This window comes from Actinoplanes sp. TBRC 11911 (assembly GCF_012933445.1).
GTDB lineage: Bacteria > Actinomycetota > Actinomycetes > Mycobacteriales > Micromonosporaceae > Actinoplanes.
The window spans coordinates 56,262-143,722 of sequence record NZ_JABBNC010000026.1 but is presented as its reverse complement, the minus strand read 5'-3'; the positions used below and the strand labels follow the sequence as shown (position 1 = coordinate 143,722).

The window sequence follows — 87,461 nt, the reverse complement described above, 5'->3', positions numbered from 1 at the left end:
GCCGTGCCGTGCCGTGCCGTGCCGTGCCGTGCCGTGCCGTGCCGTGCCGTGCCGTGCCGTGCCGTGCCACGCGGCGTGGCGTGGCGTGTTGTGCCGGTGGCATTCGGCGTGGCGTGCGGTGCCGGTGGCATGCGGCATAGCGTGCCCTGTCTTGGCGGCGGCGCGCCTTGCTGTTTGATAGCGAGCGCCAAGTAGGCCGGCGTCATCGTGCAAGCGCGCACGACCGGGTTGTCGGGGCTCGACTCGAGCGGCATCGAGATCGGCCGCGACCCGGCGCGAAACGGCCACGGCGCGGGATCCGGACCCGGCGCCGGGACGTCTCTACTTCCGGCGCGGGTGATGGTGTGCGTGGCCAGGCCGGGAGTGGCGGTGCGCGTGCCCGTCGTGCCCCTGCGGGCCGCCGGCGTCCAGCGTCCGGCCGAGTGCCCGCCACGCCATGATCGAGCCGATCGACGCGGCGGACATGATCGAGCCCACGGACAGGAACGAGCCGATGGAGCCGATCGAGCCGAAGGACCCGATCGAGCCGATCGACAGGATTGAACCCTTGGACCACATGCTCAGGATCGAGCCCTCGGACTTGTACGACAGGATGGAGGGACGCTTCGTCGTCATGGCCCGATCATCGCGCGGCGGTCAAGCCGGCACGCGAAATCCCAGGGACACACCCTGGCCTGCTGGTACACCCGTGACTTCGGGTGGCACGGGGGTCCAACGGGTTCGAAGGACGTCACTCAACCGCTTAGGTGGAGACAAGCGGAAGGGGACGACCGATGGATCTGCTGACGATGGCGATCGACGAGCACGGGGGCATGCGGCGCTGGGAGGAGATCTCCCGGTTCCGGGCGGCCGCGTCGATCACCGGCGATGTCTGGAAGCATTACGGCCTCGACGGCATGCTCGACGACGTCGTGGTCGAGGGCGAGGCCCGCGACCAGCGGCTGACCATCACCCCGTTTCCGGTGCCGGGCCGGTACGCCACGTGGGAACCACACCGTCAGATGATCAAGACGGGCGACGGCGTACCGGTGGAAATGTCGGGAAAAATGGAGAAGTGGAACCCGTTGCGGGTCGTCCACCTCGCCGCGCAGGCGGTCTGGAACCAGCTCACCGCGCCGTTCCTGCTGGCCCGCGCCGACTTCGTGACCCGCGAGATCGGGCCGTGGCGCGAGGACGGCCAGGAATGGCGCCGGCTCGCGGTCACCTATCCGCGCAGCATCTCGGTGCACACCCGGCGGCAGACGTGGTATTTCGACAATTCCGGCTTTCTCTGCCGCATAGACCACCGTATCGACCTTCTCGGCGGCGCGCCCCTGGTGCAGTACCCGCTCGACTACTGCGAATTCGACCGCATCCTGGTGCCGATGCGCCACCGCGTGTACGCCCGGACGACCCAGGAATCCGCCGACCTGAGCACGACAATGCTGGCGCTCGACTTCACCGACGTCATCTTCAGCTGACGGACGTCCGCTACCGCACATTGACTATGGATGCGGTGGCGCACGAATCGAGTTTCATCTCGCTGGACGCGACCCGGACCCGCCATGTGGGCACCGATCCGTCGGCCGATCGGTAAGACCCCGAACCACCGCGCAAAACGCCGAGGTGCACGTGCTCGACGGCGGCCATCTCTTGCCGGATACGCGAGCGGACGAGGCGGCGCCGCTGATTCGCACGCTCCGGTCCGCCGGGAAGCGGCCGGTGACCGGACAAGCGCCGGTGGTGTTCGCCCGGCATTCGGCCGCAGTTCGCCCGGGAGTAAGGACACCGGCGAACGTCCTGTGAGTACGACCCCAAAAAAGGTGGTCGGCCGCGCTTCGCTGCTACGTTTTTCGCATGGCAGCGGAAGAGTCTGAGAACCTTTTTCGGGAACAGCCTGGAAGGTATGACGATTGGAGCGAGTCCCAGGATTTCCCGGCGGCGAAGAAACGCAAACTTCGATTGCAGTCGGAATTCTATGAGGCGCATACCGAGCATCTGCTCCGCATGGCGGGCCTCGAGCCGGGGATGCGAGTGCTGGACGTCGGGTGCGGCGCCGGGGACGTTTCTCTGATCGCCGCGCGTGTGGTCGGCCCGGCCGGTTCCGTGCTCGGTGTCGATTCGGATGAGCGCATCATCGACGTGGCCCGGCAGCGAATAGCGCCGGACGGGGCCGCCGATGTCGAGTTCCGCACCGGCCGGATCTCCGACCTGGAACTCGGCCGGACCGTGGACGCGCTGGTCGGCCGGCTGGTCCTGATGCATCTGGGCGATCCCGTCGCGGCACTGCGGGCGATGACACGTTTCGTCGCTCCGGGCGGGGTCATCACGTTCCAGGATTTCGTCGGCAATTTCCGTGCGGTGCCGGCGGTGCCGTTGGTCGAGCAGAGCAACGATTGGGTCACCCGAAGTGTGGCCGCCCGCGGCGGGCATCCCGCCATCGGCGAACAATTGCCGGCGATTTTCCGGAGTGCTCAGCTGCCGGTGAGCGGGGTCGCGTCGGCAGCACCCGCGTCGACCGATCCGGATGCGGCCGCCGCGTACATTTCCTCAAGCGTGCGCAACGTCGTGCCGTTCGCCGTGAAATACGGGATCGCCACCGCCGGCGAAATCGACATCGACACCCTGGAACAGCGTATGAGCAGCGAGATCGCGGCCGCCGGAGCGGCCGTTTTCCTGTCCCCGCTGGTGGGCGTCTGGGCGCGGCGCCGCCACTGACATCCTCAGCGGCGCTTCTTCGCCGGCCGGAAGCCCTGCAGGAAGGCCGCGCCCTGCCGCAGGACGTTGGACACCCGGTTGGGGCCGCGCCGGGCCTCGACGACGTCACCGAGTTTGCGTGCTCCGGCGATGGCGAGCGGCACCGCGACCGCCACGACGACGAACCGTCGGATCAGGGCGACGAACATGCTCGGACTCCTTTCATCCTTCGATTTCGATGAAGAAGTACCCAGCGATGGCGCGGCTGACGCATCGCATCACCCGCGGCGGCTACCTTGAGGGCATGGCGGAGGTCCTGACCCTGACCCTGACGTTGGAGCCGCGCGGGCCCGCCGGGGCGTTCGTGCTCACCGACGACCAGGCCGCGGCGGTGGGCGGCGGACGCCGGGCCTTCCCGGTGCGGGTCACCGTGAACGACGTGACGCTGCCGCTGCGACTGGCCCGCATGGGCGGCGAGAACATGATCGGGCTGGCCCGTGCCGCACGCGAGCAGGCGGGTGTGGAGCTCGGTGCGTCGTACCAGGTCAGCATCGCCGCCGACGACCAGCAACGCACCGTCGAGGTGCCCGGCGACCTGGCCGACGCGCTGGCCGCCGATCCCGAAGCGGGGGCCGCGTTCGGGGCACTGGCGTACTCGCATCGCAAGGAATTCGTCCGCTGGATCACCGACGCCAAACGCGAGGCGACCCGCGGCCAGCGCGTGTCGAAGACGGTCGAGATGCTCCGCGCCGGCGAACACCGTTAGCGTCCCTGCCGCCTCTCAGGCGCGGTGCCGGCGGTAGTGGCGGGCGGCCCGCACCCGGTTGCCGCAGGCGGGGGAGCACCACTCGCGGCGCGGGTGGTTCTTCACGAAGTACAGGCCGCAGTCCGGGCCGTCGCACACCCGCAGCCGGCTTGATTCGCCGGTGCCGAACAACGCGACCGCGTCCTCGGCGAAGTGCGACACCACGGCGGCGGCAGGGTCGCTCGGGGCGCGCAGGTGCTCGGTGACGGGATGGTCGGCGGCCCACGCCAGCTGGGGTGCCCGGGGGATGACGGCCGCGTTGACCTCGTCGACGGCCCGCCGCACGGACGACGCGTCCGGCGTGACCCACCGCGTGTCGTCGGTGGCCTTGGCCGCGAGCTGCAGCAGCGCGTCGCGCAGCGGCAGCAGTCGCCGGCGCAGGTCGTCCAGGTCCTCCGGGGCCAGCTCGGGCAGGCGCGAGCCGATGGCCTCGAGCCACTCGGCGGTGCCGGACGGCGTGCTCAGCGCGTCGTGCGGGCCGGCGCGGTCGGCCCAGATCGTGTTCATCAACTCGACCGGTAGCGGTTCGCCCAGCAGCGGAGCACTCGTTGTCACCCCTCCAGGTTAACGCGGTTCTAACGGTTACCCAGGTCACCAAGCGTTGACGATCGTCCGGGCGCCGTGCGAGGTTTTCTAACGGAAGCAAACGTTAGAAGCCATCTCCGGGGGCGGCTCCCCGTGGCGCGCGATCCGGGCCACGGGGGAACCGGGGTGCGACCGGGGTTTCTGCGGATACGAACGACGGGCCGCCACGGGATAGTTCGAGATCGAATTAGCGACGACAAAGGGGAGCGGAAAACGTGGAGACGAGTGAGTACGACGTGGTGGTGCTCGGTGCCGGGCCGGTCGGGCAGGTGGCGGCGGATCGATGCCGCGCCGCGGGACTGAGCGTGGCCGTCGTGGAGCGCGAACTGGTCGGCGGCGAATGCTCCTACTGGGGCTGTGTGCCGAGCAAGGCGATGCTGCGTCCGGTGCTCGCCCTCAACGACGCGCGGCGCGTCGACGGCGCGCGCTCGGCCGTGACCGGCCGGGTGGAGGCCGAAGGCGTGTTCCGCCGGCGCGACAAATACACCACCAACTGGGACGACAGCGGTCAGGCGGCCTGGGTGGGCAGCATCGGCGCCGACCTCGTACGCGGTCAGGGACGGCTGGACGGACCGCGCCGGGTGTCGGTGGAGACCCCGGACGACCGCGTCGTCGTGCTCACCGCCCGCCAGGCCGTGATCATGGCGCCGGGCAGCCGGGCAGCGCTGCCGGACATCCCGGGCATCGCCGAGGCACGGCCGTGGACGAACCGGCGCGCCACCGACGAGCACATGATCCCGGGCCGCCTGGTCGTCGTCGGCGGCGGCCCGGTCGGGGTCGAGATGGCGACCGCCTGGCAGGCGCTGGGCTCGCAGGTCACGCTGGTCAGCCAGACGTCGCTGCTGCCGCGGATGGAACCGTTCGCCGGGCAGATGGTCGAGCGCGGCCTCAAGGAGGCGGGCACCGAGGTGCGCACCGGGGTCGCGGTGACCGAGCTGCGCCGCCCCGACCCGGACGGCCCGGTGACGGTCAGCCTCGAGGACGGCGTCGAGCTGGTCGCCGACGAGGTGCTGATGGCGATCGGCCGGGTCCCGCTGACCGGCGACCTGGGCCTGCAGACCGTGGGGCTCACCCCCGGGACGTGGGTGGACGTCGACGACACCTGCACGGTGCGCGGCGTGGACGGTGACTGGCTCTACGCGATCGGCGACGTCAACCACCGGGCGCTGCTCACCCACGAGGGCAAATACCAGTCGCGCATCGTGGGCAACGTGATCGCCGCGCGGGCCACCGGCACCGCCGTCGACACCGCCGCCTGGAGCCCGTACGTGGCCTCCGCCGACCGGCACGCAGTCCCGCAGGTGATCTTCTCGGATCCGGAGGCGGGCATGGCCGGCCTCACCGCGTCCGAGGCCGAGCGCGCCGGGCACCGCGTCGCCGTGGTCGACGTCGACATGGTCAAGGCGGTCGGCACGCTGCTGTGGGCCGACGACTACAGCGGCCACGCCCGGATGGTGGTGGACCTGGACAGCGAGACGCTGCTCGGCGTCACGTTCGTCGGCCCCGGCGTGGCCGACCTGCTGCACTCGGCGACGGTGGCGATCGCCGGTCAGGTACCGATCGACCGGTTGTGGCACGCGGTGCCGGTGTTCCCGACGATCAGCGAGGTGTGGCTGCGGCTGCTGGAGGCGTACCGCGACCGCTGACGCGCGCGAGTGGCCGTTCCCCGCCCTCCGGGGAGCGGCCACACCGGACGTGACGGCAACACGATAGAGTCACGTTTCCGCTTGTCGGCGCCGCGCCACGGCTCAGCCTGAGGGCATGGGCCGCAATCCGGAAACGCGCGCGAGCCGCACCACCGAGCTGGTGGCGACCACGGCGGTGGTCACCCTGGTCGTGGCCGCGATCATCCTCTATCACGTACGCCACCTCGAGCCCGTCGACCGCTGGATGATCCGCGCCGAACCCGCCACGGCACCGCCGGTGGGCGTACGGGTGGCGCACGGAATTTTCCTCGCCTGTGTGATCGCCGCGCTGATGATCGGCGCCTGGCTGGGCCGTCGCGTGTTCATCTCGGACAAGGGCCGCGGCCTGGCCACCTTCGGCATGGTCGTGACCGGCTACCTGGTGGCCGGCGTCGTCGCCGTGTCCGTGCTGCTCACGGCCGGCCCGCACGTCTCCTGGGCGCGCGGCGTCGCGTTCACGGTGCTGGTCCTGGGCGTACCGGCCGTCGCTATCGCCGCCTTCTCCGTGCTGATCACCGTGGTCCGGCTCAGCGTCCGTCGGCGGCAGGCAGACCTGCGGCCCGGCGAGACCGTCCTCTGTGACCAGACCGGCGACCACGAGGACCCCGCGCATCCGTCCTGGGAGGCCAACTGGCAGCTGCCCGGCACCCGGGAACGCGGCGGCTTCGGCGTCTGCGTCTCCGGCGGCGGCATCCGCTCGGCCACCTTCTCGCTGGGCGCCCTCGAATCGCTGCGCACCCCGGACGTGCTGCAGAAGGCCCGCTACCTGGTCTCGGTCTCCGGCGGCGGGTACGCCTCCGGCGCGTTACGCCTCGCGCTGCAACCACCGCGCGGCGGCGCCGGCCCGGACACCGTCTTCGACACCGGGACCCCCGAGCTCGACTACCTGCGCCGGCACGGCAAGTACCTCGCCGACGGCACCGCCCAGTGGATCCGCGCCCTGGTCGTCGTGCTGCGCGGACTGGTCGCCGCCCAGCTCGCCATCCTCCTGGCGGTGGTGCTCGCCGGCCGCGCGATCGGCGGCCTCTACCGGCTGATGCCCGGCGGCACCCTCACCGACGTGCCCGCGCCCTACCGCTGGGCGGTCGCCGCGCCGCTGCTCGCCGCGCTCCTGCTCTGGATGCTGGCCGTCGTCACGGAGAGCGGCGACGTCACCGACCGCTACGGGAGCGTGCTGCGCGTCGGCGTGCGGTTCCTCGCGTTCGCCGCCGCGTTCCTCTTCGTCGCCGGCTGCGTCGTGCCGCTGCTGGTCGCCGCCAGCGACCGCCTCCCGAGCCTGGTCAGCGGCACCCGCGCGCAGGAGGCCGGCGCCGGCGTCGCCGCGGTGCTGACCACCGGTTACGTCGCCACCCTGGCCGGGATCTTCCTGACCGTGCGCCGCATCGCGGGCTCGGCGCTGAGCTGGGTGAAGGAGAACCGGGCCGCGGTCGCCCGGATCCCGGCGGCGCTGCTGCAACGGCTTCTGGTCACCCTCGGCGTCCTGATCATGACGGCCGCGCACCTGTACGTCTTCGCCCGCGTCGTCGACCGCACGGCGACCGGCGGCACGATGTGGCCGGGCACGATCCGGTTCCTGGTGCTGGTCGTCATCTTCGGGGCGCTCGCGCTGCTCGTCGACCAGACCCGGTGGAGCCTGCACCCGTTCTACAAGCGCCGGCTGGCCACCGCGTTCGCCGTCCGCCGCACCGGGAACACCGCCGAGGCGTACGGCTGGAACGAGGAGACCACGCTGCACGAGTATGCGAAAAAACCGGACCACTGGCCGCAGGTGATCTTCATGGCGTCGGCGAACGTGTCCGGTCAGGACGTCACCGCGCCGGGCCGCCGCGTCCTGCCGTACTCGATGTCGGCCGACTGGCTGGGCAGCCCGCGTCTGGGCTGGGTCCGCGCCGACACCCTGGCGCACAACGTGAAGCGCCCGCTGCGGCTCGACCTGACCGTGCAGGCCGCGATGGCCGTCTCCGGTGCCGCGTTCGCCTCCGCGATGGGGGCCAGCGCCACCCCGTACTCGCTGCTGTTCGCCCTGACCAACGCCCGGCTCGGCACCTGGCTGCCGAATCCGTACCACCTCTACCACCACCCGCGCGGCACGGACTGGCGTAACCCGCCGCTGCCCCGGCTGCGCCGCCTGCACTACCTGATCCGGGAGATCTTCGGGATCTACCCGTGGAACGGGCAGCTGCTGCTGGTCACCGACGGCGGGCACTACGACAACCTGGGCCTGGTCGAGCTGCTGCGGCACGGGCCGGAGGTGGCGATCTGCCTGGACGCGAGCGGCGGGTCGACGCTGCCGGCCGGCGCGCTGGGCCCGGCCCTCACGCTCGCCCAGCAGGAACTGGGCATCAGCATCGAGATCGACCAGCCGGGGCCGTCGGCGCTGGACCCGGGCGGCGACCGGCTGGCCCGCTCGGACGTGCTCACCGCGACCATCCACTACCCGGAGCAGCGCCCCGAGGGCGTCCCGGAGACCGGCCGGCTCTACATCGGGCGGGCCGGTCTGACGCCGCACACCCCGTGGCCGGTGCTGGCCTACGCGAAGCGCAACGCGTCCTTCCCGAACGACAGCACCGGCGACCAGTGGTTCACCGACGAGCAGTTCGACGCCTACCACGCGCTCGGCCGGCACGTCGGCGACTGCGTGGTGGCCGCCGTGCGCTCCGACCCCCACCTGCTCACAACAGCAGATCGGCTCGTACGCCCAGCAGCCGTACCGGGCGGGTGATCTCGAACTTGTCCAGCACCGTCAGCGCCGCCGCCGCGATCACGCCGGGATCGGTGGTCGGGCCGTCCCGCAGCTTCGCCTCCCGGGTCCGGGTGTAGAACGACGACGAACGCACCTTGACACCGACCCGGATCACCTGCCGGCCGTCCGCGACCACCTCCTCCCCGAGAGCGCGGGCCAGCGCCTCGACCTGGGCGGCGATCTCGGCCCGGTCGGTCAGATCGGCCGGGAAGGTGATCTCCTTGCTGCGCGAGCGGGCCACCCACGGCTCGGTCACGATCTCGGTGTCGCCGCCGCCACGCGCGATCACGACGAGCCAGCCGGCGGCGCGCGGCGGGAACCGGGGCAGCAACGCCGCGGGGTCGGCGGCGGCCAGGGCGGCGACCGTCGTCAGGCCCAGCTCGTCGAGCTTCTTGACCGTCTTCGGGCCGACGCCCCACAGGTCGCCGACCGGGTGGGGGCCCATCACCGGCAGCCACGTCTCGTCGGTCAGGGTGGCGATGCCGGACGGGTCGTTCTTCGCGAAACGGGCCGCGATCTTCGCCTGGTTCTTGTTGCGGCCGATACCGATCGCGCAGGTCAGGCCCGCCCGCTCGAGGACCGCGGCACGTAACGAGACGGCCAGCGCGTGCGGGTCGTGCAGCTCGCCGCCGAGGAACGCCTCGTCGAGACCGAACACCTCCAGGCGTACCGGGAAGGACCGTAAGATGTCCATGACCTCGGCCGACTTGCGCTGGTAGGCGGGCATGTCGGTGGGCAGGAACACGGCGCCGGGGCATTTGCGCGCGGCCAGCCGCATCGGCATCCCCGAGTGCACGCCGTGCGCGCGGGCCTCGCGGGAGGCGGTCGCCACCACCGTGCGGGCCCGCTCCGGATCACCCGAACCACCCACGATGACGGGGCGTCCGCGCAGCTCAGGGCGGCGGAGCACCTCGACCGACGCGAAGAACTGGTCGAGGTCGACGTGCAGCACCCAGACGCCGTCCACCCACCCAGTAAACCGGGCGGGCGCGCTTGGCACGCATTTTCGATGGCGCGGGCCACCGGCGCCGGACGATTTGGGTCGTGCGGACGTACTTTTGGCGTCGCGACGGCCGTGGGGGGCGCTGGGTGCTGCAAGAATTCGACATCACCATCCCGTACGCCGGTGCGGGACGTGCCCCGCGGCTGGACGGCGAGTGGGGGGCGACGCCGGTCCCGGCGCTGACCCTGCCCCGCCGCGCGCACGGCTCGTTGCGGCTGCGCATGCGGACGAACCCGCTCGACGACCTGGTCCTGCAGGACATGCGCAGCGACGAGGTCGCCGGGCATTGCGACTGGAACGACCGGGTGATCGTCGCGTTCCAGGAGCGCGGCCGGTCGCGGATGTCGGCGGGCCGGCAGGTCGTCGACGTGCCGGCCGGGCAGGTCCGGGCGATGCGCGGCGTGTCGTCGTCGTGGGACTGGGCGACCGCCGACGGCACGGCGGTGACCATCCTGTCGCTGCCGGCCGCCGGCGTGCGGTTCCGGGGCCGGCAACGGCCGGTCGCCGCCGCCGGCGGCGGCCCGGCCGCCCGGATGCTGCTCGCCCACCTGCGTACCTGGGCGGAGGTGACCGACCGGCTCAGCCCGGCCGCGTCCCGGGCGGCCCGCGACGTCGCCCTGGAGCTGTTCCAGGCGCTGCTCGACGATCACGTGGCCGACGACCTCCCGGCGCCGCTGGTCCGGGCCGCGATGGACTGGATCGACGGCCGGCTGCTGGACCGGGACCTGAATCCGCGGGCCGTCGCCGACTCGCTGTTCGTCTCCGCGCGCAGCCTGCATCGCGCGTTCGCGAGCGAGGACGCTTCGGTCATGGGATATGTGCGCGGCAAACGACTCGACCGCGCCCGCGCGGATCTGACCGCCACCTCCCTGACGGTTTCCGAGATCGCCGCCCGCTGGCATTTCGCCGACGGCGGCCACTTCATCAAGGCGTACCGGAAAAGGTTCGGCGAACGGCCGGGCAGCACGCGCCGGCGGGGTTGAGAAATGACTTACGACTACATCGTCGTCGGGTCCGGCAGCGCGGGCAGTGTGGTGGCCGCGCGGCTTTCCGAGGATCCGGACGTCACGGTTCTGCTGCTGGAGGCCGGGCCCGCGACCCGCCCGATCGAGAGCCAGGTGCCGCCGCGTTTCGTCGAACTGCTCGGGGGAGAGTTCGACTGGCGCTACACCACGGTGCCGCAGCCCGGAACCGGCGGGCGGGTGCATTTCTGGCCGCGCGGGAAACTGCTCGGCGGGACCGGAGCCATCAACGGGATGTCGTTCATCCGCGGCGATCGTGCGGTGTTCGACGATTGGGGCGAGGGATGGGCGTACGCGGATCTGCTGCCCTTCTTCAAACGCAGCGAGCACACCACCGGCCGTGATCCCTACTATCGCGGCACCGAAGGCCCGCTGCGGGTCGCGCCCCTTCCCGTACGCCATCCCGTCTCGCAGGCATTCTTCGACGCGGTCGTGGAAAGCGGCTTTCCGAGCACCGGCGATTTCAACGGCGCCGATCCGTACGGGGTCGGCTGGTACGACATGAACATCGTGGACGGAGCCCGGCAGAGCACCGCCGACGCGTACCTTCGCCCGGTCTTGAATCGCCCGAATCTCACCGTCATCCCGGAAGCCCTGGTGACCCGGCTGGTCATCGAGAACGGCCGGTGCGCAGGCGTCACCTACGACGAGGAATTCGTGCTCGCGGACCGGGAAGTCGTGCTCTGCGCCGGCACGGTCGGCTCCGCCCAGCTCCTGCTGCTGTCCGGGGTCGGCCCGGCCGCTGATCTGCGGGCCCTCGGCATTCCGGTGCACGCCGACCTGAGCGGAGTGGGCGCGCATCTGCACGACCACGTCATCACCAGCGTGGTGTACGCGGTCGACGAACCCGTTCCGGCCGGAGTGGGCAACCACAGCGAACTGGCCGCCCTGTTGCACGACGTCGTGCTCTATCCGACGCACGTGCCGCGCTCACCGGCCCTGGCCGAACCGCCCGCGCACGGCTTCAGCATCAACGTGTCCCTCGCCGTGCCGCACAGCCGGGGCACGCTGACCCTGGCCGGCCCCGACGTGCGGCAGCAACCCCTGATCGACCCGGGCTACCTCACCGACGAACGCGACGTCGACACCCTGGTCGACGGCCTGCTCCTGGCCCGGCGGGTCGGACGGGCCCGGGCCTTCGCACGGTTCAAGCCCACCGAGGTCACCCCGGTGGCCGGCGACGAGGGATGGCGGGACGTCGTCCGCCACGGCGCCGGCCCCCAGTTCCACCCGGTGGGCACCTGCCGCATCGGCGACGTCGTCGACACCCGGTTGCGTGTGCACGGCGTGACCGGGCTGCGCGTCGCGGACGCCTCCGTGATGCCGTCGGTGACCTCGATGAACCCGAACGCGACGGTGATCGCCATCGCCGAGCGCGCGGCCGAGATGATCAGGCGTCCGGAACCTGCCCCACCCGCAGCACGTGCGCCGGGTCGTAGCGCTTGACCACGTCCCGCAGGCGCGACAGGGTCACCTCGTCGTAGGAGCGGGCGATCCGCGCCGCGCCGGCCGCGGCCCCGATGTTCGGCAGGGCACCGCCGGTCGCCCAGGAGCCCAGCGCCTCACGAATCCGCGTCGCGTGCGACAGCACCTCGTCGCCGGGCAGCACGCCGACCGCGAACAGGTTGAACGCCGCGTCCCGGTGGCACAGCGCGCTCGGCTGCGCCGGGGCCGCGGCCAGCGCTCCGCCCATCTGGCGCAGCTCCACGATCACCTGCGGTGACCCGGAACCGGGGCCGGCCACCTCCAGCAGCGCGTCCACCGCCGCGGCCGGCAGCGCATGCAGCAGATCGGTCTCCTCGTGCACGGCGATGGGTTCCTCCGGGTCGGAGTGGACCATGCCGACCGCCGCGAACGGGATGGTCTGCACCGTGTCGATCAGCGGTGCGGCCGCCGCCCGCATCGGTGCGAGCGCCGCCTCACCCTGGTCGGCGGGACCGGTCCAGACGAAGCGGACCGCCACGGTGAACTTGCCGGCCAGCGGCGGCGGCACCCCGGGCAGCGGGGGCAGTTGCAGGAACGCGATCGAGGTGGTCGCCGTGTCCGGCAGCTCCGCGCACCAGGACGCCCACGCGTGGGTCACCCTCGCCGCGTCGGTCCCGTCGAAGTACAGCGCACCGGCGTACAGGCTGGGCTGGGAGACCAGGTCGAACTCGAGGGCCGTCACGATGCCGGCGGCCGCCTTCCCGCCGCGGATCGCCCAGAACAGGTCGGGATGCTCGCTGGCGGTGACCCGGCGCAGCTCGCCGTCGCCGGTGACGACCTCGGCGGCCCGGACCCGGTCGGCGGCCCAGCCGAACGTGCGGCCGACCGGGCTGAGCCCGCCGCCGGTCGTGTACCCGACCACGCCCACCGCCGGCGCGGAGCCGCACAGCCCGGCGAGCCCGTGCGGCGCGGCCGCGTCCAGGACCTGCTGCCAGCGCACGCCGGCGCCGACCCGGGCCCAGCCGTCCGGGTGCACCATGCAGCCGTCCAGGCGGCCGGTGTGCACGAGCAGGGCGCCGTCCATGGTGTCGGCGAGGCCGTGCCCGGTGGCCTGCACGGCGACCGGCAGCCCGGCGGAGGCGGCGAAGCGTACGGTCTCGACCACGTCGCGCGCGTCGAGCGCCTCGACCACCGCGGCCGGGGCGGGCTTGAGCCTGAGGTTGAACCCGGTGGCCAGCCGGTCGTACATCGGGTCGCCGCCGGCGGCGAACGTGCCGGCCAGGCGGCGGCTCAGGGCGTCGAAGGACATCGGATTTCCCTTCCGGAGGCGTGCGGGACTACGGCTCCCACTTACGTCCCCGCGATGCCCTCCACCAGGCTAAGTGCGATCGCGGCGCGGCGACACCTTTTCGTGCGGCGTGCGGCTATGGCCGGTCGTCCCTGTCGCGCGGGATCACCTTCGGTCTATCGTCGTCGCATGGGTGGTGTTCGCGGTAATCATCGGGATAACGAGCCACCCCCCGCCGTCGTGCCCCGACCCCGTAACCAGGGCCCGGCCGACCGGTTCACGGTGGGCGACCGCAACGGCGGCGGCGAGCTGTCCGGCGGCCCGCGCACCGGCGGCGCCTGGGTGAACTGCTTCCTCGGCACCGGCGTCACGGTCCGGATCAGCGCGCAGGAGGCCGAGGAGTTCGGTCTGTGGCTGATCGAGTGCGCCCGGGCGAGCCGACAGGCCCGTTAGGACTTTCGGGCAAGGTCTGCCGCTCCTTCTTGACATGCGCGTGCGTCTATAGCTTTCTGTGATCCGGATCTATGGACCTGTGCTGTCCAGGAAAGGACCGGTTCCGCATGATGAAACGCCTCCTCGCGGTGGTGCTCGCGGTCGCCACCGTGGGCGCGCTGACCACGGGGACTCCCGCTTCGGCGTCGTCTTCTTTCTCGTCGTCTTCTTTCTCGCCGCCTTCGCCTTCCCTCGGCCCGAACGTGACCATCTTCGACCCGAGCATGCCCGTCGCCGACATCCAGGCGAAACTCGACGCCACCTGGGCCAAACAGGTCGACAACGAGATGGGCACCGACCGGTACGCCTTCCTGTTCAAGCCCGGCACCTACGGCACGGACGCGCACCCCCTGCAGGTCAAGGTGGGCTACTACACCGAGATCGCCGGCCTCGGCGCCAACCCCGGCGACGTGGTGATCAACGGCAAGGTGGAGGTCTACAACCGCTGCACCGAGGGCGGCGGCACCAGCAACTGCCTCGCGCTGGTGAACTTCTGGCGCACGATCGCGAACCTGACCATCCACGTCAACGCGCTCGGCCAGGACGGCTGCCGGTCCACCGCGAACTTCTGGGCGGTCTCGCAGGCCGTCTCGATGCGCCGGGTCAACGTCACCAACGGCACGCTGTCGCTGATGGACTACTGCACGGCCGGTCCCCAGTACGCTTCCGGGGGCTTCATCGCCGACTCCACGCTGCCCTCGGTCACCAACGGCTCGCAGCAGCAGTGGCTGACCCGTAACAGCAGTGTCGCGTCATGGTCGAACGGCGTGTGGAACCAGGTGTTCGCCGGGGTTTCGGGCGCGCCCGACGAGTCAGCGTTCCCGAATCCGCCTTACACGACGCTGGCGACAAACCCGACATCTCGCGAAAAGCCGTATTTGTTCGTTGACGGTGCGGGCAAGTGGAATGTCCGGGCGCCTTCGGCGGCACACAACACCAGCGGCGTCTCGTACGCGAACGGCATGACCCCCGGCCGTACGCTTCCGCTCAGCTCGTTCTTCGTGGCCAAGCCCTCCGATCCGGAGTGGCTGATCAACGCGAACCTGTTGCTGGGCAAGAACCTGCTGCTCACCCCCGGTGTGTACAACATCGACCAGAGCCTCGTCGTGCTGCACCCGAACCAGGTCGTCCTGGGCCTCGGCCACGCCACGCTGACCGCGGTCAACGGTGCCACCCCGCTGAAGGTCGCGTCGGTGCCCGGCGTGATCGTGGCCGGGGTGACCATCGACGCCGGCCTCAAGGAATCGAAGGTGCTGCTGCAGGTCGGCCTCACCCGCGGCGGGATCTCCTCGGCGGCCAACCCGACCACGCTCAACGACGTCTACTTCCGCGTCGGCGGCCCGCACGTCGGCAAGACCGACACCGCGTTACAGGTGAACAGCGACAACGTGCTCATCGACCACACCTGGGTGTGGCGCGCCGACCACGGCGTCGAGGGCTTCACCGACACCCAGCGCTGGAACACCAACACCGGCCGCTACGGCGCCGTCATCAACGGCGACAACGTGACCGCGACGGGCCTGTTCGTCGAGCACTTCCAGAAGTACAACACGGTCTGGAACGGCAACGGCGGCACGACCATCCTCTACCAGAACGAGCTCCCGTACGACCCGCCCACGCAGGCCGACTGGATGAACGGCTCGGTCGAGGGCTACGCCGGCTACAAGGTCGGCGACAAGGTCAAGACCCACTCCCTGTACGGCGCCGGCGTCTACGTGTTCAACCAGAACAACCCGGCGATCCACACCGAGAACGGCTTCGAGGTCCCGTCCCGCCCCGGCGTCAAGCTGCACCACATCATGACCGTCAACTTGAGCGCCGGCGTCATCGACCACGTGGTCAACGGCGTAGGCGAGGCCGCCGACACGACAAAGGTGGGCGCCCCGGTCTTCATCACCGACTACCCAGCGTCGTAGCAACACATCTGGCGGGGGCTGGGCCGGCTTCCCGGCCCAGCCCCCGGCCACCGGCAGCCCCTTGGTGGGCTCGAGCGGCGCCCGGGCCGTTCCTGCTTTCGGGCCGTCCGGGAGGGGCGGGACTGCCATGCCGTGTGATGTCGGCAGGCAGACAAGGAAAGCCTGTTGCGTCCCGTCCACAATGTGTAACTGTTCAGCTGGTTCCGTCGGCCGCGAGTCCCCGTGCGAGGCGACGCCGCCAGGCCCGGGCAGGTCCCTGCTGCCCACAGTGGCCGCCCCACCCGGGCGTGGGGAGCCGCGACGCCGACGAGGTTGCGGTTGCCCACACCGCAGCCACCCCCACCCCCGTGTGGGCGGTCGCGACGCCGAGGAGGTTGCGGTTCCGCACACCGCAGCCACCCCCACCCCCGTGTGGGCAGTCGCGACGCCGAGGAGGTTGCGGTTCCCCACACTGCAGCCACCCCCACCCCCGTGTGGGCAGCCGCCGCGACCGGAAGGTCCCGGCTCCCCACAGCGACGGTCCGCGCAGGTCCGCCGCGCATGGCCAACTCATCGGAGGGTGAGCGGCGCGAGAAACAGCTGAACAGTTCCACAATGTGGTCGTTGCGATCACATCGCGGGTTGCGACGTGACCTTGGAGAGTTGCGCCCATATTCGAGCCATAACTCTCCAAGGTTCACGTGAGACCGTCGAAAGCGCTCGAACAAAAGCCACATAGCGTGAGGAAAGATCGTCTACATTGGAGGATCGTCCCACATAACGGACGCCGTGCCACGATGTGGTCGCCCGTCCCGGACAACGGACACTCGTCCCACATTGTGGACGTCGCGTGGCCGATAGCTCATCGGACCGAGCCCTGGCATCACCAGCGGCGAGCGTGGCCAGGCAGTGACTGTCCAGGATGAGCGTTCCCCCGGAGGCGGCGGCCAGCGGCCCGTGCGCAGTATCCGCCCAACGGGGAGCCGCCCCGCGGCTCGCCCACCGCGGCGTCGTGGTGCTCGGTGCCGGGGCGGACAGGCGGCGCCGGCGACCATCGGCCACCAGATGGCCCGCGGCGCGCGCCCGCATTGGCCGAACGACCGTTCTCCGGGCCCAACCGCCATACGGGCGCAAGCTCAGCCCGATGTCCGTGACGAAAGAAGATCCCGTTATCCGGTCGTGAGACCCGAGGTTCCGCGCGGGGTTGCGCTGGGGGCGGGGCATCCATGGTCGGACGGTTGAAGTCGGCAGGCAGATCTGCAGTTTCCCCGGCTCGGCCGTGGTGGGCGGGCGCCAGGGTCCATGCCCCGCCCGCTGACGCCGGCTGATGACTTGCGCGTTAAGCAGCCTCGCGGTAGGTGGTGGCAGGTGGGCCCGGGGTTCGCATCCGCTCGTTGACGCAGGCAGACGGCTTGCGCGTTGGGGAACCTCGCCGCGGGTGGTGCCAGGTGGGCTCGGGGTCCGCGGTCCGCTCGTTGACGTGGGAAACCTCGCCGTCTTGAGCGTTCCGCAGCCTGGCCGTAAGTAGCGGCGGCCACCCTGCGAGTCCGCGGTCCGCCCGTTGACGTCGGCTGACAGGCTCGCGAGTTTCAGCAGCTCGGCCCGTTGACACTGGAAGGCGGCCGGGCAGTCTTCGCGGCGCAACATTTGACGCTGGTGGACAGCGCTCGGGTCCTGCGGTGTGGAGATGGCCTGGTTGCGGCCTCCTCGGCTCAGCCGTTGACGTGGGCGGGTGGTGAGGCCGCGCCGCGCGGCTTGATCGTTCGGTGGCGGGACGGGTCGGCGGGCTGTGCGTTTAGCGGTTGACGTGGGCGGTCTCGCCGCGCTGTGCGCCTTGGCCGTTGACGGCGGTGGGCGGGGTCGGCGGGCTGTGCGCTTGGTCGTTGACGTGGGGCGGGGGTCGGCGGGCTATGCGGCCCAGCCGTTGACGGTGGCGAGCATAGCCTCGTAGCGGTGGCGGCGCGGGTCGAGGACGGCGGAGTCCCAGTCTTTGCGTTGCGGGCCGGTGATGGCTAACCGCGAGGTCGGGATGCCGCTCTCGGCGAGAATCTCGGCGGACTGTCGCATCGTGCGGCGGAAGTCGGGGTCGCGGGTCAGTTCGGCCAACTGGGCGTAGGCGTCCTGCTGTTCCGGTTCGGGCTCGGCGGGCAGCACCGGGGTCATGGACCGCCGGATCCCCTCGAAACCTGGGTCGCCGAGGCCCTCGAAAACGTGGTCCAGGAACTCGCGGATCTGTGTCGTGCGTTCCGCTTCGTCGGCGCGGTGCATCAGCGTCATCTCCTCGGTGCTCGTGGCTCGGCCGGCCATCTCGGTCAGGATCGCGTGGCGGCGTTGCAGGGTGCCGATCTGAATGGCGAGGGCGTCGGCGTGCGCTTTCGCGACGTCGGCGAGCGCGGCCTGACGGTCGACGATCCGCCGCACGGTGGACAGCCCGATCCCCAGGTCACGCAGTGTCTTGACCAGCTCGACCCGAGCGACGGCGTCGTCGTCGTAGCGGCGGTTACCGCCGCTGGTGCGGGCGATGGGCGAGAGCAGCCCCCGATCCGACCAGTTCCTGATCGTCTTGACGGTGAGGCTGGTGCGACGCGCCACGTCCCCGATCGAGTAGAGCTCGTTCATGGGGTAAACCTTGCCGCCTCCCCCAGGGGGAGAAGCAAGTCGCGGGGGGCGTGCCAGATGCCGGGCCATCCGTCTGCCGGATGCCGCAAGACACGTGCAGGGCTGGGCAACATGTGTTGAGTCAGGAGTGTGCACGAGGGCTGTGCCGAGGCGGCGGCCGGGCTGGGCGATGGCGGCCGCACGACGCATCCCGGCCTGGGCGACGTGTGTCGAGCTAGGAGCGTGCGCCGGTGTGGGGCCGGCTCGGGATGGGGCCCGCGCGACACGTGCCGGGCGATGTGGGCCGGGCCGGGCGGTGGGGGCCGGGCCGGGCGGTGGGGGCCGTGCCGGGCGGTGGGGGCCGTGCCGGGCGTAGGGGCCGTGCCGGGCGTAGGGGCCGTGCCGGGCGTAGGGGCCGTGCCGGGCGTAGGGGCCGTGCCGGGCGTAGGGGCCGTGCCGGGCGATGAGGGCCGGGCCGTTCGTGGGGGGCCGTGCCGGGCGGTGGGGCCCGGGCCGGGCGGCGGGGCGGGTGCCTCCTGGCGGGATAAGCACCCGCCCCGGCGCCCATTGTTCAGCAGACAGGACGCCGCCTGCCAGATACCAACGGTTTGAGCGATCCTGCCCACCCGGCCAGCCGGTCGGCAAGCCCGGTCTCTCGGCAGAGCAGCCGATCCGAAGAAACTAGGTTCCTAGGATGCTCAAGGTGGAGTGACCACGGCCGCGCAGGAGACGGTGCGAGCCAGCCATTCGATCTCTGAAGCGCGCACTGGGATCGACATGTCGAATCTGCCCAGGCGGATTCCCGACCGCCCCACGCCGGCGCCGCGACGTCCCGGATTCACCCGCGAAGCGGGGCGCGGGTCAGGCCTGCTGCTCGGATTCGCCCGCGAAGCGGGGCGCCGGTCAGGCCGGCTGCTCGGACGGGGCGTTCTCGGTCCAGCCCAGCCACCAACCCTGGTCGGGCATCTCGCCGGCGGCCTCGGCGAACGACGTCAGGGCCGTGATCACCTCGGGCTTCCAGAGGTCGGGGGTGGCCGCCACCAGGTGTTCCACGTCCGTCCGGCGACGGGTCACCACCTGCGACACCACGTCGTGGCCGGCGTGGGTCAGGCGCAGGCGGACCACGCGGCGGTTCTCGGCGGGGCGGACGCGGCGGACCAGGCCCTTGCGGACCAGCCGGTCGCACATGCGGGTGGCCGTCGACGGGTTCACCTGGAGCTCGTCGGCGATGTCGGCGCTGCGCTGCGGGCCCCGTACGGCGATCACGATCATCGCGCGGAACTGGGGGAGGGTGACGTCGCCGTCGATCGCGGCCAGGGAGCGGGCGGTGAGGCCGACGAAGGCGCGGCTCGCGAGCAGCAGGGCCTGGACCGCGTCGGGCGAGCTCATCCGGACATCATTTCACCGGATCGTGGCCGGTCAGCCACTCGCGGACCTGGGGATCGGTGGTGGTGAGGCGGTCGGCTTCCTCGCCGGCGGTGCAGGTCAGCATGGCGACGGTGACGGCCTCGCCGAGCTCGCCCACGACACGCAGGACCCCGCCGCTGTCGACCCAGCGTTGCAGCACCCTCAGTTCGTCGGCCATACCCGATACTGCACCTCCGGCAATGTCTGGCGTAAATCATTGCACAGTGCAATCGTGAGGGGGACACACCGGCGGAAACAGGGGTCACGGTAAGCGGCACGAACTGGCATAAAGCACGCCCGTGCCCAGCCGGACGGCTCGGGATCGGGTAGCACGGAGGCAAGCGCCACCAACGGCGCAGGACAGGAGACTCGGCTTGAGGACGACGACGTCACAGGCCGCGGGCGAACCGACGCCGGGCCCACAGGCCACGACAACGGCTTCGCCGGGCGCAGCGGCCACGAGCGAACAGATGCCAGGCCCACCGGCCACCGACGTGCGGACGCCAGGCCCACCGGCCACCGACGTGCGGACGCCAGGCCCACCGGCCACCGACGTGCGGACGCCAGGCCCACAGGCCGCAGGCGCACGGACGCCAGACGCACAGGCCGCAGGCGTACGGACGCCGGACACGGAAAATCGAAGCGGCACCGCGAAACCGAACACCCCAGAAGGTACGGCCGTACGGATGCCGGCTGAACCCAGGGTCTGGCAGCGCACCGACACCGTCGGCACCGAGCTGGTCATCCCGGACGGGGACAACCGCGTCTCCGGCACGGCGGTCGTCTCCGGCCCCAAGCCGTACGCGACGAGGTGGCAGGTGTGGCTGTCCGACGACCACGCCGTACGGGCTCTGGAAGTCGTCTGCGAAGGGCACGGCTGGCGGCGCGAGCTGCGGTTGTCGAGCGACGGATGCCGTACGCAGGCGACGGGTGACCTCGACGCACCGGAACCGGGCCTGGCCGATCCTTCCCGCCTGGCCGGTGCGGTGATCCGGCTGGCCGCGTCGCCGGTGTTCCTGAGCTGGGCGATGCGCGCTCTGCAACTAGAGTCCGGCGAAAAGACCGCGCCGACCGCCCTGGTGCTGACCCCATCGTTGACGGTCGTCGTCGGCGAGTCGCGCTACCAGCGGCTGGGTGATCACCGGCTGCGGGTGAGCGGTGACGAGCCCGCGGCGACCTACGACCTGGACGGCGACGGGATGGTCACCTACCAGCCGGGGAGGTTGCGCGGCGTCAGGTGAGCCGGCGCAGGAACTCCAGGTTGGAGCGGGTGCCGCGCAACTGCTCGAGGAGCTGGCGCATGGTGGCGACGCGGTCCGGGCCGCCGGACAGGGCGCGGCGCAGCTGGGTGACGACCGCGCGCTCGGCGGGGGCGAGCAGGGTCTCGTCGTGCCGGGTGCCGGTCGTGGCCAGGTCGATCGCGGGGTAGATGCGGGCCTCGGCAAGCGAACGGTCCAGTTTGAGCTCGGCGTTGCCGGTGCTCTTGAACTCTTCGAAGATCAGTGTGTCCATCGCGGAGCCGTTCTCCACCAGGGCGGTCGCGATGATCGTGAGGGAGCCGCCGTCCTCGATGTTGCGGGCGGCGCCGAGCAGGCGCTTCGGCGGGTACAGCGCGGTGGAGTCCAGCCCGCCGGTCAGGGTGCGGCCGCGGCCGGCGGTCACCAGGTTGTACGCCCGTCCGAGCCGGGTGATCGAGTCGAGCAGCAGCACCACGTCCTCGCCCTGTTCGACGAGGCGCTTCGCGCGTTCGACGGCGAGCTCGGCCAGCGCGGTGTGCTCCTGCGGCGGCCGGTCGAAGGTGGCCGCGATGACCTCGCCGTGGACGGTGCGCCGCATGTCGGTGACCTCTTCGGGTCGTTCGTCGACGAGCACCACCATCAGGTGGACTTCCGGGTTGTTGGTGGCCAGCGCGTTCGCGATCTTCTGCAGCACGATCGTCTTGCCGGCCTTGGGCGGTGCGACGACGAGCGCGCGCTGCCCCTTGCCGAACGGCATCAGCAGGTCGATGACGCGGGTGGTGAGGTCGCCGGGGTCGTTCTCCAGGCGCAGCCGCTCCTGCGGGTAGAGCGGGGTCAGCTCGTAGAAGTCCGGTCGCCGGTACCCGGGTGCGCGACCGTTGACCGCCTCGACGCGCAGGCTGGCGTACTTGCCGCCGAGCCGGGCGAAGCCGGTGACCCGGTCGCCGCGGCGCAGCCCGTGCCGGCGCACCTCGGCGGTGTGCACGGCGATGTCACCGGGGCCGGGCAGGTAGCCGTCGGCGCGCAGCCACGCGCGGTCGTCGACGATGTCGAGCAGGGCGTCGACGGCGACATCGGCGGGCTCCTGCGAAGGCGTACGGGAACGAGGGGTTTGGGATCTTGGAGATGTGCGGGTGGCAAGGGTTGTCATGAGGGACTCCTCAGAAGCCCGGGCGCGCGCGGAGGCGTACGCCCGGTGATGTGAAAAACGGCGTGTGAGCCGAGCAGGGGTTGCCGGGGGCGGGAAAGAAGCCCGCCTGCATCCGGGAACCGGAACTGCGACCAACATAGCACCCTCGCCAAAGATCTCCCCGGCCGGACACCTGCTGTTCGCTTTCCGGACGTTTCCGCGGTATGGAATTCGGCGTGCACCACGCGAACCACTACTACGGCCATTCCCACGTGCTCGCCCGCTACTGCGGCCTGGACGACGAGGACCCGCCACGCATCCAGGGATATCTCCAGCACGGCTGGAACATCGGCGACGGGCTCGCTCCCGATCACGAGTTCACCCCGGGCGTGCCGAAGTTCGTCTGGTCGGAACGGGTGCGCCGGCGGGCGTGGGCGCTGGGCCGGCGTGAGGTGTACGTGACGGGTGCCCCCTGGGCATACCTGGTGGCGATGGAACCGGAACCGGCCGGGCCGCGGGAGGGCACCATCTTCTACCCGTTCCACGGCTGGGAGGGTCAGCACATCCTCGGTGATCACGACGTGCTGATCGACGAGATCCGCGACACCGAGACCGGGCCGGTGACGATCTGCCTGTACTGGCAGGAGTTCGGCGACAAGAAGGTGCGCCAGCGCTACGAGCGGGCCGGGTTCCGGGTGATCTGTCACGGGTACCGCGGCGGGCAGTGGAAGGACCTCGACGGCGCGTTCCTGTACCGTCAACTCGCTGAGCAGCGCCGGCATTCCCGGGTGGCGTCCAACAGGCTGTGCAGCGCGGTGTTCTACGGCGCGCTGGCCGGGTGCGAGCCCGCCGTGTACGGGGATCCGATGCGCCTGGAGGGGGAAAAGTCGGCGTTCGGCGGGCAGGCCCGGATCGAACGCGAGTGGGCGCCGATGCACGGCAAACGGGTCGATGTCGAGGCGGCCCGGGCGATCGCGGTGCAGGAGCTGGGGGCGGATCGGCTGCTGCCGCCCGCCGAGTTGCGCCGGGTGTTCGGCTGGCCGATGCCGCGCAGCGTCGAGGACGCGGAGCTGACCGGGGTGCTGGCGCGATGACGGTGACATTGATCGGCGGCGAGATGCCGCTGTGGTCCGATCTGGACGCGACCCACGGACCGGCTCCGGCGGGCGGGGCGGCGTTGCGGCCGCTTCTGGGTGCGGTTTTCGGCCGTACGCTGGTGGCCGGGCCCCATGATCCGGAGCTGATCGCGGCGTTGCCGGTCGACGACGTGACGGTGCTGGTGCGCAGCGAGTCGGACGCGGCTGTGCTGGATCGGTATGCCGTTTTGTGCGGGAGCTTGGACAAAGTGCCGGCGGTGGCGGCGTATGACACCGTGGTGGCGCTGGACGGGCTTGATCGGCTGATCTCGGCGGAGGCGCCGGACCGGTCGTGGGACGAGGTCCTGTCGATGGTGGCCGCGCTGGTGCGGCCCGGTGGGCGGTTGCTGCTGGCGGTGGAGAACCCGTTCGGGTTGCATCGGCTGGTAACGCTGCCGGGTGAGTTGTCGGATGCGGACTGGGTGGTCGCGGAGGGTCCGGGCGGGCCCGAGGTGTTGCGGGGGCGGCTCGCCGCTGCCGGGCTGACAGTGGTGCATGATTTCGCGACATATCCGGATATGCGGCTGTCGGAAGGCGAGGTCAGTCCGTCGCAAGCCGGCGACCGGTGGACTCGCGATTCGTTGGCCGGCGCTCCGGCGGCCGGCGGCCGGCGCTCACTCCCCGCCGAAATCTCGCTTTTAAGCGACTCTTTCGCGAAAAATCGGGATTTGTCCGGGTTCGTTGAGGCGCGACTCAGCGCCGCCATGACGGCCGCGAAGGACGTGCTGGCCGACCCGCGCCGGCTCGCGACCGGCGCCGCCCGCGCCGGCCTGGTATCCGAGCTGGCCCCCGGCTGGATCGTCCTGGCCGGTAAAGGCCAGGCTGCCGAGGCACGCACCGCGATATGGCCCGATGCGATAACTGTCGTGGACGGCGCGGTCCGCGAGATCCGGCTGCCCGACCCGAGCCTGCCCCGCGGCCGCACGCTCGAAGACCTGCTCCTGACCGCCTGCCGCCGCCGCGACCTGCCGGCCGTGCGGGAGCTGCTGACCGCCTGGCTGTCCGGCCCCGCCGCCGGGGTGCCGGCCGGGCAGATCGTCGTGGACGCCGCGGGCCGCCATGCCGGGCTCACCCCGGCCGCGGATCCCCTCGTCACGCTGCGCGAGTTCGCCGCCGACGTGATCCGCGGCGGCTACGCCGACCTGTGGCCGGCCCCCATCGGCGAGGCCGAGCTGACCGCCCTGCTCGCCGGGATGACCGGTCGCGAGCTGGAGCCCGCCGACGTCCCGGCCGCCGCCGGGCCGCGGGCGGCGGAGAGTGTCCGCGAGCTGACCACCGAACGTGACCGCCTCGCGAAGGAGCTGGCCGAGGCACGGGCGAAGCACGAGTGGTACGAGTCCATGCTGCGCAACCGTGAGGCCGAGCTCAAGCGCGTCCGGCAGATCAACAAGGTGCTCAAGGCGACGATGCCGGGGCGGGCCGCGACCAGCCTGTACGGCGGTCTGCGGGCCGGCAAGCGAGCGGTCCGGGGCGTGGTCAAGAAGGCGAAGGGCTAGGCGGTCACCTCGTCGTACAGGTCCTCCAGGCCCCGGCTCTGCTTGCGCACGTCGAAACGGGCCATGGCCTGCTCGCGCGCCTGCTTGCCGAACCGCTCCCGCAGCGGCTCGTCGGCCAGCAGGCGCGTCAGGCCCGCGGCCAGCGCCGGGCGGTCGCCCTCGGCGCCCAGCAGGCCGGTCTCGCCGTCGGTCACCGCCTCCGGGATGCCGCTGTGCCGGGTCGACACCACCGGCAGGCCCAGCGCGGCCGCCTCCACGATCGTCGTGGGCAGGCCCTCGGTGTCGCCGTCGGCCGCCGTCCGCGACGGGGCGGCCAGGATGCGGGAGGCGCCGAGCAGGCGGTACACCTCGTCGGGCGGCAGCGAACCCCGGAACGTCGCGTCCACCCGCAGCGCCGCCGCCGACGCGCGCACCTGGGGTAGCAGCGGGCCGTCGCCGATGAACAACGCCCGCACCGGCCGGTCCATCGTGGACAGGGCGGCGACCAGGTCGTCCGCGCCCTTCTTCTCGACGAAGCGGCCCACGAACACGACGTCCCATTCTTTCGACGCCTCGGGTGTCGACGAGGGGATCGGCACGCCCGTGTAGTGCACCCGCACCTTCGCGGGGTCGGCGCCCCAGCGGATCGCCTTCTCCCGGATCACCTCGGACACCGCGATCACCGCGGCCGCCCGCTGGAACATGGCGCGCAGGTTGCGGCGGTAGCGCATGCCCTTCGCGCCGGGCGTGGCCGGCTGGCGGGTCACGTCGTGGCCGTGCACGGTGACGACCAGCGGAATGCCGAGGCGCTGCGCCGAGCCGCTGATCAGCCAGCCGTCGCCGCCGAAGTGGGCGTGTACCAGCTTCGCCCGTTGCGCGGCCAGCAGCCGCAGCAGCTGCGGTGACTGCCCGGTCAGGCGCAGGCGCAGGAAGGCCCGCCGGTCGGCCTCGGACGGGTACGCGATGACGTCGCCGGCGCGGGCGATGTCCGACTCGACCTTGGTGGCGCCCAGGTAGGCGGGCCGCCAGCGGGTGAGCGAGTCGGCCTGGTTGCGGATGAACGTCTCCGAGCCGGACAGCATGGCGCTGCGCCAGATGACGACGGCAGGCTCAGACATCGGCAGCACTGGACGAAGGCGACGACGCGGACGCGCTCCGGCCGACGATCTTGTCGCGGAGGCGCGCGCGCAGCGCCGGCGGCAGCGCCCAGATCTGCAGGAACGTCACGTAGTCGATCGCCCCGGGATGCCCGTGGCCGCGGGCCTCGTCCAGCAGCTCCCGGAACACCTTGCCACTACGCGTCGGCGCGGCCATCGAGCTCAGCACGCTCATCGTGAACGCCGCGTACGCGCGGGGCGTGAACAACTCCCGATTGTGCCGCAGCCAGTCGAGCTGTTCCTCCCACGGGTTCTGCAGGCTGATACGTTCCCGATTCTCGTCCTGGTGCCACAGCACGAGCGGCTCCGGGACGTACAGGAGCTCGACGTCGTCATGGCGGACGGCCCGCAGCGTCCAGTCCAGCTCCTGCTGGCGGCGCAGGCCGACGGTGAACGGCACCCGCAGCAACAGCGAGGTGGGCGCCATGATCGTGGAGGTCTGGATGAAGCCGTCGCCGTAGAACAGGCCGCGGCGCATCGTCAGATACTCGCTGAGCGGCTCATCCGGCTCGGGGAGGCGGCGCGGCATCACGGTGTCGGCGCGCGGCGTGCGGCTGATCATGCGGGTGGCGATGATCGGGGACGCCTTGGTGGCCTGCGCGGCCATCGCCAGCTGGGTCTCGATCTTGGCGGGCAGCCACTCGTCGTCGTCGTCGAGCAGGGCGGTCCAGCGGCCCCGGGCGTTGCGCGCGCCCTGGTTGCGGGCGTTCGGGGCCTTGCCCTGCTCGCTCAGCTCGATCACCCGGACCCGGTCGTCGCCGATGCCCGACAGTGCGTCGAGGGTGACGCCGTCGGGGCCGTCCACCACGACGACCACCTCGAGGTCACCGAACGTCTGGGCGAGAGCGCTGGCCACCGCGCGGGCGGCCAGTTCCGGGCGGTTGCGCGTCGGGATGACGACGCTGACCTCCGGTGATGGGGACATTTCGACCTGCTTAACCGTCGGAGAACCAGGGTGATCGTCTGGGCACGGTAGGGCGGTCCGGAGGCGTACGGGTTAATTCGAGGCAGACGCCGGGGGCCGCTCAGTCGCCTGACAGGAAAATCTCACCGAAATCTCACCGGCCCGACGCAGGCTTACCGGCGGTCGATGCCGTTATTACAAAAGACCAGGGGGGAGACGACATGCCGAAGCGCCGACACCGCCGATGGGCCCGGTGGCTCACCGTCATGGGCGCCGTCGTGCTGATCGTCGCGGGCGCCGGGGTCGTGGTGTTCGAGGCCACCGTCGGCGCGGCCACCCGCTCGGTGAAGCAGCAGAGCCTGCTCGGCAGCTCCGACCCGGCGACCGCGCACGCCACCGTCTCGGGCGCCAAGAACATCCTGCTCGTCGGCATCGACCAGCGGCCCAACGCGGCGGCCGGCACCGCGATCCGCTCCGACTCGATCATCCTGTTGCACATCCCGGCCGACCACAAAAGCGGGTACCTGATCTCGCTGCCCCGCGACAGCTACGTCTCCATCCCGGCCTACAACAACGGCGTGACCTCGTACGCCGGCGGGAAGAACAAGATCAACGCGGCGTTCTCGTTCGGCGGCCGGGGGCTCACCGGCGCGCAACAGCTGTCGCACGGCTTCGAGTTGCTCTCGCTGACCGTCAAGAAGCTCACCGGCATCACCCCGGACGCCGGCGCGATCATCGACTTCCAGGGTTTCCAGCAGGTCGTCAACGTGCTCGGCCAGGTCTGCATGTATGTGGACGAGGACACCACCTCGATCCACATCGGGCACACCGCGGACGGCAAGCAGGCCGCGCCCTACGCGATCAACCCGGACGGCACCATCAACCACAAGATCGCCGGCGTCACGCCGAACTTCTACGCCAAGGGCAACCACTGCTTCACCCCTGCCCAGGCCCTCGATTTCGTACGCCAGCGCGACCTGCTCGCCAACCACGACGGCGACTACGGCCGGCAGCGCCACCAGCAGCAGTTCCTCAAGGCGGTGCTGCAGCAGGCCGAACACGACGGGCTGAGCTCGCCGACCAAGCTGCCTGGCCTGATCAGCTCGATCGGCAAGACCATGACGGTGGACACCGGCGGCATCTCGATCACCGACTGGGCGTTCGCGATGCGCGGGCTCAACCCCTCCGGACTCGTGACGATCAAGACGAACGACGGCAAGTTCAACAGCCGGTCCGTGCCCGGCGTCGGCAGCGTGCAGATCCTCAGCCCGACCAGCCTGGACCTGCTGCACGCGGCCCGCACCGACACGGTCGGGCAGTTCGTCACCGCTCATCCCACTTGGGCGTCGTCCTAATCACCTGGACGGGTAACGCCACGAGGCCCCCCGCACGCGTACGGTGAAGGGCAATTCCAACCGGGCGTGCGAAGGGGGTACTCCGGTGTCCGGGTCGGCGCTGCTCGATCGGGTGACACCCGGAGATCACGTGTGCTGGGTCGTCGACGATGATCGCGTCCGCGCGGACACCATCGCGAGCTTCTTCATCGCCGGGCTGCGCGCACGCCACCGGGTGATCTACAGCGGCGACCAACCCGAGCTGGTGCTCGCCGCGTTGCGCGCGCGGGGGGCCGACCCGGCCGAGCCGCTGCGCACGGGCTCGCTGGTGGCCGACGTCCCCGAGTCCAGCTACCTCGCGGCCGGCTATTTCGACCCCGAGGCCGTCCTGGCCGGCTGGGCCGCCGAACGCGAACGCGCCCGCAGCGAGGGCTACCTCGGGATGCGCGTCGTCGGCGACATGTCCTGGGCCCGGCGCGACATTCCGGGCGCCGACCGCCTCGCCTGGTACGAGACCATGGTCAACACGATCATCAGCGACGGTTTCGTGGCCGGCGTCTGCGCCTACGACCGGCGCGTGTTCGAGGCCCTCGACCTGCGCGAGTTCATGTGGACCCACCAGGGCGCCGCGGCCACCGGCATGCCGTACGACCCGGCCACCTCGCTGCGCGTGCGACGCGTCCCGGCCGGGCTCGTCCTGTCCGGCGAGGCCGACCGCTCCAACCGCACCGCCCTCGCCGCCGTGGTCGACCAGCTCTTCGACGACGTCGGCGACGACGAACGCGAGATGGTCATCGACGTCAGCGAGCTGCGGTTCGCCGACACCGCGGTCGCCCGCATCCTGGTCCAGGCGGCGCACCACGGCCGGGTGCGGGTGGTGGGCTGCTCGCCGGCCCTGCGCCGGCTGCTGGGCTTCACCGGCGCCGCCGAGGCACCGGGCCTCACGGTGGACGGGGGCGTGTGACGACGGAGCCGTTCGAGCATCCCGGTCTGCTGTACCGCGGCAGCGCCGACTACCTCGCGGCCACCACGACGTTCGTCCGGGACGCGCTCGAGGCGGGCCGCCCGGTCCTGGTCGCGGTGCCCGCCGCGAACCTCGACCTGCTCCGCGGCGCGCTCGTCGACGACGGCTGGCGGATCACGTTCGCCGACATGGCGGTCGCCGGCCGCAACCCCGGGCGCATCCTGCCGAGGGTGCTGCTCGACTTCGCCGGCCGCCACCGCGGGTACCGGGCGGCGATCATCGGGGAACCGGTGTGGGCCGCCCGCACCCCGCTCGAACTGGACGCCTGCGCCATCCACGAGGCCCTGATCAACGCGGTCTTCGCCGGCCGCGACGCGACAATCCTTTGCCCGTACGCCGTGAGCACCCTGCGGCCCGCGGCGATCCTGAACGCGTGGCGCACCCACCCGCAGATCCTCGACGGCGGGGTGTTGCGGCGCAGCACGTCCTACGTGGACCCGCTGACCACGGCCGACGACCTCGACGTGCCGCTGCCGCCGGTGCCGGAGTACGCGAAGGAGCGTGTCGTCGACGACCGGGCGGACCTGCCCCGACTGCGCGCGTTCGTGCGGCAGGCGGCCGGCACGATGCTGTCGCCGGACCGCCTCGACGACCTGGTCATGGCCGCGAACGAGCTGGTCACCAATACGCTGCGGCACACCCGCGGCGGCGGCCGGATCGCCGTCTGGCCCGAGTCCGGCGTGCTGGTCTGCCAGGTCGACGACGCCGGCCCGTCGCCCGGCCCGCTGGCCGGCCGGGTGCCGCTGCCACCGGACGACACCGGCGGCCGCGGCCTGCTGCTCGTCAACGACCTGTGCGACCTGGTCCGCCTGCACCGCCACCCGGCCGGCACGTCGGTCCGCGTCCACGTGGCCACCTGAGGCGCCACGCCGGTGCCGGCCCCCGCCGACGTGACCCGCGCTCAGTCCGCCTTCGACGCCGTGACCGCGTACAGCAGGGGGATCCTCGGAGCGTCGTCCGGCAGCCGCCAGAACCCCTCGGACGCGGGGACCATGTGCGGCCAGCGCCGCCACGGCAGCTCGTCGCTCTCGCGCACCGACCGGATCGACAGCCCGGCGCGGGCCAGCGCGGTCACCACCTCGCCCAGCCCGTGCGCCCACTCGTAACTCGTCGTCGCCCGCTTCAGCGCCGGCCCGTCGGTGTACGTCCACGTCGCGTCGATCTCCCGGACGCCCCGGCCGGCCAGATAGTCGTGCCGCAGCACCAGGCTCCGGTCGTCGGCGAAAAGTGAACCGGACACGACGCCGAGAGCGACCAGCATCGGGTGGAACTCCACGATCGAGACGATCCCGCCGGGGCGCAGCAGGGACGCCACCGTCGCCGCCCAACGGTCCAGATCGGGCAAATAGCAGAGAGCGCCCTTACCGGTGTAGACCACATCGAACTGGCGGCCATCGAGCGCTTCGGCGGCGTCGTACACGTTCGCGCGTACGAAATCGATCGCCAGGTTTTGACCCTCCGCGATGCGCCGGGCCTCGGCGATCGCGGCACCCGACAGATCGAGACCGGTCACCGAGCGGGCGCCGCGCTTGGCGAACGCCGCCGTCTCGGTGCCCAGGTGGCACTGCAGGTGCAGCACGTCGCGGCCGGTAAGGTCGCCGAGATCGTCCCACTCGTACGCGGCGAACCAGCTCTCCGCGTCCCGGCCGTAGAAGTGACTGGCGGCGTGGATCGGGGTGCGCTCGTCCCAGTTGCGCTCGATGGCGTCGAACTGCCGGCGAGTGGTGTCGTCAAAGCTCATATCTCTATCAAAGCCGGGGCCTGTTACCGATAACAATTCGGCGTCTGATCTGGTCGTAGAGGTCACGGTCGAACTTTTCCCCGACGTGTCAACAACGTTACCGGAACCTGTTGACACCCGACGTTGTTAGCGTTCACACTCGACGCCACGTCGCCCCCGACAAAGGAGTTATGCGCGATGAGATTCTCCCGGATGGGGGCCGTGGCCTCCGCCGTCGTCCTTACCGCCGCACTGGCCGCTTGCGGCTCGAGCGAGAAGACCGCCGACAAGGCGGCCGGCGCCACCGACAACAAGGGCGCTCTGATCGGTGTCACCATGCCGACCCGTTCCTCGGAGCGCTGGATCAGCGACGGTGACAACCTCAAGAAGCAGCTCGAGGGCCTCGGCTACAAGGTGGACCTGCAGTACGCCGAGAACGACATCCCCACGCAGACCCAGCAGCTGGACAACCAGATCACCAAGGGTGCCAAGCTGCTGATCATCGCGTCGATCGACGGCACCGCGATCACCACGCAGCTCGACAACGCGAAGCAGAACAACATTCCGGTCATCGCCTACGACCGGCTGATCCGCAACAGCCCCAACGTGGACTACTACGCCACCTTCGACAACGCCAAGGTGGGCGTGCAGCAGGCGACCTCGCTGCTGACCGGCCTCAAGGTGCTGAACGCGGACGGTTCCAAGGGCACCGCGAAGGGCCCGTTCAACGTGGAGCTGTTCGCCGGCTCGCCGGACGACAACAACGCGACGTTCTTCTTCAACGGCGCGATGACGGTGCTCAAGCCGTTCATCGACGACGGCACGATCGTGGTCAAGAGCAAGCAGACCGACTTCAAGACCATCGCGATCCTGCGCTGGGACCCGGCCACCGCGCAGAAGCGCATGGAGGACCTGCTGACCTCCACGTACAAGGGCGGCGCCAAGGTGCAGGGCGTGCTGTCCCCGTACGACGGCCTCTCGATCGGTATTCTCTCGGCGCTCAAGAGCAACGGCTACGGCACCGCCGCGAACCCGTACCCGATCGTCACCGGCCAGGACGCCGAGCTCGCCTCGGTCAAGTCGATCATCGCGGGTGAGCAGTACTCGACCGTCTACAAGGACACCCGGCAGCTCGCCGAGACCACGGTGAAGATGGCCGACGCGGTGCTCAAGGGTGGCAAGCCCGAGGTCAACAACACGACGGACTACAACAACGGCAACAAGGTCGTCCCGTCGATGCTGCTGCAGTCGGTCGTCGTCGACAAGTCGAACTACAAGAAGGAACTCGTCGACGGCGGGTACTACACCGAGGCCCAGCTCGGCTCATGAGTGAGGCCATCCTCCGCATGCGGGGCATCTCCAAGACGTTCCCTGGTGTGAAAGCACTGCAGGACGTCAACCTGGAGGTGCTCCGCGGCGAGATCCACGCGATCTGCGGGGAGAACGGCGCCGGAAAGTCCACCCTGATGAAGGTGCTTTCCGGCGTCTACCCGCACGGCGACTACGACGGCGAGATCAGCTTCGACGGCGAGGAGTGCCGGTTCGCCGGCATCCGCGACAGCGAGAAGCGCGGCATCGTGATCATCCATCAGGAGCTCGCGCTCGCGCCGAACCTGTCCATCGCGGAGAACATCTTCCTCGGCAACGAGCGCGCCAAGCGCGGCTTCATCGACTGGAACCGCACCAACGCGGCCGCCGCCGACCTGCTGCGCCGCGTCGGCCTGCGCGAGAACCCGGTCACCCAGGTCCTCGACCTCGGCGTCGGCAAGCAGCAGCTCGTGGAGATCGCGAAGGCGCTCTCCAAGGAGGTGCGGCTGCTCATCCTCGACGAGCCCACCGCGGCGCTCAACGACGACGACTCGGCGCACCTGCTGAACCTGCTGCGCGGCCTGCGCGACGAGGGCATCACCTGCGTGATCATCTCGCACAAGCTCAACGAGGTGCTGGAGGTCGCCGACCGGGTGACGATCCTGCGCGACGGCCGCACGATCACCACGCTGCCCTCCGAGGGCCTCACCGAGGACAAGATCATCTCGGGGATGGTGGGCCGGGACCTGGACAACCGGTTCCCGCCGCACGAGCCGACGATCGGCGAGGAGATCCTGCGCGTCGAGAACTGGACCGTGCACAGCCCCACCCAGCACGGCCGGATCCTGGTCGACGACGCCAGCTTCACGCTGCGCCGCGGCGAGATCGTCGGGCTGGCCGGGCTGATGGGCGCCGGGCGCACCGAGCTCGCGATGAGCATCTTCGGCCGGGCCTACGGCACCGGCATCTCCGGCCGGGTCTTCAAGGACGGCAAGGAGATCAGGTTGCGGTCGGTGCGCGAGGCCATCGAGCACGGCATCGCGTACGCCACGGAGGACCGCAAACGTTACGGCCTGAACCTGATCGAGGACATCAAGCGCAACGTCTCGGCCTCCGCGCTCGGCAAACTGGCGCACCGCGGCTGGGTCGACGACAACGAGGAATACAAGGTCGCCGAGGAGTACCGCAGGAGCCTGAACATCAAGGCGCCCAGCGTCATGAGCGTCACGGGCAAGCTCTCCGGCGGCAACCAGCAGAAGGTCGTGCTATCCAAGTGGATCTTCACGGATCCGGACGTGCTGATCCTCGACGAGCCGACCCGGGGCATCGACGTCGGCGCCAAGTACGAGATCTACACGATCATCAATCGGCTCGCCGACCAGGGCAAGGCCGTGCTGCTCATCTCCAGCGAGCTGCCCGAGCTGCTCGGGCTCTGCGACCGGGTCTACACCCTCTCGGCCGGGCGGATCACCGGTGAGGTGCCGCGCGCCGAAGCCACCCAGGAGGGCCTGATGACCCTCATGACCGCCGGACAGGAGGCACGCAAGTGAGCCTCGCACCCACCAACGCCGACGTCGCCGTCACGGTGACACCATCGCCGGCCCCGAGCGATGGCGGCAGCGGCCGCTTCAACATCAATCTGCGGCAGAGTGGCATCTACATCGCGTTCGCCGGGATCGTGGTGCTGTTCACGATCCTCACCGGCGGCGACATGCTCGCGCCGCAGAACATCAGCAACATCATCGTCCAGAACTCCTACATCCTGATCCTCGCGATCGGGATGATCCTGGTGATCATCGCGGGCCACATCGACCTGTCGGTCGGCTCCATCGTGGCCGCCAGCGGCGCGGTCTCCGCGGTGCTCATGGTCGACCACCACGTCGCGTGGCCGCTTGCCGTGCTCATCACGCTGATCGCGGGCGCGATCATCGGGGCGTGGCAGGGCTACTGGGTGGCGTACTTCGGCATTCCCGCCTTCATCGTCACGCTGGCGGGCATGCTGCTGTTCCGGGCGATCACGCTGATGATCCTGGGCAACCGGGGGATCGGCCCGTTCCCCGACGACGTCCGGACGTTGGCCAACGGGTTCTCTTCTGGATATTTTGGAAATGTCGGGCTTGGGGCTTTGGGTGGGGCCGATCTGTTCAGCTTGCTGATCGGTCTCGTCGCGGTGGCCGGCATCGTGGTGACGCAGTGGCGTTCCCGCGCCGGCCGGATCCGCTACGGCCAGACCGCCGACTCGCTGCCACTGTTCATCGGCAAGATCGCGGTCGCCTCCCTGGTCCTGATGTTCGTGATCGTCCAGCTCGCCCGGTTCCGCAACCTGCCCTGGGTGCTGGTGCTGCTCGCGATCCTGGTCCTGGGCTACACGGTGCTGGCCAACCGCTCGGTGTTCGGCCGCCAGATCTACGCGGTCGGCGGCAACCTGCAGGCGGCGACCCTGTCCGGCGTGAAGGTCAAGTCGGTCGTCTTCTGGATCTTCGTGAACATGGGCGTGCTGTCCGCGCTCGCCGGCATCATCTTCGCCGGCCGCCTCAACCAGGCCAACCCGACGGCCGGCAACCAGTTCGAACTCGACGCGATCGCGGCGGCCTTCATCGGCGGCGCGGCGGTGCAGGGCGGCGTCGGCAAGGTCGCGGGTGCGATCACCGGTGGCCTGATCATGGGCGTCATCAACAACGGCATGAGCCTCATCGGTGCGCCTAGTGAGCAGGTCATGCTGGTCAAGGGCGCGGTGCTGCTCGCCGCGGTCGCCTTCGACATCTGGACGAAGCGGCGCGCGGGCGCGAGTCGCTGACGCCCCCCGACGTGAGGCCGCCGTGTTCTGTCCCAGGAGGCACGGCGGCCTCACCCATTTCCCCGTACGAGGCAGCACCCCCGCCCGGCCTCGCCTCGATCCGCCTCGTACCGCCTCGACCCACCCGCCGTGCGTCGGCCCGCCGTGCGTCGGCCCGCCGTGCGTCGGCCCGCCGTGCGTCGGCCCGCCGTGCGTCGACCCGCCCTGCGTCGACCCGCCCTGCGTCGGTCCGCCCCGCGTCGGCCCGCGTCCACAACGGCTGCAACGGCGCTTCCGCGCGACGGCGGCTTCCGCGGGATGACGCTTCCGCGGGATGACGCTTCCTGGTCGGGATCGGCTTGTTGATTGCGGCTGTGACTCTCTCGCGCATTGACGGTTCGGGGCGGGGTTGCCTTACGCAGACCGTGCGGCCAGGCGTTTCTCTCCGGCGGGCGGACCTCGATGGTGGGTCATGTGACGAACCGCGCCGCTCGCGCTCAGCGCCTCACGCTCCGGCGGTGGCTCACCTACCGCTGGCTGCCGGGCATGTCTGAGCGGCCACCTCCCGATTTCCGCGCCGAAGAATCGCGCTGCGGCGCCTCGCCTGTCCATCCCACTATGTGGCGATCCCGACCACATTCTGGATTTGCTGGAGACCTTGGAGACTTACGCCCACATGCGAGCCATAAGTCTCCAAGGTCTACGAAACGTCGGGGAAAGCCGTCGGACAAGGGGGATGAAGGCGGCAGAAAGATACTCCACTGTGGATACGGCTCTCGCATTGTGGGCGTGCTGCCACGATGTGGACGCCAGTCCCGTACGGCGGACAACGATCCCACATTATGGTCTGCGGCCGCTGTGGCGCGGCTGACGCCGCGAGCTCGGCGATGCGCGGCAGTGTCCCCTCGCGGGCTGCCGCGACGCGATACTGCCCGCCGGGCTTCGAAACGAGCGGGGCTGCTGCCATCGGTGGAGCCGACACGATCGCAGCCAGCGGTGCTGGAACCACATCGCGCATGACGTCCCGCACACGGTGGACAAAGGAGAGCGGCCCGCCTGGCGAGCTGATCATTTCATTCAGGTGGATGCGAGTGGCGGCCACGACGGTCGGCGAGCGCGTCGACCGGCTGCCACTCGTACGCGTGCCGCGCTACCCGGGCGCATCAGGCGCCGCGGCGTCGATGCGGGCGAGGAGCGCGCGGACCTCGGCCACGTCCTCCGCCGTCGACTGGTCGTCGGTCCGGTCCAGGAGCTCCGCGTGATGGTCCACGCAGTCGCGCAGCAGCTGCCCGAGCGCCGGATCGCCGCCCGCGTCCGGCAACAGCACGTCGATCATCCGGATGTTCTGTGCGGCGAGGTCCACCGACAGCGGCAACGCCGTCGCGCGGTCCGGATCGTCGTCGAGTGCGTGGCAGAGCGCCAGGACGAGTCCGGCCCAGGTCGCCGCCTCGCGTTCGCCGAGGGGCGCGGCCATCGCCCCGGCCGCGAACAGATAGTGCGCCTCCAAGCCGATCCGCAACCCTTCGGCGGGCAGGCGGGGCAGCAACTCGACCGCCACGCCGGCCAGCTTGCCGGCATCGATCGCGGCCAGCCCGGGGTCGCTGCGCCCGGACGGGGTGACGATCGTGAAGGGCGGTGCGGTGTACGTCTCCGGCAGGTCGGTGGGGACCCGATCGGCGACCCGCAGCGCCTCCGCCACCGTGTGGACCGGCGGCAAGGCCTGGATCCGTGCCCAGTCGTCCTGCGCCGCACTGGCCGCGGCGGCGTCCGCGTCGCGCGCTCCGGCGAGGCAGTGGGCTGCCTGCGGCCGATGTTCGACGTCACCGGTCGCCAGCAAATGCATGCCCATCGTCGCCTGGGCGGTCGCCAGCCGTCGCCGGTCGTCCGCGGAGCCGCTGCCGGCCGCGGTCTCCCCGAACGCCTTGACCGCGATCTCGTCGGCCTCCACCGCGTTCGCCAGGTGGCCGGTCCTGGCCAGGACCCCCGATGCGCTCTTCGCCAGATTTGCCATCTGGGGAACGTTCCAGCCGCGGCTGCCGTGCTGCCCGAGATAGAGCCGGAAACCGAGGTCGGCGGCCGCCGCCGCGAGCTGCGGATCGCCGTACCACATCAGCACTTCGGCGTTGACCACCAGCGCCGGTGCGGTGGCGAGCGCCAACTGCTCCTGGTTGACCTGCCGCCGGCTCGCCCGCGACAGCTGCAGGTATCCGCTCACCGCCCGGTCGAGGTGCAGCACCGCGGAGGCTCCCCACCCCTGCGTGTCCCGCAGGATGCCCTCCTGCACCGCGATGTCCGCCCGCAGCACGAGCACGTCGACCGCGCGCCGCCCGTCGATCGCCGCGAGTTGTTCCGCGCCTTCCAGCGCCTCCCGGTATCGCGCCAGCGCCTCGACGGTGCGGTCCTGCGCCCGCAACGCCCCGGCCAGGTCGGCCAGCGCCACGTACTGCCGCCGCAACGCCCGCGTGGCCCTGCTCATCGCACCCCCCGATCACCATCGACCATTATGAATCACAGGATTGGCCGTACGCGACGCACAACCGCCAGGAGACCTTCGCCAGCCGACCCTTCTCAGAGAACGCCCAGGTCACGCACAGGGTGGACTCGACAGCGCCGGTTACCGTGAGAAGCCGGTCCGACACGCAGGGAGGCACTGGTGAGCGGCTCGATCAAGCGTCTCCTGATGGAGATGATCGCGCGGAAGCTGCACGGTGGACGGCGGGGACACCCCGGCCGGTACGGCTTCCGCGGCCATTATCGGCACCACGGCCACTACCGGTACCACGGCCACTACGGACACCACGGTCACTACCGCCGGCGCCCCTGGTGAGGCCAGCCGGCAGGTGACGTGCTCACATCCCCCCGTGAGCACGTCACCTGTGAACGTTTCCGCGGCCACCGGCCGCTCGCGCACTCGGCCGGGCTTCGCGGGAACGGCGTTCGCGGCCACCCCCACTTGACCGAGTCCGCTGACGCAGTGCGCCAGAGCATGCCGCCCGTCAACCGACGCTCGCCGCCCGCGGTTTGAGCACCGCCCCGACGTGAGCGCCCAGCACACCCCGATTTGCGTGCCCTGCAGGCTGCGGTTTGGGCGCCGGGGTGGCGCGTCCATGCCGGCTGCGGTTTGGGATGCCGGGTGTGGCGCGTCCCCACGAGCCGCGGTCAGGACCCGGCGCGCCCACAAGCAGACACAAGTTGAGCATTCGCTAAGCGCGAACGCCCCGCACACCTGAACGAGGGCGCGGTGGCCGTCGCCTCGCCTAGCGCCGCCGCCGTCCAGCCGTCGCCTCGCCTAGCGAGCTTTCGGGATCAGTGCGTTCTGACCACTCCGCGCACAGCGTTCGAAGTCTGAGCTGACAGGCGGCACCCCCATGGGTGGGCTGCGAGTCCGCGATGTGAGATCGGTGTCCACCGTGGAGGAGCCCTGGCCGCCCTGGACCAACTCCACCTGACCGCCCGGTCCGCGCCGTTCCCACTATATGGACATCACCGCCGCATCCCGGGATTGTCGAAGATCGTGGAGACTTACGCCCATATTCGAGCCATAACTCTCCAAGGTCTACATTCTGCCGGGACAAGCGCAGGGACAAAAGCCGCAATGGGGGGCGAAGCTCCGTCCAAAGTGGATGGAAATCCCACTCGGTGGACGCGGATTCAGCATGTAGACAACGGTCCCGCACAGCGGACGGCTCTCCCAGATAGTGGAACTGTTCAGCTGTTTCTCGCGCCGCTCACCCTCCGATGAGTTGACCTTGCGCGGCGGACCTGCGCGGGCCGTTGCTGTGGGGAGCCGGGACCTTCCGGTCGTGGCGGTTGCCCACACCTGGGTGGGGGTGGCTGCGGTGTGGGCAACCGCATCCTCCTCGGCGTCGCGACTGCCCACACCTGGATGGGGGTGGCTGCGGTGTGGGCAACCGCCACCTCCTCGGCGTCGCGACTGCCCACACCTGGATGGGGGTGGCTGCGGTGTGGGCAACCGCCACCTCCTCGGCGTCGCGGCTCCCCACGCCTGGGTGGGGCGGCCACTGTGGGGAGCTGGGACCTGCCCGGGCCTGGCGGCGTCGCCTCGCACGGGGGCTCCCGGCCGACGGAACCAGCTGAACAGTTACGCGCACAGCGGACGGCTCTCCCAGATAGTGGAACTGTTCAGCTGTTTCTCGCGCCGCTCACCCTCCGATGAGTTGGCCATGCGCGGCGGACCTGCGCGGACCGTCGCTGTGGGGAGCTGGGACCTTTCGGTCGTGGTGGGTGCCCACACCGGGGTGGGGGTGGCTGCGGTGGGGGTAACCGCAACCTTCTCGGTGTCGCGGCTGTCCACGCGGGGGTGGGGGTGGCTGCGGTGTGGGTAACCGCAACCTTCCCGGTGTCGCGGCTGCCCACACGGGGGTGGGGGTGGCTGCGGTGTGGGCAACCGCAACCTCGTCGGCGTCGCGGCTCCCCACGCCCGGGTGGGGCGGCCACTGTGGGGAGCTGGGACCTGCCCGGGCCTGGCGGCGTCGCCTCGCACGGGGGCTCCCGGCCGACGGAGCCAGCTGAACAGTTACGGATAGTGGAAGCAGCGGAGTGCGGTCCGCGACCGCGCACGCCCACCGCGGCCCAATTCTCGCCGGAAATGTCCGACCTGCGTAGGTGGCGATGCCCGAAGGTGCTACCGCCGAAAGGGAGCCGAAAGGGATCCGAGCGAACGGGCCCCGCCACCGTGGCACTCAACGCGGCGGCCCGCGGTTGCGAAAGCGCACCAGACCTTCTAGTACAAAGGGTGTCTAGCGCCGCCTCCGTCCACCTGTCGCCTGGCCTAGCGCCGCCGCCGTCCAGCTGTCGCCAGAGTGGGCAGGGGAGCAGCGGCCGCGCGAGGAACGCCGGGTGCGGACGCCTAGCGCCCCAGCCGTCCAGCCTGCGGTCGCGCCGCATCCCGCGCGACCCGTTCTGCCGGGCCCGCCCGCCCCTTTTCGAACAAACTGGTCGGCCGGGGCGGCGGCCGGCTCGGAAACGATTCTCGCGAGCCGGATGCCGGCCCGGCGGCCTCAACCGCTGATCAACAACGCCGCCCGGCCCGGGTCAGCGTCGTAAGACCCGTGAGTGACGTCACGCCTACGCCGCGCGGGCTTCGTGAATTCCGGCCCGCCGGCTGCGTATGCCGCACATGGACGCGGGTCGAAACGCCCCTCAATTCACCGACGGCGAATGTCGGGGGCGAGCGCGGTCCGGCCGCTACCAGCGACCAGGGATCTGCGACCGGCGACCGGCATCAAGTGTCCATTCCTGCAGGAAACGCCGGCTCGGGTAAGGAGAACAATGACGCTGAAAGGGAAGGTCGCCCTTGTTACCGGATCCTCCGAGGGTCTCGGCAGAGCGGTTCTGGAAGGGCTCGCCGGGCAAGGCGCGGACGTCGTCGTCAATTATCACCGTGACGCGACCGACGCGGACGAGGTGAGCAAGGCGGTCGAGGCGCTCGGTGTCCGGGCCATCACCGTGCAGGCCGACGCCACCTCCGCGGAGGGCATCAAGAGCCTGTTCGACGCCGCCATCAACGAGTTCGGGCACGTCGACATCGTGGTGGCCAACGCCGGCATCGAGATCGTCAACGTCAACGTGGCGGACACCACCGACGAGCAGTTCGACCGGCTCAACCAGATCAACACCCGGGGTTCCTTCCTCGTGCTGCGCGAGGCGGCCCGCCGGATCAGCGACAACGGCCGGATCATCACGATCTCGTCGAACACCACGACCGTGCCACAGGTGGGCGTCGGGGCGTACGGGGGCAGCAAGATCGCCACGAACTACCTGGTGCGGGTGCTCGCGCTCGAGCTCGCACCGCGCGGGATCACGGTCAACACGGTCGTTCCCGGACCGATCGACGGCGCCGGAATCTTCACCGACCCGAAGGTCAACGTCGAATACCGGGCGGATCTCGTCAAGCAGATTCCGATCGGCCGGCTCGGCACCACTTCGGACGTGGCCGGAGTGACGAACTTTATCGCCGGCGAGGCGGCCGGCCTGATCACCGGACAGCAGATCGTCGCCGACGGCGGAATGCACTGAGGAGAGGAACGAAAATGGCAGGAACAATGCGCGCTTGGCAGGCTCAGGAAGCCGGTAAGCCGTTCGTACTCACCGAGCTGCCGATCCCGGAGCCGAAGCCCAACCAGGTGCGGATCAAAGTGCACGCGTGCGGCGTCTGTGCGGGCGAAGCCATTCCCCGCAACGCGCTGTTCGGCGTCGAACTTCCGCGTGTACCCGGCCACGAGATCACCGGTGTCATCGACAAGGTCGGCGACGAGGCGAAGATCTGGCAGGTCGGCGACCGCGTCGGGTCGGGCTGGTCCGGTGGCGTCGACTTCACCTGTGAGTACTGCCGGCGCGGCGACTTCACCAACTGCGAGAGCCGCACCATCGTCGGCGCGTCGTACGACGGCGGGTACGCCGAATACACCGTCGTACCGTGGGACGCGGTCGCCCGCCTGCCCGAGGAGCTCGACTTCGCCGAGGCCGCGCCGCTGATGTGTGCCGGCGTCACCGCGTTCAACGGGCTTCGTCATTCGATCGCCGGCCCCGGCGATCTGGTCGCGGTCAACGGCGTCGGCGGCGTCGGCCACCTCGCGGTGCTGTTCTCCGCCGCGATGGGCTTCCGTACCGTCGCGATGAACCGAGGCAACGCCAAGGAAGAACTGGCGAAGCAGCTCGGGGCTCACGACTACATCGACACCACCGCGACGGACGCCGCGGACCGGCTGCTCGAGATGGGCGGCGCGGCGGTCATCTACGACACCACCTCGCGCGGCACCGTGCAGTCCGAGGTGTTCCGCGGCCTGAAGCACAACGGGCAGCTCATCGTCGTCGAGGGCGAGGACCCGTTGCAGGTCAACGGCCACGACATCTCGTGGTTCCGCAACGAGATCAAGGGCTGGTACAGCGGTGTCGCCCAGGACAGCGAGGACGCGCTGAACTTCGCGGTGCTCATGGGTATCCGCCCGGTCATCGAGAAGCACACGTTCGAGGAGGCCGAGCAGGCGTACGAGAACATCAACAAGGCCCACATGCGGTCGGTCATCGTCGTCGCCTGAGAATGGGGTGACATGCCCGCCCGGCAACGAGAGGGCATGTCACCGGTCAGGACAGCAGGGTCACCCAGCGAGTGTCGGTGAAGAACCCGACACCCCATTCGCTGCCGAAGTGGCCGTAGCCGCTGTCCTTGACTCCGCCGACCGGCGCCTCCGGATCGTCGGCCACCGTGACGGTGTTGATGTGCACCGAACCGTGCTGCAGCTGCCGCGCTATTTCCAGACCGCGGGCGCCGTTGCGGGTGTACACCGCGCTGGACAGGCCGTATTCGGTGTCGTTGGCCAAGGCGACGGCCTCGTCCGCGGAGCCGACGGTGTAGAGCACGGCGACCGGTCCGAAGATCTCCTCGTGGTGGATCCGCATGTCCGGCGTGACACCGGTGAGAACCGTCGCGGGATGGAACGCGCCGTCGGCCGGCCCGCCTCCGAACAGGACCTGGGCGCCCTTGGCCACGGCGTCGGAGACCAGGTCGGCGACGCGGGCGGCGGCCCGGGCATTGATCAACGGTCCGACGACGGTGTCCGGCGAGGAAAGATCACCCTGCGGGAAGGAGCGGACGTGGTCGAGGAATTTCGCGGTGAACTCGGCCGCCACCGAGTCGTCGACGATGATCCGGTCCACCGACAGGCAGATCTGCCCGGCGTTGAAGAATCGGGCGAAGGCGCTCTGCTCGGCCGCCTTGTCCACGTCGGCGTCGTCGAGCACGAGGATCGGGTTCTTGCCACCGAGCTCCAGGATGACGGGTTTGAGGTATTGCCCGGCGAGCCGGCCGACGATCCGGCCGACAGTGGTCGAGCCGGTGAAGTTGACGCGGCGGGTCGCGGGGTGGGCGATCAGGGCTTCGATGATCTCCGGCGCGTCGGCTCGGTCGTTGGTGACGACGTTGACCACGCCGTCCGGGATGCCGGCGTCCTTGAGCACCTGAGCGAGGAACAGCCCGGAGGTGATCGGGGCGTCCTCGCTCGGCCGGATGACCACGGTGTTGCCGACGGCCAGGGCCACCGTGATCGCCCGGGCGCAGAGGATCATCGGACCGTTCCAGGGGACGATCGACACGACCACGCCGGCCGGCGACCGCACGGCCATCGACCATTGGCCCGGAACGTCGGTGGCGAGCAGCTTGCCGGTCGGTTCGGCGGCCATGGTGGCCAGGTGGCGGATCTGTTTCACGCCCAGCTCGATGTTGAACCGGGCCCAGCGGTCGGTGCCCGCGGTCTCGTTCCGCATGATCTCGGCGAACTCGTCCGTTCGCTGCTGCAGCAGGTCGGCCGCGCGTTCGAGCAGATCGCGGCGCTTCGAGGGCGCGGTGGCCGCCCAGCCCGGGAACGCGGCGCTGGCGGCGGTGATCGCCGCGTCGACGTCGGTCGTGGCCGCGGCGGGCACGGTCACGTAGACATCACCGGTGGCGGGGTTGCGGTCCTCGGTGGTGCGCCCGGAGACGGCGGGCTGTTCGGTGCCGTTGATGAGCAGGCCCCGGGCGGTGGGACCGGCGATGGTGGAAGAGGTCATGCGCTTTCCTTTCGAGCGCAGGCCGGGCCCGCCGCGCGGCGAGCCCGGCACATCATCGGTATCGATGCTCAGGGAATGAGAACCGAGCGCAGGTTGGCGTTGTGCAGATTCGTGAACGCCTGCTCGGCGTCCTTGAGCGGGTGCGTCTCGATGATCGGGCGGACGTCGCGCAGCAGCGCGAACCGCAGCGTGTCCTCGCTGTCCGCGGCGACCCCGCTGTACCAGCCGGAGATGCTCAGCCGCGGGAAGGCGAGGTCGTGGCCGTCGACCGGGATCGGGTCCAGGCCCTCGGTCACGATCAGCTGCCCGCTCGGCTTGACGCCCTTGACCAGGGCACCCTGCAGCGAGCCGCGGGAGACGGTGTCCATGATGACCTCCGCGCCGCCCATGTCGCGCAGGACCTCGCCGGCGTCGTGCGCGCTGCTGTCGATGTACTCGTCGGCGCCGAGCTTGCGGGCCAGTTCCTCCTTGGCGGTGCCACGGTTGATGGCGACCGTACGGAAGCCCATCTTGCTCGCGAACTGGATGGCCAGGTGGCCGACGCCGCCGACGCCGTTGATCGCCACCAGGTCGCCCGGGCGGGCCAGTGAGTGGCGCAGCCCGTTGAACGAGGTGACGCCCGCGCACATCAGCGGCGCGGCCTCGGCGAAGTCCAGCTCCTCGGGCAGGCGGGCGACCGCGTCCCACGGCGCGACCATGTATTCGGCGTAGCCGCCGTCGTACGAGCTGCCGACGATCGTGCGGTTCACGCAGTTGGTGAAGTCGCCGCGACGGCAGAACTCGCACGTGAAGTCGACGCCGCCGGACCAGCCGACACCGACGCGGTCGCCGACGTTCCACATCGTCACGGCGTCACCGACCGCGTCCACGACGCCGGTGATCTCGTGCCCGGGTACCCGCGGCAGTTCGGTGCCGAACAGTCCGTTGCGGGGGATGGCCTCGCCACCGCAGACCCCGCACGCGTGCACCTTGATGCGTACCTGGTTGGCCGCCGGGTCCGGAATCGGCAGCTCGACGACCACGAACGGCTCGCCGACCTTCTGCGCCTGGACGGCCTGCATTGTCCCTGTCATGTTCTCTTCTCTCCTCAGTGCATTCCGCCGTCGGCGACCAGTTGCTGACCGGTGATCAGCCCGGCGTCGTCGCTCGCGAGGAAGCCCGTCACGCCCGCCACGTCCTGGACCGTGCCCATCCGGCCCAGCGGGATCGTCGCGATCAGGCTCTGGCGGTACTCCACGTTGACCTTGGGGTCGGTGAAGATCCCGGCGCCGTCGATCGGGCCCGGGATCACCGTGTTGACGGTGATGCCGCGCGGCCCCAGCTCCAGCGCCAGCACCCGCACCAGATAGTTCGTGGCGATCTTGCTGCCCCCGTACGCCCCGACGCCGACCTGTGGCACGGTCGTGGTGTTCGACGAGATCGTGATGATGCGGCCGTTGTCGCTGATCCGGCGGGCGGCCTCCCGAAGGACGTAGAAGGAGCCCTTCGTGTTGATCCGGATGAGCCGCTCGTAGTCGTCGTCGGTGAAGTCGGCGACGTTGATGTTGACGATCTCGATGCCGGCGTTGGCCACCACAATGTCGATCTTGCCGAACTCGTTCATGGCGGCGTCGAACAGCGACTTGATCCCGTCCGGCGCGGACGCGTCGGCCTGCACGGAGAGGGCGCGGACCCCTTCGGCCCGGACGGCCTTCTCGACCGCTTCGGCACCGGCGGCGTCGCTGTGGTAGTTGATCACGACGTCCGCGCCCTGCGACGCGAACTTCTCCAGGATCGCGCGGCCCAGACCTTCCGAGGATCCGGTGACCAGCGCGACCTTACCTTTGAGCGTCATTTTTCCCCCAATAGTGTGAAATGACGAATGTAGGGTTGGGTGAGGAACGAAAAGCGATTCCGGGGACGTGATCGGTGGGCGGGCCCCGGAGGGAGCCCGGCAGCAGGGCACGCCGTACGGTCATGACCTCGTTCCGTGGTCCGGAACGCTGAGCTCGGCAGCCAGATGATCATCCCGGCCGGGATCCAGGGCGGCGGGCTCCGGAGTGCTCGATGCGGGCTGGGCGATCACCGGCCAGCGGCTCCACACCGCGGCGTGCAGGAGCACCACCATGCCGACCCAGTTCAGCGAGGCCAGGGTGATCCAGCCGGTCATGCTGACCCGGCCGAGATGCAGCCCGGACCCGACGGCGGCCAGCACCCCGTACAGGGCCGCCGCCAGCGCCGCCGTGATGGCCAGCATCACGATGTCGCCGGTGACGCCCCCGATCCGGGTCCCCGGCCAGCCGTCGAACAGCACCGCCATGACCAGCCCGGCGCCGACCACCACGCCACCGATCGCGCCGATCACGCTGTTCTCGACGCCCAGGCCGCGCATCAGCGCGTACGTGATCTCGGTCAGCACCACGATGGCCACGTTCGCCGTGATCAGCCGCGCCGCCCGATTCCTGATCAGCGTGAACGGCCGGCCCGGCAGCACGGCGAACAGCACCACCTGCCAGGCACCCAGGATGATCAACCACATCCCGTACGTCTGCAGCGAGACGTCACCGATCGGTCCCGGCGAGACGACGAGAGCCCACGCGGCCAGAGCGACCACCCAGGCGATCCCGAACGCGATCAGGCCGGCCCAGACCCGTGACAGACGCCGCCGCCCGCGGAGCGGCCAGCCCTCGGTGACGAAGGTGAGCTGCAGCATCGCGGACAGCGCGGTCCCGGCCAGCGCCATCGTCACCGGGTAGGTGACCGCGTGGCCCGGCCCCGGGGTGGCGAGGAAGACGCCACGCAGATCCCAGCCGTTGACGACGACCTGCGTGAAACCGGTGAGCACCACCGCGGCGGCGGCGATCAGCAGCGTGTCGGTCAGGCCGGACCAGCCGGCCCGCAAGCTGGTTCCCGGCCAGTCCTCCCACCACAGCACGATCGTGGCGATCGCGGGCGTCGCGGCGGTGGTGATGGGTCCGAGCACCAGTGTCGTGCGCTCGGGGCCGCCCAGCACGACCGCGAAGAGCACGCCGAACGGGATGACATAGGCCAGCCCCGCCAGGCCCAGCCACGGCTGGCCGGACGGCTGAGCACGCCGTGCCCGATGCCGGGACAGATGTGACGTACCCAGGTACGCCGGTCCCCGCGACGGTGTCCGATCCGCCGAGGTCACGCCAGGGCCACGGTTAGCGTTTGCATAGTTGGTCACGTTAGGCACCGACCCCTCTACCCGCTTACATCGTCTTGCGCTGAAGCCGGAGAGTTCTTGCCCTTAGCTACGTCAAATGACGGTAAAGCCGACCGGCTACGGCTCTAGTCGTTCAGGAACCGGCGTGGCTGAGCCGGTATTGGGTGGGCGACATCCCGGTGTGCCGGCGGATCGCCGCGGACAGGTGCGCCGAACTGCTGAAACCGCACAGGTACGCGATGTCCGTGATGGACGTCACGCCGCGTTCCAGGCTGCGGCAGGCGGCCTCGATGCGTAGCCGGGTCAGGTATTTGCGTGGCGGCTCGCCCATCGCCGCCCGGAACAGACGCACGAAATGGAACGGGCTGACCCCGGCGGCCCCGGCCATGTCGGCCAGCGCGACCGGCCCGGCAAGGTTCTCGTGCATGAAGTCGACGGCTCGCCGCAGCCGGGGGTCGTCCGGACCGGCCCCTCGCACGACATCCCGCTCGTGGTGCTGCGACATCAGGTGCACGGCGAGGAACAGGGCTGCCGACTCGGCATAGAGGTCGTCGGCGCCCCGGGCCGCGGCGCCGGCCATGGCCAGCATGGTGGTCTCGACTACCCGGTCGTCGGCGCCCAGCGTGTCGGGCAGGTCCTCGGGCGAGATCTGCCGCCCGCCCATCTGTGCGGCCGCGTCGACCAAGGTGCGGCCCGGTAGGTAGAGATGCAGCGTCTCCTTCTCCTCGGACGAGAAGGTGCGCCAGCGCAGCGCCACGCGGCGGCCGGGGGCGGTCATGCCGAGCTTGCCCGGCGCGTAGTCGCTGCGGTGCCAGCGGCCGCCGTCGCCGCGCGCCTCCACGGCCGCCCGCCCCTTGGTCATCAGCACGATCGTCTGCGCGCCGATCGGCGGCAGCTCGAAGTCGTCGACGACGCGATCGTTGACGACCCGGCAAAGTGTCGCCGAGCGCCACCCCGCCTGCCGAGTGCTGTCGGAGATCACTCGGATGTGCGGGCCGGGCAGGAATGTCGCGATCTCCGTCATGCCGCAACGCTAAGAGCGAACCGGACCGCCGGACCGGCGCTGCGTCCGAGGTCACAGCGGGCCACGCTCGCATCGCCCGCTTCCTACATCGACATGGACACATGGCAACGCTGCTGGTACTAGTGGGGCGTGCTGCGGGCCGTCGAATGGATCGTTCTGGGGATCGGGAGCGCGACCGCCATCGTCTACGGCGTCCGCCGGCACCGGCCCGCCCGGGCCGGACCGTGGCTGCTCCTCGCCGGGGCCATCGTGGCGAGCGCCGCCGGCGACGTGCTGACCGCGCTGGACCGGCCCGGCGCGGCCGACATCTGCTTCTACGTCATGATCGTGCTGATCGCCTGGAGTCTGCTGCAGCTGACCCGCATCGGTGCGATCCTCGTCGACCGGGCACGCCTCATCGACCTGCTCGCGTTCGCGTGCTCGACGCTGCTGGTGGTCTGGGTGCTGGTCGCCGGCGACGCGGGCACCATCTCCGGGGCGTACGTGATCGGCGCCCTGCTGCTGCTCGCGGTGGTCGCCCGAGTGCTGGTCGTCGTCGGCCGCAACGTCTCGGCCGTGCTACTGGTCATCGGTGCGGTGGGGGTCCTGGTCAGCGACATCGTGCAGCCACTGTGGCCGGGCCGGGCGAGCGAGTCCGGCTTCGTGGTGCTCTACCTGGCGTGGGGTGCCGCCGCGCTGCACCCGTCGATGGTCCGGCTCACCGAGCCCGCGGCGCCGCGTCCGCGCCCGTGGCTGGGGCGCTGGGCGGCGCTACTGGGCATCTCGGTCGCCACCCCGCCGGTCGTCCTGCTGATCGAGGCGGTGCACGGCACGGTCGGCGACGGCGTGGTGATCGCCGTGGCGGGTGGGATCACCCTTCTGCTGACCATCACGCGGCTGACCGACTCGGTGACGCTCAACGGCCAGGCCCTGCGGCGCGAGCGCAGCTTGCGGCAGGCGAGCGCGGCCCTGGTCGCCGCCGTCGAGACACCGGCCGTGGACAAGGCCGTCCGGGCCGCGATCGCCCAGCTCATGCCGCCGGAGGCGATCCGCGGCACGGTCTTCGCCGTCGACGACCGCCAGCTCACGCTGCAGGCGCCGCCTAGGCCCGAGGCCGTCCTGCCGCACCGCAGCTGGTGGATCGAGGACGCGGACGACGACTACGCCACGCTGGTCTGTCCGCTCTGGCTGGAACCGCTCGCCGTCGCCCGGCCCAGTGGCGGGGCCCTGATCCTCGAGGGGCGGCGGGACATTCTCACCGCCACTCGCGACACCCTCGAGGTGCTGGCCGGTCAGGCGGCGCTCGCGCTGGATCGCATCTCCTTGATGGAGGCGGTCGGCCGCCGCGACAGTGACCTCTATCTGCGTGCGGTGATCCGGAACAGCGCGGACGTCATGGTGGTGATCGAGGAGGACCATCGCGTCCGCTACGCCAGCCCGTCGCTGCGTGAGCTGCTCGGCGCCGACGACCTTCCGCCGCTGGCCACCCTCGACGACCTGGTGCATCCGGACGACCGCGACGAGCTGCGCCAGGCCCTGCAGAGCTCCGGCGACGGTGTGCTGTTCTGCTCGCTGCTGCGGGCCGACGGCAGCCCGGTGCCGGTCGAAGCCACGTACCGCGACCTGCGCGCGGATCGCCTGGTCCAAGGTTTCGTGGTGACCATGCGGGATTTTCCCCGGGGCCGTGAGCCGGCCGAGCAGCCGCCGGAACGCGACAAGCTGGACGAGCCGCCGGCCCGGGTGAACCGGCGCAGCGCTCGGCACAAGTTCCGCTACTAATCAGACGAGTAAGTCCTAACCGTGGTGGTAGGCGAGTGACCTGGTCGCGGTGTGGCCGCTGACGCGGTGGTGCCAGAGCTGAGGCGCTGTGGCGATGCGTTCGCGGCCGGGCGTCCCGCTATGTGGACACCGCGGTCACATGATGGATTTTTGTGAACCTTGGAGAGTTGCGCCCACATACGAGCCATAACTCTCCAAGGTTCACATTCGGCCGGAAAAACTGCCGGGCGAAAGCCTCATTACGTGACAGATATACTCTCTACAATGGACGCCGGTCTCACATCGCGGACGGTGGGTCCATGATGTGGGTGCGGGTCTCAGCAGGCGGTCGCCTGTCTCACGGAATGGAAGCGCCGCGCGGCCGCGCGCCGGGCCCCCCGTCCGGCGGCCCGGCCGATCCGATAAATCTCGGGAATGTCGGATATGCGCGGGGCTGGCGGACGGACGGCGATCAGATCGCTGATCGCCTACGGCCACTGACTCGGCCTAGGACTGCTGACCCAGGACATCTCGGCGAGCGCCGCGGGGCTCATGTTCCCGGCCGTCAACGGCGAGCCGCCGCCCACGGCCAGCACGTATTCGTCGGTCCACAGGTCGGCCGCGGGGAAGCCGGCCAGAATGCCGCGAGGCATGGTCAGCGCGTCGACGGCGCGTTGGGTCGCGTCGACGTCCTGCATGGCCGTGTCGCTGGGCGGGACCACCTCGAGGGCGGTGGCGCGTCCCCCGTCCAGGGGCTGTCATCCTGATTACGCGCGACGGTAGCTTCCCGGCATGGGTTATCCGCACCAACGTGGACCCGATGAGCCGCTGCTGCGCATGCCGTTGTACGCACCGGGAACCAGGCTGAACGACACCACCCGGCAGCTGTGCGGGGCGCCCTATCTGGACGCCGGTTTCGCCAACGCGGTGATCCGCGAGGTCGTCGAGTCGGAACGCAAGGCGGTACCGCCCTCGTACGACTTCGATCTGGACCCGGTCGTCCGGCACTGCCTGCGTGCCCGCCGTCTGCTGCTGGCCCGGTACGCCATCGTCACCGGGCTGCTGCTCGTCGGGCTCTGTCTCAGCGGATCCCTGACGCTCGTGTGGCTGGGTCTGTGCGCCGTGGTGGTGGGGGTGCGCTCGTCAGCGGTGCGACAGATGCCGCGATCGGTGCGGCTGGCGGGCCTGGCGGTGATCGCCGTCCTCGCGATGTGCCTCGCGGGCTATTTTCTGTTCCAGTTCCTGCTCGCCGGCGTGGTCGGGTCGATGGGGCTGTCCGGCACGTCGAGCCCGTTCGGGGACAGCGGCGGCGTGTCGACCCCGGACCTCGGTGGCGCGTTCGCCGGTGGGATGCTGGTCCTCTCGCTGCTCGCCCCGATCGGGCTGGCGATCGCGATGTTCCTGGCGTTGTTCCTGTCGCGGCGGCAGGCGTACGGCATCCTCACCACCGAGCTGGCTCCCGGGGTCGTACCGTCGGTGCCGCACACCGGCAACTCCCGCATCGAATGGCGGCTCGGCGTGGTCGCGGCGATGCAGCGGGGCAACATCTGTGTGCAGGACGTCGACCCGTTCGCCGGCGCCGGCTGGGTCGAGCACAGCTGGTCGCTGGCCACGCCGTTGCGCTCCAAGAACGGGGACGGCCGGGTGCCCATCGACAGCGCCTCACTGAACCGGCGCGTGCACGATGCGGTCCTCGGGTTGCGCGACCCGCGGCTGCGCGACGGCGAACGCATCCCCAACATCTACGTCGTGCCGTACCTGGTGGCGGACGGGAACCGGCGCGGCGACGATCCGCTGATCGACCCGCAGACCAGGACACCGCGCACCATGGCCTCGCCCGAGACGATCGACGCGATCATGGACAATCCGCAGGGCGGGCTGCGGCACTACCTCCGGGCGGTGGTTCCGGCCAGCGGCAAGGAGATCCGCACGTCCGACGGCAGGCTCGTGCTTCCCGCTCAGGACTCCGGGATCGGCGTGACGGCGTTCGTTCACCTGGCCGTCGAGGGTGGCATGCTCTACACCGAGTTCGTGTGCACGGTGATGCCGCAGGTCCGTCGGCGCTACCACCTCGTCGACAACCTGCGCCCGGAACGCATCCCGGCGCAGGCGGCGGCGCACACGCTGAGGGCTTTCCTGCACGACAACATCCTCGGGCCGGCGCATCTGGTCCGGCTCGGATGGGACACCGTCCGGCTGTCCGGCCGGATGACTCGCTCGGCTCGGTTGGCCGACGAGTTCCGCTACTACGACTACGGCGCCCGTTTCAGCGTCCGCGAGCTGGCGGCGCAGCGTCCGACGGTGAAGTTCATGCAGGTCCTGGACTCCGGTAAGTACATGAAGCTCCTCGACCGCGCCGTCACCGAGGCCGTCCTCGACCACCTCGACGAGCGCGGCGTCGACACGTCGGAACTGCGCAACGCCGTCGCGTCGGTGTCCATCGACAACGCCACCTTCATCGGGGGCCAGCAGAACTTCGGGGGCAAGAACACGAACGTGCAGAACAACCTCGGCACCCCTCCGAAGACGGGCGCACGATGAATTTCGGCGACATGAGCTTCCACGGCGGCATCCAGAACTTCGGCGGCCAGAACACCAACACCCAGAACAACTACGCCGCGCCCGGGGACCAGGTTCGCGGCCTGCTGACCGCGATCCGTGACGAACACCCCGACCCCTCGTACGCGGACCGGGAGATCGCCGCGATTCGGGGCGAGATAGCGGACGGCACGCCGGAGGCCCGGGGCCATGTCCAGAGCCGGTTGCGTCAACTCGCCGCCAGCGCCGGCAGCACCCGGACGGTGGTCGAGGCGGCGGCCGCTATCGGCGCGATCGTCGCCGGCCACTGGCCGCTCTAGATCGTGGTGAGGGCAAGCAGGCGGAGTGCGATCAGCAAAAGTCCGCGGCATTCAGGGTGCTGGTGCGGCGGCGGTATTCGGCGGCCGTGCCGGGCCACGCCGATCCGGTCCGCCTTCTCCAGCAGCAGCACGTCGTCGAAGCCGGCCTCGAGGAGCGCCGCCGCGGCCGCGACCCCGCCGAAGCCGGCGCCGATGATGGCGACCTTCATCGGTACAGCGCCTCGATCCGGTCGGCGTAGCGGGCGAGCACCGCCCGGCGCCGGACCTTCATGGTCGGGGTGACCAGATCGCCGCCCGGCGGCCACGGCTCGGTGAGCACGTCGAACGCGCGGACCTGCTCCGGCCGCGACAGGGTGGCGTTGGCCGCCTCGACGCCCTTGCCGATCGACGCGGCGATCGTCTCGTCGTCCATGCCGCGGACCATCTCCGGGTCCAGGACGATCAGCGCGGTTAGGTGCGGGCGGGCGTCACCGACCACGACGGCCTGACCGATCAGCGGGCAATGCGTCTTCAGCGCGAGCTCCACCGCGGCCGGTGCGATGTTCTTGCCGCCGGTCGTGATGAGCAGGTCCTTCTTCCGGTCGATGAGGTGCAGGTAGCCGTCCTCGTCGCGGGTGGCGATGTCCCCGGTGTGCAGCCAGCCGTCCGGGTCGATCGCGGCGGCGGTCTCGTCCGGCTGATCCTTGTAGCCGCGGGTCACCGTCGGGCCGCGGACCAGCAGCTCACCGTCGTCGAGCAGGCGGGCCTCGACCGCCGGAATGGGCAGGCCGATCGTGCCGGAGCGGACCGTGCCCGGTGGCACCATCGTGCCCACGCCGGACAGCTCGGACATGCCCCAGGCCTCGATGAGCGGCACCCCGATCGCGTTGATGAACTCGACGACCTCCGGCGGCGTGGGGGCGGCCGCGGTGACGGCGACGCGGACCTGGTCGAGGCCGAGCTTGGCCCGCAGCGGGGCGAGGACGCGGTGCTCGGCGGCCCGGTGCAGCATGGCCAGTTCGTCGCCGGCCGCCCGGGTGTGCTGGTGGCGCAGGCCGATCTCGACGGCCTGGGCGACGGCCGCGCGCTGGGTGGGGTCGCTCAGGTTCCGGATGCTGGTGACGATGCGCTGCCACACCTCGGGCACCGCGCCGAACAGCGTCGGCCGCACCTCGACCAGGGCGGCGGCCAGGTCGCGGATGTCCGGCAGGCAGGTGACCTCGGTGCCGGCCCAGAGGTGGAGGTAGTGCGAGTTCAGGCGGTCGGCGATGTGCGCGGCGGGCAGGAACGAGACGAGACGGTCGCCGGCCCGGACGCCGAACATCGGGGCGGTCGCGGCGACCATGGCGACCATGTTGGCGTGGGTGATCTCGACACCCTTGGGACGGCCCGTGGTGCCGGACGTGTAGACGAGCGTGAGCAGGTCGTCGGGCCGGACCGTGGTGGCGGCGCTCGCGAGGTCGAAGCCCGGGCGTTCCCAGGCGGGGAGGTCGTCGACCAGCAGGATCGTGTTCACGCTGCCGCGCAGGGCCGGGGCGAGGCGCTGCTCGGTGATGGCGACGCGGGCTCCGGAGGCGCCCATCAGGAAGCGGAGCTGCTCCGGCGACGACGTGTTGTAGCAGGAGAAGGGGACCGCGCGCAGGTGCTGCACGGCGGTGTCGGCGAAGTGGAACTCGGGCCGGTTGCTCAGCAGCAGGGCGACGGTGTCACCTTTCTCGACACCGGCGGCGGCCAGGCCACCGGCGATCGCGGCGGCACGGGCGGCGTAGTCGGCCCAGGTGTGGGAGGTGGTGCCGCGGAGGGCGATCGCGTCCGGGCGCTGCGCGACGGTCCGGTGGAACGCTTCGCACATTGTGGAGGGTTCGTTCATGGCGTGCCTCCGGGGACGGGTAGGGCGAAACGTAGCAGGCTGTTGGCGGGGCGCCAATAGGGCTGGTGGGGGCTGTCTGTCAGGCGGTTTCGAGGATGAGCCGGGCGCAGGTTTCCGGGGCGTCGGCGAAGGGGAGGTGGCCGCAACCGGGCAGGGGCGGTGGCGTTGTGGCCGAACAACGGCGAACCGGACCCGCGGCCGTCCTTGGGCTCGCCCTACCCGGGTATAATTCGCGCCGGCCACGCATGATCGTGGGCTACGGGTGAGCTGCCCGCCACGTATGACTCGGCCGGCCGTGCATGATGCATCGTCGGCCGCGGGTGTTTCGCCGGTGACCTCGGTTTCGCGGGCGAATCACACGCGGCGACGAGCTGTTCGCGGGCGGCAGCAGAAGAAGGACATGCTCCCGAAGCCCCGATGTGACAACACGCCAGTCAGACGCGAAGCCGGAACGCCGTTTCGGGGGCACGAAGGCTCGTCGGGCGTCCGCACCCCGCCATTTTCGAGACCTTGGAGAGTTGGGGCTCGTATGTGGGCGTAACTCTCCAAGGTCTCGAAATCAGGCGGAAAATGGCGGTGGCAAAAGGTGCGATACGGGTAAATCAACCGTCCTCTTCGGACGATCGTCCACGATGCGGGTGCCCTGTGACCGAATAGTGAGACAACACGGCCGACGTCGAAGGGTATGGCCGCGGTGGTGGGCGAAGTGCGGGCAGCCCGTTCGCTTCACAGTCGGACGATGCAGACTAAATCCTGCTTTATGCCGAAATAATCGGACGAATTAGGCAAGCCGTGCGAGCGGTCTTACAGCCGCGAAACGCCCAGTAACGGAGACGCGAAACGCCGGCCGGGCAGCACGCCCGGCCGGCGTTTCGGTGGCTCTTAGCGCTGGAACTTCGCGTACTTCTGGCGGAACTTCTCGACACGGCCCGCGGAGTCGATCAGCCGCTGGCGACCGGTCCAGAACGGGTGGCTGGCGGCCGAGATCTGCACGTCGATCACCGGGTACTCGTTGCCGTCCTCCCAGGTGACCGTTTTGTCGCTGGTCGCGGTCGAGCGCGTCAGAAAGGCGTAGTCGGCGTTGCGGTCGCGGTACACGACGTAGCCGTACTGCGGGTGGATTCCCTGCTTCATGGTCTGGTTCCTTCCCTCGCGCGCGATGTCGTCGCGCACCCTGCAAAACCAGCTACGACCTCGGGAAATTTCATTCTGAAAGGAGGCCCACGTCACTCCGGGAGAAGGAAGAACCGGATAACTCGGTGGCGCCTCTCGCCCACCTCGGCGACGATGCACGCCGTGCAGAACGTTTTCGGCGGCGCCGCCGACAATTACGACGCCGCCCGCCCCGGGTATCACGAGGGCCTGGTGGGCGAGGTGCTGCGGTACGCCGGTCCGGGTCATCGCACGGCCGTCGAGGTCGGCGCGGGCACCGGCAAGGCCACCGTGCTGTTCGCCGCGGCGGGTGTCGAGATGACCTGCGTGGAACCCGACCCGAAGATGGCTCAGCTGCTGCGCGCCAACGCCCCCGAGGTAAGCGTCGAGGTGTGTGCGTTCGAGGACTGGTCACCCGGGGACCGGCCCCGGGACATGCTGCTCGCCGCCACGTCGTGGCATTGGACGGACCCGGTACGCCGGTGGGACCTCGCCGCCGCGGCGCTGAACCCGGACGGGATCGTGGCGATCTTCTGGAATCCGGTCGGCGTCATCGATCCGGCCCTGCACGCCGACCTGGCCCGGGTCAATCCGCGCGACACGGATCTGGCGTCCGGCTTCGGGGTGCGGGCGGGTGACTGGGACGAGGCGTACGGGATGTGGCCGGAGGCCGAACTGGAGAAGGATCCGCGCTTCGGTGACGTGACCACGGTCCGGTTCCGTGAGGAGATCTCGTACGCGACCGCCGACTATCTCAAGCTGCTGGACTCGACGTCGACCTACCGCCTGCTCGACCCGGCCGAGCGGGAGAAGGCGCTGGCCGCGGTGGGCGACATCGTGGACCGGCACGGCGGCGTCATCCACCTGGCCCTGTTCACCGACGTGTGCCTGGCGCGGAAAGCCCGGCCCACGTTCGGGCCGGGCTAGCCGCTCAGGCCACTTCGCGCAGACGCGCGGCCACCTGCTCGGGCGTCGTGTCGTTGACCCACGACGCCATCGCCGACTCGACGCCGGCCAGGTACTTCAGCTTGCCGGGCGCCCGCAGGATCGAGAACACCTGCAGGTGCAGGCGGAACAGGTCACGGTCGCGGGTCACCGGCGCCTGGAAGACCCCGGAGATGTACGGCAGCGTGTCCACTCCGGGGTAGTAGCGGTCCAGCCGGCCGAGCACGTCGAGGTAGACGACGGCCAGGTCGTCGCGTTCCTCGTCGGTCAGGGCGGGCAGGTCCGCGACGTCCCGGTTCGGCGCCAGGTGCACCTCGACCGGCCACCGGGCGGCCGCGGGCACGTACGCGGTCCAGTGCGCGGACGACGCCACCACCCGGGTTCCGGCCTTGCGTTCCGCGTCGAGGACGTCGCGGAACAGGTTCCGGCCGGTCTCGCGGGTGTGCGCGGCGGCGCGGGCGAGCATCGTGGTCATCTTCGGCGGCACGAACGGGAACGCGTAGATCTGCCCGTGCGGATGCGGCAGCGTCACCCCGATCTCGCGGCCGCGGTTCTCGAAGATGAACACGTGCTCCACGGTCGGCACCTCGGACAGCGCCGTGGTGCGGTCGGCCCAGGCGTCGATCACCGTACGGGCGCGGGACGCCGACAACGAGCCGAACGAACCCTGTGCCTCGGAGGAGAAGACCACCACTTCGGTACGCCCGGACGCGGGCCGCACCGGCCACAGCGGATCGCCGTCGATCGCCGAGGCCGGTTCGGTGGCGCGCGGCGAGAACGACGGGAACCGGTTTTCGAAGACCACCACGTCGTAGTCGGACTCGGCGATCTCGGTCGGGAAACCGCCCGGCACGGTCGGGGAGAGGGGGTCCTGGTCGGCGGCCGGCAGGAAGGTGCGGTCGTTGCGGGCCGCGGCCACCGCGATCCACTCGCCGGTCAGCGGATCGAAGCGCATCTGCGGTGTCGGCTGCTCGTCGGCGGGCGGCAGCGGCCGCGTGTCCACCGCCTCGCGGGCCGGGTACGGCGGGGTGTCGTCGAAGTAGATGATCTCGCGGCCGTCCGCCATCCGGCGGGATGTCTTGCGCACACGGCCAGTCTGCACGGTCATCGAGTGATCACCACCACGCCCCGGCCGGGAAGGTCGGTGACCGGTCCGCCGAGGGCGCCGATGTCGACCGGGCCGTCACCCCGGTTGATCACGAACTGGTGGTCGCCGCGGACGGTCAGCTCGACCCGGCCGCGCAGGTCGCCGGGCAACTCGCTGAGCACCCCGGCGCGGTCCAGCAGCGCGTCCAGCACCGGCAGGATGCCGGCCGGACCCAGACGCGTCGAGACGTACGCGGCGGAACCCGAACCCACCACCCGGCGGGTCACGGCCGGTTTGCCCGCGGTTTCCCCGGTCTTGTACGTGGCGAGCACCTCGACCGCCGAGTCCACCACCTCCACGGGTTCGGTCCACACGGTCCCGCTCGTCCCGTTGTCGAGTTCCGCGACCTCGCCGTCGAGCAGCGGCACGAACTCCTCGACCCGGATGCCGAGCAGCTCGCGGAACGCGCCCGGGTAGCCGCCGAGCCACACGTGGTCGTGCTCGTCGACGATTCCGGAGAAGTACGTGGTGATCAGGTGACCGCCGTTCGCCACGTAGTCGCCGAACCGGATCGCGGTGGTGGCCGGCACGACGTGCAGCATCGGGGCGATCACCGCGGCGTACCGGGAAAGGTCTGTCTCGAGCGGGACCACGTCGGCGCGGATGCCGAGGTCGAGAAGCGCGGTGTACCAGTCGAGCGCCTCCTGCTTGTAGCGCAGCCGCTCGCTGGGGTGCGAGTCCTGCTCGACCGCCCACCAGGACGCCCAGTCGAAGACGATCGCGACCGGCGCGGTGGTGCGCGGCGAGCCGGCCACGTCCGCGAGGTCACGCAGCGTGGCGCCGAGCGCCGTCACCGACCGGAACAACGCGCTGTCGGTGCCGGCGTGCGGCAGCATCCCCGAGTGGTACTTCTCCGCACCGGCCTTCGACTGCCGCCACTGGAAGTAGCAGACCGCGTCGGCACCGTGCGCCACGTGGGTGAGCGCGTCGCGGGCCATCTCCCCGGGCTTCTTCGCCACGTTGATCGGCTGCCAGTTGACCGCGCTGGTCGAGTGTTCCATCAGGAACCAGGGGCGGCCGCCGGCCAGGTTGCCGGTCAGGTTCGCGGAGAACGACAGCTCGTCGAAGTCCTGCGGGCCGGGCAGCCGGTAGTGGTCGTTGGCGACGAAGTCGACCTCGTGCGCCCAGTCGGCGTAGTCCATGCCCTTGGTCTCGCCCATGACCATGAAGTTCGTGGTGACCGGGACGTCCGGGGTCAGCGACCGCAGCACCTCCTTCTCGGCGCGCAGGTAGTCCTTGAGCGCGTCCGAGGAGAACCGCTTGAAGTCGAGCTGCTGGCTGGGGTTGGGGTGGGTGGCGGCCAGCCGCGGCGGCAGGATCTGGTCGAAGTCCGCGTACCGCTGCGACCAGAACGCTGTGCCCCAGGCGTCGTTGAGCGCCTCGATGGTGTGGTAGCGGGCGCGCAGCCAGCCCCGGAACGCGCGCGCCGCGTCGTCCGAGTAGTCGTAGATGTTGTGGCAGCCCAGCTCGTTCGACACGTGCCAGGCGCTGAGCGCGGGGTGCGCGGCGTACCGGGTCGCCATGGCGTGGACGAGGCGCAGAGCGTGCGTACGGAAGACCGGGGAGGTGGGCCGCCAGTGCTGGCGGCCGCCCGGCCAGATGGTGCGGCCCTCGCGGTCGACCGGCAGGATCTCCGGGTGGGCGGTGCTCAGCCAGGGCGGCGGCGAGGCGGTCGCGGTGGCCAGGTCGACCAGGATGCCGTTGGCGTGCAACAGGTCCATCGCCTCGTCGAGCCAGCCGAAGTCGTACTCACCCTCGGCGGGTTCGAGGCGGGCCCAGGAGAAGATCGCGAGCGAGACGACGGTGACGCCGGCTTCGCGCATCGCGCGCACGTCGTCGTCCCAGACGTCGCGGGGCCACTGCTCGGGGTTGTAGTCGGCGCCGAACTCGAGGCGGGCCTCGCCGTCCCGGCGGAGCCAACGGGGGGATGTCACACGTTCTCCTCAGTGACAGGGGGTCCGCGCCACGGCGGCACGGACCCCCGGAACAGGGTTACTTGGTCGTGAAGCCCTGGTCGCTCGCGTACTTCAGGGACTGGTCCTGCCACGCCTTCAGGCCGTCTGCGAGGGAGGTGCCGGAGACGTACGCCTTGCCGGCGGTGTCGTTGAAGATGCTGTTCGACTGCACCTGGGTCGGCAGGTAGGTCCAGCCCGGCAGCACGTCCGCCGCGGACTTCGAGAAGATCTCGTTGGCCTTCTGCCCGCCGAAGTACTTGAACTCGGTGTTCAGGAACGCCGGGTCGTTGATCTGCTTGGTGGTCGCCGGGAACGCGCCGTTGTCGATGCGCACCTGCACGCCGTCACCGTCGTTGACGTACTTCAGGTAGCCGTACGCCAGGGCCTTGTTCGCGCCCTTGGCCATCAGTGCCAGCGAGCTGCCGCCGTTCTCGGCGCTCGCGGTGCCGCCGGCCGTCCACTGCGGCAGGGGAGCGGCACGCCACTGGCCGGAGCCGCTGGGCGCGCTGGTGACGAAGTTGGCCGGCATCCACGCGCCGGTGGCCAGCGTGGCGATCGAGCCGTTGCTCATGCCCTGGAACCACTGGTCGGTCCACGAGGTGATCGGCGCGACCAGCTTCTGGGTGATCAGCTGCTGCCATAGCGCGGTGAACTTCGCGCTGTTCGGGTCGGCGAAGTTGATGCCGACGTTGGTGCCGTCGACGGTGTAGGGCTTGCCGCCGGCCTGCCACATCATGCTGGTCACGAAGCCGGCGTCACCGGTGTCGTTGGTGATGTACGCCTTCGGGTCGGCCGCGTGCAGCTTCTTGGCGTCGTCGAGGTACTGGTCCCAGGTGGTCGGCACCGGGAGCTTGTACTTGTCGAAGATCGTCTTGTTGTAGTACAGCGCCATCGGGCCGGAGTCCATCGGCAGGCCGTAGATGCCGCCGCCGTTCTGCACCGAGTTCCACGGGCCGGGGGTGAAGTCGGCCTTCAGGTTCGCCGCGCCGAAGCCGGTCAGGTTGTCCAGTGCCTTGCCGATCGCGAACTGCGGGAGCGCGTAGTACTCGATCTGCGCGATGTCCGGGACGCCCTTGCCGGCCGCCACCGCGTTCTGCAGCGCCGTGTACTGCTTGTCGCCGGTGCCGGCGTTGACCAGGTTCACGTGCACGTTCGGGTACTGCTTCTCGAACGCCGCGGTGGCCTGCTTCAGGGTGGGCTCCCAGGCCCAGATGTTCAGCGTGCCGCCCTTGGTGAGCGCGGCCTGCACGTCCGCGTCCGAGACGGTGGGGCCGCTCGCCGCGGAGCCGGTGGTGGAGGAGCTGTTGTCGCCCCCACCACCGCCACATGCGGCGAGGGCGACGACGGCGGCCGACGCGATGGCCGCCATCTTGATCGATTTCAACATGGAGGGTCCTTTCGGGGAACTTATTCCTTGACACTTCCGGCGGCCAGGCCGGACTGCCAGTAACGCTGGAGCAGCAGGAACGCCGCCAGCAGGAGAATGATCGTGATGAGCGAGGCGGTGATCACCAGGTTGAAGACGGCCTGGCCGCCCGCGGTCGCGGCCTGCGCGTTCCACGCGTTGAGGCCGACGGTCAGCGGGTACCAGTCCGGGTTCTTCAGCATGATCAGCGGCAGGAAGTAGTTGTTCATCGTCGCGACCATGGTGAACAGCAGCGTGGTGACGATGCCCGGGGCGAGCAGCGGCACGCTGATCCGGAAGAACGTGCGCATCTCGCTGGCGCCGTCCATGCGGGCCGCCTCGAGCATCTCGGTGGGGATGGCCTGCGCCGAGAACGTCCACATGAGGTAGAGACCGAACGGTGCCACCAGCGACGGGATGATCACCGCCCACGGGGTGTTGGTGAGCCCCATCTTGCTGAACATCAGGAAGGTCGGCACCGCGAGCGCGGTCGGCGGCACGGCCACCGCGCCGATGACGATCGCGAAGACGCCGCGCTTGCCGGGGAAGTCGAACTTCGCCAGGCCGTATCCGGCGAGCACCGCGAAGAACGTCGCGCCGCCGGCGCCGAGCACCGTGTACAGGGCGGTGTTGCCCAGCCAGCGCAGGAAGATCCCGTCCTGGTAGGTGAAGGTCTCCCGCAGGTTGTCCCAGAGCGCGAAGTGCCCGCCGTCGTCGAACCAGAGCCCGAAGCTGGTGAACAGGCCCTGCTGGGTCTTCGTCGAGTTGATCACCAGGTACGCGAGCGGGACCAGGGCGTACAGGGAAACCAAGGCGGTCAGCACGGTCAGCAGGATGCTGCCGCGGCGCCGCTTCTTGGTGGCGGGGGCGGGCACGTCGGTGAGGTCCTCCGACCGGTGCGAAAGGGTCGTGGTCATCAGAACTCCCGGTTCCCGCGCAGCTGCACCACGTACGCGACGATCATGGTGATCACGGCCATCACGACCGCGACCGCGGCCGCGTAGTTGAACTGCTGGCCGGAGAACGTCAGGGAGTACGCGTAGAAGTTCGGCGTGAAGAAGGTGGTGATCGAGTTCGGCGCCAGGCCGCGCAGGATGGCGGGCTCGTTGAACAGCTGGAAGCTGCCGATGATCGAGAAGATCGTGGCGATCACCAGGGCGCCGCGGATGGCCGGGAGCTTGATCGCCGTGATGATCCGGAACTGGCTGGCCCCGTCGATCTCCGCCGACTCGTACAGCGACTTCGGGATGACCTGCAGCGCCGAGTAGAAGATCAGCATGTTGTACCCGGTGAACTCCCAGGTCGTGATGTTGCCGATCGACGCGAGGATCAGGCTGGGCTTGAGCGGGTCGGGCAACGTGACGTTGAAGAAGTCGTTCAGGCTGCCGACGAGCCCGAACTGCGACCCGTACATGAAGCCCCAGATCAGCGCCGCGACCACGGCCGGGACGGCGTACGGGAGGAAGATCGAGACCCGGAAGAAGCTCTTGCCGTAGAGCCGGCCACTGTCGATGGACAGAGCCACGAGCAGGGCCAGGAACAGCATGATCGGCACCTGGACGACCAGGAAGAGGCCGACCCGGCCGACGCCGGACCAGAAATTCGGGTCGGTCAGCGCCTGCGTGTAGTTGTCCAGGCCGACGAAGGCGTTGCCGCCGATGAGCCGGTTGCGGAAGAGGCTCAGGTAGATCGAGTACGCGATCGGGGCCAGGAAGACCAGCGCGAAAACGATCATGAACGGGCCGACGAACTGCCAGCCACGGAACGACCGGCGACGTCGCCTCCGGACCGCGGCCGGCGGCGCCGCAAGTGTTGGTACGGCCATCTGGACCTCACTGTCTCATGATGTTTACGTAAACATGCCACGCGCGGGTGCGTGTGACAATGTTTCTTTTAGTTTGCTGGTGTGATGTTTACGTAAACATGCGGGTGATAGTTTCACCGCGTGCAGCAATCGTCAAGCGGCGGGCGACGCAGTGTTTCCATGGCGGACGTGGCGCGCCTAGCCGGGGTTTCTTCGCAAACCGTGAGCCGTGTATCCACTGGACACCCTGGCGTGGTCGAGACGACCCGCCAGTTGGTACTCGACGCAATGCAACAACTTGGATATCGACCGAACAGTGCCGCACGCGCCCTCAAGCGGGGCGAGTTCCGCACCCTCGGCGTCATTTTGTTCACCTTGGCCACCACCGGCAACAGCCGCACCGTCGAGGCCATCGCCGCGCACGCCGCCCAGGAGGGGTACGCCATCACGCTCGTCCCGGTCGCGTCGCCGACCCGCGACGGCGTGCTCGGCGCGTTCACCCGGCTCGGCGAGCTCGCCGTCGACGGCTTCATCGTGATCATGGAGGTGCACCTGCTGCACGACGCGAACCTGACGATCCCGCCCGGCGTGCAGGCCGTGGTCGTCGACTCGGACGCCGGCGACCGGTTCCCGGTCGTCGACACCGACCAGGCCGACGGCGCCCGGCAGGCGGTCCGGCACCTGCTCGAACTGGGACACCGTACGGTCTGGCACGTCACCGGACCGGAGGCCTCGTACGCCGCGTCCCGGCGCGCCCAGGCCTGGCGGGAGGTGCTCACCGATGCCGGAGCGCCCGTCCCGCCGATCGAACGCGGCGATTGGTCCGCCCTGTCCGGTTACGCCGCCGGCCGCCGCCTCGCCGCGAACCCGGACTGCACCGCGATCTTCGCGGCGAACGACCAGATGGCCCTGGGTGTGCTGCGCGCCCTGCACGAGAGCGGCCGCCGGGTGCCGCAGGACGTCAGCGTGGTCGGCTTCGACGACATCCCGGACGCCGCCGGATACCTGCCCCCGCTGACCACCGTGCACCAGGACTTCGCCGAGGTGGGCCGGCGCTGCGTGCACGGCCTGCTCTCGCAGATCCGCGACGCGCGGGTGGTGCCCGGCACCGTGCTGGTGCCGACCACCCTGATCGAGCGGGCCAGCACCGCGCCGCCGCCTTCTCCTCAGGTCGGCTGACGCCCGGCCGATACCACCGCCGTGAATTTCTCGTTGTTCGGCCTGATCGTGCGGCTGACCAGCCTGCCGCGGCGGGTGCTGATGACCGCCGCGGTCGTGCTGGTCGCCCTGGTCGCGTTCACCGACTGGGCGACCGGCCCGGACGTGTCGATCAACGTCGGCTACATGATCCCGGTGTTCGTCGCGGCCGCCGGCGGCCGGCGCGCCTCGATCGTGGTGACCTCGCTCGCGGCGATCACCTGGAGCACGATCGAGCTCGAGTCCCGGATCAACCCGTTCAGCACGGCCGCCGTGCCGCTGTGGAACGTCTTCGCCCGCTTCGTCGTGCTCTACATGGTCGCCACCCTGGTCGCCTCGCTCACCGGCCGGCTGGTCAAGGAACGCGGGCTGTCCCGCACCGACCCGCTGACCGGCCTGCCGAACGCGCGCGCCTTCGAGGAGGCCGCCACCGCCGAGATCGCCCGGATGCGCGCCGAGGGCACCGTGCTCACCGCCGCGTACGTCGACGTCGACGACTTCAAACGGGTCAACGACACGAAGGGCCACGCCGGCGGCGACGAGCTGCTCATCCTCGCCGGGAGCACGATGACCGGGACGCTGCGCTCCACCGACGTGGTGGCCCGCCTCGGCGGCGACGAGTTCGCGGTGCTCATGCCGGGCAGCGGGGTGGCGGACGCGCGGCAGCGGCTGCACGCGCTGCACGCGGCGCTGACCTCGGCGACCGGCGTCGGCTACAGCGTCGGGGCGGTCACCTTCACGCTGCCGCCGGAATCCAGCCAGAGCCTGCTGGCCCGCGCGGACAAGCTCATGTACGAGGTCAAGCAGCAGGGCAAGAACACCGTACGCGCCGAGGAGGCCTTGACGTCGGTCGATGCCTGACGTTGGATCGTTACCGGGAGGTAACGCAATGATCAGGTTCCTCGCCGTTCTTCTGATGTCGCCCCTCTGGGCCTTCTCACCTGCCGCGACCCCGGTGTGCGACGCTCCGGTGCCAAGCACGACGCAGCCCGGCTATCTCGTCGCCGACCCGGACTGCGAGGCCGACGGCTCCACGTTCACCGCGTTGCCCGGCGCGACCGTCCACACCGGCATCTCCCGCGGGGCCGGGTACCGCATCGAGGTGCCGGACCACTGGAACGGGCGGCTCGTCCTCTACGCGCACGGCTTCCGCGGCACCGGAACGACCGTCACGGTGAGCAGTCCGTCGCTGCGCGCGCACTACATCGCGCGCGGGTTCGCCTGGGCCGCCTCCAGCTACGCCACCAACGGCTACGACGTCGGGCAAGGGGTCCGCGACTCGTACGCCCTGATCGGACTGTTCCGCTCGGCCGTCGGCAAGCCCGCCCGGCAGGTGCTGATGACCGGCGACTCGATGGGCGGGCACATCACCGGCGTCGCGATCGAGACCTACCCGTCGGCGTTCGCGGGGGCGATGCCGTCCTGCGGGGTCCTCGGCGACAAGGAACTGTTCGACTACTTCCTGGACGCGAACGTGACGGCCGCCGCGCTGGCCCGCGTCCGCGTCGAGTTCCCGCTGCATCCCGGCGAGGATTATCAGGACATTTGGCGTACGCAGGTGGCCGCCATCCTGCCGCAACTCGGTGTCCGAGCCGGTGCCCCGCCGGTGCTGACCGCCCTGGGCCGCGAGTGGAGCGACGTGGTCGAGAACCGCTCCGGCGGCCAGCGGCCCGGCTTCGAGGGCTCGTTCGCCTACTGGAACACCGCGACCTCACTCGCCCCGCTCGGCGACCTGCCGTTCCTGTTCGGCGTGTACCCCGGGCTGACCGGCGGCACCGCAAACATCGCGCGCGGCAACGTCACCGACAACCGTTTCACCGTCTACCGCGCGTCGTCGCTGCTCACCACGCTGCGCCTGAACGCGTCGGTGCTACGGGTCCGGCCGACCGACGTGGCGTCGCCCGGCCTTTCCGGCATTCCGCGCATCGACGGCCGGCCGCCCGTGCCGGTGCTCTCGCTGCACGACATCGGCGACCTCTTCGTGCCTTTCTCCATGGAGCAGACGTACGCCCGTGAGGCCGCCCGCAACGGCCGCGCGAACCTGTTCGTCTCACGGGCGATCCGCGGCACCGGCCATTGCGACTTCACCACCGCGGAGCGTCAGGAGGCGTTCGACGACTTGGTGACCTGGATCGACAAGGGCCGCCGCCCTGGGGGTGACGCGGTGCTGGACGTGCGGGCGGTTTCGGCGGCGTCGTTCGGGTGCCGCTATACGCGTGGCACGCACGCCGGCTGGGAAGCCTTGCCCTGCAGGTAGGACGCGACCGGGGCGGCCTGCGGGCTGCCCCGTGCGCCTCGCCCTCACCGGCGCAGCTTCCGGGGCCGGGGTCCGAATCCGCGTCGTTCCCGAGCCGGGCCGCGGCGGATCTGGACGCCGCGCGGGTCGAACAATCGGCGATCCGCAGTCGGTGACGTGCAGTCAGTGGCCCGTGAGGGGCGGCTCGCAGTGGCCCGTGACGGGCGACCTGCAGTGGCCCGTGAGGGGCGGCTCGCAGTGGCCCGCGACCGTTTTCCGTCACCGCTCTCCGCCACCGAGATCCCCGATGAGCGCACATGTCTCGAGGTCCACGCGCGCCTCGTCCATCCATCCCACTATGCAGCGATCCTGACCACATTCTGGGATTTCTCGAGACCTTGGAGAGTTACGCCCACATGCGAGCCCGAACTCTCCAAGGTCTACGAAACGTCGGGGAAAGCGGCCGAACAAAGGGCGCGAAAGCGGAGAAAAATAGCTCTACTGTGGACGCGAATCCCACATCGCGGACGCGCTGCCACGATGTGGGCGCCCGTCCCGTACAACGGACGCGCATCCCACATTATGGCCTCGTAGGGCGGCGGGCGCCGGTTTACGCGGCCCGCTCGGCGGCGCGCGGCGATGGCCACCCCGAGCCACCGCGCTGCGATCGCGGCCGACAGCTACGAAACGACCTGGGCATGGCGTCGGGTGCGACCAGGGCGTGCTAGCGACTTGTCGCCATCGGCAGAGGCGCCCCGCCCAGATGACGTGAGTAGCAAGGGTCGACCCGCCCAGATGACGTGAGTAGCAAGGGTCGACCCGCCCAGATGGCGCGGCAGCAAGTCGATCAGCACCGAAACCTCTGACGCGAAGGGTCACCAGGTTGCGGGCTGCCGTGCCGCTCGACCCGATCCCGATCGCCGCACCCGCCCCGACGCCGACAGAGTGGGCTGGCAGCGCATCGTCGATCTCCACGGTCTCCAGCACCTCGAGCACGACCCGCCCTGTTCGCTCCCCACCTCTTGAGTGCCGGCCGCCCACCCGACGCCACGCACGGTGAGTCCAGCGGGCGTTCGTGCTGCAGCCATGGATCGACATCCAGCCGTACGCGCCAGGGGGCGCCCTAGCCCGTCGCCCAGCCCGGCATCGCCACCGCCACCGCCGGCTGGCAGACCCGCCAACACCCGTGACGCGTACGCGACGGACGTCGAAGCTTCGGTCCGGTGAGGCTCGTCTCTGGCCAGAACCGGGCGTCGAATCTGGCGTGGAATACGCGGGGTGAGTCGGTGGTGGAGTTGTACGCGGCGCTCGCGCGTGCCCTGTCCCAGCTTGGCGTGCGAGCCATGTTCGGCACCGGCGGCGAGGTCGCTCGCCACTTCGCTGCCGGCGGTGGCCGGTACGTGGCGGCCACGAACGAGGCCGGGGCGATGGCGATGGGCTTCGGATACGCCGGCGTGACCGAGCAGACGGGGGTGGTCACGGTGGCGTCCGGGCCCGCGCTCACCGGCACTCTCACCGCGTTGGTCGAAGGCACCCGGGGCCGGGTCCCAATGCTGGTGATCGTCGAGGGCACGGTGTTCCCGCCCGGAGCTGGTGTCGCCCGATCGGCTGGGCTGCGCGGAGCTGGTGGCGCCCGGTCGGCTGGGCGGCCGGGGTCTGGCGCCGGCCCGTCGGCTGGGCGGCCGGGGTCTGGGGCCGGCTCGTCGGCTGCCCCGTCGGCTGGTCCGTCGGCTGGGCCGTCGGCTGGTCCGTCCGTTGGTCCGTCGGCTGGTCCGTCCGTTGGTCCGTCGGCTGGGCCGCCCGTTGGTCCGTCGGCTGGGCCGCCCGCTGGTCCGTCGGCTGGGCCGCCCGCTGCCCCGTCCGTTGGTCCGTTGGCTGGTCCGTTGGCTGGTCCGCCCGGAGCTGGTGGTCTCTCGCCGGCCGAGGCGGCGCCGCCTGAGGCTGGCGCTGGTATGCCGGCCGAAGTGGTATTGCCAACCGAGCCCGGTCCCGGCCGGCTGGCTGATTTGGTTCTGCCGAGTGGGGCCGGGGTCGCCGGCGCCCGTGCGGCGGAGACGGCCGTTGACGATCTGGGGGAGGCGCTCAGCCGGGCGCGCGCCGAACGCCGGCCGATTGTTTTTGGTGTGTCCGCTGACATCGCGCGGCGTGACGTCGAATTCCGCGACGTCACGCTTGATGTGCCGCAGCCACGACCGATTGCCGCCGCGCCGGTGGCGGTGTGGCTTGCCGCGTCGCAGATCGCCGAGGCCGAGCGGCCGATTCTGCTCGCCGGGCGTGGGGCGATCGAGGCGCGGCCGGCGCTGCTGCGACTGGCCGACCGGATCGGCGCACCGCTTGCGACCACGTTGAAGGCCAAGGACCTGTTTCGCGGGGAGCCGTTCGATCTGGAGGTCGCGGGTGGTCTGGCCGGGCCGGTCTCCCGCATGGTTTTCGACGTCGCCGATTTGGTCATCTGCGTCGGTGCCGGGTTCGACGGGGCCGCCATCCGGCGCGGCGCCATGGTCGACGGGCGGCGTCTCGTGCTCATCGACGCGGACGACGACGCGACCCCGCAAGGCGACCTGGCCGTGCGAGGCGACCCCGCGGCGGTGGCCGACGCGTTGGTCGACACGCTGGACTCGCTGAACGTGCCGTCGAGCGGGTTCCGCACCGAGGCGATGGCGGGCCTGCTCGCCGAGCAGGCGCGCATGGGCGGCCGGCCGCGGACCACTTCCGGAACCGTCGACCTGGAGACCGCGCTGCGCCGGCTCGACGAAATCCTGCCGCGGCGCCGCGTGGTGGTCGACGACGGCGGGCGGTTCTTGACGGAGACGTTGCGCCATGTGCATCCGGGCGATCCGCGGGCGTACGTGCTGCCGGTGAATTTCGGATCGACCGGCCTCGGCATGGGCGCCGCCGTCGGCGCCGCGATCGGGCGCCCGGACGTGCCGGTGGTCATGGTCTGCGCCGACGACGGCTTCCTGCGCGGCGGCCCGGCCGAGTTCACGACCGCGGTCCGCTACGGCCTCGACATCATCGTCATCGTCGCCAACACGGGCGCCGTCCTCGGCCCGCAGCACGACCGCGTCGGGATCGGCCAGCGGCCGCTGCGCATGTCCGGAGTCGCCGACGCGCTGGGAGGCGAAGGCGTGACCGTCAGCGGCCCGACGGATCTGCAACGCCTCGAGGCGGTGATCGCCCACCGGACCCGCCCACTGCTGATCGACCTGCACCTCGACGTACCGGGCTGACCGCCCGAAGCGGTGACCGTCGAACGACGACGCAGCGCGCGGCGGCCAGGGCGACCAACCTTATTGGACGGTCGTTTCGTGCACGAAGTCGACCAGGCGGGTCAGGGCGTCCGGGTCCGTGTCGGGCAGCACGCCGTGGCCCAGATTGAACACATGACCGCGCGCCGCCCGGCCCTCGGCCAGCACCCGCGCCGCCTCGGCCTCGACCACCTCGCGAGGCGCGAAAAGCGTTACCGGGTCCAGATTTCCCTGCACCGACACCTGCGGGCCGAGCTGCGCGCTCGCGCGACTCAACGGCGTCCGCCAATCCACGCCCACCACCTCGGCACCGGCCTCCGCCATGGCCGGCAGCAGCACCCCCGCGCCGACCCCGAAGTGGATTCGCGGCACGCCCAGATCGGCCAGACCGCCCAGCACGGCCGCCGAGTGAGGCAGCACGTAACGCCGATAATCCGCCTCCGACAACGCCCCCGCCCACGAGTCGAACAGTTGCACAGCGCTGACCCCGGCGGCGACCTGTGCGCGCAGGAACTCCAGCGCTATCCCCGCCAGCCGGCCCAGCAGCGCATGCCAGAGGCCCGGGTCGGCGTACATCATGGTCTTGGTTTTGGTATAGGTGCGCGACGGGCCGCCCTCGATGAGGTAGCTGGCCAACGTGAACGGTGCGCCCGCGAAGCCGATCAGCGGGGTCGCGCCCAGCTCCCGGACGAGCATCCGCACCGCCGACGCGACGAAGTCCACATCGGACGCGGTGATCGGGCGCAGGCGGCGCACGTCGGCCATGTCGCGGATCGGGTCGCCGATCACCGGGCCGGTGCCGGGCACGATGTCGACGTCGATGCCGGCCGCGGGCAGAGGCACCACGATGTCGCTGAACAGGATCGCGGCGTCGACCCCGTGCCGGCGTACGGGCTGCAGGGTGATCTCGGTGACCAGCTCGGGGCGGCGGCAGGACTCGAGCATGCCGATGCCCTTGCGGACCTGGTGGTATTCCGGCAGCGAACGGCCGGCCTGCCGCATGAACCACACCGGCGTGTGCGGGACCGAGGTGCCCCAGCAGGCGCGCACGAACGCGGAGTCGGCCGGCGTCATGAGGCGATCGAGGTCTGCTGGTGGAAGCGCGCGCGGCCGGCTCGGGCTGTCGGCCGCTGCCGCGGCCTCTCGTTCTCGACCATTTGCTCGGCATCGGTCATGTCGCTTTGCACATGCCGACCCTTGCCGCTCGGCCGCGCATTAGCCAGAAATTGTCGCGGTGATCACGGCCGGCATTACTCTGAATTATCGCCACCATAAAACAAGTCGTTTTCCAGCCGGTCGCGAATCGGGGCGAGAGCGATCCGCAACGCGTCCGCGTGCAGCTCGTCCAGGCGCCGGTCGGCGTCGGGGAAGGTCCGGCCGGTTGGCTCGCCCGGCAGCCCCTTCAGCCGGAGGAGCATCTGGCGCGTGATGTCGTCGAGCCGCGGCCGGACCTCCGCCTCGAGGTCCGGACGGCGTGCCGGCCGCAGCTCCGGATGCGCTGACCAGAGGTCGTAGAGCCGCCGCTGGACCACCTTGTTGGCCTCGATCTGGGCGCGGAAGAAGCGGGCGCTCAGGTCGGGGTCGAGGCCGATCTCACGGGACCGGGCGACCACGTCGGAAAGCAGTTGCTCCTCGCGGCCGCCGTCGCTGATCGGGGTGGCCCCGCCGTATTTCGCGGCGGCCACCTCGTCGCCGAGGGCCAGTCGCTCAACGGCCAGGGCGATCAGCTCGTCCAGCCCGGAATTCAATCGCATAACGGCACAAACGCGGGACGACGGCGATCGGTTCTCCGCCGGCCCTGTTCCGCGCGACACATCAATTGTTTCCGGTGACGCCGGTCTCGCGCCGGAACAATCCCCGGCGCCCGTCGTGAAAGCAGGAACGAAGGGAACGTCTGATGATCGAGCGCCCCGCCAAATCCCGGCCCGCCGACACGCCGCCCGCCGCGGAGGAGATCGACGAGCTTTCCGAGTACGGTTCGGTCACCTTGATCCACGGCGGGCGCCGCCACGACGGTGCGCGCCACGACGGTGTGCGCCACGACGATGCGCGCCGCCGCCCGACCTGCGAGGAGAACACGTGAGCCTGTCGATCATCAACGCGGCGGTCTTCGACGGGGAATCCGACTCTCTGACCGAGGGGCCGGTGCACGTCGAGAACGGACGGATCGTCGCGGTCGGCGGTGCCGCCCGGCCCGCCGACCGGGTGCTCGACGCCCGCGGCCGGACCGTGTTACCGGGGCTGATCGATGCGCACTTTCACGCGTACGGGATCGACCTCGACATGCTCGCCCTGGAATCGCGACCGCTGAGCTATGTGGCCCTGCTCGGCGCGAAGCGGCTGGCGGCCGCGCTCGGCCGCGGCTTCACCACGGTGCGTGACCCGTCCGGGGGTGACGCCGGTCTCGCGCGGGCCATCGCCGAGGGGGTCGTCGCGGCGCCGCGTTACCTGTGGACCGGGCCGGCGCTGAGCCAGACCGGCGGGCACGGCGACGCGCGCGCGGCCGACGCGGACGTGTGCGGCTGCGGTGCGCACACGGTCGAGGTGGTGGACGGCGTGGATCCGTTGCGCCGCGCGGTGCGCGACCGGTTCCGCCGGGGTGCGCACGCGATCAAGATCATGGCCTCGGGTGGGGTGGTGTCGCTGACCGATCCGATCCGGGTGCCGCAGTACTCGGCCGAGGAGATCCGCGCGGTCACCGAGGAAGCGGCCCGCCGGGGCAGTTACGTGGCCGCGCACGCCTATTCGCCCGAGGCGATCCGGCACGCGATCGGCAACGGGGTGCGCAGCATCGAGCACGGCAACCTGCTGGACGAGCCGACGGCGGCGGCGATGGCGGCGGCCGGAGCGTTCCTGGTGCCGACGCTCGCCGCGTACGACGCGATGGACCGCCGGGGCGCGGCGATCGGCATGGCCGAGATCTCCCGGCGCAAGAACCGCGAGGTCCTGGCGGCGGGCCGCCAGGCGGTGACATTGGCACGGGCGGCGGGCGTACGCGTCGGGTTCGGCACCGATCTGATGGGCGTGCTGGAGGACGAGCAACTGCAAGGGTTACGTCTGCAGGTGGAGGTGGACGGCCCGGTGCCAGCGTTGCGTTCGGCGACGTCGGTGAATGCCGCGCTGCTGGGCCGCGACGACCTGGGCCGGGTCGCCGCGGGATGCGTGGCCGACCTGCTGCTGGTCGACGGCGATCCGCTGGCCGACCCGTCGGTGCTGTGGGCCGGCCCGGAGAAGCGCACGGTGATCCAAGGCGGGCGAGTTCTCGGGCCGGAAGCCGGGTATGGCCTTGAGTCGCAGCGGCAGTAGCCGTAAAACCTAGGGGACTTTTCCTACGCCGTACCGGAAAAGCTGTCGCCGTGAGGTGATGCCCAGCTTGCCGAAAATCCGGCTGAGATGCCACTCCACCGTGCGCGGGCTGATGAACAGGCGGGTCGCAATCTCCGCATTGGACAGTCCGTCGCCGGCCAGCCGCACGATCTGCGTCTCCTGGGCGGTCAGCTGACCGGGCGGATCGTCCGGCCGTTTGCGTGCGGTGCCACCGAGTTTCGTGCCGGCCAGCGCGGCATATGCCTCCATGCCCATCGCCGTGAACAGCTCGTGGGCGGTGCGCAGATGCTCGCGCGCGTCGTCGTGGCGGTCGTGATCCCACAGCGACTCCCCGAGGTAAAGGTGGGCGCGGGCCAGGAAACCGCGCACCCGCGTGCGGGAAAGCCGGTCGATGGCCTCGTGATAGGCCTCGCCGGTGTCGCTGAGCAGACCGCGGCACAGCGCTTCCAGGCCCAGCGCCCATTCGGTGCCGCACGCCCGCGTCAGCACGGTCAGCCGGTCCAAGGTGGACGTTCCGGCGGCGCGGTCCGTGTGGCCGGCCGCGGTGATGAGCTCGACCAGCGGCGCCCACGTCAGGATGCCCATCTGCGGGATCGGCGTGGCGGCCTCACGCGCCGCGTGCAGCGCCTCGTCGTAGCGGCCCAATCCGTTGTACAGCACGGATTTCGACAATCCCGCGACGATCCGGCCCAGGCCCTCGCCGCGTCGCTGCGCGTCCGCCGCACTCGCGTCGATCATCTCGATCGTCTGATTCTCACGGCCCTGCCAGGCCGCCAGGAGTTGCCCCGTGTACGCCGATCCGTGCGACCCGGTGAGCTCGGCGATCTCGTGCAGCTCGGCCTGCAAAGTGGACGCTTCGTGCAGCTCGCCGGTGTAGACGCGCAGCACGACCAGCTCGGTCAGCGCCAGCGGTAATGCCGACACCGTCCCGGTGCGCCGCACCAGCCGGACGTAGCCGCTGGTGAGCGTGTCGGCGAGGGCGTCGTCGCAGAGTTCGGCGGCGACCGCGCAGGCGAACCAGTCCCAGCGCAACGCCTCGGCCGGCGACAACCCGGGGTCGAGAAAGGCGCGCACCGCCGGCTTGAGCAACGGGGCGCCTGCGGATATGCCGGCCGTGTGCCGGACCGCGAGGGCGTTGAGGAGCAGGTCGCGTGGCCGGCTCGGGTCGACCGGCACGGCCGCGGCCGCCACGGCCACCTCCCGCAGGCCGGAGCCGGCCGCATACCAAGCCGCGCGCATCGCCTCCAGGTACGTCGTGCGGGCCAGCGCGGGGTCCAGATGTTCCAGCCGGGCGGCGGCCTTGAGCAGCAGCGACGCCGTGTCGCCACCCCGGTCGACGGCGAACAGGATGTGTGCGCGCAGCAGGTCGGCCTCGGCCGAGGCCGGCTCGTCGAGGGGGCTCGCGCCGGCCATCGCCAGCAGTCCCAGCGCGGCCTGCGGCTGACCGGCCTCGTGTTTGGTCCGGGCCGCCGCGAGCAGTCGCCGGCCCCGCCGTTTCGGGTCGGGGGTCAGCTCGGCGGCGCGTTCCAGGAAGGCGGCGGCCGCGGCCGGCCCGCCGCGCGCCCGCGCCCGCCGCGCGCACTGCTCCAACTCGGTCGCGATCTGCTCGCTGCCGGCCGTGGCGGCGCGGGCACGTTGCCAGGCGCGCCGATCCGGATCGGTCACCGCGTCGATCACCTCGGCCAGCGCCGCGTGCACCCGGCGCTGTTCGTCCGGGGTGGCGGCCCGGTACACCGCCGAGCGCAGCAACGGATGCCGGAAACGCACCGTCGAGTCGAACTCGACCAGCCCGGTCTTCGCGAGCGAGCCGGCGATGTCCGACTCCGCCTCGATGCCGAGCCGGTCGACCGCGCGCCATACCAGCACCGGATTGCCGGTCGGCTCCGCGGCCGCCACCAGGAGGACCAACCTGGCTTGGAGGGACAGGCCGGCGATCTGCCGGCGGTAACTATCCTCGATGCGCCGGGGCAACGCCTCAGCGTCGAACAGGCCGAAGCCGCCGGCCAGCTCGGCCGGGGTGAACCCGCGCGGCAGCTCGACCAGGGCGAGCGGGTTGCCGTGACTCTCCGCGATCAGCCGGTCCAGCACCCGGTCGTCCACCGGCCCGAGGTGGGCGGCGGCGAGCAGCGTGCGGGCGTCCTCGTCGGGCAGCCCCGCCACCTCCAGCTCGTGCACGCCGGTCAGGTCGTCGCCGGGCTCGCCACGCCACGCGAAGATCATCACGACGGACTCGGCGCGCAGCCGTCGCGCGGCGAACCCGAGCACCTGCGCCGACGCCCGGTCCAGCCATTGTGCGTCGTCGATCAGGCAGACGTACGCCTGTTCCCGCGCCCGATGCGACAGCAGTCCCAGCAGGCCCAGGCCGACCATGAATCGGTCCGGCGGGTCGCCGGTGCTGAGCCCGAACGCGGTGCGCAACGCGTCCCGCTGCGGCTCCGGTAATCGGTCGAGCTGGTCGAGCATGGGCGCGCACAACTGGTGCAGGGCCGCGAACGGGAGCTCCTGCTCGGCCTCGACCCCGGCGATCCGCACGACCCGGGCCCCGGCGGCGTGCGACCGCGCGTAGCCGAGCAGCGCGCTCTTGCCGATGCCGGCCTCGCCGCGCAGCACCAGCGCACCGCTGCGGCCGGTCTGGACGCCGGCCAGCAGCCGGTCCAGAGCCGCCCGCTCGGCATGCCTGCCCAGCAGCGGTTCCACAGGTGCACGGTACCTCCCCGCCGTCACCCGATCGGGTGACAAGCAGCGGCGTCCGACCGGTCGCGGCTGGGCTCCGCGACTCGCCGCCCGCGCTGCGGAAACACCCTCTGATCAGCCCACATGTGATCCGATCGATGCAACTTGCAACCCTGTGCAAGCAAGCAACTACGGTGTGAAGCTGTCGCGCAGCGGGGATCCGCCGGCAGGGGAGGTCGTCTTGAACCACGGTGAGCGGCAGCTGCAGGACCGATTGGGCACCCGGGAGAGGGCCGACGCGTTCACCGCGCGGCAATCCTTGCCCCGCCTCAACGACGCGATGCGCGGCTTCATCGGCCGCCAGGAGATGATGTTCGTGGCCACCGCCGACGCGGGCGGCTCCTGCGACAGCACCTTCCGCGCCGGGCCGCCCGGGTTCGTCCGGGTTCTCGACGACGAGCACGTGAGCTGGCCCGAATACCGCGGCAACGGCGTCATGGCCAGCCTCGGCAACATCACCGAGAACGGCCACGTCGGACTGCTGTTCATCGACTTCGGCGAGGTCATCGGCCTGCACGTGAACGGCACCGCGGAGATCGTCGAGGACCCGGACGAGCAGGCTGACACCCCGCCCGGCCGGCGCGCGCGGCTGTGGGTGGTGGCCCGGGTGCACGAGGCCTACATCCATTGCACGAAGCACATCCCGCGGATGGTGCGGGAGCCGCGGGCGGCCTCCACGGGCAAGAAGAGCGAGTATTTCGTCGGGCTCGACACGAACGCTCCCGGCCGTATCCGTTGACCGCCGCCGTCCCCGGGCGACCACGTCGCCGGGTGCCCGACCTGCGCCGAAGGCCGAGTTGCCGATCGCGCCGGCGCCGCGGGCACTCTCCGGTGTGGTCGCCCACCACGGTCGCGGCCCGGGGCGGTAGAGGGTTTTGATGTCGACGGGCGGCACCAGACGGATAATTCGTCAGTTGCCGGACGAGGAGCCTGCGCCGCCGCTCGATCGCCGCCGCGAACTGCGCCGGCGTGCCCCTCGGCGAAAGCCGCACCGCGATCCGTGCGCCTGCCGGTGCGCGTTCCCGTTCCTTGGGACATCGCAGCCACATCGTGTAACTGTTCAGTTGGTTCCGTCGGCCGGGAGTACCCGTGCGAGGCGGCGCCGCCAGAGCCCGGGCAGGTCCCAGCTCCCCACAATGGGCGCCCCACCCGGGTGTGGGCAGTAGCGACGGCTGGGAGGCAGCGGCTCCCCACACCGCGGCCACCCCCACCCACGTGTGGGGAGTCGCGACGCCGGGGAGGCCGTGGCTCCCCACACCGTCGCCACCCACAGCAGGTGTGGGCACCCGCCACGGCGCGCTGACCCTGATGGCTGATCGCCGCGGAGGCGTACGGGGAAGGGCATCGAGGAATTTCTTTGCGGACGGCTGAAACCCTTGGCCACCCACGCGGGTGTTGCTAGTGCGGGCCGCGCGGGGCGGCCGCAACGGGGGAGGGGCAGGACGCCGTGATGTTGTCCGCGAACGAGGATACCGGTCAAGTGGCCGGGTTCGATCAGCGACCGCCGCCGCGCGGTGTGCCGGACGGGTTCGACGAGTGCTACGCCGACAGTTTCGCGTCGCTGACTCGGCAGATCTACATGTACTCGGGTGATCTGAACCTGGCCCAGGACGTCGTGCAGGAGGCATTCTGCCGGGCGTACACCCGGTGGTCCAAAGTCGTCACCTACGACGACCCGGTGGCGTGGGTCCGCCGGGTCGCGTTCAACCTGGCCAACAGCCGGTGGCAGCGGGCCAAGGTCGCCGCCCGTTACGTCGCCCGTCAACGGGAACGACACGTCGAGGGGCCCGGACCGGACCGGGTCGCCGTGATCGCGGTACTCGGCAAATTACCGGCTCGGCAGCGCAAGGCCATCGTCATGCATTACCTGGCCGACATCGCGGTGGCGGACATCGCGCACGAAGAGGGTGTGCCGGTCAACACGGTCAAGACATGGCTTCATCGTGGCCGGGCCGCGCTCGCCGTGCTTCTCGCTGAAGGGGGAACCGACAATGTCTGACTTCGAGCAGGATCCGCGCGTCGCGCATCTGTTGAACACCACGAGTCACGAGGCGACGCGGTTCATCCAGCCGCGCGGAGTCCAAGCCGTGCGGACCACCGTTCGTCATCGCCGCCGCAACCGCGTTGTCGGCGTTGCCGCGCTGGCCGCCATCGCGCTGGTCGGCGCCCCGGTCGCCGGCATGAACCTGACGAGCGACCACCGGCCGGTCAACCCGCCCGCGGCGACCACGACACCGAGCGACCCGGCGACGCCGGCGCCGAGCACGCCGCAGGCGACTCCGCCGTCCGCACCGGCCTCCGCGCCGGGTAAGTCACCCGACCGGAAGATCACCGCGAAGGCCTTGCGCAACGCCACCCTCACCATCCCGGCTTGGCCGGCCGACGGCTTCGGTACGGCCTGCCCGAGCGGCAAGGTCCACTTCTCCGGGGGCCGCGGCGGGAGCCTGTTGCGGCTCGAGGGCAGCCCGATCTACCAGGACGTGGACCGCGACGGTGCGCCGGAGACCCTGTCCGTGCTGTCCTGCAACATGCAGGGTGCCGACTACCAGGTGCTGGCGTTCAAACCCGGCAAGGGCGGCGCCGTCACGACCGTCGGCCGGGTCGTCGGCAGCGGCTGGGACCCGGGTGACATCCAGAAGATCTGGAGCATCCAGCCCGCCGGTGACGGCGAGATCCGCGTCGACGTCGGCGAGTACCGCGCCTGCTGCAACATGGTCCAGGCGTCTCAGCATCAGTGGCGCACGTACGGCTGGTCCGGCGGCCGGTTCCGGCAGACCGGTGGCCCCACCAGCTTCGGCCCCAACCCCAAGGTCACCGACCTGCGTGTCAGCAGCGACGGCGTACCGATGACCAAGCAAGCCGATGGCACCTGGAAGGGCACCCTGACCGCGTCCGTCCACAATGTGGCCGGCTTCGCCACCCCGGACCGGGTGCAACTCGGCATCCGGGCCTCCGGCACCTGGCGGGCCACCGCGGCCGTCGGCTGCACCATCGACCCGGACGGCTTGCAGCCGATGATCTGCACGATGCCGGCCATGGCCAAGGGCGCGACCCGCACGGTCACGGTAACCCTGACCGCACCGGCCGGGACCCTGCCGACCACCGCCGAGCTCCACGCGGCCTGCGTCACCGAGGACGGCGCCGGTTACCCTGCCAAGTCCTCGGAGGACGCCACCACCAGCATCGCGATAACCCACGTCTGACCTGATCGGCGAACGAACAGCAGGAGGCCGGGCTTGATGCCCGGCCTCCCGCGCAAGCGGTGCGAATCGCACGGCCCGCCGATAGGGTCAGCGGATGCTGGAAACGCACGAACGGTTCGTGACCTCGGGCCCGCTGAAGCTGTGGACCGAGCGGATCGGCGACGCTGATCATCCGCCGCTGCTGCTGATCGCGGGCTCGGGCGCGCAGGGCATCAGCTGGCCGGACACACTGGTCGCGCGGCTCGTCGAGCGCGGCGCACAGGTGATCCGTTTCGACCACCGCGACACCGGCCGCTCGAGCGTCGTCGACTTCGATACACATCCGTACGCGATCGCCGACCTGGCCGCCGACTGCCTCGCCGTGCTGGACGGCTACGGGCTGAGCTCCGCCCACGTGGCGGGTGCGTCCATGGGCGGCATGATCGCGCAGTGGCTGGCCGTGCACGAGCCGTCCCGCGTGCGGTCGCTGACGCTGCTGACCAGTTCACCGATGGGTCACAGAGACCCGGACGACCTGCCGCCGCCCACCCCGGCCTTCGTCGAGTTCTTTGACCGCGGGCTGCCGCGTGACGTGGAGTCCGACGTGGCCCTGTTCCGCATGTTCAACGGGCCGGTCCGCCCGTTCGACGAGCCGGCCGCCCGCGCGATGCTCGAGCTGGCGTGGTCGCGGGCCGTCGACCCGGACGCGGCCCTGCACCACGGTCTGGCCGGCAGTACGTTCGCCCCGGACCGCCTCGCCCCGCTGTCGTCGATCACCGCCCCGACCACGGTCGTGCACGGCGACCGGGACCCGGCCTTCCCGCTCCCGCACGGCGAGGCCCTGGCGGCCGCGATCCCGGGCGCCCGCCTGCACGTCGTACCGGGAATGGGTCATGTCTTGTGTTCGCCGGGCCTGCCCGAGGAGGTCGCCGACCTGATCCGGCTATGACGCCTGCCACAACCCGGCCACGCCCCGGGCGAGATCACCGATCAGCGGCGCGTCCGATGTCGCTTTCAAATAGGATGTCACTGCCGGGCTCGGGCTGACCGCCCCGGTCGAGGGCACACTTGGCCGAGTGCGCCCCAGCGTCGGTACCGAGAAGACTGCGATGAACACGTCCCACGGGAGAACAGCGCGGGCGGTCGGCGTGACGGTGGCCGCGCTCGCGGCGCTGGCCGCGATCGTGGTGGCCAGTTTGTCGGCCTTGAACGGGGATGTGCGGTACGCGCTCGGCGGGCTCGAGACGGCCGGCCGGGGCGGCGTCAACTTCTGGGACATCTTCGTCTCCCGGCCCCTGGCGTACAAGCTGCTGATGGCCGGGCTCGACCAGGTCCGCCTGGTGTTCGTCGGTGGGGCCTCGGACACGGCGAACCTGGTGCTGCGCATCGAGACGTACATCCTGGTCGTCGCCGTGGTCCTGGTGTTGTTCCTGGGTGTGCGGCGGGTCGCCGGGCGGCCGGCGGCCTACGGGATCGCGGGCGCCGTCGGCCTGGTGCTGCTGATCGCGCCGCCCTGGCATTTCCTCGAGCCGGACTGGGTCGCCGCGCTCGTCGCCGTGCTGGCGATCGGCGCCGCGTGCGTGACCCGGCAGCCATGGCTCGGCGGCGTGCTGGGCGGTCTGGCCGCGATGCTGGTCGTGGCGGTCAAGACATCCACCTTCCCGATCGCGCTGATCGCCCTGCTCGTCATCCTGGTGCTCGACCGGCGCCGCGCCGCGTGGGCGGCACTGTCCACGGTGATCTTCGTCGTTCTCTGGTACGTGCTGACCAAGCTCTTCCAGCCCTGGGAGTGGACCTGGCTGAGCGACCTGGCGAACCTCGTGCACAGCAAACCGCAGGGCATCCACATCGCCGACCTGCGGAAGCTGCGGTTCGCGATCGGCGACGCGGCCGTGCTCAGCCCGATCGTGGTGCTGGCGCCGGCCGCGGCCGCTGCGCTCGTCCGCCGCGAGACGGGCCGCCGGCGATGGCTGGGTGCGGCGGCCGCGGTGATCGCGGGCGGGTTGTCGCTGGCCCCCGCGTACGGGCAGGGCGAGTTCTACAACTACCACTTCGCGTCCACTCTCGTGCTCGCCACCGGGGTGTGCGGCGCCGCCTTCGCGCTCTGCCCCGGGTTCCGTCTGCCGCTGGCCGCCGCCACCGTGGTCGTCACCGTCGTCAGCCTGGTGCTGGTGCGTCAGCCCGCCTCCTGGCGACTGGCGCACGCCGGTCCGGTGGTCTGGGCGTACGAGATCGCCGCCGTTGGCCTGGCCGTCGCCGCCTGGTTCCTTTCCAGCCGTACGAGGATGTCTCTGCCGTGGTTCGCCGGTGTGGTGGTGCTCTGTTTCGCGTTGCTGCCGCCCGTGCTGCCCGGCTCCCCGTACGCGTTCAGCTCCTACGACTACAACGTCCGCAACGGCGGGTCGGCCGACGCGCCTTTCGCCGCGCTCGGCAAGCGGCTCGGGCCGGACACCCCGGTGCTGTACCTGACGTACGGCACCGTCAACCACGCCATGGGTAACCCGACGAGCTGCCGATACCCGTCGCCGCTGTGGTTGCAGCGCGGCGCCGTCCTGCCGCGGATCCGCACGCGCCCCAGCTACGCGGACAACCTGCGCTGCCTGCGGGAGGACCGCGACGCCAAATATCTGATCGTGCAGACCAACTGGTTCAGTGTCCCGAAGTCGGCCCCGGACGTGCGGGCGCTGATCGACGAGCGGTTCGACTGCTCCCCGGCGGCCCGGATCCCGGCCCCGCCACCGCTGCGCGTCTGCCCGGCCAGACCGTAGGCGGGCTCACGCGCGCCCGAGGAACTCGATGATCGCCGCCACCAGTTCGGGCGCCATCGGGGCCGTGACATGGTTGCCGGGCACCATCGACAGGGTGCCGTGCGGCAGGGCCGTCGCCAGCTCCCCGGCGGTCGCGGCGCGCTCATCCTCGGCGCCCACCAGCACCAGCGCCGGCACGTCGATGCCGGCGACCTCGTCCCGGGTGGTCGCGACGATCGAGTCCAGCACGTTCTCCAGCGCCACCAGGTCCACCCCGGTCGACCGGAGCCAGCGCTCCATGCGTTCCTCGGCCGAGTCCGGCTCGAACGTCCCCGCCGCCGCGAAGATGCGCCGCAGCAGCGCGGTCGTCGAGCCTCCGTCGCCGGTGATGCCCCGCATCCCGTGACCGGCGAGAACCGCGCGCCGGGGCGTCGCGCCATGGACCATCATCCGTACGGCGACCCGCGCGCCCAGCGAGTAACCACCGAGGTCGTAGTCGGCCAGGCCGAGCTGCTCGATCAGCGCGAGGCTGTCGTAGGCCAGCACGTCGGGCCGGTAGACGGCCGGATCCCGTGGCTTCGCGCTGCGCCCATGCCCGCGAAAGTCCGGCAGGATCACCCGGTAGCCGCTCGCCGCGATGGTCTCGGCCTGCTTGCGGCGCCGCCACATCGCCGCGCTGACGGTCATCCCGTGCATGAGCACGAGGGGCCGGCCCACACCGATCTCCTGGTACGCGATCTCGACCCCACCGAATCCGGACACCGCAGCCACCCCGGAAGCGTACTCAGGTCTGCGACAGCGGCCTTGGTGAGCGTCACACCGTCTGCAAGGCGCCCAGGAACAGGGCGAACGCCGCCCACGTCGAGCCGGCGTTGATCCAGTTGAGGGTGAAATAGCGGCGGCGGCCCCGCTCCCAGTCCGGCGGCATCGCCTCCGGGTTCCACGACAGCATCACGTCGTAGTGCGGTTCCTTCCACACGTTCGCGACCACGTACACGCCGAGAATCACCAGGACCCAGCCGATCGCGGTCAGGATGAACGCGGCGCCGGACCGGTCGTCCCACAAGGCGACCAGGGCGACGATCGGCGCCACACCCATGCCGATCGAGCAGGCGTAGTTGAACCAGGCCTTGCGCGCGAAGCTCAGGAACGAGCCCAGGAAGAGCCGGAAACCGCGGCCGTCCATCGCCGCCAGCATCGGGTGCAGGATGGTGGTCAGCATCGCCAGCAGACCCGACCACGGCCCGGCGAACAGGACCGCGACGGCTAACGCCCCTTCCGCGACGGACATAGCGAAAATCTAACCCGGCCGGGTCAGGGAATGTAGTCCTCCAGCCGGGCCGGAGTCAGGCCGGCCTTGTGGATGGCGTTGAGCACGGCCAGGAAGTCGTCGACGAAACGCGGCCGGAAATGCATCAGGATGATGTCGCCCGCCTTGACGGTGTGTCCTTCCTGGAAGAAGACGACGCCGTGGTCGGTGGTCTCCTTCCAATAGAAGGCCGCCTTCATGCCGCATTCGTGCACCACCTTCAACGTGGTGGCGTCGTGGGTGCCGCCGGGCGGGCGGAACAGCACCGGGCGGCGGCCGTAATACTGCGCCAATTGGTCGGCGCCGCCGCAGATCTCGTGCTTCTGGAAGGCGTACGACCGGCCCCGCAGATTGGGGTGGCTGATCGTGTGGTCCTCGATGGTGGCGCCCGCGGCCGCCAGCGGCTTGAAGTAGCCGGGGTTCGATTTGATCGCGTTGACCTCGAGGAACAGCGTGATCGGGACGTGTGCCGCGAGGAACAGCTTTTCCGCCTGCGGGTTCTTCTCCCAGCCGTCGTCGATGGTGATGAAGGCGATCTTCTGCTTCGTCGGGATGCTGCTGAACCAGCCGGCGGTGCCGTCCTGGGGCAGCGTCACCTTCTCCGGCGGGGGCGGCGGCCCGAACTGCGGAATGCGGCTCCGCAGATTGGCCGGCAATTCGGCCAGCGCCACCGTTGCGGCGTCCGGGGGCGGCGCGGTCGGAATCACGGCGGACGGCGACGGCTGCGCTTCCCAGCTCGCGCTTCCGGCCGCGGCGGGACCGTGGTCGGCGCCGTGGCATCCGGCAGTGACGAACACCAATGCGGTCGCAACCGCCGCCCAGAACTTCGCCATGCACCCTGTCCTCGCCGTAGGTGAACGTCTCTCGGTTCAAGACGCCCGGTAGGGACGCGACGTTGCACTCCGGAAAGGCTGTGTTGTGGATCACCGGACCACTCCGTGACACGTGGTTGACGGACCGCGATCGGCGGCACGGGCAACGGGCGTACGGGAAATGGGGTGGCCGGAAGTTCCGGGCCTTGCCCGCCAAGATCTGCCTGCGAACGCAGGCGATATCGGGAGCGCCGTCGGCCACCGTGTGTGATCCTGTTCCGAAATGTTTCGGCTTGACACCGAATTTTTCGCAACTTACGTTGCCTCCATGACTTCCGAGCTACACGTGGCGACCACCGGTTCCGACGACGCGGACGGCTCGGCGAAGCAGCCGTTCCGCACCATCAACCGAGCGGCGCAGGCCGCGCGGCCCGGCGACACCGTCGTGGTGCACGAGGGCGAGTATCGGGAGTGGGTGACGCCCCGGCGCGGCGGGCTGAGCGACACCCGCCGGATCACCTACACGGCGGCCGACGGCGAGCACGTCGTGATCAAGGGCTCGGAGCGGGTCATCGACTGGGCCCGCGACAACGGGCCGGTGTGGCGCGCGGTCGTGCCGAACACACTGTTCGGCGAGTTCAACCCGTTCGCCGAGGAGATCGCCGGCGACTGGATCGTCTATCCCGACGGCGCGCCCCGCAAGCACCTCGGCGACGTCTACCTCAACGGGCGCAGCTTCTACGAGGTGGCCGGGCGTGCCGAGCTCGACGACCCGCCGCTGCGCACCGAGGTGCTCGACAACTGGACCGCCGTGCCCGACCGGGTGCGCGACCCCGAGCAGACCCGCCTGGTCTGGTACGCCGAGGTGGGCGCGACCGAGACCACCATCTGGGCCAACTTCCAAGGCGCCGACCCCAACACCGAATTAGTCGAGATCAATGTACGCCGGTCGGTCTTCTACCCGCTGGTGCCGCACCTGGACTACATCACCGTGCGCGGTTTCGAACTGGCGCAGGCCGCCAGCCCGTGGACGCCGCCGACCGCCGACCAGCCCGGCCTCATCGGACCGAATTGGGCCAAGGGCTGGATCATCGAGGACAACGACATCCACGACGCGAAGTGCTCGGCGGTCTCGCTCGGCAAGGAGGCGTCGACCGGGCACAACTACGCGACCGAGCGCGGCGACAAGCCCGGCTACCAGTACCAGCTCGAGTCCGTGTTCTCGGCGCGGCAGATCGGCTGGGACCGCGAGCACATCGGCTCGCACGTGGTCCGGCGCAACACCATCCACGACTGCGGGCAGAACGGCGTCGTCGGCCACCTGGGCTGCGTGTTCTCCACCATCGAGGACAACCACATCTACAACATCGCGCTCAAGCGTGAGTTCTACGGCTACGAGATCGGCGGCATCAAGCTGCACGCCGCGATCGACGTGCAGATCCGGCACAACCGGATCCACGACTGCTCGCTCGGCACCTGGCTGGACTGGCAGACCCAGGGCACCCGGGTCACCCGCAACGTGTTCTACAACAACAACCGCGACCTGTTCATCGAGGTCAGCCACGGTCCGTTCCTGGTCGACCACAACGTGCTGGGCTCGCGCGCGTCGTACGAGTCGTTCAGCCAGGGCGGCGCGTTCGTCGGCAACCTGTTCGCCGGCACGGTGCGGCTGGAGCCGGTGATGGACCGGGCCACGCCGTACCACCGGCCGCACAGCACGCAGGTGTCGGGCTACGCGTTCATCCGGGGCGGCGACGACCGGTACGTGGGCAACATCTTCCTGGGTGGCGAGCTCGCCGAGGCGTACGGGCAAGGTGGTGACGGCAAGGCGGCGCCGGGCTACGGCCTGGCCGGCTACGACGAGTACCCGGCGTCCTTCGAGGAGTTCCTGGAGCGCATCGCGGCGCAGGGATCGGGCGACCACCAGAAGTTCCTGGAGGTGCTGCAGCCGGTGTGGGCGCGCGACAACGTGTACGCCGCCGGGGCGCGTCCGTTCGCGGGTGAGGACGGCCCGCACGTCTTCGGCGCCGCGACCGTGACGGTGGTGGACGAGGGCGACGCGGTCTACCTCGAGACCGACCTGCCGGCTTCGTTCGACGCCGTACGGGTCGGCGTGGTCGGCGGGCGCGACCTGCCGCGGGTCCGGTTCGCCGACGCGGACTTCGAGGAGCCGGACGGCACGCCGGCGGTCATCGACGTGGACCTGGTGGGTGCGCGGCGCACCTCGCCGGCCGCGGCGGGACCGGTCGCGGCACTGACATCCGGCACCGGACGCGTACGGGTCTGGTAACCAACCGGGGGAAAGGGCGGACCCGGGCCGCCCTTTCCCGGCTGGTGTTGCTACACGTCGAACTGGTTCGGCAGACCGGCCTTGAAGCGCTGCTCGTCATCCTGCTTGAGGACGTCGAACTCGGGTGCGCTGTAGATGTCCTGGACCACCGCGCGGGTCGCCGTGGACCCGGTGGCGTCCAGGATCGCGTTCGCGGCCAGGCGTCCCGACGAGTTCGCGCCCTCCATCGATGCCGAGTCGATCGGCACCTGGACATAATCGCCGGCCAGCACGAGGTTCCGGATGGCGGTCCTCGTCACGGGCCGCTTCTGCCAGGAACCGGTCGGGTGCGTCACCAGCTGCTTGTCGCTCTGCGGGTTCGGCCCGCCCAGCCCGGTCAGGCCGGGGTCCACCGCGTACGAGACCAGCGACTTGTCGTCGATCACGGTCTGGCCCGAGTCGTTGAGGCTCTGCTTGAGCTGCGCCCAGACCTCCTGCGCGAGCTGGTCCTTGGTGAGCTGGCGGGCCGGCTTGCCGAAGAGGATGCCCTTCGTGTCCCAGTCGCCGACGAGCGTGGGGAGGGTTTCCGCGACGGCGCCGTTGCCGTACTCGGCCGGGATCTTCCGGTCCCAGAACGTGGACTCCTGGATGGTGCTCAGCTGGAACGGGCTGTCGGACAGGAAGACCTGGCCGTTGGCGATCGGGTTGGGGCGGTTCAGGAAGAACTGCAGGCTCGGGAAGACCGCGGTCGTCAGCGAGGTCGCCGCGGTGGCCAGGCGCGGGTCGGCGGCGCGCACCTTGCTGTTCCACACCTGGCGGGCGTTCTCGATGGGCAGCGCGCAGACGAAGGAGTCCGCGGGGACCTTCTGGCTGACGCCGCGCGGGTCACGGATCTGAGCCGCGGTGATCACACCGTTGCTCAGGACCAGATCCTCGACCGTGTATCCGAGCCGGAACTGCACCCCGAGGCCCCGCAGGTACGTCTCCCAGGGACCGGTGAGAGTTTCGGTGGTCGGACCGTTCAGCACCATGTCCGTCTGCGCACCGTCGTTGTTGCGGCCGAGGATGTTGTAGACCAAATTCTCGAAGATCCCGGCCACCGTACGGGCGTTGGCGGCCGGCACCTTCGTCGCGGTCAGGATGGCGAACACCTCGACGAGGATGTTCTGGTAATCCTGCGACTTTCCGGCCGCGCGCGTGAAGTCGAGCCAGGTGGTGGCGTCCCACTGCGCCAGCCGCCGCTGCTCGGAGCTGGTCATGTAGACGAGCAGCCGCTGGGCGAACACCGCGGCCTCGTCGGCCGGCAGCTGCAGCGCACCCCCGGTGAGCCCCTGGACGACCTGGAGCAGGACGGCCGGGGAAAGCGCTCCGGCCGGCAGCGGCGAGATCGCCAGCGGGACGTGCAGCTCGGGGAGCGCACGGTTGCGGGCGAACTCCAGCTCGCCGGTGGTGACCAGGTTGCCGAACACGCCGTTGGCGTTGCCCGCGTAGGGGATGCGCTTCAGCGTGTCGTTGAGGTTGCGGTAGAAGCCGAAGAAGGCCCGCCACACGTAGTCGCCCGGCAGGTCCTTGCGGCCGCCCTTTCCGGTGCCGGGCACCGGGGGATTGGCGATCTTGCCGCCGACGAGGGAGCGACGCTCGTAGACGGTGACCGCGAAGCCCCGCTCGGCGAGTTCCTGCGCCGCGGTCAGCCCGGCGATCCCGGCACCGAGGACGGCCACCGTCGGCCGGGGTTTGGTCGTCGGTTGCGTTCCGGCCGCGGACGCCTGGGTTTGCATCCCCAGGCCGCTGACGCCGGCCGCGGCCAGGCCGGCCGCGGTGCCTTTGAGAAATGTGCGACGGCTGGGCTGTGTGCCCATGACCCACCACCTCATTCTGGACTGATGATCAACGTCGGCGTGAGAACGTCGGTGTCCAGTGAGGATTCAGGGCCGGTCTCAACGTTTACCTGGCCGTCCTCGCATGT

At 70.4% G+C, this 87,461-nt stretch carries 71 protein-coding genes and 1 pseudogene; 38 read left to right on the top strand and 34 right to left on the bottom strand.

Annotated elements, in window-relative coordinates:
* Nucleotides 1-321: 321 nt before the first annotated feature.
* The gene (locus tag HH310_RS43305) at nt 322-615 is read right to left on the bottom strand and encodes a hypothetical protein (protein WP_211192765.1); all 294 of its coding nucleotides are present in this window, start codon (nt 613-615) and stop codon (nt 322-324) included.
* 158 nt (nt 616-773) lie between these two features.
* Between HH310_RS43305 and HH310_RS29630 the strand changes: the two genes are divergently transcribed.
* Nucleotides 774-1,460, top strand: a complete 687-nt coding sequence (locus tag HH310_RS29630; RefSeq protein ID WP_169178974.1) for a hypothetical protein — start codon at nt 774-776, stop codon at nt 1,458-1,460.
* A gap of 376 nt (nt 1,461-1,836) precedes the next feature.
* Complete coding sequence (locus HH310_RS29625) at nt 1,837-2,697, top strand: class I SAM-dependent methyltransferase (protein WP_169178973.1); 861 nt, start codon at nt 1,837-1,839, stop codon at nt 2,695-2,697.
* A 5-nt stretch (nt 2,698-2,702) separates the two neighbouring features.
* Here the strand turns inward: HH310_RS29625 and HH310_RS29620 are convergent, their stop codons facing one another.
* Complete coding sequence (locus HH310_RS29620; protein WP_169178972.1) at nt 2,703-2,885, bottom strand: hypothetical protein; 183 nt, start codon at nt 2,883-2,885, stop codon at nt 2,703-2,705.
* 29 nt (nt 2,886-2,914) lie between these two features.
* On the opposite strand from HH310_RS29620, the gene HH310_RS29615 reads away from it, so the two are divergent.
* Nucleotides 2,915-3,442, top strand: coding sequence for a YdeI/OmpD-associated family protein (locus HH310_RS29615; RefSeq protein ID WP_248294533.1), 528 nt, complete (start codon nt 2,915-2,917; stop codon nt 3,440-3,442).
* A 15-nt stretch (nt 3,443-3,457) separates the two neighbouring features.
* Here the strand turns inward: HH310_RS29615 and HH310_RS29610 are convergent, their stop codons facing one another.
* Nucleotides 3,458-4,036, bottom strand: coding sequence for an ABATE domain-containing protein (locus HH310_RS29610; protein ID WP_169178971.1), 579 nt, complete (start codon nt 4,034-4,036; stop codon nt 3,458-3,460).
* A gap of 245 nt (nt 4,037-4,281) precedes the next feature.
* Here HH310_RS29610 and HH310_RS45560 point away from each other — a divergent pair, with 245 nt between their 5' ends.
* A complete protein-coding gene (locus HH310_RS45560) occupies nt 4,282-5,712 on the top strand; it encodes an NAD(P)/FAD-dependent oxidoreductase (RefSeq protein WP_169178970.1) in 1,431 nt (476 codons plus the stop codon).
* A gap of 115 nt (nt 5,713-5,827) precedes the next feature.
* Complete coding sequence (locus tag HH310_RS29600; RefSeq protein WP_169178969.1) at nt 5,828-8,473, top strand: hypothetical protein; 2,646 nt, start codon at nt 5,828-5,830, stop codon at nt 8,471-8,473.
* Here the strand turns inward: HH310_RS29600 and HH310_RS29595 are convergent.
* Nucleotides 8,424-9,461: a DNA polymerase IV gene (locus HH310_RS29595; RefSeq protein ID WP_169178968.1), complete on the bottom strand. Its 1,038-nt coding sequence runs from the start codon at nt 9,459-9,461 to the stop codon at nt 8,424-8,426. The two genes, HH310_RS29600 and HH310_RS29595, sit on opposite strands and share 50 nt — an antisense overlap.
* Nucleotides 9,462-9,538: 77 nt before the next feature.
* Between HH310_RS29595 and HH310_RS45555 the strand changes: the two genes are divergently transcribed.
* Together HH310_RS45555 and HH310_RS29585 are read left to right on the top strand one after the other, a co-directional pair.
* The gene (locus HH310_RS45555) at nt 9,539-10,480 is read left to right on the top strand and encodes a helix-turn-helix transcriptional regulator (protein WP_169178967.1); all 942 of its coding nucleotides are present in this window, start codon (nt 9,539-9,541) and stop codon (nt 10,478-10,480) included.
* Nucleotides 10,481-10,483: 3 nt separating this feature from the next.
* A complete protein-coding gene (locus HH310_RS29585; RefSeq protein ID WP_169178966.1) occupies nt 10,484-11,965 on the top strand; it encodes a GMC family oxidoreductase in 1,482 nt (493 codons plus the stop codon).
* Here HH310_RS29585 and HH310_RS29580 read toward each other — a convergent pair.
* Entirely contained in the window at nt 11,910-13,253 is a 1,344-nt protein-coding gene (locus HH310_RS29580; RefSeq protein WP_169178965.1) for an FAD-binding oxidoreductase, read from the bottom strand. The genes HH310_RS29585 and HH310_RS29580 overlap by 56 nt on opposite strands.
* A gap of 219 nt (nt 13,254-13,472) precedes the next feature.
* Between HH310_RS29580 and HH310_RS29575 the strand changes: the two genes are divergently transcribed.
* A complete protein-coding gene (locus HH310_RS29575; RefSeq protein ID WP_169178964.1) occupies nt 13,473-13,685 on the top strand; it encodes a hypothetical protein in 213 nt (70 codons plus the stop codon).
* Between the two features lie 107 nt (nt 13,686-13,792).
* Complete coding sequence (locus tag HH310_RS29570) at nt 13,793-15,640, top strand: adenylyl cyclase (protein ID WP_211192764.1); 1,848 nt, start codon at nt 13,793-13,795, stop codon at nt 15,638-15,640.
* Nucleotides 15,641-17,527: 1,887 nt separating this feature from the next.
* Here the strand turns inward: HH310_RS29570 and HH310_RS29565 are convergent.
* The 3 genes from HH310_RS29565 to HH310_RS29555 form a co-directional block, all read right to left on the bottom strand.
* Nucleotides 17,528-18,238, bottom strand: a complete 711-nt coding sequence (locus HH310_RS29565; protein WP_169178962.1) for a MerR family transcriptional regulator — start codon at nt 18,236-18,238, stop codon at nt 17,528-17,530.
* An 882-nt stretch (nt 18,239-19,120) separates the two neighbouring features.
* Nucleotides 19,121-19,606, bottom strand: a complete 486-nt coding sequence (locus HH310_RS29560; protein ID WP_169178961.1) for a MarR family winged helix-turn-helix transcriptional regulator — start codon at nt 19,604-19,606, stop codon at nt 19,121-19,123.
* A 7-nt stretch (nt 19,607-19,613) separates the two neighbouring features.
* Nucleotides 19,614-19,802: a hypothetical protein gene (locus HH310_RS29555; protein WP_169178960.1), complete on the bottom strand. Its 189-nt coding sequence runs from the start codon at nt 19,800-19,802 to the stop codon at nt 19,614-19,616.
* Nucleotides 19,803-20,310: 508 nt separating this feature from the next.
* On the opposite strand from HH310_RS29555, the gene HH310_RS29550 reads away from it, so the two are divergent.
* On the top strand, nt 20,311-20,865 hold the full coding sequence (locus HH310_RS29550; RefSeq protein WP_169178959.1) for a putative glycolipid-binding domain-containing protein: 555 nt from the start codon (nt 20,311-20,313) through the stop codon (nt 20,863-20,865).
* On the opposite strand, the gene rho is transcribed toward HH310_RS29550, so the two are convergent.
* Complete coding sequence (rho, locus tag HH310_RS29545) at nt 20,858-22,012, bottom strand: transcription termination factor Rho (RefSeq protein WP_169178958.1); 1,155 nt, start codon at nt 22,010-22,012, stop codon at nt 20,858-20,860. The two genes, HH310_RS29550 and rho, sit on opposite strands and share 8 nt — an antisense overlap.
* A 215-nt stretch (nt 22,013-22,227) precedes the next feature.
* On the opposite strand from rho, the gene HH310_RS29540 reads away from it, so the two are divergent.
* Together HH310_RS29540 and HH310_RS29535 are read left to right on the top strand one after the other, a co-directional pair.
* Nucleotides 22,228-23,085: a hypothetical protein gene (locus HH310_RS29540; protein ID WP_169178987.1), complete on the top strand. Its 858-nt coding sequence runs from the start codon at nt 22,228-22,230 to the stop codon at nt 23,083-23,085.
* Nucleotides 23,082-24,623, top strand: a complete 1,542-nt coding sequence (locus HH310_RS29535; protein WP_169178957.1) for a hypothetical protein — start codon at nt 23,082-23,084, stop codon at nt 24,621-24,623. The genes HH310_RS29540 and HH310_RS29535 overlap by 4 nt, the downstream gene beginning before the upstream one ends.
* On the opposite strand, the gene HH310_RS29530 is transcribed toward HH310_RS29535, so the two are convergent.
* On the bottom strand, nt 24,620-25,720 hold the full coding sequence (locus tag HH310_RS29530) for a glycosyltransferase (RefSeq protein WP_248294532.1): 1,101 nt from the start codon (nt 25,718-25,720) through the stop codon (nt 24,620-24,622). The two genes, HH310_RS29535 and HH310_RS29530, sit on opposite strands and share 4 nt — an antisense overlap.
* Nucleotides 25,713-26,684 carry a glycosyltransferase family 2 protein gene (locus tag HH310_RS29525; protein WP_169178956.1) on the bottom strand — a complete coding sequence of 324 codons (972 nt, stop codon included), beginning with the start codon at nt 26,682-26,684 and terminating at the stop codon, nt 25,713-25,715. Before HH310_RS29525 ends, HH310_RS29530 begins: the two co-directional genes overlap by 8 nt.
* 200 nt (nt 26,685-26,884) lie before the next feature.
* Here HH310_RS29525 and HH310_RS29520 point away from each other — a divergent pair, with 200 nt between their 5' ends.
* The 3 genes from HH310_RS29520 (at nt 26,885) to HH310_RS29510 (ending at nt 29,881) form a co-directional block, all read left to right on the top strand.
* Nucleotides 26,885-28,018 (top strand): LCP family protein, encoded by a 1,134-nt coding sequence (locus HH310_RS29520; RefSeq protein ID WP_169178955.1) that lies wholly within the window; start codon nt 26,885-26,887, stop codon nt 28,016-28,018.
* An 85-nt stretch (nt 28,019-28,103) separates the two neighbouring features.
* Complete coding sequence (locus tag HH310_RS29515; protein WP_169178954.1) at nt 28,104-28,961, top strand: MEDS domain-containing protein; 858 nt, start codon at nt 28,104-28,106, stop codon at nt 28,959-28,961.
* Nucleotides 28,958-29,881 (top strand): sensor histidine kinase, encoded by a 924-nt coding sequence (locus HH310_RS29510; RefSeq protein WP_312034402.1) that lies wholly within the window; start codon nt 28,958-28,960, stop codon nt 29,879-29,881. Before HH310_RS29515 ends, HH310_RS29510 begins: the two co-directional genes overlap by 4 nt.
* Before the next feature lie 41 nt (nt 29,882-29,922).
* Here the strand turns inward: HH310_RS29510 and HH310_RS29505 are convergent, their stop codons facing one another.
* Nucleotides 29,923-30,762: a bifunctional 2-polyprenyl-6-hydroxyphenol methylase/3-demethylubiquinol 3-O-methyltransferase UbiG gene (locus HH310_RS29505; RefSeq protein WP_169178953.1), complete on the bottom strand. Its 840-nt coding sequence runs from the start codon at nt 30,760-30,762 to the stop codon at nt 29,923-29,925.
* A 177-nt stretch (nt 30,763-30,939) separates the two neighbouring features.
* Between HH310_RS29505 and chvE the strand changes: the two genes are divergently transcribed.
* Genes chvE through mmsB form a run of 3 tightly spaced genes read left to right on the top strand, consistent with a single transcriptional unit; the run spans nt 30,940 to nt 34,846 of the window.
* Nucleotides 30,940-32,070 (top strand): multiple monosaccharide ABC transporter substrate-binding protein, encoded by a 1,131-nt coding sequence (chvE, locus tag HH310_RS29500; RefSeq protein ID WP_169178952.1) that lies wholly within the window; start codon nt 30,940-30,942, stop codon nt 32,068-32,070.
* Nucleotides 32,067-33,599 carry a multiple monosaccharide ABC transporter ATP-binding protein gene (mmsA, locus tag HH310_RS29495; RefSeq protein WP_169178951.1) on the top strand — a complete coding sequence of 511 codons (1,533 nt, stop codon included), beginning with the start codon at nt 32,067-32,069 and terminating at the stop codon, nt 33,597-33,599. Before chvE ends, mmsA begins: the two co-directional genes overlap by 4 nt.
* Complete coding sequence (gene mmsB, locus HH310_RS29490) at nt 33,596-34,846, top strand: multiple monosaccharide ABC transporter permease (protein WP_312034401.1); 1,251 nt, start codon at nt 33,596-33,598, stop codon at nt 34,844-34,846. The genes mmsA and mmsB overlap by 4 nt, the downstream gene beginning before the upstream one ends.
* A 1,129-nt stretch (nt 34,847-35,975) precedes the next feature.
* Here the strand turns inward: mmsB and HH310_RS29485 are convergent.
* A complete protein-coding gene (locus HH310_RS29485; RefSeq protein ID WP_169178950.1) occupies nt 35,976-37,301 on the bottom strand; it encodes a hypothetical protein in 1,326 nt (441 codons plus the stop codon).
* 177 nt (nt 37,302-37,478) lie between these two features.
* Here HH310_RS29485 and HH310_RS29480 point away from each other — a divergent pair, with 177 nt between their 5' ends.
* The 3 genes from HH310_RS29480 to HH310_RS29470 all read left to right on the top strand — a co-directional run bounded on the left by HH310_RS29480 (nt 37,479) and on the right by HH310_RS29470 (nt 41,886).
* The gene (locus HH310_RS29480; RefSeq protein ID WP_169178867.1) at nt 37,479-37,652 is read left to right on the top strand and encodes a hypothetical protein; all 174 of its coding nucleotides are present in this window, start codon (nt 37,479-37,481) and stop codon (nt 37,650-37,652) included.
* A gap of 2,465 nt (nt 37,653-40,117) precedes the next feature.
* Nucleotides 40,118-40,864, top strand: a complete 747-nt coding sequence (locus tag HH310_RS29475; protein ID WP_169178949.1) for an SDR family oxidoreductase — start codon at nt 40,118-40,120, stop codon at nt 40,862-40,864.
* A 14-nt stretch (nt 40,865-40,878) separates the two neighbouring features.
* Nucleotides 40,879-41,886, top strand: coding sequence for an alcohol dehydrogenase catalytic domain-containing protein (locus HH310_RS29470; RefSeq protein WP_169178948.1), 1,008 nt, complete (start codon nt 40,879-40,881; stop codon nt 41,884-41,886).
* Between the two features lie 46 nt (nt 41,887-41,932).
* On the opposite strand, the gene HH310_RS29465 is transcribed toward HH310_RS29470, so the two are convergent.
* From HH310_RS29465 to HH310_RS29445, 5 genes are all read right to left on the bottom strand, one after another.
* Nucleotides 41,933-43,393, bottom strand: coding sequence for an aldehyde dehydrogenase family protein (locus tag HH310_RS29465; protein WP_169178947.1), 1,461 nt, complete (start codon nt 43,391-43,393; stop codon nt 41,933-41,935).
* A gap of 68 nt (nt 43,394-43,461) precedes the next feature.
* Complete coding sequence (locus HH310_RS29460) at nt 43,462-44,466, bottom strand: alcohol dehydrogenase catalytic domain-containing protein (protein ID WP_169178946.1); 1,005 nt, start codon at nt 44,464-44,466, stop codon at nt 43,462-43,464.
* A 14-nt stretch (nt 44,467-44,480) separates the two neighbouring features.
* Nucleotides 44,481-45,227, bottom strand: coding sequence for an SDR family NAD(P)-dependent oxidoreductase (locus tag HH310_RS29455; protein ID WP_169178945.1), 747 nt, complete (start codon nt 45,225-45,227; stop codon nt 44,481-44,483).
* Nucleotides 45,228-45,347: 120 nt separating this feature from the next.
* Complete coding sequence (locus HH310_RS29450; protein ID WP_169178944.1) at nt 45,348-46,544, bottom strand: hypothetical protein; 1,197 nt, start codon at nt 46,542-46,544, stop codon at nt 45,348-45,350.
* A 148-nt stretch (nt 46,545-46,692) separates the two neighbouring features.
* Complete coding sequence (locus HH310_RS29445) at nt 46,693-47,583, bottom strand: helix-turn-helix domain-containing protein (RefSeq protein ID WP_169178943.1); 891 nt, start codon at nt 47,581-47,583, stop codon at nt 46,693-46,695.
* Nucleotides 47,584-47,712: 129 nt separating this feature from the next.
* On the opposite strand from HH310_RS29445, the gene HH310_RS29440 reads away from it, so the two are divergent.
* The gene (locus HH310_RS29440; protein WP_169178942.1) at nt 47,713-49,341 is read left to right on the top strand and encodes a PAS domain-containing protein; all 1,629 of its coding nucleotides are present in this window, start codon (nt 47,713-47,715) and stop codon (nt 49,339-49,341) included.
* A 467-nt stretch (nt 49,342-49,808) separates the two neighbouring features.
* Here HH310_RS29440 and HH310_RS29435 read toward each other — a convergent pair whose 3' ends face one another.
* On the bottom strand, nt 49,809-50,018 hold the full coding sequence (locus HH310_RS29435) for a hypothetical protein (RefSeq protein ID WP_169178941.1): 210 nt from the start codon (nt 50,016-50,018) through the stop codon (nt 49,809-49,811).
* A gap of 94 nt (nt 50,019-50,112) precedes the next feature.
* On the opposite strand from HH310_RS29435, the gene HH310_RS29430 reads away from it, so the two are divergent.
* Together HH310_RS29430 and HH310_RS29425 are read left to right on the top strand one after the other, a co-directional pair.
* Nucleotides 50,113-51,861 carry a hypothetical protein gene (locus HH310_RS29430; protein WP_169178940.1) on the top strand — a complete coding sequence of 583 codons (1,749 nt, stop codon included), beginning with the start codon at nt 50,113-50,115 and terminating at the stop codon, nt 51,859-51,861.
* Nucleotides 51,858-52,178 (top strand): hypothetical protein, encoded by a 321-nt coding sequence (locus HH310_RS29425; RefSeq protein WP_169178939.1) that lies wholly within the window; start codon nt 51,858-51,860, stop codon nt 52,176-52,178. Before HH310_RS29430 ends, HH310_RS29425 begins: the two co-directional genes overlap by 4 nt.
* On the opposite strand, the gene HH310_RS29420 is transcribed toward HH310_RS29425, so the two are convergent.
* The 3 genes from HH310_RS29420 to HH310_RS29410 form a co-directional block, all read right to left on the bottom strand.
* Nucleotides 52,175-52,387, bottom strand: a complete 213-nt coding sequence (locus HH310_RS29420; protein ID WP_169178938.1) for an FAD-dependent oxidoreductase — start codon at nt 52,385-52,387, stop codon at nt 52,175-52,177. The two genes, HH310_RS29425 and HH310_RS29420, sit on opposite strands and share 4 nt — an antisense overlap.
* Nucleotides 52,384-54,027: a long-chain fatty acid--CoA ligase gene (locus HH310_RS29415; protein ID WP_169178937.1), complete on the bottom strand. Its 1,644-nt coding sequence runs from the start codon at nt 54,025-54,027 to the stop codon at nt 52,384-52,386. The genes HH310_RS29420 and HH310_RS29415 overlap by 4 nt, the downstream gene beginning before the upstream one ends.
* Nucleotides 54,028-54,909: 882 nt before the next feature.
* Nucleotides 54,910-55,161, bottom strand: coding sequence for a type B 50S ribosomal protein L31 (locus HH310_RS29410; RefSeq protein ID WP_169178936.1), 252 nt, complete (start codon nt 55,159-55,161; stop codon nt 54,910-54,912).
* A gap of 162 nt (nt 55,162-55,323) precedes the next feature.
* Between HH310_RS29410 and HH310_RS29405 the strand changes: the two genes are divergently transcribed.
* Nucleotides 55,324-56,106, top strand: a complete 783-nt coding sequence (locus tag HH310_RS29405; protein WP_169178935.1) for a trans-aconitate 2-methyltransferase — start codon at nt 55,324-55,326, stop codon at nt 56,104-56,106.
* A gap of 4 nt (nt 56,107-56,110) precedes the next feature.
* Here HH310_RS29405 and galT read toward each other — a convergent pair whose 3' ends face one another.
* Genes galT through HH310_RS29380 form a run of 5 tightly spaced genes read right to left on the bottom strand, consistent with a single transcriptional unit; the run spans nt 56,111 to nt 62,456 of the window.
* Nucleotides 56,111-57,211: a galactose-1-phosphate uridylyltransferase gene (gene galT / locus HH310_RS29400; protein WP_312034400.1), complete on the bottom strand. Its 1,101-nt coding sequence runs from the start codon at nt 57,209-57,211 to the stop codon at nt 56,111-56,113.
* Between the two features lie 17 nt (nt 57,212-57,228).
* Nucleotides 57,229-59,205 carry a beta-galactosidase gene (locus tag HH310_RS45550; RefSeq protein ID WP_169178933.1) on the bottom strand — a complete coding sequence of 659 codons (1,977 nt, stop codon included), beginning with the start codon at nt 59,203-59,205 and terminating at the stop codon, nt 57,229-57,231.
* Nucleotides 59,206-59,263: 58 nt separating this feature from the next.
* Nucleotides 59,264-60,613 (bottom strand): sugar ABC transporter substrate-binding protein, encoded by a 1,350-nt coding sequence (locus tag HH310_RS29390; protein WP_169178932.1) that lies wholly within the window; start codon nt 60,611-60,613, stop codon nt 59,264-59,266.
* A gap of 20 nt (nt 60,614-60,633) precedes the next feature.
* Nucleotides 60,634-61,548, bottom strand: coding sequence for a carbohydrate ABC transporter permease (locus HH310_RS29385; RefSeq protein WP_169178931.1), 915 nt, complete (start codon nt 61,546-61,548; stop codon nt 60,634-60,636).
* Nucleotides 61,548-62,456 carry a carbohydrate ABC transporter permease gene (locus HH310_RS29380; protein ID WP_169178930.1) on the bottom strand — a complete coding sequence of 303 codons (909 nt, stop codon included), beginning with the start codon at nt 62,454-62,456 and terminating at the stop codon, nt 61,548-61,550. The genes HH310_RS29385 and HH310_RS29380 overlap by 1 nt, the downstream gene beginning before the upstream one ends.
* A gap of 159 nt (nt 62,457-62,615) precedes the next feature.
* Between HH310_RS29380 and HH310_RS29375 the strand changes: the two genes are divergently transcribed.
* From HH310_RS29375 to HH310_RS44210, 5 genes and pseudogenes are all read left to right on the top strand, one after another.
* Nucleotides 62,616-63,614 (top strand): LacI family DNA-binding transcriptional regulator, encoded by a 999-nt coding sequence (locus HH310_RS29375; RefSeq protein WP_169178929.1) that lies wholly within the window; start codon nt 62,616-62,618, stop codon nt 63,612-63,614.
* A 21-nt stretch (nt 63,615-63,635) separates the two neighbouring features.
* Complete coding sequence (locus HH310_RS45545) at nt 63,636-64,493, top strand: GGDEF domain-containing protein (protein WP_169178928.1); 858 nt, start codon at nt 63,636-63,638, stop codon at nt 64,491-64,493.
* Nucleotides 64,494-64,521: 28 nt separating this feature from the next.
* A complete protein-coding gene (locus HH310_RS29365) occupies nt 64,522-65,889 on the top strand; it encodes a S9 family peptidase (RefSeq protein ID WP_248294531.1) in 1,368 nt (455 codons plus the stop codon).
* A 1,202-nt stretch (nt 65,890-67,091) separates the two neighbouring features.
* Nucleotides 67,092-67,424: pseudogene (locus HH310_RS45870) on the top strand (thiamine pyrophosphate-binding protein); the annotation flags it as partial.
* 567 nt (nt 67,425-67,991) lie between these two features.
* A complete protein-coding gene (locus HH310_RS44210) occupies nt 67,992-69,098 on the top strand; it encodes a thiamine pyrophosphate-dependent enzyme (protein WP_312034399.1) in 1,107 nt (368 codons plus the stop codon).
* Between the two features lie 60 nt (nt 69,099-69,158).
* Here HH310_RS44210 and hemE read toward each other — a convergent pair whose 3' ends face one another.
* Together hemE and aroQ are read right to left on the bottom strand one after the other, a co-directional pair.
* Nucleotides 69,159-70,190, bottom strand: a complete 1,032-nt coding sequence (hemE, locus tag HH310_RS29355; protein WP_169178925.1) for a uroporphyrinogen decarboxylase — start codon at nt 70,188-70,190, stop codon at nt 69,159-69,161.
* 176 nt (nt 70,191-70,366) lie between these two features.
* Nucleotides 70,367-70,870 carry a gamma subclass chorismate mutase AroQ gene (gene aroQ, locus HH310_RS29350; RefSeq protein WP_211192762.1) on the bottom strand — a complete coding sequence of 168 codons (504 nt, stop codon included), beginning with the start codon at nt 70,868-70,870 and terminating at the stop codon, nt 70,367-70,369.
* Nucleotides 70,871-71,013: 143 nt separating this feature from the next.
* Here aroQ and HH310_RS29345 point away from each other — a divergent pair, with 143 nt between their 5' ends.
* Together HH310_RS29345 and HH310_RS29340 are read left to right on the top strand one after the other, a co-directional pair.
* Entirely contained in the window at nt 71,014-71,199 is a 186-nt protein-coding gene (locus tag HH310_RS29345; RefSeq protein ID WP_169178924.1) for a hypothetical protein, read from the top strand.
* Entirely contained in the window at nt 71,196-72,422 is a 1,227-nt protein-coding gene (locus HH310_RS29340) for an amidohydrolase family protein (protein ID WP_169178923.1), read from the top strand. The genes HH310_RS29345 and HH310_RS29340 overlap by 4 nt, the downstream gene beginning before the upstream one ends.
* Before the next feature lie 9 nt (nt 72,423-72,431).
* On the opposite strand, the gene HH310_RS29335 is transcribed toward HH310_RS29340, so the two are convergent.
* Nucleotides 72,432-75,140, bottom strand: a complete 2,709-nt coding sequence (locus HH310_RS29335; protein WP_312034398.1) for an AAA family ATPase — start codon at nt 75,138-75,140, stop codon at nt 72,432-72,434.
* 217 nt (nt 75,141-75,357) lie between these two features.
* On the opposite strand from HH310_RS29335, the gene HH310_RS29330 reads away from it, so the two are divergent.
* The 5 genes from HH310_RS29330 (at nt 75,358) to HH310_RS29310 (ending at nt 81,126) form a co-directional block, all read left to right on the top strand.
* Nucleotides 75,358-75,915: a pyridoxamine 5'-phosphate oxidase family protein gene (locus HH310_RS29330; RefSeq protein WP_169178922.1), complete on the top strand. Its 558-nt coding sequence runs from the start codon at nt 75,358-75,360 to the stop codon at nt 75,913-75,915.
* Nucleotides 75,916-76,656: 741 nt separating this feature from the next.
* Nucleotides 76,657-77,175 carry a SigE family RNA polymerase sigma factor gene (locus tag HH310_RS29325; RefSeq protein ID WP_312034396.1) on the top strand — a complete coding sequence of 173 codons (519 nt, stop codon included), beginning with the start codon at nt 76,657-76,659 and terminating at the stop codon, nt 77,173-77,175.
* Nucleotides 77,168-78,379 (top strand): hypothetical protein, encoded by a 1,212-nt coding sequence (locus HH310_RS29320; RefSeq protein WP_169178920.1) that lies wholly within the window; start codon nt 77,168-77,170, stop codon nt 78,377-78,379. The genes HH310_RS29325 and HH310_RS29320 overlap by 8 nt, the downstream gene beginning before the upstream one ends.
* A 94-nt stretch (nt 78,380-78,473) precedes the next feature.
* On the top strand, nt 78,474-79,307 hold the full coding sequence (locus tag HH310_RS29315; RefSeq protein WP_169178919.1) for an alpha/beta fold hydrolase: 834 nt from the start codon (nt 78,474-78,476) through the stop codon (nt 79,305-79,307).
* A gap of 160 nt (nt 79,308-79,467) precedes the next feature.
* Nucleotides 79,468-81,126, top strand: a complete 1,659-nt coding sequence (locus HH310_RS29310; protein WP_169178918.1) for a hypothetical protein — start codon at nt 79,468-79,470, stop codon at nt 81,124-81,126.
* A 6-nt stretch (nt 81,127-81,132) separates the two neighbouring features.
* Here HH310_RS29310 and HH310_RS29305 read toward each other — a convergent pair whose 3' ends face one another.
* The 3 genes from HH310_RS29305 to HH310_RS29295 are packed head-to-tail and all read right to left on the bottom strand — an operon-like array spanning nt 81,133 to nt 83,247.
* Nucleotides 81,133-81,876, bottom strand: coding sequence for an alpha/beta fold hydrolase (locus HH310_RS29305; protein WP_211192761.1), 744 nt, complete (start codon nt 81,874-81,876; stop codon nt 81,133-81,135).
* Between the two features lie 43 nt (nt 81,877-81,919).
* Nucleotides 81,920-82,396, bottom strand: a complete 477-nt coding sequence (locus HH310_RS29300) for a hypothetical protein (RefSeq protein WP_169178917.1) — start codon at nt 82,394-82,396, stop codon at nt 81,920-81,922.
* Nucleotides 82,397-82,419: 23 nt separating this feature from the next.
* Nucleotides 82,420-83,247 (bottom strand): polysaccharide deacetylase family protein, encoded by an 828-nt coding sequence (locus tag HH310_RS29295; RefSeq protein ID WP_169178916.1) that lies wholly within the window; start codon nt 83,245-83,247, stop codon nt 82,420-82,422.
* Between the two features lie 307 nt (nt 83,248-83,554).
* On the opposite strand from HH310_RS29295, the gene HH310_RS29290 reads away from it, so the two are divergent.
* A complete protein-coding gene (locus HH310_RS29290) occupies nt 83,555-85,516 on the top strand; it encodes a right-handed parallel beta-helix repeat-containing protein (protein WP_169178915.1) in 1,962 nt (653 codons plus the stop codon).
* Between the two features lie 50 nt (nt 85,517-85,566).
* Here the strand turns inward: HH310_RS29290 and HH310_RS29285 are convergent, their stop codons facing one another.
* On the bottom strand, nt 85,567-87,354 hold the full coding sequence (locus HH310_RS29285; RefSeq protein WP_169178914.1) for an FAD-dependent oxidoreductase: 1,788 nt from the start codon (nt 87,352-87,354) through the stop codon (nt 85,567-85,569).
* Nucleotides 87,355-87,461 lie beyond the last annotated feature (107 nt).

What these genes read in the sequence shown, in the direction of transcription:
- HH310_RS43305 (WP_211192765.1), bottom strand. Translation starts at nt 615, where the DNA reads ATGACGACGAAGCGTCCCTCCATCCTGTCGTACAAGTCCGAGGGCTCG.
- HH310_RS29630 (WP_169178974.1), top strand. Translation starts at nt 774, where the DNA reads ATGGATCTGCTGACGATGGCGATCGACGAGCACGGGGGCATGCGGCGC.
- HH310_RS29625 (WP_169178973.1), top strand. Translation starts at nt 1,837, where the DNA reads ATGGCAGCGGAAGAGTCTGAGAACCTTTTTCGGGAACAGCCTGGAAGG.
- HH310_RS29620 (WP_169178972.1), bottom strand. Translation starts at nt 2,885, where the DNA reads ATGTTCGTCGCCCTGATCCGACGGTTCGTCGTCGTGGCGGTCGCGGTG.
- HH310_RS29615 (WP_248294533.1), top strand. Translation starts at nt 2,915, where the DNA reads ATGAAGAAGTACCCAGCGATGGCGCGGCTGACGCATCGCATCACCCGC.
- HH310_RS29600 (WP_169178969.1), top strand. Translation starts at nt 5,828, where the DNA reads ATGGGCCGCAATCCGGAAACGCGCGCGAGCCGCACCACCGAGCTGGTG.
- HH310_RS29585 (WP_169178966.1), top strand. Translation starts at nt 10,484, where the DNA reads ATGACTTACGACTACATCGTCGTCGGGTCCGGCAGCGCGGGCAGTGTG.
- HH310_RS29580 (WP_169178965.1), bottom strand. Translation starts at nt 13,253, where the DNA reads ATGTCCTTCGACGCCCTGAGCCGCCGCCTGGCCGGCACGTTCGCCGCC.
- HH310_RS29570 (WP_211192764.1), top strand. Translation starts at nt 13,793, where the DNA reads ATGATGAAACGCCTCCTCGCGGTGGTGCTCGCGGTCGCCACCGTGGGC.
- HH310_RS29565 (WP_169178962.1), bottom strand. Translation starts at nt 18,238, where the DNA reads ATGAACGAGCTCTACTCGATCGGGGACGTGGCGCGTCGCACCAGCCTC.
- HH310_RS29560 (WP_169178961.1), bottom strand. Translation starts at nt 19,606, where the DNA reads ATGAGCTCGCCCGACGCGGTCCAGGCCCTGCTGCTCGCGAGCCGCGCC.
- HH310_RS29555 (WP_169178960.1), bottom strand. Translation starts at nt 19,802, where the DNA reads ATGGCCGACGAACTGAGGGTGCTGCAACGCTGGGTCGACAGCGGCGGG.
- HH310_RS29550 (WP_169178959.1), top strand. Translation starts at nt 20,311, where the DNA reads ATGCCGGCTGAACCCAGGGTCTGGCAGCGCACCGACACCGTCGGCACC.
- rho (WP_169178958.1), bottom strand. Translation starts at nt 22,012, where the DNA reads ATGACAACCCTTGCCACCCGCACATCTCCAAGATCCCAAACCCCTCGT.
- HH310_RS29535 (WP_169178957.1), top strand. Translation starts at nt 23,082, where the DNA reads ATGACGGTGACATTGATCGGCGGCGAGATGCCGCTGTGGTCCGATCTG.
- HH310_RS29530 (WP_248294532.1), bottom strand. Translation starts at nt 25,720, where the DNA reads ATGTCTGAGCCTGCCGTCGTCATCTGGCGCAGCGCCATGCTGTCCGGC.
- HH310_RS29525 (WP_169178956.1), bottom strand. Translation starts at nt 26,684, where the DNA reads ATGTCCCCATCACCGGAGGTCAGCGTCGTCATCCCGACGCGCAACCGC.
- HH310_RS29520 (WP_169178955.1), top strand. Translation starts at nt 26,885, where the DNA reads ATGCCGAAGCGCCGACACCGCCGATGGGCCCGGTGGCTCACCGTCATG.
- HH310_RS29505 (WP_169178953.1), bottom strand. Translation starts at nt 30,762, where the DNA reads ATGAGCTTTGACGACACCACTCGCCGGCAGTTCGACGCCATCGAGCGC.
- chvE (WP_169178952.1), top strand. Translation starts at nt 30,940, where the DNA reads ATGAGATTCTCCCGGATGGGGGCCGTGGCCTCCGCCGTCGTCCTTACC.
- mmsA (WP_169178951.1), top strand. Translation starts at nt 32,067, where the DNA reads ATGAGTGAGGCCATCCTCCGCATGCGGGGCATCTCCAAGACGTTCCCT.
- HH310_RS29485 (WP_169178950.1), bottom strand. Translation starts at nt 37,301, where the DNA reads ATGAGCAGGGCCACGCGGGCGTTGCGGCGGCAGTACGTGGCGCTGGCC.
- HH310_RS29475 (WP_169178949.1), top strand. Translation starts at nt 40,118, where the DNA reads ATGACGCTGAAAGGGAAGGTCGCCCTTGTTACCGGATCCTCCGAGGGT.
- HH310_RS29470 (WP_169178948.1), top strand. Translation starts at nt 40,879, where the DNA reads ATGGCAGGAACAATGCGCGCTTGGCAGGCTCAGGAAGCCGGTAAGCCG.
- HH310_RS29465 (WP_169178947.1), bottom strand. Translation starts at nt 43,393, where the DNA reads ATGACCTCTTCCACCATCGCCGGTCCCACCGCCCGGGGCCTGCTCATC.
- HH310_RS29460 (WP_169178946.1), bottom strand. Translation starts at nt 44,466, where the DNA reads ATGACAGGGACAATGCAGGCCGTCCAGGCGCAGAAGGTCGGCGAGCCG.
- HH310_RS29455 (WP_169178945.1), bottom strand. Translation starts at nt 45,227, where the DNA reads ATGACGCTCAAAGGTAAGGTCGCGCTGGTCACCGGATCCTCGGAAGGT.
- HH310_RS29445 (WP_169178943.1), bottom strand. Translation starts at nt 47,583, where the DNA reads ATGACGGAGATCGCGACATTCCTGCCCGGCCCGCACATCCGAGTGATC.
- HH310_RS29435 (WP_169178941.1), bottom strand. Translation starts at nt 50,018, where the DNA reads ATGCAGGACGTCGACGCGACCCAACGCGCCGTCGACGCGCTGACCATG.
- HH310_RS29430 (WP_169178940.1), top strand. Translation starts at nt 50,113, where the DNA reads ATGGGTTATCCGCACCAACGTGGACCCGATGAGCCGCTGCTGCGCATG.
- HH310_RS29425 (WP_169178939.1), top strand. Translation starts at nt 51,858, where the DNA reads ATGAATTTCGGCGACATGAGCTTCCACGGCGGCATCCAGAACTTCGGC.
- HH310_RS29420 (WP_169178938.1), bottom strand. Translation starts at nt 52,387, where the DNA reads ATGAAGGTCGCCATCATCGGCGCCGGCTTCGGCGGGGTCGCGGCCGCG.
- HH310_RS29415 (WP_169178937.1), bottom strand. Translation starts at nt 54,027, where the DNA reads ATGAACGAACCCTCCACAATGTGCGAAGCGTTCCACCGGACCGTCGCG.
- HH310_RS29410 (WP_169178936.1), bottom strand. Translation starts at nt 55,161, where the DNA reads ATGAAGCAGGGAATCCACCCGCAGTACGGCTACGTCGTGTACCGCGAC.
- HH310_RS29390 (WP_169178932.1), bottom strand. Translation starts at nt 60,613, where the DNA reads ATGTTGAAATCGATCAAGATGGCGGCCATCGCGTCGGCCGCCGTCGTC.
- HH310_RS29385 (WP_169178931.1), bottom strand. Translation starts at nt 61,548, where the DNA reads ATGACCACGACCCTTTCGCACCGGTCGGAGGACCTCACCGACGTGCCC.
- HH310_RS29380 (WP_169178930.1), bottom strand. Translation starts at nt 62,456, where the DNA reads ATGGCCGTACCAACACTTGCGGCGCCGCCGGCCGCGGTCCGGAGGCGA.
- HH310_RS29375 (WP_169178929.1), top strand. Translation starts at nt 62,616, where the DNA reads ATGGCGGACGTGGCGCGCCTAGCCGGGGTTTCTTCGCAAACCGTGAGC.
- HH310_RS29365 (WP_248294531.1), top strand. Translation starts at nt 64,522, where the DNA reads ATGATCAGGTTCCTCGCCGTTCTTCTGATGTCGCCCCTCTGGGCCTTC.
- hemE (WP_169178925.1), bottom strand. Translation starts at nt 70,190, where the DNA reads ATGACGCCGGCCGACTCCGCGTTCGTGCGCGCCTGCTGGGGCACCTCG.
- aroQ (WP_211192762.1), bottom strand. Translation starts at nt 70,870, where the DNA reads ATGCGATTGAATTCCGGGCTGGACGAGCTGATCGCCCTGGCCGTTGAG.
- HH310_RS29345 (WP_169178924.1), top strand. Translation starts at nt 71,014, where the DNA reads ATGATCGAGCGCCCCGCCAAATCCCGGCCCGCCGACACGCCGCCCGCC.
- HH310_RS29320 (WP_169178920.1), top strand. Translation starts at nt 77,168, where the DNA reads ATGTCTGACTTCGAGCAGGATCCGCGCGTCGCGCATCTGTTGAACACC.
- HH310_RS29315 (WP_169178919.1), top strand. Translation starts at nt 78,474, where the DNA reads ATGCTGGAAACGCACGAACGGTTCGTGACCTCGGGCCCGCTGAAGCTG.
- HH310_RS29310 (WP_169178918.1), top strand. Translation starts at nt 79,468, where the DNA reads ATGAACACGTCCCACGGGAGAACAGCGCGGGCGGTCGGCGTGACGGTG.
- HH310_RS29300 (WP_169178917.1), bottom strand. Translation starts at nt 82,396, where the DNA reads ATGTCCGTCGCGGAAGGGGCGTTAGCCGTCGCGGTCCTGTTCGCCGGG.
- HH310_RS29295 (WP_169178916.1), bottom strand. Translation starts at nt 83,247, where the DNA reads ATGGCGAAGTTCTGGGCGGCGGTTGCGACCGCATTGGTGTTCGTCACT.
- HH310_RS29290 (WP_169178915.1), top strand. Translation starts at nt 83,555, where the DNA reads ATGACTTCCGAGCTACACGTGGCGACCACCGGTTCCGACGACGCGGAC.
- HH310_RS29285 (WP_169178914.1), bottom strand. Translation starts at nt 87,354, where the DNA reads ATGGGCACACAGCCCAGCCGTCGCACATTTCTCAAAGGCACCGCGGCC.